This window comes from Mojavia sp. (assembly GCF_059505145.1).
In genome coordinates this window covers 1-115,343 of record NZ_JCACKA010000124.1, presented here as the reverse complement: position 1 = coordinate 115,343, position 115,343 = coordinate 1, and the positions used below count along the sequence as shown (strand labels likewise).

The 115,343-nt window shown below is 41.1% G+C and carries 99 protein-coding genes, 1 tRNA gene, 1 pseudogene and 1 CRISPR repeat array (1 of these 102 running past the window's edge); of the genes and pseudogenes, 43 read left to right on the top strand and 58 right to left on the bottom strand.

What is annotated here, in order from left to right:
- Positions 1–129, top strand: partial view of a DUF433 domain-containing protein gene (locus tag AC5JL8_RS33710; RefSeq protein WP_495884042.1) — the 3' portion only. 105 nt of this gene lie to the left of the window's left edge; the window shows 129 of its 234 coding nt (coding positions 106–234); its start codon lies off the left edge, out of view; it ends in the stop codon at positions 127–129.
- A complete protein-coding gene (locus tag AC5JL8_RS33705; protein ID WP_495884041.1) occupies positions 129–482 on the top strand; it encodes a DUF5615 family PIN-like protein in 354 nt (117 codons plus the stop codon). Before AC5JL8_RS33710 ends, AC5JL8_RS33705 begins: the two co-directional genes overlap by 1 nt.
- A gap of 226 nt (positions 483–708) precedes the next feature.
- Here AC5JL8_RS33705 and AC5JL8_RS33700 read toward each other — a convergent pair whose 3' ends face one another.
- The 5 genes from AC5JL8_RS33700 to AC5JL8_RS33680 all read right to left on the bottom strand — a co-directional run bounded on the left by AC5JL8_RS33700 (position 709) and on the right by AC5JL8_RS33680 (position 4,677).
- Complete coding sequence (locus tag AC5JL8_RS33700) at positions 709–1,176, bottom strand: DUF4189 domain-containing protein (protein WP_495884040.1); 468 nt, start codon at positions 1,174–1,176, stop codon at positions 709–711.
- 56 nt (positions 1,177–1,232) lie between these two features.
- A complete protein-coding gene (gene plsY / locus AC5JL8_RS33695) occupies positions 1,233–1,913 on the bottom strand; it encodes a glycerol-3-phosphate 1-O-acyltransferase PlsY (RefSeq protein WP_495884039.1) in 681 nt (226 codons plus the stop codon).
- A 73-nt stretch (positions 1,914–1,986) separates the two neighbouring features.
- Entirely contained in the window at positions 1,987–3,249 is a 1,263-nt protein-coding gene (locus AC5JL8_RS33690) for a DUF3086 domain-containing protein (RefSeq protein WP_495884038.1), read from the bottom strand.
- A 120-nt stretch (positions 3,250–3,369) separates the two neighbouring features.
- Positions 3,370–3,756 carry a DUF3119 family protein gene (locus tag AC5JL8_RS33685; RefSeq protein WP_495884037.1) on the bottom strand — a complete coding sequence of 129 codons (387 nt, stop codon included), beginning with the start codon at positions 3,754–3,756 and terminating at the stop codon, positions 3,370–3,372.
- Positions 3,757–3,879: 123 nt separating this feature from the next.
- On the bottom strand, positions 3,880–4,677 hold the full coding sequence (locus AC5JL8_RS33680; RefSeq protein WP_495884036.1) for an MlaE family lipid ABC transporter permease subunit: 798 nt from the start codon (positions 4,675–4,677) through the stop codon (positions 3,880–3,882).
- Positions 4,678–5,067: 390 nt separating this feature from the next.
- Here AC5JL8_RS33680 and AC5JL8_RS33675 point away from each other — a divergent pair, with 390 nt between their 5' ends.
- From AC5JL8_RS33675 to aroH, 3 genes are all read left to right on the top strand, one after another.
- Entirely contained in the window at positions 5,068–5,364 is a 297-nt protein-coding gene (locus AC5JL8_RS33675) for a hypothetical protein (protein ID WP_495884035.1), read from the top strand.
- Positions 5,365–5,831: 467 nt separating this feature from the next.
- The gene (gene sppA / locus AC5JL8_RS33670; protein ID WP_495884034.1) at positions 5,832–6,653 is read left to right on the top strand and encodes a signal peptide peptidase SppA; all 822 of its coding nucleotides are present in this window, start codon (positions 5,832–5,834) and stop codon (positions 6,651–6,653) included.
- A gap of 85 nt (positions 6,654–6,738) precedes the next feature.
- A complete protein-coding gene (gene aroH, locus AC5JL8_RS33665; protein WP_495884033.1) occupies positions 6,739–7,152 on the top strand; it encodes a chorismate mutase in 414 nt (137 codons plus the stop codon).
- 311 nt (positions 7,153–7,463) lie between these two features.
- Here the strand turns inward: aroH and AC5JL8_RS33660 are convergent, their stop codons facing one another.
- Entirely contained in the window at positions 7,464–8,573 is a 1,110-nt protein-coding gene (locus tag AC5JL8_RS33660) for a PstS family phosphate ABC transporter substrate-binding protein (protein ID WP_495884032.1), read from the bottom strand.
- A 251-nt stretch (positions 8,574–8,824) separates the two neighbouring features.
- Between AC5JL8_RS33660 and AC5JL8_RS33655 the strand changes: the two genes are divergently transcribed.
- Positions 8,825–10,075 carry a protein kinase domain-containing protein gene (locus tag AC5JL8_RS33655; RefSeq protein ID WP_495884031.1) on the top strand — a complete coding sequence of 417 codons (1,251 nt, stop codon included), beginning with the start codon at positions 8,825–8,827 and terminating at the stop codon, positions 10,073–10,075.
- A gap of 354 nt (positions 10,076–10,429) precedes the next feature.
- Here AC5JL8_RS33655 and crtR read toward each other — a convergent pair whose 3' ends face one another.
- A complete protein-coding gene (crtR, locus tag AC5JL8_RS33650) occupies positions 10,430–11,329 on the bottom strand; it encodes a beta-carotene hydroxylase (RefSeq protein WP_495884030.1) in 900 nt (299 codons plus the stop codon).
- A gap of 502 nt (positions 11,330–11,831) precedes the next feature.
- Here crtR and pyk point away from each other — a divergent pair.
- On the top strand, positions 11,832–13,601 hold the full coding sequence (gene pyk / locus AC5JL8_RS33645) for a pyruvate kinase (protein WP_495884029.1): 1,770 nt from the start codon (positions 11,832–11,834) through the stop codon (positions 13,599–13,601).
- A gap of 53 nt (positions 13,602–13,654) precedes the next feature.
- On the opposite strand, the gene AC5JL8_RS33640 is transcribed toward pyk, so the two are convergent.
- The 8 genes from AC5JL8_RS33640 to AC5JL8_RS33605 all read right to left on the bottom strand — a co-directional run bounded on the left by AC5JL8_RS33640 (position 13,655) and on the right by AC5JL8_RS33605 (position 22,155).
- Complete coding sequence (locus AC5JL8_RS33640) at positions 13,655–14,242, bottom strand: Uma2 family endonuclease (protein ID WP_495884028.1); 588 nt, start codon at positions 14,240–14,242, stop codon at positions 13,655–13,657.
- Positions 14,243–14,288: 46 nt separating this feature from the next.
- The gene (locus tag AC5JL8_RS33635) at positions 14,289–15,362 is read right to left on the bottom strand and encodes a glycosyltransferase family 4 protein (RefSeq protein WP_495884027.1); all 1,074 of its coding nucleotides are present in this window, start codon (positions 15,360–15,362) and stop codon (positions 14,289–14,291) included.
- Positions 15,363–15,590: 228 nt separating this feature from the next.
- Positions 15,591–16,502: an FkbM family methyltransferase gene (locus AC5JL8_RS33630; RefSeq protein WP_495884026.1), complete on the bottom strand. Its 912-nt coding sequence runs from the start codon at positions 16,500–16,502 to the stop codon at positions 15,591–15,593.
- 397 nt (positions 16,503–16,899) lie between these two features.
- Positions 16,900–18,150: an FkbM family methyltransferase gene (locus AC5JL8_RS33625; RefSeq protein ID WP_495884025.1), complete on the bottom strand. Its 1,251-nt coding sequence runs from the start codon at positions 18,148–18,150 to the stop codon at positions 16,900–16,902.
- A 39-nt stretch (positions 18,151–18,189) separates the two neighbouring features.
- Positions 18,190–19,476 carry a glycosyltransferase family 4 protein gene (locus tag AC5JL8_RS33620; RefSeq protein ID WP_495884024.1) on the bottom strand — a complete coding sequence of 429 codons (1,287 nt, stop codon included), beginning with the start codon at positions 19,474–19,476 and terminating at the stop codon, positions 18,190–18,192.
- Between the two features lie 113 nt (positions 19,477–19,589).
- Entirely contained in the window at positions 19,590–20,327 is a 738-nt protein-coding gene (locus AC5JL8_RS33615; RefSeq protein ID WP_495884023.1) for an ABC transporter ATP-binding protein, read from the bottom strand.
- Positions 20,328–21,134, bottom strand: coding sequence for an ABC transporter permease (locus AC5JL8_RS33610; protein WP_495884022.1), 807 nt, complete (start codon positions 21,132–21,134; stop codon positions 20,328–20,330).
- A 292-nt stretch (positions 21,135–21,426) separates the two neighbouring features.
- Positions 21,427–22,155 carry a Uma2 family endonuclease gene (locus AC5JL8_RS33605; RefSeq protein ID WP_495884021.1) on the bottom strand — a complete coding sequence of 243 codons (729 nt, stop codon included), beginning with the start codon at positions 22,153–22,155 and terminating at the stop codon, positions 21,427–21,429.
- Between the two features lie 144 nt (positions 22,156–22,299).
- On the opposite strand from AC5JL8_RS33605, the gene petP reads away from it, so the two are divergent.
- From petP to AC5JL8_RS33585, 4 genes are all read left to right on the top strand, one after another.
- On the top strand, positions 22,300–22,494 hold the full coding sequence (gene petP, locus AC5JL8_RS33600; RefSeq protein ID WP_495884020.1) for a cytochrome b6f subunit PetP: 195 nt from the start codon (positions 22,300–22,302) through the stop codon (positions 22,492–22,494).
- 71 nt (positions 22,495–22,565) lie between these two features.
- A complete protein-coding gene (locus AC5JL8_RS33595; RefSeq protein ID WP_495884247.1) occupies positions 22,566–23,666 on the top strand; it encodes a Get3/ArsA fold putative tail anchor-mediating ATPase NosAFP in 1,101 nt (366 codons plus the stop codon).
- A gap of 177 nt (positions 23,667–23,843) precedes the next feature.
- Entirely contained in the window at positions 23,844–24,884 is a 1,041-nt protein-coding gene (chlG, locus tag AC5JL8_RS33590; protein ID WP_495884019.1) for a chlorophyll synthase ChlG, read from the top strand.
- Between the two features lie 91 nt (positions 24,885–24,975).
- Entirely contained in the window at positions 24,976–25,263 is a 288-nt protein-coding gene (locus tag AC5JL8_RS33585; protein ID WP_495884018.1) for a hypothetical protein, read from the top strand.
- A 63-nt stretch (positions 25,264–25,326) separates the two neighbouring features.
- Here AC5JL8_RS33585 and AC5JL8_RS33580 read toward each other — a convergent pair whose 3' ends face one another.
- From AC5JL8_RS33580 to AC5JL8_RS33550, 7 genes are all read right to left on the bottom strand, one after another.
- Positions 25,327–26,280, bottom strand: a complete 954-nt coding sequence (locus AC5JL8_RS33580; protein WP_495884017.1) for an MDR/zinc-dependent alcohol dehydrogenase-like family protein — start codon at positions 26,278–26,280, stop codon at positions 25,327–25,329.
- A 118-nt stretch (positions 26,281–26,398) separates the two neighbouring features.
- Positions 26,399–26,998, bottom strand: a complete 600-nt coding sequence (locus AC5JL8_RS33575; protein WP_495884246.1) for a hypothetical protein — start codon at positions 26,996–26,998, stop codon at positions 26,399–26,401.
- Between the two features lie 162 nt (positions 26,999–27,160).
- Entirely contained in the window at positions 27,161–27,967 is an 807-nt protein-coding gene (locus tag AC5JL8_RS33570; protein ID WP_495884016.1) for an inositol monophosphatase family protein, read from the bottom strand.
- A gap of 79 nt (positions 27,968–28,046) precedes the next feature.
- Entirely contained in the window at positions 28,047–29,480 is a 1,434-nt protein-coding gene (locus tag AC5JL8_RS33565) for a BCD family MFS transporter (protein ID WP_495884015.1), read from the bottom strand.
- Between the two features lie 43 nt (positions 29,481–29,523).
- On the bottom strand, positions 29,524–29,937 hold the full coding sequence (locus AC5JL8_RS33560) for a clan AA aspartic protease (RefSeq protein ID WP_495884014.1): 414 nt from the start codon (positions 29,935–29,937) through the stop codon (positions 29,524–29,526).
- 32 nt (positions 29,938–29,969) lie between these two features.
- Complete coding sequence (locus AC5JL8_RS33555; RefSeq protein WP_495884013.1) at positions 29,970–30,242, bottom strand: hypothetical protein; 273 nt, start codon at positions 30,240–30,242, stop codon at positions 29,970–29,972.
- 196 nt (positions 30,243–30,438) lie between these two features.
- Positions 30,439–30,717 (bottom strand): hypothetical protein, encoded by a 279-nt coding sequence (locus AC5JL8_RS33550; RefSeq protein ID WP_495884012.1) that lies wholly within the window; start codon positions 30,715–30,717, stop codon positions 30,439–30,441.
- 280 nt (positions 30,718–30,997) lie between these two features.
- On the opposite strand from AC5JL8_RS33550, the gene AC5JL8_RS33545 reads away from it, so the two are divergent.
- The 3 genes from AC5JL8_RS33545 (at position 30,998) to AC5JL8_RS33535 (ending at position 34,128) form a co-directional block, all read left to right on the top strand.
- Positions 30,998–32,800: a PmeII family type II restriction endonuclease gene (locus tag AC5JL8_RS33545; RefSeq protein WP_495884011.1), complete on the top strand. Its 1,803-nt coding sequence runs from the start codon at positions 30,998–31,000 to the stop codon at positions 32,798–32,800.
- 18 nt (positions 32,801–32,818) lie between these two features.
- Positions 32,819–32,980, top strand: coding sequence for a DUF6887 family protein (locus tag AC5JL8_RS33540; protein WP_495884010.1), 162 nt, complete (start codon positions 32,819–32,821; stop codon positions 32,978–32,980).
- Positions 32,981–33,180: 200 nt separating this feature from the next.
- A complete protein-coding gene (locus AC5JL8_RS33535) occupies positions 33,181–34,128 on the top strand; it encodes an aldo/keto reductase (RefSeq protein WP_495884245.1) in 948 nt (315 codons plus the stop codon).
- Between the two features lie 10 nt (positions 34,129–34,138).
- Here the strand turns inward: AC5JL8_RS33535 and AC5JL8_RS33530 are convergent, their stop codons facing one another.
- The 3 genes from AC5JL8_RS33530 to rimO form a co-directional block, all read right to left on the bottom strand.
- Entirely contained in the window at positions 34,139–34,714 is a 576-nt protein-coding gene (locus AC5JL8_RS33530) for a Uma2 family endonuclease (protein ID WP_495884009.1), read from the bottom strand.
- A gap of 341 nt (positions 34,715–35,055) precedes the next feature.
- A complete protein-coding gene (locus tag AC5JL8_RS33525) occupies positions 35,056–36,597 on the bottom strand; it encodes a DEAD/DEAH box helicase (protein WP_495884008.1) in 1,542 nt (513 codons plus the stop codon).
- Positions 36,598–36,743: 146 nt separating this feature from the next.
- Positions 36,744–38,063: a 30S ribosomal protein S12 methylthiotransferase RimO gene (rimO, locus tag AC5JL8_RS33520; RefSeq protein WP_495884007.1), complete on the bottom strand. Its 1,320-nt coding sequence runs from the start codon at positions 38,061–38,063 to the stop codon at positions 36,744–36,746.
- 672 nt (positions 38,064–38,735) lie between these two features.
- Here rimO and btpA point away from each other — a divergent pair.
- The 4 genes from btpA (at position 38,736) to AC5JL8_RS33500 (ending at position 45,222) form a co-directional block, all read left to right on the top strand.
- Complete coding sequence (btpA, locus tag AC5JL8_RS33515; protein ID WP_495884244.1) at positions 38,736–39,584, top strand: photosystem I biogenesis protein BtpA; 849 nt, start codon at positions 38,736–38,738, stop codon at positions 39,582–39,584.
- Positions 39,585–39,728: 144 nt separating this feature from the next.
- Positions 39,729–40,712, top strand: coding sequence for a vitamin K epoxide reductase family protein (locus AC5JL8_RS33510; RefSeq protein WP_495884006.1), 984 nt, complete (start codon positions 39,729–39,731; stop codon positions 40,710–40,712).
- Positions 40,713–41,394: 682 nt separating this feature from the next.
- Positions 41,395–43,596, top strand: a complete 2,202-nt coding sequence (locus tag AC5JL8_RS33505) for a CHASE2 domain-containing protein (protein ID WP_495884005.1) — start codon at positions 41,395–41,397, stop codon at positions 43,594–43,596.
- 456 nt (positions 43,597–44,052) lie between these two features.
- The gene (locus tag AC5JL8_RS33500) at positions 44,053–45,222 is read left to right on the top strand and encodes a helix-turn-helix domain-containing protein (protein WP_495884004.1); all 1,170 of its coding nucleotides are present in this window, start codon (positions 44,053–44,055) and stop codon (positions 45,220–45,222) included.
- A 292-nt stretch (positions 45,223–45,514) separates the two neighbouring features.
- On the opposite strand, the gene AC5JL8_RS33495 is transcribed toward AC5JL8_RS33500, so the two are convergent.
- Complete coding sequence (locus AC5JL8_RS33495; protein WP_495884003.1) at positions 45,515–45,766, bottom strand: DUF7219 family protein; 252 nt, start codon at positions 45,764–45,766, stop codon at positions 45,515–45,517.
- A 1,601-nt stretch (positions 45,767–47,367) separates the two neighbouring features.
- Between AC5JL8_RS33495 and AC5JL8_RS33490 the strand changes: the two genes are divergently transcribed.
- The gene (locus AC5JL8_RS33490; RefSeq protein ID WP_495884002.1) at positions 47,368–47,637 is read left to right on the top strand and encodes a hypothetical protein; all 270 of its coding nucleotides are present in this window, start codon (positions 47,368–47,370) and stop codon (positions 47,635–47,637) included.
- A gap of 145 nt (positions 47,638–47,782) precedes the next feature.
- On the opposite strand, the gene nadB is transcribed toward AC5JL8_RS33490, so the two are convergent.
- The 4 genes from nadB to AC5JL8_RS33470 all read right to left on the bottom strand — a co-directional run bounded on the left by nadB (position 47,783) and on the right by AC5JL8_RS33470 (position 51,471).
- A complete protein-coding gene (gene nadB / locus AC5JL8_RS33485; protein WP_495884001.1) occupies positions 47,783–49,474 on the bottom strand; it encodes an L-aspartate oxidase in 1,692 nt (563 codons plus the stop codon).
- 156 nt (positions 49,475–49,630) lie between these two features.
- The gene (gene psbU, locus AC5JL8_RS33480; RefSeq protein WP_495884000.1) at positions 49,631–50,059 is read right to left on the bottom strand and encodes a photosystem II complex extrinsic protein PsbU; all 429 of its coding nucleotides are present in this window, start codon (positions 50,057–50,059) and stop codon (positions 49,631–49,633) included.
- 370 nt (positions 50,060–50,429) lie between these two features.
- Positions 50,430–50,834 (bottom strand): ExbD/TolR family protein, encoded by a 405-nt coding sequence (locus AC5JL8_RS33475; protein ID WP_495883999.1) that lies wholly within the window; start codon positions 50,832–50,834, stop codon positions 50,430–50,432.
- Positions 50,818–51,471 (bottom strand): MotA/TolQ/ExbB proton channel family protein, encoded by a 654-nt coding sequence (locus AC5JL8_RS33470; RefSeq protein ID WP_495883998.1) that lies wholly within the window; start codon positions 51,469–51,471, stop codon positions 50,818–50,820. Before AC5JL8_RS33470 ends, AC5JL8_RS33475 begins: the two co-directional genes overlap by 17 nt.
- 297 nt (positions 51,472–51,768) lie before the next feature.
- On the opposite strand from AC5JL8_RS33470, the gene AC5JL8_RS33465 reads away from it, so the two are divergent.
- Positions 51,769–53,403 (top strand): energy transducer TonB, encoded by a 1,635-nt coding sequence (locus tag AC5JL8_RS33465; protein ID WP_495883997.1) that lies wholly within the window; start codon positions 51,769–51,771, stop codon positions 53,401–53,403.
- Between the two features lie 186 nt (positions 53,404–53,589).
- Here the strand turns inward: AC5JL8_RS33465 and AC5JL8_RS33460 are convergent, their stop codons facing one another.
- Positions 53,590–54,369 (bottom strand): DUF3120 domain-containing protein, encoded by a 780-nt coding sequence (locus tag AC5JL8_RS33460; protein WP_495883996.1) that lies wholly within the window; start codon positions 54,367–54,369, stop codon positions 53,590–53,592.
- Positions 54,370–54,834: 465 nt separating this feature from the next.
- Between AC5JL8_RS33460 and AC5JL8_RS33455 the strand changes: the two genes are divergently transcribed.
- The 8 genes from AC5JL8_RS33455 to AC5JL8_RS33420 all read left to right on the top strand — a co-directional run bounded on the left by AC5JL8_RS33455 (position 54,835) and on the right by AC5JL8_RS33420 (position 70,056).
- Positions 54,835–55,797: an undecaprenyl-diphosphate phosphatase gene (locus AC5JL8_RS33455; RefSeq protein ID WP_495883995.1), complete on the top strand. Its 963-nt coding sequence runs from the start codon at positions 54,835–54,837 to the stop codon at positions 55,795–55,797.
- 93 nt (positions 55,798–55,890) lie between these two features.
- Positions 55,891–57,207: a TIGR03279 family radical SAM protein gene (locus AC5JL8_RS33450; RefSeq protein WP_495883994.1), complete on the top strand. Its 1,317-nt coding sequence runs from the start codon at positions 55,891–55,893 to the stop codon at positions 57,205–57,207.
- A 108-nt stretch (positions 57,208–57,315) separates the two neighbouring features.
- Complete coding sequence (locus tag AC5JL8_RS33445) at positions 57,316–60,093, top strand: glycoside hydrolase family 10-like protein (protein WP_495883993.1); 2,778 nt, start codon at positions 57,316–57,318, stop codon at positions 60,091–60,093.
- Between the two features lie 180 nt (positions 60,094–60,273).
- Positions 60,274–64,242: a PAS domain S-box protein gene (locus AC5JL8_RS33440; RefSeq protein ID WP_495883992.1), complete on the top strand. Its 3,969-nt coding sequence runs from the start codon at positions 60,274–60,276 to the stop codon at positions 64,240–64,242.
- Positions 64,243–64,261: 19 nt separating this feature from the next.
- On the top strand, positions 64,262–65,479 hold the full coding sequence (locus AC5JL8_RS33435) for an EAL domain-containing response regulator (RefSeq protein ID WP_495883991.1): 1,218 nt from the start codon (positions 64,262–64,264) through the stop codon (positions 65,477–65,479).
- Positions 65,480–65,803: 324 nt separating this feature from the next.
- Complete coding sequence (locus AC5JL8_RS33430; protein WP_495883990.1) at positions 65,804–68,104, top strand: NACHT domain-containing protein; 2,301 nt, start codon at positions 65,804–65,806, stop codon at positions 68,102–68,104.
- A gap of 77 nt (positions 68,105–68,181) precedes the next feature.
- Positions 68,182–69,504: a PQQ-dependent sugar dehydrogenase gene (locus tag AC5JL8_RS33425; protein WP_495883989.1), complete on the top strand. Its 1,323-nt coding sequence runs from the start codon at positions 68,182–68,184 to the stop codon at positions 69,502–69,504.
- A gap of 159 nt (positions 69,505–69,663) precedes the next feature.
- On the top strand, positions 69,664–70,056 hold the full coding sequence (locus AC5JL8_RS33420; RefSeq protein ID WP_495883988.1) for a phosphomannose isomerase type II C-terminal cupin domain: 393 nt from the start codon (positions 69,664–69,666) through the stop codon (positions 70,054–70,056).
- A 151-nt stretch (positions 70,057–70,207) separates the two neighbouring features.
- Here AC5JL8_RS33420 and AC5JL8_RS33415 read toward each other — a convergent pair whose 3' ends face one another.
- The 11 genes from AC5JL8_RS33415 to AC5JL8_RS33365 form a co-directional block, all read right to left on the bottom strand.
- A complete protein-coding gene (locus tag AC5JL8_RS33415) occupies positions 70,208–70,966 on the bottom strand; it encodes a HEAT repeat domain-containing protein (protein ID WP_495883987.1) in 759 nt (252 codons plus the stop codon).
- Between the two features lie 85 nt (positions 70,967–71,051).
- The gene (locus AC5JL8_RS33410) at positions 71,052–71,594 is read right to left on the bottom strand and encodes a GNAT family N-acetyltransferase (RefSeq protein ID WP_495883986.1); all 543 of its coding nucleotides are present in this window, start codon (positions 71,592–71,594) and stop codon (positions 71,052–71,054) included.
- 20 nt (positions 71,595–71,614) lie between these two features.
- The gene (locus tag AC5JL8_RS33405; RefSeq protein WP_495883985.1) at positions 71,615–71,779 is read right to left on the bottom strand and encodes a DUF8624 family small hydrophobic protein; all 165 of its coding nucleotides are present in this window, start codon (positions 71,777–71,779) and stop codon (positions 71,615–71,617) included.
- A gap of 161 nt (positions 71,780–71,940) precedes the next feature.
- The gene (locus AC5JL8_RS33400; RefSeq protein WP_495883984.1) at positions 71,941–72,345 is read right to left on the bottom strand and encodes an ABC transporter permease; all 405 of its coding nucleotides are present in this window, start codon (positions 72,343–72,345) and stop codon (positions 71,941–71,943) included.
- Positions 72,330–73,622 (bottom strand): AmpG family muropeptide MFS transporter, encoded by a 1,293-nt coding sequence (locus AC5JL8_RS33395; protein WP_495884243.1) that lies wholly within the window; start codon positions 73,620–73,622, stop codon positions 72,330–72,332. The genes AC5JL8_RS33400 and AC5JL8_RS33395 overlap by 16 nt, the downstream gene beginning before the upstream one ends.
- A gap of 543 nt (positions 73,623–74,165) precedes the next feature.
- Positions 74,166–75,617 (bottom strand): DNA phosphorothioation-associated putative methyltransferase, encoded by a 1,452-nt coding sequence (locus AC5JL8_RS33390; protein WP_495883983.1) that lies wholly within the window; start codon positions 75,615–75,617, stop codon positions 74,166–74,168.
- 72 nt (positions 75,618–75,689) lie between these two features.
- The gene (gene dndE, locus AC5JL8_RS33385; protein ID WP_495883982.1) at positions 75,690–76,076 is read right to left on the bottom strand and encodes a DNA sulfur modification protein DndE; all 387 of its coding nucleotides are present in this window, start codon (positions 76,074–76,076) and stop codon (positions 75,690–75,692) included.
- Positions 76,077–76,123: 47 nt separating this feature from the next.
- A complete protein-coding gene (locus tag AC5JL8_RS33380; protein WP_495883981.1) occupies positions 76,124–76,471 on the bottom strand; it encodes a type II toxin-antitoxin system PemK/MazF family toxin in 348 nt (115 codons plus the stop codon).
- Positions 76,472–76,476: 5 nt separating this feature from the next.
- Entirely contained in the window at positions 76,477–76,719 is a 243-nt protein-coding gene (locus AC5JL8_RS33375; RefSeq protein ID WP_495883980.1) for a hypothetical protein, read from the bottom strand.
- A gap of 35 nt (positions 76,720–76,754) precedes the next feature.
- Complete coding sequence (dndD, locus tag AC5JL8_RS33370; RefSeq protein ID WP_495883979.1) at positions 76,755–78,743, bottom strand: DNA sulfur modification protein DndD; 1,989 nt, start codon at positions 78,741–78,743, stop codon at positions 76,755–76,757.
- 158 nt (positions 78,744–78,901) lie between these two features.
- Complete coding sequence (locus tag AC5JL8_RS33365; protein WP_495883978.1) at positions 78,902–79,123, bottom strand: hypothetical protein; 222 nt, start codon at positions 79,121–79,123, stop codon at positions 78,902–78,904.
- Positions 79,124–79,245: 122 nt separating this feature from the next.
- On the opposite strand from AC5JL8_RS33365, the gene AC5JL8_RS33360 reads away from it, so the two are divergent.
- On the top strand, positions 79,246–79,488 hold the full coding sequence (locus tag AC5JL8_RS33360) for a helix-turn-helix domain-containing protein (RefSeq protein WP_495883977.1): 243 nt from the start codon (positions 79,246–79,248) through the stop codon (positions 79,486–79,488).
- Here AC5JL8_RS33360 and dndC read toward each other — a convergent pair.
- A complete protein-coding gene (gene dndC, locus AC5JL8_RS33355; protein ID WP_495883976.1) occupies positions 79,485–81,143 on the bottom strand; it encodes a DNA phosphorothioation system sulfurtransferase DndC in 1,659 nt (552 codons plus the stop codon). The genes AC5JL8_RS33360 and dndC overlap by 4 nt on opposite strands.
- 157 nt (positions 81,144–81,300) lie before the next feature.
- Here dndC and AC5JL8_RS33350 point away from each other — a divergent pair, with 157 nt between their 5' ends.
- From AC5JL8_RS33350 to AC5JL8_RS33340, 3 genes are all read left to right on the top strand, one after another.
- Entirely contained in the window at positions 81,301–82,899 is a 1,599-nt protein-coding gene (locus tag AC5JL8_RS33350) for a DGQHR domain-containing protein (RefSeq protein WP_495883975.1), read from the top strand.
- A 79-nt stretch (positions 82,900–82,978) separates the two neighbouring features.
- A complete protein-coding gene (locus tag AC5JL8_RS33345) occupies positions 82,979–83,659 on the top strand; it encodes a GIY-YIG nuclease family protein (protein ID WP_495883974.1) in 681 nt (226 codons plus the stop codon).
- A 9-nt stretch (positions 83,660–83,668) separates the two neighbouring features.
- Positions 83,669–84,913, top strand: a complete 1,245-nt coding sequence (locus AC5JL8_RS33340) for a ParB N-terminal domain-containing protein (protein WP_495883973.1) — start codon at positions 83,669–83,671, stop codon at positions 84,911–84,913.
- Between the two features lie 39 nt (positions 84,914–84,952).
- Here AC5JL8_RS33340 and AC5JL8_RS33335 read toward each other — a convergent pair.
- A pseudogene (locus tag AC5JL8_RS33335) lies at positions 84,953–85,168 on the bottom strand (DUF3370 family protein); the annotation flags it as partial.
- A gap of 122 nt (positions 85,169–85,290) precedes the next feature.
- Between AC5JL8_RS33335 and AC5JL8_RS33330 the strand changes: the two are divergent.
- Positions 85,291–86,688 carry a CHAT domain-containing protein gene (locus AC5JL8_RS33330; protein ID WP_495883972.1) on the top strand — a complete coding sequence of 466 codons (1,398 nt, stop codon included), beginning with the start codon at positions 85,291–85,293 and terminating at the stop codon, positions 86,686–86,688.
- On the opposite strand, the gene AC5JL8_RS33325 is transcribed toward AC5JL8_RS33330, so the two are convergent.
- Complete coding sequence (locus AC5JL8_RS33325) at positions 86,663–87,487, bottom strand: DUF928 domain-containing protein (protein WP_495883971.1); 825 nt, start codon at positions 87,485–87,487, stop codon at positions 86,663–86,665. The genes AC5JL8_RS33330 and AC5JL8_RS33325 overlap by 26 nt on opposite strands.
- 262 nt (positions 87,488–87,749) lie before the next feature.
- Positions 87,750–90,056 (bottom strand): CHASE2 domain-containing protein, encoded by a 2,307-nt coding sequence (locus AC5JL8_RS33320; RefSeq protein ID WP_495883970.1) that lies wholly within the window; start codon positions 90,054–90,056, stop codon positions 87,750–87,752.
- A gap of 317 nt (positions 90,057–90,373) precedes the next feature.
- Here AC5JL8_RS33320 and AC5JL8_RS33315 point away from each other — a divergent pair, with 317 nt between their 5' ends.
- On the top strand, positions 90,374–90,724 hold the full coding sequence (locus tag AC5JL8_RS33315) for a hypothetical protein (RefSeq protein WP_495883969.1): 351 nt from the start codon (positions 90,374–90,376) through the stop codon (positions 90,722–90,724).
- 62 nt (positions 90,725–90,786) lie between these two features.
- Here AC5JL8_RS33315 and AC5JL8_RS33310 read toward each other — a convergent pair whose 3' ends face one another.
- Positions 90,787–90,981: a hypothetical protein gene (locus AC5JL8_RS33310; RefSeq protein ID WP_495883968.1), complete on the bottom strand. Its 195-nt coding sequence runs from the start codon at positions 90,979–90,981 to the stop codon at positions 90,787–90,789.
- 177 nt (positions 90,982–91,158) lie between these two features.
- On the opposite strand from AC5JL8_RS33310, the gene AC5JL8_RS33305 reads away from it, so the two are divergent.
- From AC5JL8_RS33305 to AC5JL8_RS33295, 3 genes are all read left to right on the top strand, one after another.
- Positions 91,159–91,509 carry a hypothetical protein gene (locus tag AC5JL8_RS33305; RefSeq protein ID WP_495883967.1) on the top strand — a complete coding sequence of 117 codons (351 nt, stop codon included), beginning with the start codon at positions 91,159–91,161 and terminating at the stop codon, positions 91,507–91,509.
- Between the two features lie 145 nt (positions 91,510–91,654).
- Positions 91,655–93,847, top strand: a complete 2,193-nt coding sequence (locus AC5JL8_RS33300; protein WP_495883966.1) for a peptidase domain-containing ABC transporter — start codon at positions 91,655–91,657, stop codon at positions 93,845–93,847.
- Positions 93,848–93,909: 62 nt separating this feature from the next.
- On the top strand, positions 93,910–95,418 hold the full coding sequence (locus AC5JL8_RS33295) for an HlyD family secretion protein (RefSeq protein ID WP_495883965.1): 1,509 nt from the start codon (positions 93,910–93,912) through the stop codon (positions 95,416–95,418).
- A gap of 128 nt (positions 95,419–95,546) precedes the next feature.
- Here AC5JL8_RS33295 and AC5JL8_RS33290 read toward each other — a convergent pair whose 3' ends face one another.
- The 7 genes from AC5JL8_RS33290 to argF form a co-directional block, all read right to left on the bottom strand.
- Positions 95,547–96,965: an AAA-like domain-containing protein gene (locus AC5JL8_RS33290; protein WP_495884242.1), complete on the bottom strand. Its 1,419-nt coding sequence runs from the start codon at positions 96,963–96,965 to the stop codon at positions 95,547–95,549.
- Between the two features lie 70 nt (positions 96,966–97,035).
- Positions 97,036–98,931: a DUF3370 family protein gene (locus AC5JL8_RS33285; protein WP_495883964.1), complete on the bottom strand. Its 1,896-nt coding sequence runs from the start codon at positions 98,929–98,931 to the stop codon at positions 97,036–97,038.
- 206 nt (positions 98,932–99,137) lie between these two features.
- A complete protein-coding gene (locus AC5JL8_RS33280; protein ID WP_495883963.1) occupies positions 99,138–101,210 on the bottom strand; it encodes an AAA family ATPase in 2,073 nt (690 codons plus the stop codon).
- On the bottom strand, positions 101,207–101,380 hold the full coding sequence (locus tag AC5JL8_RS33275; RefSeq protein ID WP_495883962.1) for a hypothetical protein: 174 nt from the start codon (positions 101,378–101,380) through the stop codon (positions 101,207–101,209). The genes AC5JL8_RS33280 and AC5JL8_RS33275 overlap by 4 nt, the downstream gene beginning before the upstream one ends.
- Positions 101,381–101,730: 350 nt before the next feature.
- The gene (locus tag AC5JL8_RS33270; protein ID WP_495883961.1) at positions 101,731–103,212 is read right to left on the bottom strand and encodes a DNA phosphorothioation system restriction enzyme; all 1,482 of its coding nucleotides are present in this window, start codon (positions 103,210–103,212) and stop codon (positions 101,731–101,733) included.
- A gap of 108 nt (positions 103,213–103,320) precedes the next feature.
- The gene (gene lexA, locus AC5JL8_RS33265) at positions 103,321–103,926 is read right to left on the bottom strand and encodes a transcriptional repressor LexA (protein WP_495883960.1); all 606 of its coding nucleotides are present in this window, start codon (positions 103,924–103,926) and stop codon (positions 103,321–103,323) included.
- Positions 103,927–104,080: 154 nt separating this feature from the next.
- Entirely contained in the window at positions 104,081–105,001 is a 921-nt protein-coding gene (argF, locus tag AC5JL8_RS33260; protein WP_495883959.1) for an ornithine carbamoyltransferase, read from the bottom strand.
- 378 nt (positions 105,002–105,379) lie between these two features.
- Between argF and AC5JL8_RS33255 the strand changes: the two genes are divergently transcribed.
- Positions 105,380–105,451: transfer RNA gene (locus tag AC5JL8_RS33255), tRNA-Thr, on the top strand.
- A 423-nt stretch (positions 105,452–105,874) separates the two neighbouring features.
- Positions 105,875–106,833: a CRISPR direct-repeat array (repeat unit 37 nt; unit sequence CTTTCAACCCTCCCATTGCTGAGAGGACGGTTGCAAC).
- A 450-nt stretch (positions 106,834–107,283) separates the two neighbouring features.
- Here the strand turns inward: AC5JL8_RS33255 and cas12k are convergent.
- Positions 107,284–108,081: a type V CRISPR-associated protein Cas12k gene (cas12k, locus tag AC5JL8_RS33250; protein WP_495883958.1), complete on the bottom strand. Its 798-nt coding sequence runs from the start codon at positions 108,079–108,081 to the stop codon at positions 107,284–107,286.
- Positions 108,082–108,162: 81 nt separating this feature from the next.
- On the opposite strand from cas12k, the gene AC5JL8_RS33245 reads away from it, so the two are divergent.
- The 3 genes from AC5JL8_RS33245 (at position 108,163) to AC5JL8_RS33235 (ending at position 109,165) form a co-directional block, all read left to right on the top strand.
- Positions 108,163–108,402: a MerR family transcriptional regulator gene (locus AC5JL8_RS33245; RefSeq protein WP_495883957.1), complete on the top strand. Its 240-nt coding sequence runs from the start codon at positions 108,163–108,165 to the stop codon at positions 108,400–108,402.
- A gap of 39 nt (positions 108,403–108,441) precedes the next feature.
- A complete protein-coding gene (locus AC5JL8_RS33240) occupies positions 108,442–108,570 on the top strand; it encodes a hypothetical protein (RefSeq protein ID WP_495883956.1) in 129 nt (42 codons plus the stop codon).
- A gap of 145 nt (positions 108,571–108,715) precedes the next feature.
- Complete coding sequence (locus AC5JL8_RS33235) at positions 108,716–109,165, top strand: MerR family transcriptional regulator (protein ID WP_495883955.1); 450 nt, start codon at positions 108,716–108,718, stop codon at positions 109,163–109,165.
- Positions 109,166–109,211: 46 nt separating this feature from the next.
- Here the strand turns inward: AC5JL8_RS33235 and AC5JL8_RS33230 are convergent, their stop codons facing one another.
- The 3 genes from AC5JL8_RS33230 to AC5JL8_RS33220 form a co-directional block, all read right to left on the bottom strand.
- Positions 109,212–111,002 (bottom strand): GmrSD restriction endonuclease domain-containing protein, encoded by a 1,791-nt coding sequence (locus AC5JL8_RS33230; protein ID WP_495883954.1) that lies wholly within the window; start codon positions 111,000–111,002, stop codon positions 109,212–109,214.
- Positions 111,003–111,148: 146 nt separating this feature from the next.
- Positions 111,149–111,463, bottom strand: a complete 315-nt coding sequence (locus AC5JL8_RS33225) for a hypothetical protein (RefSeq protein ID WP_495883953.1) — start codon at positions 111,461–111,463, stop codon at positions 111,149–111,151.
- Positions 111,464–111,622: 159 nt separating this feature from the next.
- Positions 111,623–111,940, bottom strand: a complete 318-nt coding sequence (locus AC5JL8_RS33220; protein WP_495883952.1) for a hypothetical protein — start codon at positions 111,938–111,940, stop codon at positions 111,623–111,625.
- Between the two features lie 263 nt (positions 111,941–112,203).
- Between AC5JL8_RS33220 and hsdR the strand changes: the two genes are divergently transcribed.
- Together hsdR and AC5JL8_RS33210 are read left to right on the top strand one after the other, a co-directional pair.
- Positions 112,204–114,537, top strand: a complete 2,334-nt coding sequence (gene hsdR, locus AC5JL8_RS33215; protein WP_495883951.1) for an EcoAI/FtnUII family type I restriction enzme subunit R — start codon at positions 112,204–112,206, stop codon at positions 114,535–114,537.
- Positions 114,538–114,608: 71 nt separating this feature from the next.
- Positions 114,609–115,343, top strand: a 735-nt coding sequence (locus tag AC5JL8_RS33210; protein WP_495883950.1) for a type I restriction-modification system subunit M, incomplete at its 3' end; no start/stop codon positions are given.

Sequence of the window (115,343 nt, the reverse complement as noted above, 5' to 3'; positions counted from 1 at the left end):
CTTAGTTCTGGCATGAGTATTGATGATATCTTAGCCGACTATGATGATTTAGAACGTGATGATATTTTAGCCGCTTTGCTGTTTGCAACTCGGTTGACTCAGGTGAAAAGCATCTACAACATAGTGTAATGAAATTTTTAGTAGATGCACAGTTGCCAGTAAGCCTAGCGCGGCTTTTGCAATCAGCCGGCTACGATACCATTCATACCAAAAATTTACCCCAGCAAAATACTACAACTGATGCAGAAATTAATGCTATTTCAATCCAACAAAGTCGGGTTGTAGTGACTAAAGACAGGGATTTTTTTGATTCATTTCTGATTTGCCAAGAACCTTACAAGCTTTTGTTTATAACTACAGGCAATATCACGAATACAGAACTTGCAACTTTATTTATGAATAACCTATCACATTTAGTTGAATTGCTACAGCAAAATTATTTAATAGAAATGAACCGCAACGCCATTATTATTCATCATTAATGTCAGATTGATGTCAATATTTTTAGGACTTACGCATTCGTAACGAAAAACAAGGCTTTGGGATTGCTTCCCTACGGTCGCAATGACGGAAATACGTTATTGTTGCGTAAGTTCTAATTTTAATACTAATTTTAAACATTATTTTTGCAAATTAATTCACACCAAGCCAGACGCAGAAGGAAAGTCATAATCTCAAATCTAAAAATGATATAAGCTACCAATAGGCTTACTGATTAGCTGGAATTAATACTGTCCCATGATCAATTACTTGATATCTAGCTTCTTTGGTAAAAATAATTCGACAATTTACACCACCATAATTTTTGCAAGTTTGTAAGGCATACCGAGACGCAATCGACTTACCTCTTGCCGGACGAGTGGTATCATATCCCCAACCTGTACCATAAGCGCCATTAGAACCAATTGCTAAAGCTCCCCAAGCATTTTTAAACCACAATGGAACTGAGCAATCTTTAGCTTGAGATTTTTGTTGACAATTATAAAGAGCGCCGCGTTCTGCTTCTTCGCGTGATAAACCCGTTGCGGAACTAGAAACCCGTGTTGAGGGAGAATAAGCGATCGCTCCAAATAAATCTGGGGTAGATTGAGCTTGGGCAACCTGTGTCAATCCAGGCAGAATTGATAATAGTGTCGCTGCTGCTAAGAAACTTTTTTTAAGTGTATTTGCCAACATAGTTTTTTCTAACCTCTAGTTGAGAACTACAGGTCTATATGTAGGCATTTCGCAAATTATGCAGTTTGTTCTGGTTCGGTAGTTACTTTTTGCCCAATTTTTGGCTCAGTTCCTGCAAGTATTCGCTCAATATTACTGCGGTGGCGGAAAATCACATACAACCCACCGACAAAAGCATACAGAATGCAAGGTAAAGGTTGATGGAAAATTACCATGAAAATAGTTACAGCGATCGCACCGGCGATGGAACTCAAGGATACAATCCGCGATAGAGCTACGACAACGGCAAACACACCCGCTGTAGCTAAACCTACTTGCCAACTAATCGCTAACAATGTTCCTAAACCAGTAGCAACTGATTTACCACCACTAAAGCCCAAGAAAATTGATTTGCTATGTCCTAGAACTACTGCTAACCCAGCTAGAGTTAGCAGCCAAGGTTGCCACAGCTTCGCATCTACCGTAGGGGGGATGAAATCATAACTTGGGGCAAAGTTGAATAACCAGTAAACGAGAGCGATCGCTAATACTCCCTTCAAGCAATCAATTAATAACACGAATGCTCCAGGGCCTTTACCCAAGGTTCTCAGAACATTGGTTGCACCAGTTGAGCCAGAACCAACTTCCCGAATATCGATACCTTTTAACTGTTTCACAGCAATGTAGCCAGTGGGGAAAGAACCCAGCAAGTAAGCTACAACCAAAACTATCCCGCACAAAGTTAACCAAATAACCATAAGACAATTCAAAATTCAAAATTCAAAATTCAAAAGTCAAGAGAATACCTCTTGACTAATGACCAATGACTAATTAAAAATCATCATCATAATTTCTCATTGCTTTGGGGTCAGGGGCAAAGGCTAACCACAAGGGAAATTGCAGCAGTGCTAGACTAATTTGGTCTTCAGAATCGTCGATGATGATTAAAGGCAGTTGATTTGCTTTCACTAATCGGTCGGCTTTTTGAGCTAAAGCCTCCGGTGCTTCGAATAATACTACACCTCGATCAGGCCCGAAATCTGGGCGACCAATACCTAAACAGTCTTGCAAGCCGCGTCGCCATTCACCCAAGCGTTCGGGTGTATTAGCTAACACTAAAGTGCGGACGCGATCGCCATAGAGCTTGTGTAGTATAGAAATCACTGCTGAAGAAATCAGAATATTCTGCAAACGGCTACCCATTGTCCGCAAAGCACCCCGTCCCCCTTGGCTGAAAAACCAGTTAGAAACACGTTCAGCATGGACTGGTTCAAAGGTGCGACGTAGTTGCCATGCGGGGCCATAGTAATCTGGTTTGCTGCGGTATTGGTCAATCAGACGGCGAATTTGCTTTGTAGTATCTTGAAACTGCTGTTGGGCAAATTGTGGTACGCCTGGCTGGGGTTCAGCTGGCTTTACCTCTGTCACAGTTGGTTTTTCACGTTCTATTACAGCTGGCACTAGTTGTAACTGCTCTGCTGCTGCGGCTAAATCCTGTAAGCTACCTGTGAGATAGTCTTTAAAACCCTGCACCCGAATTGCCAAGTCTTGGGATGTTCCGGCAAAAGTGGTACGCATTTCATTGCGGATGCGTTCTTGACGGCGTTCTAACTGTTCTACAGAAATTTGCAGCGCTTGTTTGCGTTGTTCTAACTGCGTTAGCGACTCTTGCACGAGTCGTCCCAGTGTCATTTGAGTTTCCCCAACTTGTGCCTGAAGAGTTTTGTAAGTCGCTTGCAGATTGGCTATTTCTGCTTTGAGTGCTTCTTTGGTGTTTTCTAACTCTGCAACTTGTTGCGCTGCTTTTGCGTATAGTGAATTATTTTCTGATTCTATTTGTGATTCCAGTGCGACAGTTTCGGTTTTTAACTGTGTTACCAACTCAGCAGTTGCATCTTCCGATTCTGCATTGGAGATGGGTGCTGCAAAAGTCGCGTCGTCTTGTGGTGTGTCAACTAATGAGTTCTGCTCATCTGTTTCCACCCCTGATTCAACAGATGAGTTTTCTGGATGTTCAACTGTAGGATTTTGTTCTTGTATTTGCTCTAACCACTCATCAATCGGTTCTGGAGTTTGTGTTTCCTCTGGGTTCATAAACAATAGTGTAATTCCTATGACGCGAATAAATAGCTTTCAGAAATATACAATTGACCTGCCCTCAAAGTCCTGAGTGTTGTATTCTCAGGCTTAAATCTGCATCTAAAATTACTAGCATTAAATACGAGGGCAACGTTGTTCCAAACAAGTTCTCAAGGTGTTGGGGTCAAATAAAATTGGCAAAAAGTGTATGCTTTTAATTTCTTTAAAGTAAAACAAGATGGGAATTCCATTCCAAAAGATACGCCAGTTTTGCCATTCTTGATAGGGAAATCGCCGAATTAATTTTTCACCTCTGTAAATATCTAAGTCTGTAGCGGTAAATTGCAAACGTAGCGTGACTGCTTGAAACATGAGAAACAAACCAAATAATCCGATTAACCCTCCTAAGAGAGGTTGGACTAGCAGCAGTGGAATAGAGGCAATTACCAAAACTACAGGGATATTGTAGCTAGGTTTGAGTTCCACGGTTGATGTGGAGTTGGGCGCAAATGAACTAGTCATAGTCTCAAATCCTGCTTTGTTTAGTAGACATCTTTCCTATTCTAGGATTTTGAGGGTGAGCAGACGCACGATTAAGAGTTATAACCATGATTTATAACTGGGCAAATAACAGTTCGTAAACAGCTATATGCCTTGCAGTAATGCGCTACCAGTGCCCTGAAACATTAACCAAGAAAGGAAGAAGTTGCTCACAAATATAATTAACAAAGCTGTCACAACCGCGGTTGTGGTTGATTGTCCAACTCCTTTAGCTCCTCCTGTTGTCGTTAAGCCCCAACTACAACCAATTACGGCGATTAAAACTCCAAAGCAAAACGCCTTGATTAAGGCGCTACAAATATCCCAAATCCCAAGAAGATTACGGGCTGAGTCTAGAAATACAGTATCAGAAATGTTGTATAAATTCGTGGCAATTACCAATCCCCCCAACATCCCTGTTACCAAAGATAAGAGAGTTAAAATTGGCAGCATGATGCAGCAAGCTAAGACGCGAGGGATAACTAGATAATCAATTGGATCTGTTCTTAACATCAATAAGGCATCAATTTGCTCTGTTACCCGCATAGTGCCGATTTCTGCTGCAAAGGCAGAACCGACTCGCCCCGCTAAAATCACTGCTGTCAGCACGGGTGAGAGTTCCCTTGTCAAGGCTACGGACAGTACTCCGCCGACAAGATTTCCGGCCCCAAAGTTAACAAATTCCCGCGCTACTTGAATGGTAAACACAGCGCCGACAAAAATAGCTGTTAATAAGGCAATAAACAGAGAATCTGGCCCAACTGCTGCCATTTGCTCTTTAGTATTGCGCCAATGGATTTTGGCTCTTAGGAGGTGAACTATTACTTGTCCACCCAGGAAAATCGCCGCCAGCAGCCGCTGACTCCATGCTCCTAAACTGGATTTGGATGTAGTCTCGCTCAATGTTCTGTAGCTAACTCGGTAACTGCCTTAAGAATAGCGAAAGTCATTGCTCATTAGTAAATTTTTGGTTATTCCCACTTTCCTGGGCCTTTGGTGTGGCGGAAACATTAACTTACTTTAAAGCTTTTCTCAGAAAATTAAGGCAGTTATCAGTGGGCTGTGATTCAATTATCAAGATTTTTTTGAGCTTAAAGCTTGAGCTAGTATGGGTTTTGCCAATTTTAAGCCCTGTTGCTAGTTCAAGCATCTGATGTTGTCAGTAGCTAATTATTTTAATGAAAACTTAAGATTTTTGACATCTTGGCTGCTCTGGAGCGATCGCTCGTATTGTAGAGAATGACATAAAGCTTTTCGGCTGTTGTTCACTTTCATCACGGAGTGTCTCTTCTAATGAATCTGTTCACGAACTTTCTCCGTTCTCTGTTACTCACGATTATTTTCAGTTTTGTTGTGCCAATGTTCTTAGTCGGTGGCTTCTTGCTTGTGATTTCTCTACTTGGCCATCTTCCTGGTTTACAAACCGCGACTGAGGCGATCGCTACTCAAATTATGCATTTTCTTGCCACTTTTGGCAGCGGTACTCCTTTGCGTGGTTTATTGGTAATTAGTTTGACTTGTAGTTTTGTCGGGGCGCTGTTTGACATCTATGCGTATTATCGGTGTCAAATTTTACGAATTGATTCTTAAATGGTAACAACCGGCTTGTCAGGTGTTCACTCGCTATTAAAACTAGCAAAATTAATATTAAAAACTAAGAAGATGCTGCTATTCCTTAGATATATTCGGAATCGGCATTGCTGAATTGTCATTTATTAAATTGGTAAAATCATAATTACATACTAGTAATTTAGTTACTAATTACCAGGAGCTTTGTTATTAGAGCATGAAATTATACAACTGTAAACTCCAATTCCAGGTATTTTAAACCTTGCGCTTCACACCAAATTACAGTTGTAGATTTTATAGGTTCCGGTAGCTTCAGAACTAAATTGGCATGAAATGAGTACAGCAAATAAACATCCACGCAAAGCAGAAAAATTTCATTAGAATTCTTAATAGTACAATGCCGGCTCATTTTTGGCAGCAGAGCAAAAAGGTTCATCTGACCGCTGGGCATTTTATATTGTGTTTATTACGAGGTTTTACGTCTGCTTATGTTTTGGCCTTTTCAGCCCAGGTTTAGAAAACAAATTGCTCGGATTGAAATTAATGGTGCAATTTCCGGTTCTACTCGCAAACGCGTGTTAGAAGCATTAAAAACAGTAGAGGAGAAAAAATTCCCCGCATTACTGTTACGTATCGATAGCCCTGGCGGTACAGTGGGAGATTCTCAAGAAATTTACAGTGCCTTGAAGCGTTTGCGCGACAAAATGAAAATCGTTGCTAGCTTTGGCAATATTTCGGCTTCTGGCGGTGTCTACATTGGCATGGGTGCGGAACACATCATGGCTAACCCAGGTACAATTACGGGTAGTATTGGTGTAATTTTGCGCGGGAACAACTTAGAACGCTTGTTGGAAAAAATCGGTGTTTCTTTCAAGGTAATTAAATCTGGCCCTTACAAAGATATTTTGGCATTCGATCGAGAACTGACTCAACCAGAACAAAATATTTTGCAAGAGTTGATTGATATAAGTTATCAGCAGTTTGTGCAAACGGTAGCTGATGCACGTTCTTTGGCGGTAGAAACTGTGAAAAGTTTCGCTGATGGTCGCATTTTTACTGGACAGCAAGCCTTAGAGTTAGGAGTTATAGATCGTCTAGGAACAGAGGAAGATGCGCGTCGCTGGACAGCGGAATTAGTCGGTCTTGATCCTGAAAAAACACCCTGTTACACACTAGAAGAACGTAAACCCTTGTTGAGTCGATTGTTACCAGGAAGCCGTCAGGTTTCATCAGGAATTGGGGCTAGGATTGACTGGCTCGAATTTGAAATGTCTACTAGTGGTTTGCCTTTATGGTTATATCGGCCATAAATAGTCAATAGTCAGAGGTAAATTAACAGTGGTAAAACCTATAAAGTGAGAACTGACAACTGAGCTAATTTAAGGAGGATTTGGCGTGGAGTGGCAAATGCGGGCTATTCGCGGAGCAACAACCGTTTCAGAAAATACAACTGAGGCGATTCGAGAAGCGGTAACAGAATTATTAGATGAGTTGGAAAAGCGGAATCACTTCCTTCCAAAGGATATTATCAGTGTTACTTTCTCTGTAACACGCGATTTAGATGCTGTTTTTCCAGCTGCGATCGCCAGAGCGCGTCCTGCTTGGGATGGTGTGGCTATGCTGGATGTACAGCAAATGCACGTCGAGGGCAGCTTACAGCGCTGTATCCGCTTCTTAATCCACGTTTACCTGCCAGCCTCCGCCCCAATTTACCATACATATTTACGTAATGCCGCCAATCTGCGTCCTGATTGGAGTATGCCCCAGCCTTTACCAGCATCACCGCAAGTAGTAGAGTCAAAAGTTTAAAATATGCATTTTAATTAAGGTTTTTGACTATTCTCTCCAAGAGTAAGTAATACCAATTCAAAATTCAAAATTAACAAAGCTATACATAACAAGGGTAAGGTTTTTTAACAAAAATCTATCAGTATGTAAAACCATACAAAGATTTTGGGCGTTGCATAAATGCGGGATGAAGGGGCGGTTGAAACCATTGAAAATTCGTTCTAAATTGGGCGAAATCATCCCATGATTCAGCAACGCCATTATTTGTGTGACCGAGGATATGTCTCACAAAAACTCTTTATAGAAAGTTTCCGAATTTATCTCAGGACTGTTCATTTCTGTTCGCTCCTAGCTACTGACTCCTGACTCCTTGCAGGAACTAATCCAGCTTGCTCAATCGCCTTTTGCCCTTGTTCAGTCTGCAAAAGTCTGGTATAAGCTTCGCCAACTTGCTGTTCTGGGCCCTTGTTCTGCTTAATAATCACAAACAAATTGGTAGTCATCGGATAACTGCCATTCTTGATAACTTCCGTGTTCAGCTGATTGCGCTTTTGCGGGCATTCGTTTGGTGGTACTAAAGATTCACGGTAGGGTGGAATTAGCTGTGCGTCAGTAAGACCTAAAGGTAGAGGCTTCACCATACATTGATGTACAACTCCCCTAGCAGAAGCATAATACACGCCTCCGGGAGTTTGGTTGACACGGCGCAGTGCTTCTGTGGTCGAGTAGACATACTGCACATTAGAGCTTAGGGCTTGCTGATCTAAAACCTGCTTGCCGGAAATTAATACGATGTCTGCATTTTCTGGACGCTGGGAGAAGGGTGTAATAGGAAGGTCTGGCCCACCTACCTGCTTCCAGTTAGTAATCTGCCCTAAATAAATCTGCTGCAATTGATCAACAGTTAAGCCAGACACTTTCAATGCAGGGTTAACTACTACTGCTATCCCATCAATGCCAACTTGACGTTGCTCAAGTATAAAACCCCGCTGCCGAGCTAGATTTTTTTCTTCATCTGTGAGGGGACGTGAAGATTCAGCGAAGTCTAATTTTCCATCAAGCAACATCCGAATCCCAGAACCAGAACCTGGGCTAGCATTAGCGGGATTTACGTAGCGCAATTGTAGCTCAGGACGAGCGATCTGGATCTGAGAATTTACGAGTTGCCTGATTGGTGCCCAAGCTGTGCTACCACCATAGTTGAATGAGCCTACGGGAACATCACTAACAGTTTTAAAGTTTGAAGTAGCAAGAGCAGAGCGATTGTTCGCACCTTGGCCAGAAGAAGACAAAGTACCATAATCCGTTTGGAGACGAGGCCTCAGCCATAACCACAATCCGCCTATGACTGCTAATGTAACTACTTTGCCAATAATCAGACCTCTAATTAACTGTACGGCGTCGTGGCTGAGTGGAATACTTTGTCTACTATGATTAGCCATCTTCTTTATCGTCCTGTTATTAAGCTGGTCTTGAATAAGATAAAATTAGGATTGAGTTTAACTTTATAATTCCATGAGGATTTCACTTAGTTTCCCAACCTCCTGCAACTGCTAAATTTATTCTGAAGAGAGTTTATATAAAAATTCCGGTAAATTACAGCTAACTTCCTTAATCAAACTATATATTGTTTTCTATAATATAGATTTTCTTAAGTAAAATTGCTTAATGCAATTGTCAGGGACACCGTAACATGTTAAGTAGCAAGTTACTAGGGGAGCGTTACCAGGTTGTTGAAGTTTTGAGTCAAGGAGCGTTTTGTCAAACTTACAAGGCCCAGGACATATACGTCCCCTCTAATCCCACCCGTGTCGTCAAACATTTCTTACCTAGCAATACATATCCTATTGCGGTAGAAATTCGCAGACGGCTATTTAACCGAGAAGTAGAGGCCCTAAAAAAACTTAGCAACTATGACCTGGTACCTCATCTTTTAGCGGATTTTGAAGACAACCTTGAGTTCTACTTAGTGCAAGAGTTTATTGAGGGACATCCCCTCAGTGCGGAACTGTCACCTGGTAAGTGCTGGACTGAAAGCAAAGTTTTTCAATTTTTGTGCGAGGTCTTGGGCATCCTGAATTTTATTCACAGTCGTGGGCTAATTCATCGAGATGTCAAGCCTAACAATATTATTAGACGAAAGCAGGACAATCGGTTAGTTCTGATTGATTTTGGAGCCGTTAAGCCTATTTGGAATGAATTAGTTAGAGATCAAGATCAAACTTCAATTTTTATTCCTATTGAACATTACACTACCATTGCGATCGGTACACCAGGCTATATGCCTAATGAGCAACAGCGAGGTAAACCACGCCCTAATAGTGATATTTATGCTCTAGGCATGATTGGCATTCAAGCGTTAACAGGGGTACATCCTACACAATTAGCAGAAGATTCCAATACGGGTGAAATTATCTGGCGACATCTCACAAAAGTTAGTGCTGGGCTAGCCTCAGTCCTCAACAAAATGGTGCATTATCACTTCCAAGACAGATATAAGTCGGCAAAAGAAACGTTGGAAGCACTTCTAGCACTAAACAATCACTGTAGAGCAAATCAGGAATCAGCTTTTTTAGCACCATTCTTAGGCGACCAAGCAATTGATACGACGCTACCCGAAACGCTTTTACCACCCATCCATCTCTACCTACCGAGACAGGAGTTAGCCCCTAATAAATTGGGGTCTCAAACCCCCTCATTGGGACAAGATAGTAATCAAGTTATTAGAGATGAGGTATCATCATCACTCTTAGATTTAGACGATGAGACAACCAATACTACTGTTTCTCTTTTGCCTGACAAATCTCCTCTGCTGCTTGGTTTAGTAGTAGGCGCGTTATCTGGATTAGCTTTAATGATTTTGAGCTACTGGTCTTTGCAAATGATTTCTCCTGTTCCGCAAATCGAAAATTTGCGAATTCAATTGCCAAGTGAATCTCGTTAATTTGTGGTTATATTTGCCTTTGTTCGTTTGGTAATGAATTAGGTTGATATTGGACACTATCTCTGTGGATCAAAAACGCTACAATCCCCACTACAACTAAGTTAATCATTAGAATCCCAACAGCGCTCCACAACCAAATTTTCATTTTTGAGCTGTTTGTTAAGTCAGTTGGGTAAGGTTTGCGGTTCATGATTTTTTACAGCAACCTAATTGTTACTATTTAATTTTACCGCTAGCTTAAATTTAAGCTCGCAATGTATAAGCATGTACATAAACTGTAAAATCTTCGAGTCAGCCAATGGCTAATTACTTGAATATCAAGCAATTAGCCATTAGTATTTATTCCATGTTTCGCTAGTTTTCAGTTGGTTTATTGTGATGTAACCTAATGCCTAAAAAAATGTCATAAACGAACTCAAAAAAGTCTTTCTTCTGTAGTAAGCCTGAAGTTTGATAACAGCCTTTTTCATCTAATAAAGGCTTCATTAGATGATATGTGGGCTGGTAATTATACCAAGGAATAGAAGGCCACAAATGATGAATTAGGTGGTAATTCTGACCCAAAATTAAGATATTCAGAATTGGGTTGGGATAAACGCGGGCATTTTTCCAGCGATCGCGTTCCATAAATGGACGGTGAGGCAGATAATCAAAGAATAATCCCAGTGCGATCCCAACTATAAATGCTGGGATAAACCAAAAATTGAGAATGTAACCCAAAAAGTGGTACTGGACTGAAATATAAACAATCGAAACAACAATCAAGCGGCTAATGAACCATTCTAGTAGTTCATATTTACGCCACAGTTGCCGTTGAAAGAAAAATACCTCGTGGTACAAAAACCTTACCGCAATCAGCCACAGCGGCCCGCCAGTCGAGACATAATGATCTGGGTCGTCTTTGGGATGATTGACATGGGCGTGATGCTGCAAATGCACTCGCGTAAACACTGGAAAAGCAAAAGCCAGCATCAGCGCACTGCCGTGACCTAACATCGCATTCATCACTCTGTTGCGATGGGCAGATTGGTGGCAAGCATCGTGAATTACCGTCCCAGAACAATGCAAGGCAAGAGTATTAACGCTAAAGCATAGCCAGTGGGGCCATTGCCACAGCCAGTAACCAAAGTTAGATAACACTAGCATGGCCACAGCTGCTAAAAACAGTAGCAGTGTGGGGTTGAAATCACCGGGAGGCGCTAAAAATTCCTTTGGCGGGACTGTCAGTGGCTTCTTTGCCTCCGACGTGAGCATTCTGAACTCCTTGTTTATCAAATATTACGAATATACGATAAAGATTAGTAAATAATAAACTTTTGTAAAATTTTGTATAGCAAGCTTGATCGGCAGTTTTGCGGATAGTGTAGATAAATAACGCTATGATTTCAAACGAGACTTAAGTATTTGCTAATAGTAGGGGTGTAGCAATACCAAAAATTGGATGGAAGAACATCATCCTTGGGAAGGATGGAACCAAGATTAGTGTACGATATCTAGTCTATCCCACTTTGTTGAAGCCTCCGCTAGAGGAAGTCATTTGTAGTGAGCTACTAATGCAACACGGCGCAAATAAATATACTATTCAAAACAGCGCAAAAGCCGAAAATAAAAAGTTTTTGGCTTTTGACTTCCGCGCCGCGGTACTAGCCTTTATTCCCCTTTCTAACTGCTGCCATCTTATTGATATAGCAGTGACGGAAATAAAAATGCCCCTTAATTTACGATGGTTCCCAGATAGATCCTAGAATCAGCCCCTATGCAATTAAGAGATTCTCTACGCCGAACAAAAATTGTCGCTACGATTGGACCTGCCACTAGCAGTCCAGAAATGCTCAAGGCGATTATTGAAGCGGGTGCAACAACACTGCGGCTAAACTTTTCCCACGGGACTCATGCCGACCATCAGCGCAATATCCGCTTAATTCGGCAAACCGCCTTTGAACTAAATCAGCCAGTGGCAATTCTCCAAGATTTGCAAGGGCCAAAAATTCGCTTGGGGCGGTTTGAAAATGGGTCTATAGTTGTAGCCAAAGGCGATCGCTTCACCTTGACAAATCGCCCAGTTATCGGTACAGAAGATATTAGCTGCGTTACCTACGATCACTTGGCAGAAGAAGTCCCGGTTGGCGCAAAAATTCTCCTCGATGATGGACGAGTAGAAATGCTAGTTGAGGAGATTAACCGCGATAAAGGTGATTTGCATTGTCGAATTACCGTTGCTGGTAAACTTTCTAACAATAAAGGTGTCAACTTTCCCGGTGTTTATCTTTCAATTAAGGCAATGACCGACAAAGACCGCGAGGATCTGATGTTTGGTCTGGATCAAGGCGTAGACTGGATAGCACTTTCCTTTGTTCGCAATCCCCAGGATCTCATAGAAATTAAAGAGTTAATTTCCAGTACAGGCAAAAATGTGCCCGTGGTTGCCAAAATTGAAAAGCACGAAGCAATTGAACAAATGGAAGCAGTTCTCGCTTTGTGTGATGGTGTTATGGTTGCCAGAGGCGACTTGGGGGTGGAACTTCCCGCTGAGGATGTACCTATACTGCAAAAGCGGCTGATTGCTACGGCAAATCGCTTGGGCATTCCCATCATCACCGCCACCCAAATGTTAGACAGCATGGTCAGCAACCCTCGTCCCACTCGTGCGGAAGTGTCGGACGTAGCAAATGCGATTTTGGATGGCACAGATGCAGTGATGCTCTCTAATGAAACTGCTGTGGGCAATTACCCAGTGGAAGCCGTAGCCACAATGGCCCGGATTGCCGAGCGGATCGAACAGGAAGAAAGGCAAAACTACGCCGTGCGTCAGTTGAGAGATACTAGGCGTTCCATTCCTAACGCTATTAGTCAAGCTGTAGGACAAATTGCAGAGCAGTTGGGAGCTGCGGCAATTATGACCTTAACTCAAACAGGGGCAACAGCTCGCAATGTATCCAAATTCCGTCCCCAGACGCCGATTTTGGCAATCACACCCCATGTGAATGTAGCACGACAGTTACAAATGGTATGGGGAGTAAAACCGCTATTGGTGCTAGAACTACCTTCTGCTGGTCAAACTTTCCAAGCGGCTATCAATGTCGCACAGGAGAATCAATTACTCACCGAGGGTGATTTGGTGGTGATGACTGCTGGTACTCTCCAAGGAGTTTCGGGATCAACAGATTTGATTAAGGTTGAGGTGGTGACGGCGATTCTCGGCCAAGGAATTGGACTAGGACAAGGTTCGGTAAGTGGTCGCGCTAGGGTGGCTCATAAGGGTATAGAAGTCAGTAACTTTAATCACGGTGATATTTTGGTGGCTCCGCGCACCAGTGCCGATTTTGTGGAGGCGATTCGCAAAGCCGCCGGAATTATTACAGAAGATGAAAGTCTTACCAGCCATGCAGCCGTGATTGGCTTGCGTCTAGGCGTGCCTGTAATTGTGGGTGTCAAGAAAGCGACGCAAGTAATTCGGGATGGGGCAATTCTAACGCTGGATATGCAACGGGGTTTGATTTACTCTGGGGCTGTGGGAACACATTAAATAATTCATAATTCGTAATTGGTAATTCGTAATTATGAGTTAGTGGAAAATATCTACTCTGGTTGACTTTCAAAATTTACTCGCTGATAAATCTGGCGATGGGGAATTTGGCAGTTTGCTGAAGCTAAAGTTAAAACTCCATCTTCATCGTCAGATTCTTTGAACAGCCAGTTACCTTCTGAGGTTTTGCTAAAGTGTTCAATATGGATTTGATATTGGTCAATTAAAATATATTCTTGAAAATCGGGAATGGAACGGTAATAAGTAAATTTGTCTCCTCTATCTCGGCTACTAGTAGATTTAGAAAGTACCTCAAAGATAATACTGGGATTTATAACTGTGTCGGTGCGTCCTTGTTGAAAAATTGCTTCATCTTTGATGATTAGAACATCTGGATATGTATATTCTCGGTAACGAGGAATCCATAGGCGCAGATCGCTAGTATAAACGCGGTAATCTTGCTCTCTAAGAGCAAGTCCAAGAGCAATTATTAAGTTGATAATAATTTGATTATGATTTATTGAGCCTCCAGTCATCGGTACAATTTCCCCATTACGGTATTCGCTGCGCTGTTCAGCAGTTTCTTCATGTGCAAAATATTCCTCAATGGAATATTGACGGGAGGGAGTTTGCACAACCATAAAATTTAATGCTCAGATATTTAGCAAGTTTACTTTAGCCTAGCATTCAGAGATAGCGGGATAAAACTTCGGCGGTAGCTTGTCCTGTCTTCTCCCAGCTGAATTGATTTGCTCTAGCAATACCTTGGGTGGAGAGATGCGATCGCAACCCTGAATCAGTTGCAACAGCCTGCATAGCTGCTGTTATTTCTCCTGTATTGTAGGGATTTATCAGAATGGCTGCATCACCAGCTACTTCAGGTAGGGAGGAGATATTAGAAGTGATAACAGGTGTACCACAAGCCATTGCTTCGAGGACAGGTAAGCCGAAACCTTCCCATAAACTAGGGAAGACGAGGGCGATCGCGCCATTGATAATTTTTGGTAATTCGCTGTAAGGAACATAGTCGAGGAACTTCACCTGATTAGTTACCCCCAGTTCCTCGACTTGTACTTTTAAATTTGGAGTATAACGCGGATCGGTTGACCCTGCTAACCACAATTCGTAGTCTTTGCAGTTAAGTAATGCGGCAAAGGCGGTAATTAGTCGGTGTACATTTTTATAGGAATCTTGACGACCAATGTAGAGAAAGTAATTGCGAGTGGGTAGGTTGAGAAAACGAAAGTGGCTGCGATCGTAGGCGAGAGGAATGGAGGTGATTTTGCTAGTGGGAATTTGGTAAAACTTAGTGATGTCTTTAGCTGTGGCTTGAGAGTTGCAAATAATGTGTTGTGCTTGGCTAAGGACTTGGGGTGTGTAGTAGCGATGGTAGGGTATCAGAGGTGAAAAGCGTCTAGGAAAGCGCAACGGTATCAAGTCGTGAAACATCACGACAAAACGACAATTGGCATAAAGTGGCGCTTCCGGTAGCGGGGAAAACAACAACTGGGATTTTAGCTTTTTATAAATTTGCGGTAGTTGAAACTGTGTCCAAACAAGGCGATGCAAATGCCCTTTGATCCCATGATCTGGTGTTAAATTGGGAGGAATTGGGTAGCAAGTGAAATTAGCATTTTCCTGTGCAATCAATAATGTAGGATTCAGGGATTGCAAATACGGAAATAGATTATTGGCGTAGGTTGTAATACCTGTTGGTTTGGCGCTAAGAAAAGATAAGTTAATTAAAGTTAGATTAGACAAATATAAAACACTCCTGAAACCGCAAAAAAATCATTTGGGAGCATTTTAATCAAAATCGCATAATCTTAGTGTATGCATATGAAACTTTGGTTTACTCATCAGCGTTGCTGAATTGAAGTATGAAATTGCAAAATTGAGTGTTAAAGTCGCTTAATCTTTGCATCTTTGCGTGAGGCTAAATTCATACTATTACTCAGAAATCTCTACTAATCTGAATAGTTTATTATCTTATTTGCATTGCAACAATAACATCCAATCTTCATTAGGACGTTCAGTTAGACATTGCTCAATTGTCAAGTTTTTGATTTGAGAATCATAGTCAATATGCTGTAGTTGAAAACCAAATGACTCAATATCTTGTAAAAACATCTTGGGGTCAGAATAACGACCACAATTAAATTCCATAACTATAGTTATATTTTTGTTTTTTCTTAATGTTTCACTCATTCCATACCAAATGCTTTGCTCTGCTCCCTCAGCATCTATTTTAATAAAGTCAACACTTGACCAATCTTGTGTCAAATTATCCAAGGTTATGGTATTTACTTCTACTACCTTATCTGCTAATGTCGCATCTGTACATATTGTTGCATTTAACCCTTTACCCATAGGGATTACTAGTTGAACTAGCTGGTTATCTATATTTGAAATTGCCTTTTGCAATACTTTCGCATGGTTTTGAAACCCGTTAACCTCTAGTGTGCGTTCTAGTAATCCAACTAGTTTCGGGTTTGGTTCAACAGCTAATACACGACCAGATGATCCAACCGCATCAGCCATCAGCACAGAATAGTATCCATGATTTGCACCTATATCAATGCAATGCCATCCTTTTTTTAGGATACGTGCCATTGCCATAGTAATCCAAGATTCCCAGTATCCATCTAAGCAAAGGTGAGGAGTTATACCAATATCTTCAGCATCACAATAAAATTTATATCTGCCTAAAACTCGACATAATAAAGTTTCTTTACCTATATAAGCTGTATAACATCTATCACGACAGATACTTTCTAGTTCTTCACGAGTTAATACTTGGATATCTCTTACATATATTATTTTCTTATGCATCTTACGATTTGTAAGTAAATTTTGTTTATTGGATATTTTTGCTTGTATTTTTTTTAAAAAAGCTTGCATATGTGGAGACTCAGGATAAACTTTTTTTATATTTAGGTTTTTACCAAAACTACCAAAACTTAATTAGCTTTAAGTATTGTACCCTATACCACAAAAGTACCACTATAACCCTTATATTTTTATATAAATTTACATAATTTTAGCCAATAATATTGTAGCGAATTCAAGTAATGTAAGTATGATTACTAGCCAATCAAAAACGCACCACGCTTTAGAGGGAGATTCTAGGGGCTGGTTGAAGAATAGTCTGAGTATTTGCTTCAAAAAAATTGTTTCATAATATCATATCCGGCAAATTACTTGTGATATGCCATTGCGGGTGCAATGTAGTAGAACGAAGCTATCACAAGATATCTGCGATTGTTTCACTCTATTCGCAATGACAAGTGTTTATATCTTAATTATCCCGTTGTAAAAATAAATCCCAATATTCGCCGTACTTCTCGGCTAGACAGTCCTCAATGCTCAAACTTTTTATTTGTGAGTCATTGTCTATGTATTTAATGGAAAAACCTGCTGCTTGAATTTCATGTAAAAATTCTTTGGGATTATAGTCACGGTAACAGCAAAATTCCATTATTATAATAATATTATTATTCTTTTTTATTGTTTCACGCATTCCGTTCCAAATAGCTTTTTCTGCGCCCTCAGCATCTATTTTAATTAAATCGACTTGTGGCCAATCCTTCGTTAATTCATCAACTGTAACTGTCTCTACTTCAAATGCCTGTTCTCCTGGTAATATTTCACTTTGTGAGATTGTTGAACTACCCCAAAACCCCTCTTTTGGAATTACAAGATTAACCTTATTGCCATTTGTATCTGCAACAGCTTTTTGCACAACTCTAGTATGTTTGCTAAAACCATTTACATTTAAGCTTTTCTCTAGAAGAGAGGCTAATCTTGGGTTTGGCTCAACAGCTACTACATTACCAGTTGTACCAACAACATCAGCCATGATTAGGGAATAATATCCACAATTTGCACCAATATCTAAACAATAATTTCCAGGTAGAAGTTGCTGAATCATCACCTGGGTAATCCAAGATTCCCAATACCCATTCAGACAAAGATGAGGAGTAAGACTCAAGTCTTGTGCCTCAAGATAGCACATATATTTAGTTAACACACGAGACAAAATTATCCCATCACCTAAATATGCTGTCTGTGACATCTTACGGCAAAATAACTCTAAGTCTGTTCGGTTCCAGGAGACAATATCTTTGATATCCGAGAAAAATGCTTCTTTTACGCCATTATTTTGTGAATTTAATAAGGATTTATTTGGTATTTTTTCTAAAAGCGGCATTTTCTCAAGAAATGATTTTATATGAATAAAATCTGATTTTAACGCAGGCAGATCACTCTGTTGTGAAAAAATCACAAAAACTTCATTAGCAAAGACTGGAATAAATTTGTTTACTATATTTTTTAAAAAGGTATAACCTATAGTTTCCATCATGCCTTTATGGATAACAAACCATTGGCATTCATCTAATGAATTGCTCCCTATTGATGAATAAGGTCTTGTAAATTGAAATTTTTCTGCAAATTCATTAGGAGCTATTAATTTATCTTCTTTTTTTAAATTATTTTGCAAAAAAATCGCTGCATTAATCCAGTATTGATCATTGCTTGGAAATTGCATATGCACTTAATTCCTAAATGTAATTCTTGACGTATATATTTAAAGGACTTTTGTATAAGCTTCGTATAGTTTTTTAACATAGTTCTCCATGCTAAATAACTTTGCTCTTTCCTTACCCACTTCTGACAGTTGTATTTGCAGATGAGGATTATTCATTAAATTTTCAATTGCCTGTCTAATCTCATGCGAATTATAGGGATCTACATAAAGCGCAGCTTCTCCACAAACTTCTGGCAAAGAAGCAACATTAGATGTAATTACCGGACAGCCCAAAGACATTGCCTCCAAAGGAGGCAAACCAAATCCTTCATACAAAGATGGAAAGACAAAGCAAAACGCTCCTTTATATAAATAATTTAGATCTCTCCTTGGGACATATTCTAATAACTTGATTCTTGAATTCAATTCATTAGAAAAAATTGTTTCTAGCTTGCGAATTTCATCCTTCCATAGCCATCCTTTTTTGCCAACAATAACAAGCTCTATATCAGTATCTAGTTCACTATAAGCATCTATCAGTCTTCCTAAATTTTTCTTTGGTTCTATAGCACCTACAAAAAGAAGATATTTTTTATGTTTCAATTTATACTTTTTCAAAAATATATCAATTGACTCTTCTTTGATAGACAAAGAATTATTTATTACTGGTTGATATGTGACATAGATTTTATCAGGATCAATATTAAAACAAGATAAAATATCTTGTTTTGTATTTTCTGAAACACTTAAAATAATTGCAGAATCTTTAATTGAATCTCGTATATTTTTGAAGAAAAAACTTTTATCATCTAAGGTCGTGTAAGGTAGCCTTAATGGTATTAAATCATGAATAGTAGTAATTTTTTTTGCATTTCTTACTTTAATAGGTAGGGGAAAAGTAGTATGCCATATATCTATTGTTTTCGGTACATTAATTTGGGTTTTAATTTCTAGTATTTTGTATAAGTTATTAGCGGCTCTATAGCAATCATAGATATCAAAAATTTCGCCAGATTTACTGAAGTAATCAAAAATAAAATCCGCATCTTCTTTAATAACAAAGTCACTAATTGGAACTCTTTTTGCTTTATAGAATAGTTGACTAGTTGCAAGAATAGTGCTTTTAATTTGTGATAATTTGCTAGTTTTTTTTGGCCTATCAAAAAACAAAGCTTCACTTAATATTGAAGTTTTATTATTAGAATAACGGCTGCATAAGATATTTACATCTGCTTCCAGGGAAGTTAAAGCTTGAATTAAACTAATACCATAAGTTTTAATACCTGTTCCCTGTTTAAGTTCTAAATTATATCCATCTATTAATACATTAATTCCCTGTAAACTCATCAATAATTTACCTATGGATTTGATACTTTAATCGAACTTGCTGTCTAAAATTTTACCTTATACCCTAAGCTGAGGCTGTTATTTCAGAGTTCATGTTGGCATTGAAATCAACGTTATTGGCTTACAAAGCTAAGATAACGATCAACAGTTTCACAAGCATCACCGCAAAATTTTATTTGCCCTTTATTTATCCAAATAGCTCGCTGGCATGATTCACGTACAAATTCCATAGCATGAGAAACTACTAGAACTGTGGCCGTTCCATCCCAAAATTTATCAATTCTTTGCTTGCATTTATTTTTAAAACTTTCATCTCCTACTGAAAGTACTTCATCCAAAATCAAAATATCTGGCTGGACATCTGTAGCGATCGCAAACCCCAACCGCGCTACCATACCTGAAGATAAACCTTTTACGGGGACTAATGTAAAATCCTGCAATTCTGCAAATTCTAAAATAGACTGCGCTCTTTCTCGCATCTCTGCCCTAGAAAATCCTAGTAGTATACCATACAGCAAAATATTATCCATGACAGAAATTTCTGGATCAAACCCTGCTCCTAGTTCAATCAAAGGCGCAATTTGTCCTCTTACCCTTACTGATCCAGTCGTTGGTTGTAGAATCCCAGAAATTACTTTCAAAAGAGTTGATTTACCAGAGCCATTTGCCCCAATGATACCTATTTTTTCTCCTGTTTCGACCACCAAATTAATTTTATCTAACACTAATTTCTTTGCAGGCTTGCGATACTTACCTTCTAGAACAGATAGGATAGTTTTTTTGAGATCATAAGAAAACTCTTCTTGTGTTCGTCTCCACAACGAAACTTTATCCAAGCGAATTACTTCCATTTAAAGCAAATCCATAAATTGATGCCGCCACAGGTGAAAACAAGCCCAGCCCAATGACATAATAATTATGCCGCTAAGTAAGGCACTCCCTATTAGACTGAAATCTGGTAATGTTCCCGATAATGTAAGCTGACGGATACTTTCAATAATCGGGGATAATGGATTCAATCCTAAAAACTGCTTTACTTGCTTTGGTACAATAGCTGCTGGATAAAATACAGGGCTGCTGATCCAAATTACAAACACAACTAATTCATAAAAATAAGGTAAATCTCTAAAAAATACGTATAAAGCGCTTACTAGAAACCCAACTCCAATACAAACTAAAATTAGTGCAAGAAATGGGAATAAAAGTGCGAATACATTTATGAGACTCTTGGAATTTATTAAAGTAATAACTGCCAGCAAAGGTAACACTCCGACTGCAAACTGAAATACATTCGCTGCAATCATTGATACAGGAAAAACGCTCACTGGCAGACGAATCTTATTTAAAAGTGCACCATTATTAACTACACTAGCTAACGCTTGGGAGGTGGAAGCTGAGAAGAAATTTATAACCACCAGTCCTGTAAACGCTGCCAATACATAATTCAGGATGGAATTACCATAATAAGATGCAAAAGTCGCTCCAAAAATCGCAGTATACAACCCCGTCATAATTAAAGGGTTTAACAGCGACCAATAAACCCCCAAAAAGGAGCCGCGATAGCGCACCTTTAACGTCCTGGCTACTAAAACCTGTAATAATTCACCGTATCGCTGCACTTGCAACCTAGTTACATTACCTTTAAGCGAAAACTTCATCCCCGAACACCACTACATATTAATAGGCAGATTAACCGCGAATTTTATCTTATCGGAGCGCAATTTTTCGCATAAATCTCAAGCTAAGAATTTATTTTACAGTTTAAACTCCTAAGCATATTTTACTCTTCATGCAAGACTAGTTGAGTTATCAATTAGTTCCTAATGCTCTCTAGCCAAACGCAAGAAATGTTTTTATATCATAAAACAGGTAAAAAGTCAAAAAAATATCTCTAGTTACAGTTATGTTCATAGAGTGTAAGTATGTAAGGTTTTAAACCTTACATTTTACTCACTTCAAGACATCGGGATCAACACCCAGCGATCGCAAATGTGCTGCCAATCTTTCTACTCTTTGCCGTTCTTGTTCGCAACGAGATTCTGCTTCAATAGCAGCTTGCTGTGCCTCAATAGCAGCTTGCTGTGCTTCAATAGCAGCCTCCTCCGGCGTCGGTACTAAATCGCCATCAGCAGTAAAGTAGCGTAATTTACCATCATTTACACCTAAATACAGATTTAAGACACTGCTCCAACGCCATCCGCTGACATTTGGTGTAATTTCCTGATATTTATTACCTACTAATTCAAAACCGATAAATTCTAAACTTTCCGGTGAAAACCAAAAATATTCTGGTGTGTGAAACCGATTTTCATAGAGAGTTTTCTTTAAATTACGGTCAACATCTGCGGTACTATCAGAAAGTAATTCAATAATTAAATCGGGATAACGGCCATCTTCTTCCCAGACTACCCAGGAACTGCGGGGTCGCTTTTCGGTGTCTTTCACCAAAAAAAAGTCTGGGCCACGAAAGTCTCGATTTCGCAACTGCTGACGACTAAAATAAATCGTCAAATTAGCACCAACAAAGAAATCATTCCGATCGCGCCACAGCCATTCAAGACAAGCCACCAGCAGCATTAGCTGCATATAATGCAACGAAGTTTCCATTTCTGGCTCATCACTTAACAACCGAGTTGCATCGGGCATTTGTTGTTCTAGCTGTTGCGCTGTGACAAACATAAGTATGTACCTGCTTGGTTGTTGATTTCATTTTAGTCAATAGTCATCAGTTATTATCTTTGTGACTTTATACCATTGAAACTATTACAGATGAGTCACGGATTCAGCTAAACTGAGACTTGGTTTATTGCATTGTATCTAGGCATGGAAATCGGACAAAAGGTTAAAGTATTTCGGTTGCGCGATCGCGTATCTCCCCCTGTTGTGAAAAAATTAGGTCAAGTTGGCACTATCCTGGGCTACAAAATGACAGATGCTAGTGGTGTAGGCATAGTGGTGCAATTTGAAGATAATTTCTCCACTTGGTTTTTTGAAGATGAACTTAAACTCGTACAGTAGGCGGAAGCTGAGAGTATTTGCCGAGTGCTAAGTTGGAATTGACAACATCGGCGGGAACTGGAAATCAAGTAATGACCCTAATATTGACATTTTTGGGCAAAGGCGGCATTGCTCGTACCAAAATTGCGATCGCCGCCGCCAAGCTATTAGCTAGCCAAGGCAAGCGCGTACTCCTAGCAGGACTTGCAGAACCAACATTGCCCATCCTGCTAGATACTACCCTAACTCCCGACCCCCAAGAAATTGCTCCTAATTTGCAAGTAGTACAGTTCCAAGCATCTGTACTGCTAGAACGCAACTGGGAAGAAGTAAAAAAACTTGAGGCGCAATACCTCCGCACACCTATCGTCAAAGACGTTTATGGTCAAGAATTGGTAGTATTGCCGGGAATGGACAATGCCCTTGCCTTAAACGCCATCCGTGAATATGATGCCAGCGGCAACTATGACGTGATTGTCTACGATGGCACAGGTGACGCTTCTAGTTTACGAATGTTGGGATTGCCAGAGTCTCTCAGTTGGTATGTCCGACGCTTTCGGCAATTATTTGTCAACTCGGATCTAGGGAAAATAATTGCAGAATCGCCTTTGATTCAACCGCTGATTAGCACCTTGTTCAATGTCAATTGGACAGCAGATAACTTCTCCCTACCGACTAACCAAGTCAACAATTTTTTAGACAAGGGTAGAGCTGCAATTGCCGACCCCAAGCGCGTTGCTGCCTTTTTGGTGACTACACCAGACCCTATAGAGGTAGCAAGTACCCGTTATTTGTGGGGTAGCGCTCAACAAGTAGGTATCACCGTTGGTGGTGTTATTCTGGTTTCTTCCCAAACAGGACTCAATGTCAATGAGGAGTTTACCCCTCTACCTGTTAGTGTAGTTCCCGATTCCTCCACTGGTGATTGGCAATCTCTAATAGATGCCCTACCCAACTTTGCCGCGCAAGCAGTACAGGCTCCCAAACCAATTGAAATAGATACCCACAACCGTCAGGTACGCTTATTCCTGCCTGGATTTGACAAAAAACAAGTCAAACTTACTCAGTATGGGCCGGAAGTCACAGTGGAAGCCGGAGACCAGCGGCGCAATATTTCCCTTCCCCCAGCCCTAAGTGGTAGACCAGTTACTGGAGCCAAGTTCCAGAATAATTATTTGATAATTTCGTTTTAAGTAATAGGTAATGGGGGCTGGGGGCTGGCGACTGGGAACCAGGGACTGGGGACTGGGTAATGGGTACTGGGTAATTCTTCTAATTCCTAATCCCTAACTACCAATCCCTAATCCCTAATCCCTAATCCCTAATCACCAATCCCTAATCCCCAATTCCCACATCCATAAGTACGCCTTATGACTGAATCATCTCCTACTCCCCCAAATTCCAACCCAGCTGAAGCACTAGATTCAGTTAATGTCAGCGACGAAATCACAGCAGTTGCCGATCGCAGTGCGAAAACTAGGCAGCTGCTAGGTATGAAAGGTGCTGCACCAGGGGAAACCTCTATTTGGAAAATCCGGTTGCAACTGATGAAACCGATCACCTGGATTCCCCTCATTTGGGGTGTAGTCTGCGGTGCGGCTTCTTCTGGTAACTATACCTGGACGCTAGAAAATGTGTTGAAGGCAGCGGCTTGTATGTTACTTTCAGGCCCCCTACTTGCAGGTTATACCCAAACCCTGAATGATTTCTACGATCGCGAAATTGATGCCATCAATGAACCTTACCGTCCTATCCCCTCTGGTGCAATTTCTGTACCCCAAGTAATTACGCAAATTACTGTATTATTCTTATCTGGTATTGCCTTAGCATTTGTGCTAGATTTATGGGCTGGGCATGATTTTCCCAATGTCACCGTACTTGCTCTATTTGGTTCTTTTATTGCCTACATCTACTCTGCACCTCCTCTAAAACTGAAGCAAAATGGTTGGCTAGGAAACTATGCCTTGGGAGCAAGTTACATTGCTTTACCTTGGTGGGCAGGTCATGCTTTATTTGGAGAACTTAATTGGAAGATTATGATTCTCACCCTAATTTACAGTTTGGCTGGATTAGGAATTGCCATTGTCAATGACTTCAAAAGTGTAGAAGGCGATCGCCAACTCGGACTACAATCACTACCTGTAATGTTTGGTGTCACTACTGCGGCGTGGATATGTGTAGTGATGATTGATTTATTTCAAGGATTGATTGCTGCTTATTTAGTCACTATCCATGAGAATTTATACGCTGCAATTCTCGTACTGTTAATCTTGCCGCAAATCACCTTGCAAGATATGTACTTTCTGCGTGACCCTCTGAAGAACGATGTCAAGTACCAAGCCAGTGCCCAACCTTTCTTAGTCTTGGGAATGCTTGTTACTGGTTTAGCACTGGGTCATGCTGGCGTTTAAGTTATACTTCCTCAGCGAGAGGTTAAGAGCTAGGGGTTAGGAGTTAACATTACTTCTAACCCCTAATTTTTAATTGTTATCAAAAGTTGCTGTGCTAGAACTAATTTCTTTTTTAATTAATGGGATTCAACCTTTTATAGTCCCCATTTGCTTTGTCAGCGCTTGGGCTATAATTATTCTCTGTGCTTGGAGTTTGTGGACGGCAGCGCGAGACAGTGTTACTACAGCCAAGCAAATGCATCAAATACCTTGTACTGGCTGCCAATTTTTTACTGAGGATTACCGCCTCAAATGCACAGTACGTCCTTCCATTGCTAACACAGAAGAAGCGATCAATTGTCGTGATTATCAAGCAAAGACCAATCCTTACCTGTACTAGTACAGTGGTGAGTGGTCAGTTGCTCCCTGCTCCTCTGCTTCCCAATCCCCAGTCCCCAACCCCTTAACCAATTTCTAGTAAAACCTTTAAAACACCTCGATTCTGAGCGTGTTCAAAAGCTGCAATCCCTTCTGTCAGGGGGTAGCGGGCATGAATCAGAGGTTGTACGTCTACTTGTTCCTTAGCTAGCACTTCGAGTGCAGCCGCAAAGGGGCCACAGCGCGAACCAATTAGAGTAATCTCGTCTACTACCAACGACGAAGCATCTAAGTTAAGATTGCCAGCATAGGTACTCTTGAGTATCAATGTACCTCTAGAACGTAGGGCGCGGCGAGCGATCGCAAATCCTTCTGGATTACCTGTACACTCTACTGAGATATCAAAATATCTATCTGTAACACTGTCTACTAAACCAGTTTTAATGTCTCGTGCCTCTAGGTTGGCGAGTTTTTCTCGATGGCGTCCCACTACCAAAAGTTCACAACCAGTTAAAGCTATTGTCTGCGCTACCAGTTGTCCCAGTTTGCCATCACCAACTACTAGCACCCGGTCATCTGCACCTAAGGCTACTTGCTGCTGAATTTCTAAAGCTGCTGCTAATGGTTCAGTAAATGTTGCTACTTCGGTTGGCACATTATCCGGTACAAGATGTAAATTTTCTATCGGCAAACAAAGATACTCAGCAAAGGCTCCGTGGCGGTTGACAATGCCAAGTACAGTACGGTTTTCACAGTGAGTAGGCTGGCCACTGCGACAGAACCGACAACGCCCACAGACAGCGTTAATTTCTCCAACTACTCGCTGATTCATTAGGTGTTCTGGCCCTTGCTCAACAACACCGACAAATTCGTGCCCTAGAATGCCAGCGTAAGGATAGTAACCTCTGAGCAATTCTAGGTCAGTGTTACAAACACCCGCACGCAAGACACGCACCAGTGCTTCTCCATGTGGCGGCTGTGGAATCGGTATGTCCGTGCGTAGGTGCAATTGGTTGTTTTCGAGCCAGAGTCCTTTCATTGTAAGCTTTGAAACAAAAAAGGTGCGGATGGATAAAGGCTGAACTACAAAACAATAACAGGTATCTTGTACGTTTGAGACATGAGCAATTAATTTTTTATTTAATCCGGTATAAAAATTAAGTATAAAATCCACTATTGCTAGTCTCAGCAACTTCAGTAGAGTTTAAATTGTTGGAATTTGACTCAATTTTGCTTAACCAAATTACTAAATCATCTGCGTGTACTGCGATTTCACTCCCTAAAGTTTTGATATATAGAAGTCCGTCGCTAATAGTTAAATCTCTTAGGGGATACCATGTATTTCGGGTTCTGATCAAAAGTTGTAATGGAATGCCTCGCTGTGAAGCATATTTACGATATTTCCACCAAGCACGCCATAGGATGACAGATTTGGTGCAATGCATTTTATAGCCTTGTGGTATTTGGCAGTAGCGATACTGATAGAAACCCCGATGATCTACTTCTCCCGTAAGAATGTAACTGTACTCAGCTAATGCTTCATTCATCAGTTCCCAATAGGATGAAGTTGCATGAATCGAGAATTCTGGTGGTGTTTGATTGAATTGGGCTGTAGCAATCACGCCCTCGGATTTTGCAATAACTTGGTTGCTGTTATATACTGCTTGCGCCTTCAAAGACGGGTTTGCCAATAAAACTTCTTTTTTCTGGATAGAGTGCCCAACAAACTCTCGCATCAACTCTTGATTAGATAACATGACAGTTCGATACTCAGTAATTCGTTGTTGAGAAATTCCCAACACAATATGGATTAGCAATTATAGTGCTAATTTTCCTGTCAAGAGTGGTGTTAATTGATGTCGATATGTTGTGGTATTCCAGAAACGTGGTAGCACAATAGTATAAATATCAAAGGCGAGTTAGATTTTTACATTTTTTAAAAAAGGTGTAAAAACTGGAACTAATTCTGAGCGACTAACAACAAGGGTAGGGAAAGAGCGATCGCTATAATCCTCCCCAGGAGTTAAAGGAAACGGCTCGGACTTCAGCGATCGCCAAGTGCCACCAGCTGCCTGAACAATTACCCAAGCCCCTGCTAAGTCCCAAACTTTTGGTGTGGCTTCAATACCACCTAATGTTGCCCCAGTCGCCACCGTCAAGAAGTTATAGCTAGCCACACCCAACATCCGAATTTTGCAGGGAAAGCCTGGTTGCATAGCTGGGGTGCTGCGGGAACAGAGGTTGAAAAAGTGATTGTTGGTGGGCGCATCAGGACTTGCGTGGATGGGGTGATGATTGAGGAATGCCCCAGTTGGCGCTGCTAATCCAGATGAGCCTTCCCAGAATCCGTGAAAAGCTTGTACTAGTGTTGGCGCGTAAACATAACCAAAAACAGGTACTCCTTGATACAGTAAACCAAGAGAAATTGTCCAGATGGGAATGCCGCGCGTAAAGTTGGTTGTACCATCCAAGGGGTCAATTACCCAACACCATTCTGTACCGGGAAAAACGCGATCACCCTCTTCGCTCAAAATGCCATAACCAGAGAAAGTAGAAGCGATCGCATCCCGAATTTCTTGATCTGCCCACTTATCTGCTTTTGTTACCAAACTGCCATCGGCTTTTTGCAAAGCCTGCACCTGCCCAAAATCTTGCATCAGTTGCTTGCCCACTCTGGTAGTGGTAGTTTGGGCAAAATCGAGAATCGTTGTCCAAAAATCACTCATTGATTATTTCTCGCGTAAAGATGCTTCCAAGGCAAGCATTTGAGTAGTGCTGAGTTTAGCACTCAACACTCACTGTTTTTCAATCTAAATCACTTTCTAAAACAGAAGCGATCGCTTGCTTAGTACTAGTTTGAAATTCTGTCACATTCACTCGGTTGAGGAACCAAATCGATACCACCATACCGACAGCTTCTAAAAGAAATACTAGCCCATAAGCTAGTTCTAAGCTGGGCAGCAGTTTGCGACCTATATCCAAAACCGTACCGCCAATGACCACTGCCACGCCACGAGATACTGACTGCGCTAGCCCCCATGCTCCAATAAATGTGCCAGCGGCTTCTGCTGCTGTGAGATCCAGCATCAAGCTAATTGCTGCCGTAGTTAAAAAACCAGTAGCTAAACCGAACAAGACCAAACCTAGTTTCAAGAAGGCTGGATTAGCAGAAAATCCTGATATACCCAGTAATAACGCGGCGAATGCAACCAAAACACAACCCAGGCGTGCAGTTCTGCGCTTACCCAAACGCGGCACAATGAAAAAGCCAGTAACACCGTAAGCAATTAATATACCTGTTCCGTAATAAACATTCAGTTTGGTGCTTTCTGCCAGAGGCATTTTAAACACCTGACCCGCATAAGGTTCTAAAATTGGGTCTTGCATAAACAAGCTGACGGTCATCACCAGTAAAAAGGTGAAAAACAGACCAGTTTGCGGGCTTGCTGTCAAGATTGCCCAAGCATTGCCCAGAGTAATGCTGTCTTCTCGGTTTGCCAGTGCGGAACGTTGAGAATGTTGGGAATACTTTTTTTCTACACCTAACGTTGCCGCGATCGCCAGCCCAAATACAATTGCTGGGACAACAATAAACAGTTTATTGACTGCTGCTTGTAAGGTCGCTATGTTCGCTTCTGGTGTTAATTGCCTCAGTAAGCTGGAACTAATAATTGCCCCAACAATAATCCCCACCATCAGCATTGACCAAACAACACCGACTACTTTAGAACGGTTATCTTCTTCAGAGATATCTACTAACAAAGCAGCGAAAGCAGTACCACTAGCACAAATTGCTAAACCGTAAACAGCAAAAACTAAAGACAGCAGCGCTGTCCAGCCAATAGTTTCCGTTGTCCATACCCAGCCACCTGCAATAGTTGCGGCAGTATTCAGCTGCCACATTACTTGTACAGCTAAAAATGCAGCGATCGCCAATATTGCCGCACCCACCCAAACATAAGCTGTACGATGATAGCCCCACATCGGCTTGGCATCAGATATCTGACCGAACCAGATACGCGAAGGCGAAACAAATGCTGGTAGTGCTAGCACTATCGACACTAGCGTTGCCGGAATCGCTATTTCTTGAATCATGACTCTGTTGAGTACCCCCAGAGTCAAAATCGACATCATGCTCAACCCCATTTGAAAGAGGCCAAGCCTAAACATAGTGAACAGATTCACTCTTGACACAACTGGGGATTTTGCCTCGCTATCAAACACATCACCGCTTGCCATAGCTACTTTTTCGTATGGTTTATCAAAAATAGTCTCTCTTTAATTAAAGATAAACTGTTCGATATTCCAAAAAACCCAGCAATTTCGGGGCATCAATTTTTGGATTTGGCGGTAGAGATGCTTTCAGGTTATATAATTCATCCACCAGAACCGTACCACCCTCACAAAAATCTATACTGAGATGATAATCTTCAAGCAAAGCAGTTCCAATGAGTGGACGACCCATTGCTAATGCTGCAATATTACGCTCAACACCATTCCATAAAACTGTTGCTAAATAAACATCGGTTGCCACACTGGAATTATTAGCGAGGTTTGCGTTAATATTTATCAGGTAAGGCAAGCCAAGCTCAGTAATGAGAGAAGGTGGAAAGGTTAAGAACCCTTCAAACCCTGTATCAATAACACACTCGATTTCGACACCTGAACTTTCTGGGGGAAGAATAATCAAACTCATTCTTGCCTGAAGTCCAACTACAGTCCCGTGTATCACTGTGCAGTCCTAAGCAATGTACCACCTACTGCATAAACGGCATTAAAACTAATTCTTTCTCCCCAAAGTGCTGCATTGGGTTGCTTGGATTTTAATCGAAGACTTGTTTCGACTAAATCATCACCGATTTCGTAATCTCCTGTTTCAACATTAATCGAGATAATTTTGCCAATGTTTTCTTCCGTCTCAACTTTGGCACGGATACTTCTTTCATAAAGTTCCTTTCCACGTCGGGCAACTTCTTGGCTACTAAGCGTAGGACGGGACATAAATAAATCCCCAATTTGATCTGCTAGATTCTTCACTTCATTGTAGAGCAGAAGCTATACATAGCTTAAAAAGCGATCGCTTGCGATATTACAGGGAGATGCGATCGTATCTTAAAATAATGGTCATCGTCAAGATTTTATCGATAAAGTTTCTTGATTTAAAGCATCTTTATGATGAGCTATATGCCTTATAAATTTAGCTGTAATTTTGACCAAAGTATTTAATAGAAAAATTCAAAAATTCTTTTTCAATTTGATGAACCATCTTTCTCAAATGAGTCACTAGAAGATTATAATCTATATCAATTTTACTCCAGAATGCTTCACCAGCGATTTTGGAAATTTTAGGGTGACTGAAGTGCCATTCTCCTAATTCAAAACACGCTACAAATAAGGGATTTGGGTAAAGACTTAACTCCTTATAAGTCCTGTTTTTCTGGCTTCCTGTTAAAGTGTCTTTCAAGGATGTAGACATAAAAACAGCTATCGAATAGAAGGATTTACTTAAAGTTCCTCCGATGCCTAATAAACTAACATTTCTTAGTCAATTCACATTTCTTTAAAGCCTAGTAAAGTCTATCTACCAGTGGTTCATTTGAACTAAAATAAGTTCAAATGAACTAATGAATGTGATAATACCTTGAGTTTTGCAGTACTATATAGCGTCTGTACACCTTTTAAGGTAAGCTAGAACGCCGCATACTCATCTTTAGTGTATTTTAGTTAAGCAAAATTTCAGTTTAAGAAGTTCGGCAATGGTAGAAGCAGCACTAGATATTACTTTGGGATCTGAGGAAAATCTTATTCAAGAGTTGGATTTAGTTGACCAAGATAACCCACAAAGTTGGAAAAATAAGTTGATTCTCGGTGATTGTTTAGAGGCATTACAAAAGCTGCCTTCTGCAAGCGTTGATTTAATTATCACCTCGCCTCCGTATGCTGATAGTCGGAAAAAAACTTATGGAGGAATTTCTCCAGATGAATATACAGATTGGTTCCTTATAAGAGCTTCAGAGCTAAAAAGAGTTTTAAAACCCGAAGGTTCCTTCATTCTTAATATCAAGGAGAAAGTTGTTGATGGGCAAAGACATCCATATGTATTGAATTTAATTTTAGGAATGCAGAAACAAGGATGGTTATGGACTGAAGAATATATATGGCATAAAAAAAATAGTTATCCTGGCAAGTGGTCTAATCGTTTCCGTGACTCCTGGGAGCGTTGCTTACACTTTAACAAGCAAAAGAAATTTAAGATGTATCAGGAATCTGTAATGGTTCCTATGGGAGATTGGGCAAAGTCGCGTCTCAAAAAGCTGAGTGAGACTGATAGAAGACGCGATAATTCTAAAGTTGACAGTGGGTTTGGCAAGAATATATCTAACTGGTTGGAGCGTAAAATGGCTTATCCAACTAATGTTTTACATTTAGCAACTGAATGTGGAAATAAAAATCATAGTGCAGCTTTTCCTAAAAATCTTCCTTCATGGTTTATCAAGCTATTCACTAATTTAGATGATGTAGTTCTTGACCCGTTTGCTGGTTCAGGAACATCTTGTGTGGCTGCTAAAGAACTAGGGAGAAATTATGTAGGTATTGAAATTAAAAGAGAATATTGCCAACTGGCAGAACTGAATATTAAAACAGCGGTTGCCAATACTCAGCTTGTGAAAAACAGTAACCAATACCATGAGGAATTAAATGTGGTTGGCTCAGATTATAAAATTTATCACAATTACTTGATTCAGTACGTTCTTACACCTTTTTATGACAAGAGATTTGAAAAATTGAGCAAATTAAAGCTCAAAGACGTTCTTAAGCGTAAAAATCCTTATTTATTTAAGGCAAAAAATATTGAACGCGCCCAAGATTTTGTCGATAGTATAATTACTTCATTCCTTTCTTCACAAGAAGAAACCATCTTTGGAAATTTGTTAGAGGGCTTTGCAATACATATATCTGAAACTTTGTACGGTGGTTTTAAGTCAAAGCTCAACAGTATTGACCTAGAGTTTAAACGGAATGACAACTATTATATTGTAGGTATTAAATCTGGCACGAATTGGGGCAACTCTGACCAAATTAGCAAAATGAAAGACAACTTTAAAAAAGCAAGACAGTTTTTGAGAAAACAAGGCATCACCAGCAACATTTTTGCTGTTAATGGTTGTATGTATGGTAAGGATAGTAATCCTTTCAAGCAAGATATAGATTCCGATAAAACATACTTCAAATACGCAGGTCAAGAGTTTTGGGAATTCATCTCAGAAGATCCCAACCTTTACCAAGAGATGATTGTTCCTATCGGAGAGGAAGCCAAGAAAAAGGATGAACTTTTTAAGTCTACTCTTGACGCAAAAATTAATGAAATGACCTTTGAGTTCATGCAGTTTTTTACTAGTAACGGTCGTATTGATTGGATTAAGCTTGTGGATTATGTATCTAAGAAAGGGGATGTGAAATTAGAAGCCGTAACTCAACAGTTGACATTGGAACTAGAAGGAAGAGATTCAGATTTAGAAGAACCTCTGGATTTAGCAGATGCGCTAGATTTTGAGTAACGGAGAGCAAATTATACAATGAGTGAAGCAAACTATCGACAATTAACTGAAGCAGAATTACGGGAATATATAAAGCATCATCCCCAGGATGAAGAAGCCTTTCAAGACTATCTGAGGATTGTGAGAGCCAAGCCAAATAGAGTTGTGGTTAGCACAGTGAACAGTTGGAGGCTGGGTTAAGGAAAAGACTGGCATTGTAAACCGCGATCGCATAAATATCACATAGTACTGACCCCAAAACCGCTTGTAGTTTAGGTTTTCCATTTTTAATACCACAAGCGTTTCTTACTTTTGACCTATTAGGATTATCAGATTCAGAATTTTGTTGCTAACGCTACACTAAAAAAGTAAAGAAATGTAAATATGTAGATATTGCGATGGTGGAAACGATCACATTAGGACAAAATGGGCCAACTGTTACCCCCCTTTGCATTGGCACTTGGGCTTGGGGCGATCAACTCTTTTGGAGTTATGGCGATGGCTATGGTCTAGAACAATTGCGAGAAGCCTTTACAGCAGCTCTAGAGGCTGGTGTTACCTTTTTTGACACTGCGGAAATCTACGGTCTGGGAAAGAGCGAGGAATTTTTAGGGCAATTTATGCAACAGGCACAACAACCTGTGCAAATCGCTACAAAGTTTGGCCCTCTGCCTTGGCGCTTTACCGGGCAATCAGTCTCCGATGCTTTAACAGACAGTCTTAAGCGTTTACAAGTAGAGCAAGTTGCCCTCTATCAAGTACATTGGCCTTTTACCTTCTTTTTGAGCCAAGAAACGCTAATGAATGCTTTAGCAGATGAGGTGAAGCGGGGGAGAATTGCCGCAGTTGGTGTTAGTAATTACTCAGCAGCGCAAATGCGAGAAGCACAACAAATATTGGCAAGTAGGGGAATCCCCCTAGCGGTCAACCAAGTACGCTATTCTTTACTCACCCGTAAAATTGAAAGTAACGGCATTCTCAAAACGGCTCGTGAGTTGGGCGTAACCATCTTGGCATATAGTCCTTTAGCCCAAGGATTACTCACAGGCAAATACACCACCGAGTCTACTGAAACCCCTACTGGTGCTAGAAAGATAGACCCCCGATTTAATAAAGAAGGCTTGCAAAAAATTTCACCAGTGATAACTTTATTACACCAATTGGGAGATAAGCACAAACGCACGCCTGCTCAAGTAGCCCTTAATTGGTTAATTGCTCAGGGAAATGTCATCCCGATTGCTGGGGTGAAGACAGCCCAACAGGTAAAACAAAATGCTGGCGCTTTGGGTTGGAGATTAAGCGATGAAGAAATTAGCGAGCTAGAAAAAGTTAGTCGCCCTTGGCTGTAGTGATTGTTAATTACTCAAATACAGGGGGCCACAGTTCTGATACTGTGAGTTCCCAACCAGGTAGTAAATCTGGTAGTGTCAGTTTGTCGTTGTCTTGTAAGACTATTGGTTCTTGGTTGGGTCTGTAAACTATTAGCGTCAATTGATCGGGGTCAATGAGTATACCAACCGAAGAGCCAAGTTGCAAGAATAGCTGAATCTTTTCTACTAGTGTTTTAATACGGTCTGACTTAAATTTTATCTCTACCATCAAGTCAGGTACTAGTTCCACAAAGTCACGCTGGCTTTTTTTGAGTCTATCAGCACGAACAAAAGACACATCGGGAGCGCGAAGATTTCGTTTTTCATTATCTGCTCCCTTTCCGTTTTCAGTGTCTATGGGCAGAATAAAACCAGCGCTTGAACCAGTTACGCGACCTAATTTTCGTGGACGTACCCAGTTGCCCAGTAATCTGATAAATTCAGCACCTATTTCTTCTGAAACATAATCTGATGGCCCCATAACCAAGATGCTACCATCCACCAGTTCTATCTGCCATTCTGGATGTTCTGTTTGGATCTGCTCTAAATCTGTAATGGTGAACATAAGACTACAGAAAATCCACCTTGATTATGTTCCTACAAACTAGACTATCCCGAAAATTGAGCATTACAAAAGATAGTTTTATAGTTTGTTGTGAGGACAGTATTTTTTATGAAAATAGAAACCACAGATGGACAACGGACACTTGCTACAACGGGGAGGCAGTCCGTTGGGCGGCTTCGCCGACTTGAAGGAACTGCCGTGGGAACCCCCAAGAGCGCAGTGTCCTCCAGATAAACACTGATGATTTATCTGTATTTATCGGTGGTTCCCAATCATCAGCTTGGATGAACTAGCTGTGACAATTCAGGTGAAAGTCAAGAGACTTCCACTCATAACTCAGATTATGAAGCTGATTCTCTAGCTGTAGATGAACCTAGCTTTTGATTAGCAGGAGAAACAGAAGCATCTCGACGGCTTGTCTTTAGCTTTGGCTTGGGAGTAGCACGTCTTTCATCTTCCCCAATATTAGTGTCTGATTTACTCCAAGAGGAGCGGGTACGCTCTCCAGAAGCATCACGACGCTTAACTAACTTAGGTTTGGGAGAGGGGGCGTTGTCCTCTTGGGGAATCTCAATATCTGAATTTAGCCAAGCCGGACGAGTTTGATCGTAAGCGATTTGCAAGGCAGCAGCAGCGATCGCCTGAGCATCGTATTTCTCAATTAGTTCGCTGACTATCGGCAAAAATGAAGCTAGGCGTTCGCCTGTTAAAGCTTCTCCCACCTGTTCTTGCAATTTATGGATGTGCCGTGCCTCAATTTGTGCCCGTGTGGGAATTGACAGCAACTGCCAACTTTGGCGGTTATGGCGTTCAAATACCTGCTGTTTACGGCGCTCAAATGGCTGCACTAAAGAAATTGCTGTGCCTTCCTTACCAGCTCGACCAGTACGACCAATGCGGTGGACGTAAGTTTCTACGCTATCGGGTAAGTCGTAGTTGATCACATGTGACAGTTGATCTACATCTAACCCGCGTGCCGCAATATCAGTTGCTACCACCCAACGCACTTGACGATTGCGGAATCGGCTCAATAAGCGCTCCCGTGCTTGTTGTGACAAGTCACCGTGGTATTCATCGACACTGTGCCCGGCTGCTTGCAGTTGACTGGTGAGTTCTGCGGCTGTGCGTCTGGTGCGGACGAATATCAAAGCTGATTCTGGGTCTTCCATTTCCAGAATCGGCTGTAATGCTTTAGCTTTTGTCCAGTGGCGAGGTATAAGGTAAGCTACCTGATTGATTTTATTGGGGGCAGCTTTTGGCTGTTCGACGGTGACTGTCGCAGGCGATCGCAAAAACTTGTTCACCAACTGGCGAATTGATGGCGGCATTGTTGCCGAGAATAAAGCTGTTTGGCGATCCTGGGGTGCTTGGGACAGGATTTTGATTACATCGTCGATAAAGCCCATGCTCAACATTTCATCAGCTTCATCCAACACAAACCACTTCACCTGGTCAAGCTTTAGACAGCCTCTGTCGAGCAAGTCTATTACCCGTCCTGGCGTACCTACGACCATATGAACGCCGCGTTTAAGTTGTAAAATTTGGCGGTCGATTGATTGACCACCGTAAATTGCTAACACCCGCAAGCCTTCGTCACCAATGAATTGGGCGATGGCATCATGAACTTGCATGGCTAACTCACGAGTGGGAGTTAAAACCAGCGCTTGTACGGCCTTTTGATTAATATCTAGCCGTTCTAAAATTGGCAGCGAAAATGCTGCTGTTTTACCAGTTCCAGTTTGGGATTGACCAACTACATCACGACCCGCCAGCAGTTGTGGAATAGCTTGGGATTGAATGTTAGTTGGTGTGGTGAAACCAATTTTTTCTAATTGTTCTACGCGTTCTTGTGAAATACCTAGTTCTTGAAACGAAAGATTCATCAACTCTCCTAGATTTTATTTTGGATTTTTGGATTAGTCATTTAGTGAGCTAGTGCGGTCTTGGGGTTTCCCCCATGAGCAACTAGCGAACCCTAAGGGCCATTGGTCACTAATCATTGGTGATTTGAAAAGGAACAAATCATAGATCAGTTATTGACAACTTGACCATAGAGGTCATAGGTATCAGCGCTTTGGATTGCTACTGGCACAATCGTGCCTAACTTTGCCTCACCATCGACATATACCTGTCCGTCTATTTCTGGGGAAAATCTGCCAGACCGACCAATTAATTCTCCACTTTCAGGATTTTCTTGCTCAATCAGGACATCAATGATTTTCCCTACCTCCTGTTGGTTCTTCTGCCAAGCTATCGGTTGCTGGAGTTCCATGAGTCGGTGCCGACGCTCATCCATTACTTCTTGGGGCAACTGATTGGGCAGCTTGTAAGCAGGGGTTTCCTCCTCTGGCGAAAAGGTGAATACACCAACATGGTCAAATTCATGCCGCTGGACGAACTTTAATAAATGCTCAAAATGCTCTTCGGTCTCTCCTGGGAAGCCAACAATAAATGTTGTCCTGAGTACAGATGATGGTAGCGCCGTCTTGATGCGCTCAATAATCCCATCGTTTACCCGTCCTTGCCACGGACGATTCATGGCGCGGAGAATTTCAGGATGAGAATGTTGCAAGGGCAAATCCAGGTAGGGTAATACGTTGGGTGTTTCTTGGATTGCCGCTATGACATCTGGTGTCAATCCAGTGGGATAAGCATAGTGCATTCGTATCCAGGGTACATCTACTTCCCCCAAAGCGCGAAGTAATTCGGCTAACTTTGGCTGACCATAAATATCCAAGCCATAATTTGTGGTGATTTGGGAAATTAGAATAATCTCTTGTACCCCTTGGCTAGCTAACTGCTTGGCTTCAGCAACAATGGATTCAATGGTACGCGATCGCTGCTTTCCTCTCAGATAAGGAATAATACAAAACGCACAACGATAATCACATCCTTCGGCCACCCGCAGATAAGCTACGCCTTCGGTTGTAGTGCGGTAGCGCGGTGTAGTTTCGTCGGCAATATAAGTTAGTTCGGCACTAACCTGATTGACCCGCTCTCCTTGTTCTACCCGCTCAATTACATTTACAATTTTGTGATAATCGCCTGTACCTACTACGGCCACTGCTTCTGGCAACTCCTCCAATAATTGTTCTTGGAAGTGCTGGGCCATACAGCCAGTGATCACGATTTTTTTATTCGCCTCTGCCAACTCTACCAAAGTTTTGACAGATTCAACTCTTGCTGCTTCGATAAAACTACAGGTATTAACAATAACGTAATCGGCTAATTCTTCATTGCTATCTACGCCGTAGCCTGCTTCTACAAGCAGTCCTAGCATATGTTCTGTGTCAATTCGATTTTTCTCGCAGCCCAGGTGAGAAATTGCAATTGTTGGCTTGTCACCCATATTTTGAAAAAATCTTTAGGTTTTGTCTTGTAGACAAACACTAAAGAGTGCTTGCCTCGCTCTGTTTTTATCGGCATCCTTATCTGGACAGTGAGCAAAGTGATAAATTTGAAGGTTATCACTGTCAGCAACTGTCGCGAATCTATGACCATAACATCGATTAGGGCCATGTTATGATGCTTTTATTAACTTGTTCCTCAGGGTAAGATAGAGTGTCTTTGGGTACATTTGACACTTGTTATATTTTTTAACAATTCGTCTATTGGTATTTTACATTGCCAAGAGCGTGTGCGTTGTTAATTTACCCATCGGGAAGCCGCCCAAAGGGCTTGTTGTGAGAAGTCGCTACCCTCAGGGAAATCGCGCTTGCGACTACGCCTAATCAAGCAGTAATGCTATCCTTCGGATCAGGCAAGTCCTACGATAATGCGTAGGTGAGAGGCCTAAACCATGGGAAGCTGCCTCGCGTCTTGTGAGTGGCAAACTCCTCTTGTAGTCCAGATTATATCTTAACATATCTTATGAGAGGTTTTACGCCAATTTCCACCTTAGGGGGGAGGCAGTAAAGCAACCCAGATAAAACAAGCTTGACTAGTTAGTGAAAAGTCAATAGTTAGAAAATTCTAGACTCTGGACTTTGAACTGTTGACTCCGCGAAGCGAATTTAAAGACGTGGACTTATATCAGCTATTTAAAACTCGAACTCCGATTATTGGTGTGGTTCATCTACTACCGCTACCTACCTCACCCCGTTGGGGAGGTAGCCTAAAAGCAGTAATTGACCGCGCTGAACAAGAAGCAACAGCTCTAGCAAGTGGAGGTGTTGACGGCATTATTGTAGAGAACTTTTTCGACGCGCCGTTTACCAAAAACCAGGTCGATCCAGCAGTTGTGAGTGCCATGACCGTGGTAGTGCAACGAATACAGAATTTGGTGACCTTGCCTATAGGCTTAAATGTTTTGCGGAATGATGCTAAAAGCGCAATGGCGATCGCCACTTGTGTGCGGGCACAATTTATCCGGGTTAACGTCCTTACAGGGGTGATGGCAACCGACCAAGGATTAATTGAGGGAGAAGCCCATCAATTACTCCGCTATCGGCGAGAGTTAGGCAGTGATGTCAAAATTATGGCCGATGTTTTGGTAAAGCACGCTCGTCCTTTAAGTTCCCCAAATCTCACGGTGGCTGTCAAAGACACTATCGAAAGGGGTTTGGCAGATGCGGTGATTTTGTCCGGCTGGGCTACTGGTAGTCCTCCTAATATAGAAGATTTGGAACTGGCTTGTGGTGCGGCAAATACTACACCAGTATTCATTGGTAGTGGGGCGAATTGGGAAAACATTGCTACACTCATGCAGGCAGCAGATGGTGTCATTGTTTCCAGTTCCCTAAAACGCCACGGTCGGATTGAACAGCCAATTGACCCGATTCGCGTTAGTCAATTTGTAGAAGCCGCACGTCGGAGTTGGAACTCTAAGGGTGAACCCAAATCAATTTCCTCAGTGAGCATACATTCTTAAGTACTGGGGACTGGGGATTGGGGACTGGGGACTAGGGACAGGAGGACAAAGAGGATAAAGGAAAATAACCAATGCCCAATTCTCAATGCCCAATGCCCAATTCCCAATTCCTAATCCCTAATCCCTAATCCCTAATTACAGTTTATGATTCGCCGCCGTTCTACACCTTGGATTTATAAATGGTCGCGTCCATTGATTGCCGCGATCGCCGGACTGGGTGCCCTAATAACAGGTTATCTCACCATAGAAAAGTTAACAGGAGGCAGTGCAGCTTGTGTCGCGCAAGCTGGTGTTAGAGGTTGTAATGATGTGCTTTCCAGTCCTTGGGCAACGGTTTTGGGCCAGCCATTAGCTTTGTTTGGGTTTTTGGCTTATACCAGTATGGTGATATTTGCTTTGGCTCCCTTCGCATTAAAACCAGCAAACAACAGCCGCAAACAAATAGAAAACTTGACGTGGTTGCTGTTATTGGTGGGAGCGATCGCCATGACCATATTCAGCAGCTACTTAATGTACATACTCGCATCCCAAATCAAAGCCTTCTGTCCTTATTGTATTGGCTCGGCTTTGTTCTCCCTCAGCCTTTTGGTACTGACGGTTATCGGTCGTGATTGGGAGGATATTGGGCAAATCTTCTTCACTGCCATTATTGTGGGGATGGTAACTTTGGTTGGCACTTTATGGGTTTATTCTGGGGTGAATCAATCTGGTGTTACCACTGAATCAACTCCTGGCAAACCCGTACAAATTAGCTTTACTCCCAAAGTACAACCTAACCCGGCATTTGGTTGGGAAACCACCACTACCTCCGGTGAGGCGGAAATAGCCCTAGCAAATCATCTTGCTAAGATCGGCGCTAAGGAATACAGTGCTTATTGGTGTCCACACTGCCACGAACAGAAATTGCTGTTCGGTAAAGAAGCTGAACAGATAATCAATGATCGTGTTAAGGTAGAGTGCGCTCCTGATGGACTCAAAGCTCAACCAGAATTGTGTAAAGCAGCAAAAATAGAAGGCTTTCCTACCTGGATCATCAATGGTAAAAGCTATAGCGGAGTGCAAAATTTAGAGGAACTGGCAAAAGTTTCTAATTACACTGGCCCCCGTAACTTCAAGTATTTTAAATAAGCTAGCTTGAACAAGACATTTTCTAGCAATTTAGCTATTTTTTATACCAAATAGTCAACTGGTTGCATAAAGCGAGATTTGCTTCCGGTTGGCTTTTTTATTTTTGCTAATAATTAATTAGGTAATATATATAGCAATTCTTAGACTCTAAAGCTAAGTATACCAAAAAGGAGATGACATAGAAGATGTGACTAATATTTAATACTGGTATGTATTGTAATTACTGCTTGACTATATATAGGATTCAAGAATTATTTGCAATTACTATTTTACTTGCAGATGTCATCCCAAAATGAGCAAGCCATGAAATATCTACCAAGTATATTCACTTATGTAATTTTTACTTTTATTAATTATATTTAAAGTATTAAAAATGCTTTTTAATATCCAATTATGCAGACACTTAATGCCAAGGTTCCTTAACAATAATATACTTCTGTTACTAATAAACAATATTTAGACTTAACTTGTGTTGTGAACGCAAATGTTTTACTTGCCATTTAATCAGATAATAAGGAGTCATAAATAATGATGTATTAAAACTATCCAAAGTTGTTTTTACAAATTTAACTGAGTTGAAAAAATTCTCAGTAAGTCAACATAGCCTATGCGTAAGCTATATTCGCTACGGAGTTGATAGCTATAGGAAATAGAGAGTATTTCTCCCCACTAGGTAATGGGAATGAGTAAGCAGCTAGGCAAGCTTCTTGTCAGGTTCATGTTTGGACTAAAAAAACCGCTTGGTAGAGGACAAAGGGAATTGATTGTAGCCTCTAGCGTTACAGTCTGCGTTTTGCTTTTGCGTTCTATCGGATTATTCCAATCTTTAGAATTGGCAGCTTTGGATCAATTGTTTCGCTTACGTCCAAATGAACCGCCAGAAGAGCGTATTACTATTGTGGCAATTGATGAGGCTTCTTTACGCCAAGTTGGTTCCTGGCCGATTCCAGATGGTGTGATTGCCCAGTTATTGCAAAAATTAAAAGTCCATAACCCTCGTGCTATTGGCTTAGATATCTACCGAGATTTGGCAGTACCGCCTGGTCATGAGCAACTGATAAATGTTTATAAGTCGATGCCAAATTTGATTGGCATTGAGCAACTGTCAAATAATAAAAATGTCGGTGTTTTACCACCACCAGTGCTGAAACAACTTAACCAAGTGGGTTTTAATAACGTTTTGTATGACCCTGATGGTAAAGTACGTCGCAGCTTATTGTATTGGCATATTAATAATCAGCCACATGAAAGTTTTGGATTAAAGTTGGCTTTACTGTATTTGAAGCCATACGGAATTACTCCCACAACCGCAGCAACTAATCCTGAGTATTTGCAGCTGGGTAAGGCAGTATTTACTCGGTTTCAGGGTAATGATGGTGCTTACGTGGGAGCTGATGCGAGAGGTTACCAAATTATATCCAACTTTCCCAAACCAAGGTGTCCCATTTCATATATAAAAACCTGTCGCTACCGCCATGTATCAATAATGGATGTGCTAGCCGATAGAGTGCCAAAGGAATGGATTAGCGATCGCATTGTACTCATTGGTTCCACGGCCCTCAGCCTTCAAGATTTTGTTTTCATTCCACACTCTAGCAGGCTGATGGGTGCGGCGCAGCCAGTCGCTGGTGTCGAACTACAAGCTTATTTTATCAGTGAGTTAATTTCAGCTGCATTAGAAGGAAGGCCGTTACTCAAAGTCTGGCCTAAGTTAGGGGAATATTTGTGGATTTTTGCCTGGTCTTATGTGGGAGCCATAATCACTAGGCGAATACGACGCCCAAGTGGGAGCATCATCAGTATTATACTTTCTGGCTTGTTGCTGACCCTGAGCGCCTACCTTGCTTTTTTGTATGGTTGGTGGATACCATTCATTCCTTCGCTGCTCACGTTTGGTAGCTCAGTTATTTGGATTACTGGTTGTTTTGCCTATATGCAAGAAGAGATGAAACGCTCTAAAGAGTTTTTGCATCAAGTGATTAATACAATTCCCGATCCAATTTTTGTCAAAAATGAAAAACATCAGTGGATTGTTTTAAATGAGGCCTATTGCCGATTCATTGGTTATCCAAATAATTTGTTAATTGAAAAAACAGACTATGACTTTTTTCCGAAACATGAAGCTGATGTATTTCGGCAACAAGATGAGATAATTTTCCAGACTCAGCAACCTCAAGAAAATGAAGAAGAATTTACAGATGCTCATGGAAAAACTCATCTAATTGCTACTAAGCGATCGCTCCACAAAGATGCTGCTGGCAATTTCTTTTTAGTTGGGGTTATCCGAGATATTACTCAGCGCAAGCTGATGGAAGAAAAACTCAAGCGTACTGCTGCCGATTTATACCGCTCTAACAATGAATTAAAACGCCAAGAAGACCACTTGCGTTATCTGGTATATCATGATCCCCTCACGGGACTATCGAATCGCAAATTTTTCACTGAACAACTGTACGAATCTCTAAATTGGGCACGAAGCAACAATTTGTTACTGGGGCTGCTGTTTATTGACTTGGATGGTTTTAAGCAAGTCAATGATACTCTAGGGCACGAGATTGGCGATCGCTTGCTAGTGACGGTTGCTCAACGTCTCAGCAATTCTTTACGCGGTAGTGATACGGTTTCTCGCTTGGGCGGCGATGAATTTACTGTGATTTTACGGGCAATTCCTAACATGCAAGTAGCTGCTAAAGTCGCTGATAAAATTTTAGCTACTATCACTGAGCCAATTGTTTTGGATCAATATACCACTAAAGTTTCTGCCAGTATTGGCATTAGTGTCTACCCTCTTAACAGCCACGACAGTGAAAGCTTGATTAAACAAGCAGATACCGCCATGTACCGCGCCAAGCGCCTCGGTAAAAATCGGTATGAGTTTGCTTAATAAATTTTATCTGGCGACAAGATTATCTCTTGAGGTGTACACCAAGATTTGGAAGAATAGGAAATAAAAGCTACTTTACTTAATTCGTCTTCTTACGCATAAACAATTATTTTTGGTCAGATTTTCACCTGAATGGGGCTAAGTTCTAGTTAATTTTTAGTTTGCAAAATTATACAGCCAATTAGTAAAAATCATTTTTATTTTAAGGTTTTAATAATATCTTATAATTAAAATTAATTATTTTATCTATGTTTGAGCTATGCCGATGATACCTTTCCTAAGGCAGAAGTTTGTATAAATAAAATTAGTTAACTTTGTCACAGTAGTGAATCATTTGGGCTAAAAATCAATAATAGATTAAGTGCGATCAGCAGAAATTATCCCCTGCCCTGAATGTTTTGCAGCCAACCGATATTTTGTAGATATTCGCACAGTAGTATCTTTGGCAATAGATTAGTGAACATAGAAATATTTGTCCAACGCACAGAAGCATTACACAAACATTTAGCAGATTTATACCGAACTATTACTATCCTACCTTGGATGCCACCGGAACTGCTATCGCAAGCTTTTAAGGAACTCCATAGCACCTCAGGTACACTACAATTAGCAGTAGAGGAACTGTTTCAGCAAAATGAGCAACTAATACAAACACAAAATTTTTTAGAAGCAGAACGTGAACGTTACCAAGATTTATTCGAGTTTGCTCCAGATGGCTATTTGGTAACTAATGCAGAAAGCGTAATCCAGGAAGCTAACTATACAGCAGCTAGATTGCTTAATGTTTCCAAAAACTTTTTGGTGGGCAAACCATTAGTTAACTTTGTTCCTCTAGAAGACCGTCAGCATATTCGTAGCGAAATTAACCAGCTATCTCAATCTGACAGAGGCACAGAACTACTAGTACCCTTGCAGCCACATCATGGTGAATCCTTCGATGCCGCTTTGACAGTGAGAGTTGTTCGCAACCAGCAAGGCAAAGTCGTATCTTTATACTGGTTATTGCGTAACATTAGTATGAGCCAGCGATGGCAATCAGGGTTAGTCAAAAATGACAACGACATCATCTGGAATCGCCGCGTATATCAATATTGCAAAGGGGACAATATACCCCTCAAACCGCTAGAGATTTTATATGTTTGTCAAGGTTGGGTCAAACTAACTACCTTCTGTGGCACTGGCGAAGAAATACTGGTAGGGTTGGCAAGAGCCGGAATGGTTTTTGGCTCTAGTATGACATCTCTAAATATTTACCAAGTAACAGCCCTCAGCGATGTCCATTTAGTATCAATTAGCGTGTCAGAAATGGCAGCTTCCCCGACTCTCAGCCAAACTCTCTTACCAAAAGTTAATCAACGTTTACAGCAGACAGAATCTTTTTTAGCTATTTCTGGAAGGCGACAGTTACAAGAGCGGTTGCTGCATCTGTTAGAATTCTTGAAACAAGAATTCGGTGAAACTGTATCGGAGGGAACTCGCCTAAGTATTCGCTTGACTCATCAAGATATTGCTAGCGCCTGCTGTGCTAACAGAGTGACAATTACACGATTGATAACTAAATTAAAACAACAAGGTATAATTAGTTTTGACTCAAAACAACATATAATTTTGAAAAATTCTTATTAATTCATAGAAAAAACTGCACAACTTAATACTTAATATTTGGCTAAAAGATAGTCAAATTGCAGGAGAGTATCTTGATGTGCTGATAATGCCAAATCCTGATTTCGGATTTTGTTGATTGAGCTTATATAGTCTTTTTTTATTTTTTCGTAACTTATTGCCTTAAGAATTTAACTCATTAATAAATCCTAGAGAAAATTGCTGATATGCGTTCTCGTTTACAGCATTTTCTCTGCTCTATTTATAAATAAATTTCACGCACGAGTAATTAGGATGAATAGTTACTTTAGGTAGCTTATGGCAGGTTTTTACCAATGCCCAGTTCCTTTTTGCTGTGCTTCAACTGTTTCCAAAGCACCTGAATCTGGCTGTAGGCTTCTTCTGGAGAAAGTTTTCCCGCTGTTTCTAAACTGCTGATATAACCAACTTTTTGAGTAAATTCTTGGAGATTAACATTAAATATAAGGTTTTCTGGCTTAAATTGACCGTAATAACGACTGCGAAAATAGATAGATCTGTCCAGGTAGTCTCGATTGGGTTGTGTCATAATTTATTTCTATGGATTTATAGCTTTAGTAGTTTGAAAATTAAAATAGACGAACCGTTAGTATCTGTGCAAATAAACTAGCTTGCAGGCAGATGATATCAGCATAAATATTCTATTAAACAATCTGAAATATGACATTACTTTCTCCAAGCAAATGTTAATAAAATATTAGAGGTTGTTTGAAAAGTGTTTCGCTGTGATTTTGGGCACTTTTAGATCCCCCCTAACCCCCCTTAAAAAGAGGGGAACCGGAATTAAAGTCCCCCTTTACAAGGGGAGCCACTGCGCCCTTGCGGGTTTCCCGACTCCCTCAGTGACGTGGATTTAGGGGGATCTAGAACGTTTTGCTACCGACAAGAGGACTTTTCAAACATCCTCTTAAGAAAACCTACAATTATTAGTTTTTTTATAACAGTTGCAGATATCAATCTTATCCTTTACCTCTTTGGAAAAAAATACTTCTCTATAATTATTTAAAGTTAAGATTTCATGTGATCAAGGGCACGCAATTACGACAATTAAAGTTTTTGTGCTGGGCAAAACTTTTGTCGGAGTAATCTGACTGGGTAAATGTTTAAAAAAGTTTGTCTATTTTATGCTAATTTTTAAGACTGAAAGCTTACCTGATAGAAGAAGTGCCACGTTCGTCTCAACAACCAACAAGCACTTGGTAGGCTCAAGAGATTGTACTGATATTGGTGACCAGAAGAGGCAGGGGAGCAGGGGGCAGGGGAGAAAGATTTGTAACTCCCCTGCGCTCATGGGTTTAAGCCCCTGCATTTATGTATGGGGTTCTCTCTTCTGCTAAGAGCTCCCTGCCCGTTGTCCTCTTTTGTGACCACTTTATGGCGTCTGCTTCCTAATTAGCTACTTTAGGGGAAGTATCTGTGTGTCTACTACTCAAGTTGGTATAAATACTCGGTTATTGAAAAATTATTGTCAATCCCTCTTAGGGTGAATCCCTATATCCCTTTGGCTTTGATACCTTGTGGAATGTATCAACCAAAATATGAAGCTAAGTCTCTGTGAGGAATAAATAATGCTAGCAAGACAACTGGCGATTAGATTTTAGAAGTTAGTCGAAGTTAGTCTACTTTAGGTTTTACAGAATAAATACTGAGTTAAGCATTTTTACTTTACCGCATTTTTACTCTAGCTTCCAAACTTAGAATTCATGCAAAATGCCAAAATAGCAGCTTTTAGGTTTGGAGTTTAGTTATCTTCGCTGATATACAGTTCTTACCATGAAGGTATTTGGGGAATATTGAGATGATTTGCCCAAATTTATTATCTAGTCAGTACAGTAATAATACGCTTAAATGTTAAGATTTTATTAAGAAGATTCAAGTAAACTACCGTGCTTGTGGTAGTTCATGAAAATCTCTTACTTTAGACCGATGTTATAAACACGACTCAAATTGTATTTCTTAAATGTCAGGTGTGTTCAATAGCAAGAATCCGAACGCAGACCTTCAAGCTTCTAGAAACCGCTTTTTGCTTAGGAAGTTATCTAAATAGCAGCAGTAATTCAATTTAAACTTAATAATTTTTTTGACAGCATAAGTAAATTTACTGAAACATAAAAGGACGCAAGACACAGCATGAAATCTGAACTAGGGAATTTACCGAGACTTATGGGAACTAATTTAAGAATTACGAGTATTGCGATATTGTTTATTAGTGCGTACCTAATAGTTCCAAAGATTGCGGATACTACAAGAACTTTAAGTATATTGAGTTTTAATAGCCTGAACACTATTAGTAGCGAAAGTTCAACCGCTGCCAAGGCTAATTCTCAGGAACTAAACAAGACATTTATTCCCCCAAATCATGGCGGCCCTGACAGTCAACGTGGTAGTGGCACCCGCTAAGAATTCAGCTAAGAATTCAAAATTATAATTCAAGCTAAGTAAGCATAGCCAATTAGGTAACATCAAGCTAAATAGTGACTAGGTGGACTCAGCTTTACACCTACTAAACAGCTAAAATACTTGGTTGAGAAAGACTGGACAATTTTTAATGGTTTAAGACTACGGATTTCCACCACTGTTGTTTTTGTACAAGTGTGTGTGCTTGCCAATCAAGCTCTGGTTCCGGATAATCCAAGCGGTAGTGTCCGCCCCGGCTTTCAGTTCTAAAAGCAGCACTTTTGAGAATTAAATCAGCTACATCTAATAAATTGCGGGTTTCGGCCCAAAGTCGCAATTGCCGTTCTACATCCGGTAGGTTGAGCCTAGCTGGTTCTGCTGGATTTAAAGATAGCAGAAATTTACTTAAAGACAAAGCAGCAAAATCTTGCTGCCAATTTCCAATAGTGGTAATCGCCGCCTCTAAGCCTGACTGTACTCGACAAATACCAGCACTTTGCCACACCAGACGCGGTAACTTCTGCCGCAGTGCTTCTAGCTGTGCTTGCTCTTTTTGCCACTCACGTTCAGAAAGTGTGTAATTAGAAGGATGGAGGATAACTTCCGCTTCTTTGACTTCATCTTTCATCCTTAAGACTTCATCTTCTAGATGAGTCATCTGTGCGCCAAATACTATACATTCGAGCAAAGAATTACTAGCCAAGCGATTTGCCCCATGCACTCCGGTACTGGCAGTTTCTCCCACTGCATACAATCCCGGAATATTCGTGCAATTGTTTAAATCTGTAACAATTCCACCCATCCAGTAATGAGCAGCGGGGGCAACGGGTATTGGTTCTGTGAAGACATCAATACCCCAATATTGGCAAACTTTGATGATATTGGGAAAACGATGGCGAATTTTGTCTGGGGGGATGGGACGCATATCCAACCATACATGGGCAGTGGCGGGATCGGCGGCAGTACGTTGCAAATGACTAAAAATTGCTCTACTTACTACATCACGAGGTGCGAGTTCACCCGCAGGGTGGTAATCAAAGGCAAAACGCCGCCCTTCGTTGTCGATCAGGTGTGCGCCCTCACCACGTACAGCTTCACTAATGAGGAAACGATCAGCACCAGGTTTGGTGAGAGCAGTAGGGTGAAATTGGATAAATTCTAAGTCGCGGAGGATGGCTCCGGCGCGCCATGCGATCGCCACTCCATCACCGGTACTCACAGCCGGGTTAGTAGTTTGGGCAAATACTTGACCACCACCACCAGTTGCCAGTACCACAGCACTAGCTTTTACCCATCTAATTTCGCCTTGATAAAATAGGCTAATTCCCTGACATCGCCCGCTTTCGGGTTCTATCCACAAACTCAAAGCCAAAGCTTGTTGAATAACTTGAATATTCTGGCGTCGCAGTACTTGAGCGGTGAGGGTGGTGGTGACTTCCCTACCTGTAGTGTCGGCGGCATGGAGAACGCGGTTACGAGAATGGGCAGCTTCTAAAGTTAGAGCTAAAGCGTTACCATGACGGTCAAAAGCAACTCCCAAATTGACCAGAGATTGAATACAGATCGAGGCGTGTTGGGCGAGAAATTCTACAGCTGCTTTTTCGCATAAGCCTGCCCCTGCCCGCATTGTGTCTTCTATATGTAATGAGGGAGAATCTTCAGGGGCGATCGCGGCGGCAATGCCACCTTGGGCCCAATCACTCGCAGACAAAGCAACTGTTTCTTTAGTAATTAAGCCGACTCGCAAGGATTCTGGTAGACAAAGTGCCGTATACAGACCAGCAGCACCTGCACCGACTACTAAGACATCAAATTGGCTAGGAATATCTATTTGAGGCAAGGTAAGGGTTTTAGGGGACTAAAAGAGCCGGAGTTTAGGAGATCGGAGAGAGAAGGACATAATTTTTCATTGTCTCCTTCCCATCTCCATCTCTAACATTAACCACTCCTCACAAAAGGATTGGGCTGTTACTTGCTACTTTAACTGCAATTGCAGTTATCTATAGATGCCGTTGTTAAAGCGTTCATCTCCCTCGTTGAAGACAGATTCAAACTCTGTCACTGTAAATTTATCTAGGTTAGCTTGCAGAGTTTGTTTTTGGCGATCGCTCAATCCTGGCAGTTCCAGAACATCTTCTACTTTCTGGTAAGGAGCATTTTTGATGATTTTCTTAGCGAGGGTAGGATACAGCCCTGGATACTGTTGAAAAGCTCGCACGTTGGTATTGTTCAAATCAATTTTTTTACCGAATTCCGTTCCTAGCTTCGCATCTGCCCGATTCTGCCGCTCAATTGCCAGAATTGGAACTTGAGGAAAAGCAAGACTGTTGAAACTGGCAGCTTGGGCTATCTGAGTTGTTCCCAACCATCCCCAGCAACCGAGTAACAAGCTAAACACTGTTAATAAACGCACCAGTCCTTTCACGATTTTTCTACCTCTTTCCATCAAACTGAAATTAAAGTTTTAAGCCAAGAGCATTCAGCACTCAACAGTCCACACTCAACAGTCAACAGTCAGCACTATTGACCATTGACTGGAAGCTGATAGCTGTTTGCTTAATCAACACACAGCAGTCATCAGAAACTAATATACAGCGTATTAATATCCACAATATTTAGTGTTACTTGGTTCGACTATACTTTTGCAAAAAGTTTTCTTAAGTAGTCTTTATGAACATTGGGCATTGGGCATTGGGCATTGGTCGAAGTAGTATTATAAATTATGGAAATACCCGCACTGTATGTATAGCATCAACAGCGCGAGCATTACTGCCCACTTAATTTTTAGGCGCTAACTAAGGCTTTTGGGTAGCGATCGCTAGTTTTGCTCCCTGCACTTGCCGCACCCGATCCATTACTGCTACTACCTTACCGTGGCCTACTTTATCATCAGCATTAATAATTACCAATGCTTCGGGGTTAGCTCCCACCAAACTACGCACTTGCTCTGTTAAAGCATCAACGGTGGTAGGCTGGCGATTCAAGCTCACCACTCCTTTGTCATCTATCGTGATTGTAATTTTAGTAGGAATTTGCTGTTGTTTAGCCGTCGCTGCTTTGGGGAGATTGACTGGCAAACCCTCACTTCTGGTTAAAAACAGCGTTGACATGATGAAAAACGTCAAAATCGCAAATATGACATCGATCATCGGCACGATGTTAATTTGTGGGGGTATCTCTGGTTCATCTTGTAGTCGCATAAGCCTTCTCCCCACGTTCATAGCGACGACGATAAAGTAATTCTAATTGTCCACCATATTCTTGGATGGATGCCATTTGGCGAGTGTACAGTCCCCGGAATGTGTTAGCAAATAACAGCACAAATATCGCCACCACCAATCCTGTTGCAGTCGAAACCAGAGCTTCACTAATACCACTGGTAACACCTGCTGTTTTTGTACCACCTACATCACCAAGATTCAGGGAAGCAAACGAAGTGATCAATCCCAAGACGGTTCCTAGTAATCCGAGCAGAGGTGCAAGGCTGATGATTGTCTCGAATATAGTATTAAATCGCTTCAGTACGGGAATTTCGGCTTGTGCTTCACTTTCTAAGGCTAGGCGAAACTCTTCAGGATTTGGTTGTTCCAGCTCTAAAGCAGAAAGAAATATACGTGCAATCGGTAAATCAGCATTTTTTTGCAGTTTATCTAAAGCACCAACAACGTTGTCGAGACGATAGAGATTGAGAACCTCGCGCACCACACGGTTTTGACGATGATTGATCCGATACCAAAAACGAATCCGCTCAATAATTAGGGCGATCGCTACCACACTAAACCCCAATAGCGGCCACATTACCACGCCGCCTGCCGTAAACAGTTTACTGATTTCCATGTACTGTCTCTTAATCAATCAACAACCCACAGCCAGACTACCAGTTGATCCCAAATAACCGATAGACTTTCTCAATAAAAAATAAGATGAATGATTATCTAAGTCAAGTAATTTTCATTTTCTTGACATTAATAGTTTGAATATTCAAAGACTTTGAGTACTCACAGTCTTTATCTACACGGCTTTTGGGCAATCACCGTATTGCTAAGTATGAAATTATCTGTCATTTGTATTGCTTGACTTTTGTACCACAGCAACGTAATCTAACAAAATTAATGCTAATTACTTGCAAATATTATGAGTTTTTCCAGTATCGCTGTGGCACAGCGAGAAAAAGAAGCTGAGACTCTAAAGTCTTTTTTGGCTTTCAGTCTGATTGGTTCACTAATCCTACACTTAGGAGTGTTAGCCTCTGGGATTACTAATCTGTTGACTAGACTGCCGGAATTAGAAGAGGAAGCTATAGAATTGACCCTCGTTGAGCCAACAGAGCTGGAAACACCAAAACCACCAGAAGAGATTGAAGAGGCTAAATCCGTACCGAAATTAGAATCTCGTAGTAATCGTACAAGCTCTAGTGTTAGTGAAGCTAGTAGTATTGCTGTTCAATCTGTACCAAAGGCTGTAACTGCTCCAGACCCAGTTCAGCTAACGAAACCAGTTACACCGCCAACAAACACCCCACCTGTACAGAAGCTGAATAACTTCAAGCCACCTGTGGCAAAGGTTCCAGAACCAACCGCTACTAAACCACAACAAGTTACTGAATCCGAAAAGCCAGTTGAGAAGACAACGCCTGAAATTCCCCAGCGTCCTGCTCCCATCACAGCTAACACCACTCCCATACAATCATCTGCTGGTGTAGAACAAAGTGGTGAAAAGTTGAGAGATTTGTTGGGTGGAACTAGAGACTTGAGAGCAACTCAGGGAAGTGCTGGAAATAGCAGCGGGCAGACAAATAACCCCGTAGGTGGAAGTGCTGGTTCCTCAGTTGCTGTTGGTACAGGTACTGGTAGTGGTACAGGTACTGGCAATGGCATCGGTACGGGTTCTGGTAGTGGTACAGGTACTGGCAATGGTATCGGTACGGGTTCTGGTAGTGGTACAGGTACTGGCAATGGCTCAGGTGCAGGAAGAGGAGAAACAGTAGCAACAGGGCCAACATCCCCAAGAATTAGAACCGAGCCGGAAAGTCGTGGTTCAGGTAATGGTCGTGCAGCTTGTCAAGAATGCCGCACCAAGTACCCAGAAGCAGCGAGACGCCGAGGCATCGAAGGTAGGGTAGAGGTAGCTGTTGATACTGATGAAAAGGGCAATGTCACAAATGTACGGATTGCTCGCTCTAGCGGTAATCGTGACTTGGATGAAGAAACCATTAGACAAGCCCGTGAGTGGAAATTAAAACCTGCGGCTGGTGGCCGCCAAGGAGTTGCGATCGCCACTGAATTTGCTCTTCAAGGTTCTCGCCGTCACCGCGAAGCCCAAGCACGTAAAAAAAGACAAAGAGAAGCAGAACAAAGAACCCAACAAACAGCGGCTTCTAATCCCAGCCCCACGGAGCAAGCTCCAAGACGTAGGCGGCGGTTGGTAGACTCAAATATCACCGATATCCCAAGGGAATCGATTGGAGAACCCAGAATCAGACGCAGGCAGCCGTCATCAGAGGCAGCTGCAACAACCAGACAAACTGAATCTAGACCAACTCCTAGATCTGGCAGCCAGGAGTTAAGAGAATCGCTACGTCAAAGGCAGCGTCCGAACGTAGTTACCAACTCACCACAACAGTCGCAACCACCCAAAAATCGACGTCGGCGGCGTATAGAGCAACCTACAACTCCTAGTCAAAGCCAGCTGTTAGAGTCTTTACGTCGTTCTCGTCGGCCATCTCAGTCAACAGAAGCTCCTGCTGCTACTGGCAATAGCAATGAGTAATCTGATAAACGAGAATACTTAATTTCTATACCTGTCTGCGAGTAAAACTTAATAGGGGAAGGAAATCAATCTCATTTCCTTCCCCTATTTTCTGCACTCAAAAAATTAAAGAAATTTTTTCCAAGTTTACATGAAGTTAACTGAGATGGAATAAAAGGCGATCGCTTCCTTCTCAATCATCAATTTTTACGCCAAAACCGCAGCTAACAAAAATAAGCTATCTACCAAAATTGTGCTTAAAACTGCACCACTAAAGGCATACCAGTGTCTTTGCTTGTGGCGTAAAGGTAAAACCCCGACTGTCAACAGCGCTGAGGCTAGCACTACTGCCCAGGCTTGTCCCCAAGGTGTTTGAACTTGGATAACCGCAGTTTGTAAAATTGGTGCAACACTCTCAGGTTCTACCTGCATGATTTGCCTCCAATAGGGCATCAAATCTACTAAATAAAAATACACATCGGTCAAGACTGTGCCAAATAAAGAACCTAAGTAAAACCAGTTACCCACCTTGCCCCAATTCCGCATTAGACACCAACAAGCAAAGGGTAGCCCTATAGACTCTACTGGTAAATGCCATAAAGGTTCCCAACGTAACCAGCCCCAGTAAATTGCTCCGGCTAGCCAACTCCAACTAAATCCTAAAAGCAAATCACCCCAGAGATAAGTTGCAGGACGTGACATTAAGGTAAAACTCAACCACACCCACAACCCTGCGATCGCCAAACTCAGACTTGGCAGCGATCGCACTAGTGGCGCTTCTACAAACACTGGCACAGATACCAGAAACACCGCCGCTGCAAATACTAGCCAAATTTTTGGGGAAGATAAAGAGATTGGCAGATTGGGAGATTGAGAAAGCCTGGACTCTAACTCTCTTATGCCTTGTGACCCTGTGACAGTTGAATGCAAATCGGTATCTATAGAGGCAGTAGAAGTACTGTACGAAGACAATGTATTATTAATCAAAGTTTTTAATAATTGTTACTAAACTTTATTTTACTTAAGATAACATACTTCCGAATCCCCCCCAGGGGCATTTTTATCTTAGCTTGATTTTGGCGAAATTTTTAAATATTGCCCAGAAAATAGGAACACGCTCAGTTTGAGGTATTTTCCGAGTTATCTATATTTTGCTTGTGGCAATATCTTTAAACCCAGAACACATAAGTATATGTGTGATATCACTGGGCTATTTAAAAGTATTTAGTCCTTGTTAATAAACTAATTCTATGGTATGCAAACGCAGTACAAGAGAAAAAACTGAGGAACTCTAACTATTGGCTGCCACTCTCTGAATCGGAGGGTGGTAAATTAATGGCGCGCCTTTGTGGGCATAAGTGACAACCCGATGCTTTATTTTGCTATTTTCCTGGTTCCCCAGGTAGCTGTTTGTGTTAATTGGTTATAACGTCAGCGATCGCAGGTAAACTGATGGCTTTATCGAAACGTCAATCGTTTGTAATTTTGAGTGCCGCATCTGCTACTGTCTCAATTGCAGCATTTCCCATTCAAGTTCTAAGCGCCCAGCCTAACCCAGGAGGCAATGGGGTGCAACAAATGAATATCTTACAAGCTATTTTTTTGGGCTTCGTACAAGGAGTAACTGAATTTTTACCGATAAGTAGTACAGCCCATTTAAAAGTTGTGCCAGTGGCTCTCGGTTGGGGTGATCCTGGGGTAGCTTTTACGGCTATTATTCAACTCGGTAGTATTGCAGCAGTACTGTGGTACTTCTGGCAAGATTTGACGCAAATCATTAAAGGAGCGGTCAAAGCGATCGCCCAGAAAGATTATGATAATTACGACTTCCGGCTAGCTTTGGGAATTATTTTAGGAACGTTACCGATTATCTTATTTGGACTTTTAATTAAAAAGTTCATCCCCGATTTTGATAATTCCCCGATTAGAAGCGTAGGCGCGATCGCAATTGCCTCTATAATCATGTCGCTGTTACTGGGAGTAGCAGAACAACTAGGCAAACGCCAACGCAACTTTGAAAAACTGACGATGAACGATGGGTTATTGATGGGTTTGGCTCAAGCTTTGGCATTAATTCCTGGCGTATCGCGTTCTGGTTCTACCCTGACAGAAGGATTATTTATGGGACTAGAACGGGAAACAGCGGCGAGGTTTTCGTTTTTGCTGGGCATTCCCGCCATTACTCTAGCGGGGTTAGTTGAGTTAAAGGATGTTATCGGGGCAGACTTAGGCAGTGCAGGAATAATTTCCCTCATTGCTGGAGTGATTTCTGCCGCAATATTTTCGTATATAGCGATCGCAGGGTTGTTGCGCTTCCTCAAAACCCGAAGCACATGGATATTTATTTGGTATCGATTGATATTTGGTGTAGTAATACTGGGGGCGATTGGAGCTGGTTTGTTGAAAAATAGTTAATAAATAGTTATTAGTCATTAGTGAGCCAGTTGTTAAAAGTCTGGCGACCGAACGCACTGGCTCCTGATAACCTTGCCTCTTGACCCTAGACCCATGACTACAATTCGTCCTGCTCGAATCAGCAGTGTATTACCCGATTCCATCGCGGCCGAAATTGGCTTTGAGGCGGGGGATGCGATCGTTGCTATCAATGGTACACAGCCCCGCGATTTAATCGACTATCAGTTTTTATGCGCTGATGAAGTTTTAGAACTAGAAGTTTTAGATGCTGCTGGCAAAATCCATCACCTAGAAATCGAAAAAGATTACGACGAAGATTTAGGGCTAGAATTTGAAACTGCCCTATTCGATGCTTTAATTCAGTGCAATAATCATTGCCCGTTTTGCTTTATTGACCAACAGCCACCGGGTAAGCGTTCGAGCTTGTACTTTAAAGACGATGATTACCGTTTGAGCTTTTTGTATGGCTCTTACTTAACTCTGACTAATTTACCAGAACGAGAATGGCAGCGGATTGAACAAATGCGCCTGTCTCCCTTATACGTTTCTGTTCATGCTACAGAACCCGAAGTCAGAATTAGACTGCTAAAAAATCCCCGTGCTGGGCAAATTTTGCAACAAATCAAGTGGTTTCAAGCAAGAAGGCTGCAAATTCATGCTCAAATAGTCGTTTGCCCCGGTATCAATGATGGCATCCACTTGGAACAAACTTTACGCGATTTAGCGTCTTTTCATACTGGCGAAGTACCTGCGGTAGCATCAGTAGCGGTGGTTCCTGTGGGTTTAACGCGGTTTCGTCCCGAAAAAGACGAACTCATCCCTGTCACACGGGAAAAAGCTCAAGAAGTAATTGCCCAAGTGCGATCGCTATCTCTCGCATTTCGTCAACAATTCGGTTCCAGCGTTGTTTGGTTAGCCGATGAATGGTTTTTGATTGCAGGTGAGGAATTACCTAGTGAATCAGAATATGAAGACTACCCCCAAATTGGTAATGGCGTTGGTTCGATTCGGTTGTTTCTCAAGCAATTTGCCGCCCAATCGCTACCACCCAAAATAGCTTCCCCAAAAAAATTAACTTGGGTAGTTGGTAATGCGGTAGAAAAAGCATTTCAACCCATCCTTAAACAGTTAAATTCTGTTGATGGTTTAGAGATAGATATGCGTGCTTTATGCAGCGATTACTGGGGGCAGAGTATTAGCGTTACAGGCTTACTAACTGGGCATGATTTGCTTTTAAACTTACAAGGACAAGATTTAGGTGATGGAATTTTGCTGCCAAATGTCATGCTAAAACATGGTGAATTGATATTTTTAGATGATATGAGTATTGAGCAAGTAGCTAGTAAACTGAATACAAAAATATTCCCAATATCAGGAATTGAAGAATTAATCAATGCCTGTATTTCTTAAGTTACTAGTAATTAACTAAAAAATACTGGGCTATGTCAGTAGTAAATTGTGTTCTGCTGACCAATAATTAAAGATGAGTAAAAAATCTAATTAAGTGAGGAGTGACTGGTGAAGAATCGGGAAAACCAAATTAAATTAAGCTTAAAAATTAAAAAAGCCGGATTCTTCATTTTCAGTTTAAAATTTTTACTTTTGAATTGTTTTAATATATTGCCAGCGACAGCGGCTGAAGAACTTGTATTGAGCATAGTTCAGAGTCCCGAAAATGCCAATCAATGGACAGGGATAACCAACCGCTTACAGGCAGCTGGAGTAAAGTATTGTGTGATTCCCCTAGCTGATGTTAGGAGTGCAGCAGATTGGGGGGAGCGCAGAGTATTGTTTTTGCCCAATGTAGAGTCATTAACACCGACACAAGCTATTACCTTAGAAGAATGGATGAGTAAAGGCGGACGCTTGATTGCCAGCGGCCCAGTAGGTAGTCTGTCAGCACCAGGAGTACGCCAGTTGTTGCGGACACTTTTAGGAGGTTATTGGGGGTTCAGCCTCAATGATACGCAACAGTTGCAACCCGCGAAAACTAAGCTGAAAGAAGAATGGGCAAACCAAACCGGACTCTTTGGCAAGGTGCATGGTGGCGTTGTAATTCCTGATAACTTGACTACTTCAGCTGCTATTTGGAATTCTCAAGATAATCCCGCCGCAGTAGTGACAACTGAGCGTTCTACCTTGTTTGGCTGGCGTTGGGGGGTAGATACAGCAGCAGCACCAGAGTTAGATAGTGCCTGGTTAAAAGCTGCTCTCAACCGTCATCTTACAGCTTTCCCAAAAAGTAAAAAGACAGTAGAAGGAGGTTCCCAAAATTGCTCTACTTCGGTAGCGACTGCTCCGAAAACTCCTACACCACAACCAGTAGTATCTGTCCCGAAAACTCCTACACCACAACCCACAATCACAAATCAAAAACCCCAGTCGCCTCAAGCCAGACCAATCGCCACTGCACCCCAACCCAAACCATTGGTAAATGCTTCACCCCCACGTTCACAGGAGGCGATTGACCAACTAGAACAAGCGGTGCGTTTGGATGTTGTACCTAACTCTGGTGCGCCGATTGACAGCACAGAGGCGATCGCCCTCCAGCATGAGCTAGAAAATCTGATTGGTCGAGTAGAAAGCGCCCGTCTAGCGGCGTTGGCTTCTAACTCTGGTAGCGAGGAAGTCAGTTCTAGCAAACCTCAGTCTCTCAAGGCACAAGATGTACAGTTGGTTTCTAGCACAGCAGGCGTACCAATCCTTGATCCAGAGCAAGCATTAACCCAGGCAAGGGAAATTGCTAAAAATTTACCTCAGTTAATTGCTCAAAAAAACTTTGCGCTGGCTCGTCAGCAGTGGCTCTCGGCAAAGGCGGCTTTGTGGAACCAGTTTCCGCTTGATCGCAGATTGGCTCAACCAGAAATCCGGTCAGTTTGGTTAGACAGAGGAACGATTGTCCGGGCAGGTAGTGAAGAGGGATTAGCCAAAGTTTTTGATCGGTTGGCACAATCGGGAATTAATACTGTATTTTTTGAGACAGTCAATGCTAGTTACACCATTTATCCCAGCCAAGTTGCGCCGCAGCAAAATCCATTAATTCGAGGCTGGGACCCACTGGCAGCAGCAGTAAAATTAGCTCACGCCCGCGGTATGGAATTACACGCTTGGGTTTGGGTTTTCGCTGCTGGCAACCAACGTCACAATGAGATTATCAACGTTAATCCCAATTATCCAGGGCCAGTGCTGGCGGCTAATCCCGATTGGGCAAACTACGATAATCGTGGCAATATGATTCCTGTTAATCAGAACAAGCCATTTTTCGACCCAGCGAATCCTCAATTACGGCAGTACTTACTCAAGTTATACGAAGAAATTGTCACCCGTTATCAGGTGGATGGTGTTCAGTTAGACTACATTCGCTATCCTTTTCAAGACCCAGCCGCAGGAAGAATTTACGGCTATGGTAAAGCGGCAAGAGAACAGTTTCAGCAACTTGCTGGCGTAGATCCTGTGAATATTTCTCCTAGCGATCGCGACCTATGGCAAAAGTGGACAGCATTCCGTACTGAGCAAGTTGATAGTTTTGTTGCCCAAGTTTCCCAACAGTTGCGGCAAAAGCGACCGAATTTGATTATGTCAGTTGCCGTATTTCCCCTGCCAGAAATTGAACGTATTCAGAAGATTCAACAGCACTGGGAAGTTTGGGCCCGGCGAGGAGATGTAGATTTAATTGTTCCTATGACTTATGCTCTGGATACTCCTCGCTTTCAACGACTGGCACAACCCTGGATTGCCTCTACAAAATTAGGATCTACTTTGTTGGTACCAGGAATTCGTCTGCTTTCCTTGCCAACAGTCGGGGCATTTGATCAACTGCAATTAGTCAGGGACTTGCCAGTTAGTGGTTACGCACTCTTTGCCGCCGAAAATTTGAACAACGAGCTACATAAAGTTTTTAGTAGTACGCAAGGCAAGGTGCAACGCATAACAGCTGAACCGATTCCTCATCGCCAACCTTTTCAAACTGCCGTTATTCGTTATACTGCCCTACAACGAGAATGGAAGTTTGTTTTGCAAAACAACCAATTGCGAATGCCTGCTGCGACGATTTCAGAATTTAACAATCAAGCAGAAGTTTTACAAAGAGCTTTAAGTCAGCTTGCTACCGCACCTTCTGCCAGTAAATTATTAACAGCAAGAGCCTCACTGACTCAATTCCAGTCTCAATTTAGAACTTGGATGCGCCAAGAGGCTATAAACAATCCCTATCAAGTCAAAGCCTGGGAAAATCGTCTTGCAACTATCGAAAGGCTATTACGTTATGGCGAACGGCGGGATCTGTCACGTTCTTAGGTGAGAGATACATTTTTTATCCCAAGCCGATAGTCATTAGTTATTAGTATTAAATTTTGCATAGATGCGAGAATTATAGCTAATTAGGCGGACATGATATTAGCAGCAAAATATTTAGAAGAGACTTACAATACTTTAATTAAATAAATATTTCTTGGATCATAGCTATCCTCAAGATTTATGCAAACCGTACCTCAGCTTCTGTGGCTAAGATGCTTAAGGTCAATTACTGACTTTTCGCCGTTAACGGTTGAGCCAGAAACACCAGTGTTGGATGTGATTGCAATCATGGCACAACAAGGTAAAAGTGCCTTGGTAAAGTCAGCTTCGCAGGTTATGGGCTGGTTTACCGAGAAAGCTTTGGTGAAGCTTGTGGCTTCCGGGATTGACTTGAGAACAACTAAGGTTTCTGAAGTGATGCAGACTTCAGTTACGACACTGAAGCTGTCTGAATCTCTTGATATGTTATCAGTACTTTCACAACTGCGTCAATCTCAGTTGGGTTTACTTCAACTTGTAGATGAGCAAAGTCAACTTGTTGGCGTGATCACCCCTGAAAGCATTTGCCAAGTGTTAGAGCAACAGACAAAGGAAACTAGAAATAAATCCGAGATTGCTGAAGAAAGAGTGCAATCGCTAGAGTCACTAGTGGTAAATGCTAACGATGCCATTCTGATTTCTGAGCGAGCGATCGCTTTACAAAAGATAAATCAACAACTACTGTCTGAGATTGCTGAACGCAAAATAGTAGAGGAGCAACTACGGCAATCCCAGCAAATGTTGCAGTTAATTATTGATACCATCCCCCAGAGTGTTTTTTGGAAAAATCAAAATTCTATTTACTTAGGCTGTAATCGCAAGTTTGCGAGAATGGCTGGTTTTGAAAATCCAGAAGATATTGTGGGCAAGACAGACTATGACTTTCCCTGGAAGCAAGAAGAGTCAGACTTATATCGCCAATATGATGCCAGGGTAATACAGACTAATACACCCCAATATCGCATTTTAGAAACCCAACTGCAAGCTAATGGCGAACACATTTGGATAGAGACGCACAAAGTTCCTCTTCATGATGCCGGAGGTAATGTGGTTGGGATTCTTGGCACTTATGAAGATATTACGGAACGTAAACAGGCACAGGAAGCTTTAGAAAAAAGCGAAGAACGATTTCGTTTTTTGGCTGAATCCATTCCGCAACAAGTATGGATAGCCCAAGCAGATGGCGAGATTGAGTACGTTAACCAGCGTACACTTGACTATCTAGGCTGCAACCAACAGGAGTATTCTCAACGCGAATGGCAGCAATGGACACATCCAGAAGATTGGCCCAGGTATATCGTTAGCTGGCAAAAATCCCTAGCCACAGGAGAAGCTTTTGAAGTTGAATTTCGCTGGCTGAGAAATATCGACAAAACTTATCGCTGGCATCTGGCACGTGCTTTACCCTTACGCGATTGCGCGGAGCGCAGTGCCCTAAAGGGCAATCGCCAAGGAAAAATTGTAAATTGGTTTGGTACGATCACAGACATTGATGCTCGCGTATCAGTAGAAATTGCCTTACGGGAAAGCGAAGAACGCTTCCGCAATTTAGTAGAAGCTTGCAGCGATTTAGTGTGGGAAGTGAATGAAAACGCTTTATATACCTACGTCAGTCCTCAGGTACGCGATATCTTAGGCTACGAACCAGAAGCAGTGCTAGGAAAAAGCTTTGTTGAATTTATGCCTCTACAAAGGCAAGAAATGGTTGCTAACAATTTTGCCGAAATTTTTGTAACACCCCAACCGTTCCAATGTCTGGAAAACATTCAGATTCATCAAGATGGCCATTTAGTTGTACTCGAAACTAGTGGTGTGCCAGTCTTTGACTCTAAAGGTACATTTCATGGGTATCGCGGCATAAGTCGAGACGTTACACCCCGTAAACAAGCAGAAGTATCATTACAGGAGACTCAACAGCAGCTACAAGCAATTCTGGATAATTGTTCAGCAGCGGTTTATGTAGTAGATTTTCAAAATAGACTAGTGCTGATCAACAGCAAATTTGAAAAGTTATTCGATACCACCCAAGCAGAGATATCAGGTAAAAGCATTTACGATATTTGGAGTTATGAAATTGCTGATCAGTTTGCAGTTACCAACCGCAAGGTAATTGCAGGTGGTATCCCGATAGAGGTAGAGGAAGTCGTCCCTCACGAGGATCGATTACATACTTACTTATCGATTAAATTTCCTTTAAAAGACGCCAATGGCATACCTTATGCAAGTTGTGGCATTTCTACAGACATTACTGAGCGTAAATTAGTTGAAGAATCACTTTTACGCTTTCACAAAGCTATAGAAAGCACAAGCGATGCTATTGGCATGGGAAGCATCACAGGTGAGGCGATTTACATCAACCCGGCATTCATTAAACTATACGATTACACTTTGGAGCAATTGCAGGCTGTTGGAGGAGGAGCAGCTATTTTTAAGTATCCAGAAGATTATACAAAAGTACAGAATACGATTAAAAGTAACCAGTCGTGGCGCGGCGAAGTGACGATGCAAACGCGCAGCGGAAATATTGTGTATGTAGACTTGTGTGCTGATGCCATCAAGGATGCTACAGGTAAAACCGTGGGGACAATCTGCACCCATACCGACATTACTAAGCGCAAGCTGGCAGAGGAAGGTTTAAGGTTACGCGATCGCGCGATCGCAGCTAGCAGCAATGGCATTATTATTGCTGATGCCAGCATCCCAACAAGACCAATTATCTATGTTAATTCTGCCTTTGAGCGGATGACTGGTTACTGTGCAGCAGAAGTAATTGGCCAAAGCTTTTGTTTGTTCCAAAGTGCTGAGATTAGCGAACCAGGGTTACAAGAACTCAATGCTGCTATGCAAGCAGGTAAAGACTGCACCGTAATCCTACGTAAACTTCATAAAGATGGTAGTCTTTTATGGAACGAGTTAAACATTTCTCCTGTTTATGACGTTACTGGTGTACTTACTCACTATATCGGCATTCAAACCGATATTACTCAGCGTAAGCAGGCGGAAACGGCATTACTTGTCAGCCAACAGCGGTTGCAATATTTACTTTCTTCTACCCCCGCTGTAATCTATACCTGCAAGATATCTGGAGATTATGGTGCCACTTTCATCAGCGAAAATGTTAGCGCTATGATGGGCTATGAAGCCAGGGAATTTATAGAAGATTCCGGTTTTTGGGCTAATCATATCCATCCTGAAGACATATCTGCTGTTTTTGCTGAACTTTCAAAGGCGCAAGCTCAAGGTTACTACACCTTGGAATACCGCTTTTTGCATCAAGACGGCAATTATCGTTGGATATATGACAAAGCTAAGGCAGTGCAAGACGAAGCTAGTAACTTAGTGGAGTTTGTCGGTTACTGGGCAGATATCACAGATCATAAGCAATTAGAACAAGAACTAATATTAACACTAGAGAAAGAAAAAGAACTTAACGAACTTAAATCTCGTTTTATTTCCATGACTTCCCACGAATTTCGGACGCCGTTAAGTACTATCCTTTCTTCTTCGGAGTTACTAGAACACTATCGCCACAAATGGAATGAGGAAAAACAACTTACTCACCTGCGCCGCATTCAAACCGCTGTTAAGCGCATGAGCGAGATGTTAAATGATGTGTTGTTTATTGGTAAGGCAGAAGCAGGAATATTAGAGTATAGACCTACATCTCTAAATTTGGTTGAATATTGCCGTCATTTAGTAGAAGAAGTTGAGCTAGATATCAGCAATCAGCGCTTAATTTCTTTTAGCAGCCAATCACAATTCATACCATGTTGTATGGATAAAAAATTGTTAGGGCATATTTTGAGTAACTTACTCACAAATGCGCTCAAATATTCCCCATCAGATAGCACTGTCAACTTTACTCTTACTTGCCAGGATGGGCAAGCAATATTTGAAATTCAAGACCAGGGAATTGGCATTCCTCCCGAAGATGTACCACGTATATTTGAATCATTTCATCGGGCTAGTAATGTTGATCATATCCTTGGTACTGGATTAGGATTGGCAATTGTCAAAAAGTGTGTAGACATACACCAAGGTAAAATATTTGTCACCAGTACATTGGGTGTTGGAACAAAGTTTACTGTCACTTTGCCATTAAATAACTAAATGCAACGAGAAAGAAATTATGCCGAAAATTTTAGTAATTGAGGATGAAGAGTTAGTTCGTGAAAATCTTTTAGATTTACTGGAAGCTGAAGATTTTGATACAATTGCTGCTGCCAACGGCAGAATCGGGGTAAATTTAGCAATTGCGGAAGTTCCTGATTTAATTTTGTGTGACATGATGATGCCGGAACTTGATGGTTATGGAGTTTTATCTACATTACGTCAAGATCCATTAACAGCGACAATTCCTTTCATTTTTTTAACTGCTAAATCCGCTAAGGCTGATTTTCGTCAAGGTATGGATATGGGTGCGGATGACTACCTGACTAAGCCATTCACTAGGGCGGAATTATTAAGTGCGATCATGAATCGCTTAGAAAGACAGACTACCTTAAAAAAATATTTATTATCCAATCACACTGCATCTATGACATTATCTCCTAAAATGCAGTTATTAGAACAAAATTTACAGTGGGTAATTCTACAAAATAAATTTCACGAATTTGAGTTATATTATCAACCAATCATAGATATTGCTTCTGATAAAATGATCTGCGCTGAAACTCAATTATGTTGGCAAAGCCCTGAATTGGGTACAATTGCTTCAACAGAGTTTTTACAGTTAGCAGAGTCTACAGATTTAATTTTACCTATTGATAAATGGGCATTAAAAACTGTTTGCGAACAAATTAAAAGTTGGCAAAACAGTCTAACATCCTTTTCTTTAAGTATTGCTTTAAATGTGTCTGGGCGACAATTTTATCATCCTGACTTTATCCAAGATATACTTACTATTTTAATGGACAATGATTTGACACCACAGCATCTAGAAATAGAACTCAATGAAAGCATCATTATGCAAGATGTCAGTAGCGCGATCGCCATCATGAATAAGTTAAAATTTTTAGGCGTAAAAATTGCTATTGATGATTTTGGTATAGGTAATTGTTCTTTAATTAATCTGAAAAATTTGCCAATTAATACATTAAAAATTGGTCGTTATTTTTTGCATAACCTTGATAAAAATCACCAAAAAGCATCAATCACAAAAGCTGTGATTGAAATGGCTCATAATCAGAATTTACGAGTAGTAGCTGAAGGGGTGGATACAGAAGCAGAACTCTCTTTTTTACGCCAACACAACTGTGATGCTATACAAGGTTTTCTATTAAGTCGTCCATTACCAGCAGCAGAATTAGAAAATTTTTTTTTAAATGGCAACTATATACCTATATAAATAAGTTTTCAGTTTTTATTTAATTACTCTTTTCACTCAGCACTTCATTACTCAGCACTTCATTACTCATACAAGAGCAGTATTTCGATGATAGAAATTAGTGTCAGTTTAGTAAAGGCTTGGGCATTGCTCAACCACTATAAAGTTTGTTTGGCAATGCCATAAGCTTGTTGGGTATGTAGGATTGGCTGACTTGGCTACTATTATAATGACACCATCTTAGAGATTGTGTTAGGTTTTGAGTATAAGTTAGCGTATAAATTGTATAAATTGTATACTAACAATTAAATTAAGAATTACTTTATAAAGTTTTTTGGTAAAGGAATGGCAAAGCGATCGCTTCAAGCCTCAGATGAAGGCATTAGAAAAGCTAAACAAGCTTTTAAGCGCAAAGGTTGGACACAAGAATATCTAGCTGCTTCAGTCGGTTTAGATACGCGACAGCCTATTTGGAAGTTTTTCACTGGTAAACCAGTTGACCGTCACGCCTTTAACGAAATTTGCTTGATTTTAGACCTAGACCCATCAGAAATCTCACAAAATCCCATTATAGAGGAATTAACTCCTTCAGAGAAGCCCACCAATTTTGCTCTAGATATTGATAGCCTTGTGGCAAAGTTGCGGTCTGCTCACTACGATAAAATTCAAGCCCAGTGCGCTACTCTATATTTATTAGATATTGCCCGGCCTATTACAATAAATGAGCTTTACGTTGATGTCAATATTCTAGAAGAGATCAATAGTAAAACATGGCTAGAAATTAGCGATTTACAGAATTTCAATAGCTATGAATTTGACCGATTTGGCTTAGGTAAAGTACGTCAGAAGAGGATTTGTGGGTTAGAGGCAGTTTCACAATATTCCAAGCTAATGGTACTGGGAAAACCAGGCTCTGGTAAGACTACATTTTTACAATCGCTTGCCATTAGTTGTAATATGGGAGTTTATCAGCAAGATTGCCTGCCAATTTTTATTAATTTGAAAAACTTTGCTGAAGACACTAGAGAACTTAATCAAAGTAGTTTACTAAATTATCTTAGTGAATATTTTGATAATGGCATTGATGAACAGCAACTGATTACAATATTAATTAATGGTAAAGCTTTAATTTTATTAGATGCTTTAGATGAAGTCGCCGCGGAAGATGGTGATAAAGTTATCAAACTCTTACGTCAGTTTATAGAGAATTTTTATAAAAATCGCATAATTATTACTTGTCGCATTGCTGCCCAACATTATAAATTTCAAGGATTTACTGAAATAGAAATTGCTGATTTTACCAAATCGCAAATTGCTACCTTCGCCAACAAATGGTTTTTGGCAGTTGCAAAACAAACTCCAGCTAAAGCCCAAGCTTTGGCAGATAAGTTTATGCAAAACTTAGAATTAGCCGAAAATTCACAAATTTTAGAATTGGTAACTACACCAATTTTATTAAATCTTACTTGTTTATTATTTCAGTTTGTCGAAGATTTTCCATCTAAACGCTCTGAACTATATAAAAAAGCCTTGGATTTGCTGTTAGTACGCTGGGATGAAGCGAGGGGTATCAAACGAGATCAAGTTTATCGAGATTTGTCACTGCTACATAAAATTAAGCTGCTTAGTCGTGTGGCAGCAATTACTTTCGCGCAAGGAGATTACTTACTGCCAGAAACTAAAATGCGGCAATTAATTGCTGACTATTTATCTCATCTTCCCAATGCTGCAACTGATGTAGATGCTTTGGAATTAGAAAGTGAGGCTGTGTTAAAAGCAATTGAAGCTCAACACGGTTTGTTAATCGAGAGGGCAAGAGGAATTTATTCTTTTTCGCATTTAACTTTTCAAGAGTATTTCACAGCTAGAGAAATTATTGCTAATGCCAATACTCAAACACTGCAAGAACTTGTTAATCATATTAATGAAAAACGTTGGCGAGAAATTTTTTTACTAAGTGCGGGAATGTTGCAACCAGCTGATGCTTTATTGAAGATAATGAAGCAAAAAGTTGATACGTTAGCAAAAAATGCAAAATTGCAGGCTTTACTGAGTTGGGTTTCCCAAAAATCCCATGCAGTAAATCTTTTCTATCATCCAGCTGGTGTGCGTGCTTTTTACTTTACCATTGCCCTTCCCCCAGAACATCCTCTAGCTCGCAATCAAAATTTTGCTATATCTTTAGATGATCGCTTGGCTGGTACTCTCTCTATTGATTTAGCTTTAGATCTGGCTTTGACTCATGCTCTGGCTGTAAGCTTGACCATAACTTCTGATATTTTTTTCCAACGCTTCTCTGCGTTGAGTTTAGCTATTGACCTTGAGCATTTGCTGAAGGATAAACCATCTTTAAAAACATCCTTGCAAAACCTCAACAACCAGTTACCTAAGCCAAATCAAGGTAGAGAAGCACTAAAAATTTGGTGGCAAACTCATGGCGAAACTTGGATTGGAAAATTGCGAGATATGATGATTAGCGATCGCCAAATTGGTCATGCTTGGCAATTCAACGAAGAGGATTGGCAAGACTTACAGCAGTATTGGGATGCTAACCAATTACTACTAGATTGTCTCAATAGCGCTGATGATGTCACTTCAAATTTACGTGAGTCGATTAAGAACAGCTTGTTTTTGCTTGGTAGTTAAAATTATCGGACTTTAGGCTGGCGACAATTAGAGATTTTTCAGTCTAAAGTGGAAAAATTGTCATAATTATTGCTCTCATGAAAGTTTCAGGGCGTTTCTTGCTGTTAGTCTTATTCTTTGCTACAGCAGCAGGCTGCAACCAAACTCGCGCTTCCTTGGATAATGACACACCGCAACCATCTGTATTTTCATCTCAGCCAAAAAATAACGTCCGTACTGAACCCCTTTCACCTACACCCATCCGCATCAACCTGAAGGATTTGCCAGCGCCCTTTGCCACAGAAAGTGCTTCCAAAAGACCTGATGTTGTATCAATTCCGCAAGATCCAGTACTGCGTGTACCATCAGGATTTACAGTCAACATCTTTGCTGAAGGGCTAGATGCGCCGCGTTGGTTGGCTTTAACTCCTAGCGGTGATGTGCTAGTAACAGAAACTAGGCAAAATCGGATTCGACTGTTGCGTGACACTAACAAAGATGGGGTAGCTGATGTGCGCCAGACCTTTGCAAGTGCCACAAATGGCATCAATATTCCCTTTGGTATGACTTTTGCAGGTGATTTTTTCTTTTTGGGTAACACCGATGCAGTTTTAAGGTTCCCCTATACCAAAGGTCAACAGCAACTCACTGGTAATGGTGAAAAAATTGCTGACCTTCCTGGTGGTGGCTATAACCAGCACTGGACACGTAACGTAGTAGCTTCACCTGATGGTAACAAACTATATGTTTCTGTTGGTTCCCGCTCAAATGTAGACGAAGAACCTCTGCCAAGGGCTTCAGTACAGCAGATGAATTTGGATGGTTCCCAGCAACAAACTTTTGCTTATGGCTTGCGTAACCCAATCGGTTTGGACTTTCATCCAGTAACTAAAGAACTTTACTCGACTGTCAACGAACGAGATGGTATTGGTGATGACTTAGTACCAGACTACCTCACACGTCTCCAGCAAGGAGAATTTTATGGTTGGCCTTATGCTTATCTGACACCAAACAACATTGAACCACGTCAAAAAACGAACGACAAAAGCAAACGCCCCGATTTAGTAGCCCGTACCCGCACACCAGATGTATTGTTCCAGGCACACTCAGCCGCATTAGGTTTGCAGTTTTATGATGGTCAGACGTTTCCTGCAAAATACCGTAATGGTGCTTTTGTGGCTTTTCGTGGTTCTTGGAACCGCGATCGCGGTACTGGTTATAAAGTTGTATTTGTTCCCTTCAATACTCAAGGGCGTCCACAAGGTTACTATGAAGATTTTCTCACGGGTTTCTTGCTAAATCCATCTGTACCAACTACTTGGGGGCGACCAGTAGGTTTACTTGTATTACCTGATGGCAGTTTATTAGTAACAGAAGAAGCCAATAATCGTATTTATCGGATTCAATATACAGGGGGTTAGGGCATTGGGCATTGGGCATTGATAGATTTTGATTTTTCCCAATATTCAATGTGCAATGATTATCAGCATTTCCTTGTTGAACTTAAACCTAGCTTAATGTGATTTAAGTTAAAGTATTCAACAATCCACAGTTATAGCTATCAGCTTCAGAGATTATTTATGACTCAAAATGAGAATAATCCTCAGACCAACAACGCCCAATCCTCTGACCATTCTGGTACAAGATACTGGGGTAACGTGGAAGTTGTAGAGGAGGGAGAGAACTATAGAATTAGTCGTGTTGAAATTAAGCCTAGACACGGCATTAAACCACAAATTCATTATCACCGCAATGAACATTGGGTTGTAGTCTCCGGTGTTGCTAAGGTAACTTGCGGTCAAGAGGAAATATTATTGAATCGCAACGAGTCAACTTATGTTCCAGCAGCAACATTACATAAAGTAGAAAATCCAGGGTCGATTCCCCTTGTGATTCTGGAAATTCAAAATGGTGAATATTTAGGCGAGGATGATATTGAGCGTCCTTATGACCTCAATTTGGTAAGCCTGTAACTGAAATGTAAAAAATGCCGTTACCCTTAAAGGTGACGGCTACCGTAACTAAACTGCATTAGCTTAAAATCGATGTAGATATTTCAATGCCCAATGCCCATTTTCATACTTGGTGGTGAAACTTGTTTCATTGGGACTGCCATCTGCCTTATTAAAACCATCCCTCTTGTTCTAGAGTTTCGATGAGTTGCAAACCACGGGGGTCGCCTACGCCTAAGAGTGCGGCTTTGGCATCCTCTCTTACCCCTAAATCTTTGTCTTCAGCAAAGGCTTGAATTAAAGCATCGATCGCAGTGGCATAAACCACGTTAGATGGGAGTTCGCGGCACAACTGTCCAATTGACCAAGCGCAGTTACTCCGCACTGGTGCTACAGGGTCTTGAACTAAGGCTTCAATTAGTGGTGGTATTGCGCCTAAAACTGTCTCATAACTGACTTCTGCCATTTGTGCTAAAGCAGTAGCTGCCCACAAACGCACTGCGGAAATATCAGTTTTGAGGGCGTCGGCTAGGGGTGCTAAAGAACGGCGATCGCGGCAGTTGCCTAAAGCCCATACAACACCTTTACGCACATAGCCATTCCAATCGCGGTTTAGTTGGGCAATTAACGGTTCGACTGCATCTGCACTAGGATTGCGTCCAATGCCATAGGCTGCACTCACCCGTACCAAGGGACAGGTATCAGTTAACAGACGGATGAGATGGGGAGTAGCGCGTTCATCTTCAAGGTCGCAAAAAGCACGCGCCGCTAGCATCCGTTGCTGCGGTTGAGGGTTTTCTAACAGAGCTAGCATCACATCTGGATCGGGTTTTGCCACTTCTGATTCAGCAGTTAGCGGCTCCATGTGATCTAAGGGGCTTTCTAGCTCCACTTCGAGATCGAGTAGGCTTAGGTCGTCTTCGTCATACATATTTCATCTAAATCCCTGACCGGGATTAACACATAACCCGGAAGACAAGGTTTTTGAATTTTGAATTTCGCGCGGCGGTACTAGTTTATTTTTCCATATTGAGTGATTTTACCATCCACAGGGATTGGGTTTGATAACCAAGTTGATTGTAAAGATTTAATGCTGGTTGATTTGATTGAAATACTTGTAAACCAATCTGGCGATCGCCTCTTTGAGTTGCCCAATTTTCTACATATTTCATCAAAGCTGTACCAATACCCCGCCGCCGATGTTCTGGCACAACATACAAAAGAAAGATGTGAGCATGGCGACTTCCTCCCACCTGATCTATGGCATTTCCTACCCACAGGCAAGCAATGGGAGAAGTGGGGGAGGAGGAAGACGCGGGGACGGGGGGACAAGGGGACACGGAGAAAGAACTCTCGGTGTCTTCTTCCCTTACTTCCTTATCTACCCACCACAACGGCGTTTTACTAGAGAAGTATTGCTCGACTGTTTGCGCTAAGTGAGAAAAATCCGCCTGTGGAAAAATATCCTGGTAACTTCGTTGCATGAACTTTACCAGTAGCGATCGCTCCAGGGCAGAGCCAAGGCGAATATTATACCCAGGTAGCAGTTGCTCAGGCACTTTTGACACTCATTTTTGAGTTAACTCACTGAAATATTGGGTGGAACAATCACCCCTACCTCTTCAATTGGCGCAGGGGCTGCCATATCTGAGGGTAAAAAGATACGGGCGCTGACTGCGACTAAAGCAAACATGAATACCAGCACTACGAGCAAAGGAGCAATGTATTGACGAAAAATAGCCATATATGGATTGCAAGGAGCTAGAAATCTTTTTCTGAAAACTAGCTATAGATTTGTAAAGTTTTCTTGGTTTATTTTAGCGATGTTCTGGGTATAGCAAACACAAGGTTAGCGCCGATTGCGAAGCGCAGCGTCGTTACCGACGATTGCGAAGCGCAGCGTCGTTAGCGCCGATCGCGCTCCAAATCATCAAGTACTCGCTCAAAATACCAATTCTCCTGCATTCCAGGATAATTTTGCTTGGCCTGCTCAACTAACCGTTCGGCAGCTTCTATGTCACCATCTAACCTCCTGATTAGCCGATTTTTGATATCGCTATCAGAGAGAAATTCTTCTGCTGACTGGTTTGATATCCTGCCGTTGAACGACTGGGACTGCTCTCTCCGCAATTGCCAAAATAAAACGTAATAAAGTGTGCCAAAAATTAAAATCAGGCTGAGTGTTCCTAAAAAAGTTAAGAGGTTAAAGCCCAAAAATCCTAAAACTAACTGTGAGAGAACGTAGCCCAGTAACAGTCCAGTGAGCAAGAGGATAAATGTGCCGACAACAATAACTATTTGGTTTCCCATAAATCCTCTTCTTCATCATCAAGTCCTGGTCTAGAAATTCCCACTGGTTGAGGGTTCCAGGGGGCAAATACTGGCAACAGGAGTAGTCCTGGCACGGCAGCAACGATGGTAATTATAAAAAATACTGGCCAACCTGTGCTTTGTGCGATCGCCCCACCTGGAGATGCCAGAATATCGCGGCTGACAGCCATCAAGCTAGAAAGCAAAGCATACTGAGTCGCAGAAAACTTTTGGTTACAAAGACTCATTAGAAAGGCCACAAAGGCTGCTGTCCCTAAACCACCGCAGAACTGTTCTATGTTGATCGCCAGAACCAGAGCTTGGTAGTTTTTACCTGTATAAGCTAGAGTCAAGTAAGCAAAATTACTTAAAGCTTGCAGGATGCCAAACACCCAAAGTGACCGATTGATGCCAATCCTACTCAAAATCGCACCACCTGCCAGTGCCCCAACAATGGTAGCAATTAATCCCATACCTACCTGAATTGCTCCAATATCGGTTTTAGTGAAACCAACTTGTAGCAAAAAGGGCGTGGTCATATTGCTCAGTAAGGCATCACCCAGTTTGTAGAGGGTAATGAACAAAAGAACAAAAAGGGCTTGGATCACTCCTTGACGCTGGAAAAATTCACTAAAGGGTAAGATGACGGCATCGGTTAACGAGGCTGGAGGGCTAATTTCCTTTGGTTCCGGTGCTAACAAGGTGGCAAAAATCCCAATCACCATTGTACCTGCCATAAACAAATAAACTGATGACCAGGGCATTCTATCAGCAAGTATCAATGCTAAAGCACCTGATACTAACAGGGCAATGCGATAACCCAAGATGAAAACTGCTGCCCCAGCGCCCATTTCTAGTTTTTCCAAAACGTCGGTGCGGTAGGCATCAACAGCAATATCTTGAGTTGCACTCAAAAAGGCAATGACTATAGCGTTAATGGCTAGCAGCTGTAATGCTTGTTTGGGTTGCTGGAATCCCATGATGGCGATCGCAACTACTAAGGCCAGCTGCATCACAATTAACCAACCCCGCCGCCGCCCCAAAAATGGCATAGTGAATCTATCGAGAAACGGCGACCAAAGAAACTTTAACGAGTAAGGCAAACTGGCGAGGCTAAACCACCCAATGGCTGCCAAATCCACCTTTTCTATAGTCATCCAAGCTTTCAAGGTATTACCAATTAATAACAACGGTAAACCAGATGAAAACCCTAGTAATAATAAAGCCGCCATCTTGCGGCTACCGAACAGTTGCAGCAGCGATCGCACTGGATTCATAATTTCGAGGTTTCTCCTCACCTCTGACGAATTGCAGTTATATTGCCACAGCTGTTGTATGATTTCACGCCAATATGCAAAATGGGGGCTGGGGATTGGGGAAAAGGGGAGGGGGAGACAAGGGGACAAGGGGACAAGGGGAAGGGGGAGTGGACAGTTTGAGGTTCAAAGCTTGGATTATTGTGTTCTGAACTCGAAGTGTCGAGTAAAAAGCTCAGATTGTCGTTTTCTGAACTCGAAGTGTCGAGTAAAAAGCTCGGATGGTCGTGTTCTGAACTTGACGTGTCGAGTAAAAAGCTCGGATTGTCGTGTTCTGAACTTGAAGAACGAGTAAAAAGCTCGGATTGTCGTGTTCCGAACTCGAAGTGTCGAGTAAAAAGCTCGGATTGTCGTGTTCTGAACTTGAAGTGTCGAGTAAAAAGCTCGGATTGTCGTGTTCTGAACTTGAAGAACGAGTATCTAAGCTTAAACTGTCTCCTTCCCCCTGCTCCCTGCTCCCTGCTCTCCTGCTTTTCCTCCTTGCCCCCCATGCCCCATGCCCAATTAAACTTGATAAACCTGATGCCCCTTGATTTCCACCCCATGTGCAGCGAGACATTTTTCCCAACCTTCACGGGTGCCAATATTACTTTTTTGCTTAAGCAGCCCTAATTGTTGTTCTTGTTGGGTGAGTTTAGCAAATTCTTCGTAAAGCGGGTAGTTGGGTGTGACAAAGGTTTCTTTACGATGCAGAATTGGGGGATTTGTTCTGGTTTGGTAGTCGCGGTGAGTGATTTTTAAAGTAATAAAATCAATAATGATGCTGGCTTTTAAGGCGGGATGGGGGTCTGTGTCAAAGTCAGGATAAAACAGATAGCAGATTTGCGGTTTATCGGTGCAATATTTGATGAGAGTTGCACCATCGACACGTCCAATGGTGCGGCTGGCGCAACCTTCATAAATTCGTAACAAGGCATCGAGTTCTGCAAGCGCCGAAACATGGACATACAAAGCGCCACGGGTATGTTTACCAATTTTGCTTTTTTCGCAGGCAGTTTGTACAACTCTAGGTTGACCTAAGCTCAAAAGTTTTTGGTCAGCGACTGCACAAACTTCTTCATAGCTACCAAAGAAAGCTTTGATATCGTGACGCATTTCTGGGGCTAGTTTATGCCATGCCGGACGTTGATCGAAGTGGCTGAGAGCGAGGTAAACTTGAATGTCGAGAGAGCGACGATAGGCGATCGCATCCCATTCTGCTTCGTCGGTAGCTTGCAAAATTACGCCAAATGCACGGCGGAAGTTACCAAATTCGCTCAGTAGTTCTTGTTCATTGCTCAATTCACCTTTGACTGGTAATCTGCCGCGTTTGGTGAAAAAAGCCATCAATGGTGCGAGTAGTTCTTGATAATCTTCAAACCGCTTGCTGGGGATGCGGACTCTGGGAGTAGAACTTCGAGAAAAGAAGCGAATAGCTTTGTAATTTTCTTTTTCAGTTTCATCTCGAAATATGAAGTAGACGCCTAAAGCTACGGGTACAGCATCTACATTCAGGACTTCATCAATGTAAGTTTTGAGTTCTTCTTGTTCGTAATATTTCTGAAAAGTATTGCGACGGGTAACAATGCCATCGCTGTAAGCTAATTGTGTTTTACTGGGAGCGTTAATTAGAATTTGAGCGGCGACAATTAAGACTTTGCGGGTAAGTTCCCAAGCTTTAATTAAGCTTTCGCGGCGTTCTTGGGGATCTTCAATGACGTTGAGGACATAACCCAAGTTGACAACATCGGCGGGGGCGATCGCAGCATCAGGATAATAATAAGGATCCCAGCCTGCGCTAGTGTAACCTAAGTTTGCCACGCGCTGGACATCACCACCGTAACCGCAACCGTAGTCAAAAAACGTAGTATCTTGATTGATGATTGCCGATTCTATGGCCAATCGCACAGGACGAGATATATCATTGCGGGCGATCGCAGCTCTGTGACGCTCAATTTCTACATAGCTCTCTAACATAAGAGCATTTACGATTTTTAAAGGATGTAGGGTGTGTTAGCGGCAGCATAACGCACCATGATTTATATCCTGTCAATCTTTCACCGCTAATTCAATTAAATCTTCAATTTTCTTGATATTTGGATCGCCTGCTAAGTAACCAATTCCTCGATGCAAATGTAGGCGAAATTGGGTAGCTAGGGTTTCTTTATCGGTGGGATAGCCGTCATTGTGACAGCGTTGCTTGAGGGCTAGGAGAAGGATATCAGACATTTCGCCGCCAAAGACGCGCCAAGTCAATTCGACGTTGCTATCTTGGGGAATGGGTACGGGTGAGGGTGGAGTTGGTTCTGCTAGGGAACGACAAAATGCCCATCGGCATAATATATTCCATTGATCGATTTTTGTGCTGCGTCGGAGTTTGAGCAGTTGGTCTTTGGCTGTTTGGGAAAGTTTAATTCTTTCAATTGGCGATTCCATAATTTTTATAAATAAAGAGTTTTATCCAGAATTAAATTAATTTTTGTTTATAAACCTAAACAGTAGCGAACCGCAGTTTCTACTTCCACCATTTTTGAGCCAGAAAGCTTACCTGATGGGTCAGTAGGAAAACGGTTTGGATCTAAAGAACGAATTTGAAAACATAAGAATACTGTTTCGATAGGCAATCCGCTGTCGCTTGAAAAGACTCGTATATTGGTGGGATAATCGCGCTTAATATTTGTACCTTTTGTACCTACAACTACAGTCACAACCAAAGGTAATTGATTGATAGCGTCTATAGATAAAACTAAAACGGGTCGTGTTCCTGCCTGTTCTCTACCCTGCACTGGATTAAGATTGACAAAATAAATTTGTCCTCTTTCGATACTCACAATTTTTATAAACCATCAATTTCTGTAACAGAAAACTCACTATTTATAGAGGTAATTTCTGCCTGTATTTCCAAATCATTAGCCATTGCAGTTAGTTGTTCGTTCATATATTGCACATCAGTAAATTTTTCTGAGGTTTGTTTCTTTGCTTGCACTTGTTTAGTAATACGTTCTAAAAGCCATTCTAATTCTTCTAATGACAAAGTACGTAGGTCACGCTCTATTGCTTGTAAATGTGGAGATATCATAATTCTTTGCACACTCAAATTTGAAACGATATCTACTACCAAAAATATTGATTTTCTACTACTGTTGTTTGACGAGTTGCTGAATTATATTTTAAGAGGTATTCGCGGGCGATCGCTTCGTTTTCTCGCAGTGTCTCTACTTCTTTTTTACCGATTTCGGTGTCTGTGGAAAGCAGAATTACTTGATGGCTGGCGGCGGGAAAGTATTTTTCTACTAAGTTTTGGCGGTGGGAGGAGTCGAGTCTGCCGAGGGGCGTGTCGATTGCTACTGGTAGACGGAGTCCAGAGACTTTGGCTAGGCCCCAGAGGAAGGCGATCGCGAGTAGTTGCTTTTCCCCAGCAGACAAGCGATGTTTCGGGACTGGTTTACCATCAAAATCGAAAAGAGATAGGGCAAAGGTTTTAGTATCAATAGTGATGCTAGATACTAAATCTGATTTGTGCAGCAAATAGAGGAAATACTTTTTTACTTCCTCTTCTAATTTATTGAGTTTTCGCAGAGTTAATTTTTCTCGAAAAACCTTAAGTGTTTCTTGAACTTTAGAGGCTGAGGTAATAATATGTTCTCTATTTTTATGTTTTATATTTTTGTCAGTATAATCTTTTAATTCTTTTTTCGTAATTTCAATTACATCTATTAATGCTACTAATCTTTGCCGAATGCTTTCGTAATTTGCTTTAGCTTGTACAACTTCGTTTTGTGCTGTTTCCACAGCATAGCGCAGCTTTTGATAAGCTTCTGGTTCTGCTGCGGTTTGCACTTGTCTTTCTAACGTAATAATTTCTTCTTCTAGGTTTTTGAGATTAATCAACTGCTGTTTTGCTGTATTACGAGCGTTATGCAAATGATATCTTACATTATCTAATTGACTCAAACTTTCCTCATCGGCTAATAACCAAGGTAATTCAGCTTGGACTGAAATTGCATATAAATTATTTACATCTTCAGTTAAAAAAGATTGAATTTTATCGATTTCTTCTAAAGTAATAGCTAACTGATTTAGCCATTGAAGTAAGCGTTTATCTCGTTCAATCAAAACGTCTCTAGCCAGTTGTACTTGTTGAGTACGAAATTCATTTGAACCCTGTGTTTGTACCTGACTCAATAAATTAGGAATTAAAGCCAAAGGTAAAATCTCAGCAGCTAATTCACCTAAAGACTTCCGAATTGTCTCTAATGCGGTAGTTTTTTCTTTTTTTTTCTCTTCAAGCTGACTGCGTTCTGCGGCGATTTTACCACCTTCAAATACAAATTTATCCAAGGCTTCTTGCTGTATAGTTTCTAATTCTTCAATTTTATTTTTTAACCTAGCTAATTCTTGTTCTGCTGCTTGATAATTTTCTTGCTGTTGTAATAACCTTTTTTCAATTTCTTCTAGGGTATTTAAATCTTTGGTGTCAGCAAGTTCTTTACGCTTACGGTTGACCAAAACCTCTAAATCAAGTGCTAATTTATCAGGTAATTCTAGCCCTAAAAGTCCACGAATAGCTTCAATTACAATTTGTGGCGGTGTTTCCTGTTCTGCAAGGTTTCTTACTTGTTCTCCATCGAATAGGAATAAATTAGAAATTCCTAACGGCAGAAGGTTTTCTATATAATCATCCCAAGTATTCATCAAAGATTCAACAGGCCAAGTATCGTCATCACCTAAAATTCCCAAGAAATCTTTACCATCTTTAGGATTTTTTTCCCAAGTTCTAACAATACGATATTTTACTGGTTTATCTTCTTCAATGTGTTCAAATAATAGCTCAATTCGGGTCTTTTCAGCAGGATTAGATTTACTATTAACACATTGATTTAAAAAATCACTATAGCTCAGATTACCACGAGTAGAGCATTGGGCGCGTTGTCCATATAGTGCAAGACGAATAGCATCCATGAGAGTTGTTTTCCCACCGCCATTCATACCGCCTAATAGGATAATTGGGCGAGGATTTCCTTCAGTTCTTGGGTCAAGATTTATTACTTGTCTGCCAGAGTAAGGGCCAAAATTTTGTAATACGAGTTCCAGAAATATCATTATCTATATCTATATTTAACCCGTGCTAGTGGGTTTGTTTGTGTAAATGCGATTTCTAATCGCCGAGAATTTTCTGTAGGGTGTGCATTGCCCACCCTACCATATTTTTCATTAGTTGAAGTCTAGTCAGTTTGTCAGAATGTGCCTAGTTAAAATACTCATGACTTCACAGGGATAGAACTAGGTAATAAAGGACTCCATTCGTTAACTTGGGCGAAACCAAGTTTGTATAAAGTCAGAATTGTGTTGTTAATACCTCTTTTAGAACCATAAATTACTACTTTTACAGACTCTCTATCCGGCATTGTTTCTGTAGAATCTTTGGTGGAAACAAGCGGCGCGGTGGTTTGAAAAGTCTCTGCCACAAAGCTTTTAATCATTGAAATTTACCTGTTTGTTAGTAAGCTGTTTTGTTGCCGATAGGTAACTAAACTATCTTACACCTTGTAGTTACCGATCGGTAACATTTACTCTGTTAGAAGCCTTTGACACAATCAAAGGCATGGGAAAAGCAGGTAAAGCACTGAAACAGGTGTTAGAACTCTACGGCATCAGCCAAAACAAATTAGCAGTGGCAATGGGAACAGGACGGCCAAATGTTCACCGTTGGGTGAATGAAATTAGAGATCCTGTTGCTGATACGCTGTTAGAAATTCGTGATGCACTCAAAAGAATTAATCCAGCCGCAGCAGAAGAGTTTATAAGGCTGTACTTAGGAGATGCTAATGATGACCAGCAAGTTTAAGCCTTTGTCTGTTTCTTTTTAAATTTCACATTTGCCCAAGTCTGTGCATTGTCAGCAGATTTGGTAGTATTTGTTGTATCAATTCGTGTATCGGCTATACTTGCTTGTTCCTCTGGTGCGGCAAAATCTGCGAAAGTTAGCTGCTTAACTTTCTCAATATCACCTTGTTCAACTGCTGTTTTCAAATCTCGTGTTAGACGAGCATTTTTCACTGCTTCATCTTTAGAACGAGAACTGGTAATAAAGCATTGCTCTAAGCTTTCGTAAATTCCTATACGACGCGACATTTTCCGAAATTGGCGTTCTGTGTCTAAAAGTTTTGCTATCAGTTCCAAGTGCATCTCATCATCTGCACAGACTTCTTCTAACACAGCCCATTCATCGCTGCCTAATAAGCTAAAATCTGCACCTGGACGCGGATCTTTAAATTCTTCACCTGTGACTTCTTGATAAATGCGGGGTAAGCTATCGTCAAACTCGTGTTTTTCTTCTAACCAAATACGGCGAATTTCACTCAGTTCTTCTAGGGAGATAAGAGTAATGTCGCGCATATTTTCCGGTGCTGTTTGACGGATTTTTGTTTGTGCTTCTAAAACTCGTTTTAACCAATGTTCACGCCAGTATTTTGTATATGGCCCTGGTATTGGTTCAACAGAGACTTTTCCATCTTTATTGCGTTCAAATAATTGGACTTCTCCTCGACGAAGCCTTCGGAAGTCTCTTTTGTCTCTATCATCTTCAGCATCTAATTCATTACGGATATCTAATAAAGGCTGCATCCATTGTTTTTCTTCATCATTCTGGATCATCGCCTGCATAGATTTATCTTGATTAACTAGTGTACAAACCCAGCAGCCAAATCGTGAATCACCACAACTGGGAGTTGAGGTATCAATAACTAGGGGACATTCGTTGTCTGCTGTTGCACCTCGATACAGACTGAATAATTCTTTATTACTTTTTCCCCACGGATTATTACTCTGATTCAGATAAATCCAAACTTCATTATTACTCCAATCCTCAATAGGAGTATAAATTAAAGAATTAGGCAGACTAGCGTTAGGGCTAAGTCTATCCCGTACTCTACCTGCTTGATGCTTCTTCATAGTGGCAGCACGTTTAGCACTTTCTGCTTTACGAGTACCTAAGACAAGAATTGTTTCGCCATTAGCTCTAACTATTTGACGGATGAACTGATTGGCAGGATTGATCTTCAAACGTGGTGTACACCAGCGGAACTGGTTACGAGGTGCTGGATAGCCTTTACCAATAAGATTGACCCAAAATGTGTCTTCAATTACTGGTTGCAGCAGATGTGGCTCAATCGGCATTCCTTTTTCTTTTGCAGCAGATTCCAACTGCTTCATCGATTGACGAACCCAAGCAGAAACAACTGGATTCTCTACCTTAGTGTCTGTTGTAATAACATGAATAGTTTTAGTTCTTTTTTCTGGAGGGAGAGCCGCGATCGCATTCCAAACAAGCTGCAAAACTGCACTAGAATCTTTACCCCAAGACACGCCTATAATCCAAGGTATCGCATCTAAACAATACAATTCTTGAATTTCAGTGGTAAGAGCTTGGATATCTTCTACTAACTCTGCTACAGTACGTGTCTGCTGGCCTTTATTTTCTGGTTGTTGTGCTTCAGTCATTGCTTCCTACCTCTGGACATTTGGGCGTTACCGCTTTTTTTCTACCCCAGCGTATGGAATGCGCGGGTTCCCAAATAGTTTTTAAAAACTGATTAACTAGTATCTAACTTTTTGAACAATATAGCTATATTACAAGACTAAGTTTTTAAAAATTCATATGAGTGACATTGTATCTGACCCCACTGCTGATATTGCTAGAGAGTACCTAGAACGAGAAAAAAAAGAAAAAGAAGTACTAGCGTTACTTTTAGAGAAGTTTTTAGAGAAAAAAGACCAAATTATTGTTCAAAAAACCGAAATGGGAGGTACAGAAGCTTATATTGGCTCTGTTACTCTAGAATGGTTTGCGGGTCGAGTTCACTTCGCTTCTGGTTTACCTCTTCTGCAAAAAAAGTACAATCCAGAGACAGATAATATCGAAATTGACGCGGATAGTATTGACGAAATTCAACAGCGTCCCCTTGACTGGTCACGTCAAGCACCGCTAGTTCAGTATTTGGCTGCGAGACAAAACCACAAATTTCCCCCAGTCCTAGTAGTAATTAATCAGCCTTGGGTGGATCACCCTAAAGCTGCTGAATGGGATGGTGAGGGACGTGCGAGAAAGTCTACTACTGATTTTACACCCCTAGATAAAGATGGTAAGGTCGGCTTACTCAATGTTTCTGAAGAGAATGTGACCATCTATGCACTGGATGGTCAACACCGATTAATGGGAGTGCAAGGGTTGATAGAGTTAATTAAAACTGGCAAACTCCAGCGATATAAAAAGGATAAAACAGCTGATGATAGTTTTATCACAGTTTCAGATTTGTTAGAGCAGTATCAAGTAGATCCTGTTTATTTACAAAGCTTACCTAAAGAAAAAATTGGTATTGAATTTATTTGTGCTGTTAATGCTGGGGAGACTCGCACCGAAGCAAGGCGGAGGGTGAGGTCAGTTTTTGTTCATGTTAACTTAATGGCTGCACCTTTAACTAAAGGTCAGTTAGCACAATTAAATGAAGATGATGGTTTTGCAATTGTGGCAAGAAAAATAGCGGTTACTCACCCACTTTTAGAACAAAAACCAAATCGAAATCCCCGCGTTAATTGGAATAGTGCAACGGTAGCGGCAAATTCTACAGTTTTGACAACTTTGCAAGCGTTGCAAGATATGTCAGAAAGATACTTGGGCCACAAGTTTCCGCAGTGGAAACCTTTTGAGAAAGGATTAATTCCTATGCGTCCAGAAGATGAGGAAATTGAACAGGGAATAGAAGAATTCACCAAACTTTTTAATAATTTGGCAAGCTTACCTAGTTATAAGATTCTGGAACACGAAGATACGCCGATTTTAAGAAGGTTTAGCTTTGAAAAAGGTGGTGGTGAGGGAAATATGCTTTTCCGCCCTGTGGCGCAAGTTGCTTTAGCACAAGCTTTGGGATTTTTAGTTTTTAAAAAAGGTTTTTCTTTAACCACTATTTTTAAGAAATTACGAAAGTTTGACCAGCAAGGGGGTTTTACTGGTATGGAATATCCCCAGTCTCTCTGGTATGGGGTTTTGTATGACCCTAATAAAAAGCGAGTGCAGGTTTCGGGAAAAGAATTGGCTGCAAAGTTATTAATTTATATTCTAGGTGGAATTCAGGATTCAATGGAACGTGCTGAACTTCGTAAGGCTTTGGCTAATGCTAGGACTGTAGAAAATAAAACAATTGGTTTTGATGGCGAGTTGGTTGAACCAAAGGAGGTAGGACTTCCACTTATTCTCTAATGAAAATACTTTAATTTTCTCCATCTATAAAATTCTTATGCTACCCTGATACTTTAATTGTATAAAGGGAGCCTTATCTGTGGCATGGTTACACGGCAATAATGCTGTGCATCAGCTGAGTGAAAATGCTGTGTTGTACGATTTAGCGCAGATGCGTGGAAATGTTTCTGTTCTAAGTCGCATCCCAAATAATATTGGTGGTGTGTATGCTTGGTATCGTCGCTTTGAGATTGATACCAATGCTATGAATGATCCTGACCTATTTGTTAACTATATTCTTAAAGAACTTTATAAGGATCATTCGGCTTCAAGAGAAACAAGACTTCCGCCAATACACAAGATAAAACTACAACCAGATAATTCATTTTCAAAAGAGCTTTTGCTTAAAGAGTTAGCGACTGATTCTTCCTTTCGGGAACTGCTCTTTATGCTTCTAAGCAATTCACTGATATTTCAGCAGCCGCTATACATAGGAAAAACAAATAATTTATATTCTCGCATTCGTAGTCATCTTAGTGAGGGGAGCATTTTACGTGAACGCTTAGCTGCTGCTGGACACAAAATTAATCGATGTAGGCTTTTAATTATTCACACTTCATATATTAATTCAAGTACGGTTTCAGATGATATCAATGAAGACAACAACTTAGATAATCAATTGGATGAAGAGTGCGAATACCCTGAAACTGCTTCAGACAAACTAGTTGAAGATTTATTATCTAGACTATTTCTTCCGGCATTTACTCTTAGGTATGGTTAACACAATATTATGTTGATATTTTTAAATAATGAAGGGAAATCAAGATTCAATAAACCTCTCTATGGTTTAACTGGTATTTATACTTTATCTGAAGGTATAGCACTTCCCTATGTTCTTTCACTGGTTGAAGTTAACAGAGCTATTGATGAGTTAAAGATAGCTGAACAAATACCCGCTTCATTAGATACGAAATGGTCTCTTAAAGAGCTTTTTCAACGAGAAATTGATGAAAAGAGAGTAGAAGATGACATAGTTAAAGGTTATCTTTTAGATCCAAATAAGCTGAAGTTTTTTAATGCAATTACTATTGTATTAATGCCAAAGGACGGTAATGGCAATATTCAGGATACTTTTGATGAGACTACAAACGTAGCTTCTCCTCCCATACCTTGGGATGGTACTGATCCCGACGACGAACAATGGAAACATTTTCAAAGTGAGGTTGCGAACTTCGGGGGTATTCAATATCTTTCTACTGGAGTCTCTGCTCGGTTGCGTTGGGATGAAGATAGAGTACTAGCAGTGGCTGTAGATGGGCAACATCGTCTTTGGGCGCTCCGTACCTTTCGTGAAGATCCAAGGTTTCGAGGTGGTACTCTTCGCCCAATTGAGCAACAAACAAAAATACCAATTTTATTTATCTTGCTTCATCCCAGTGCGGGCTTCAAGAATCTTCAAAGTGCTTCTGATTATTCAATTCGGGGAATCGCTCGTGAATTATTCACTGATTTGAATAAGAATGCTAAGACTGTAGATAAGGCTAGAGAGCTTATTCTTGATGATAAAAGCATTAGCGCCCAATGCGTTAGAACTTTATTAACGGAGAGTACGGGGGAAGATGCGAAAGATAAACTTCCTCTTTCTTTAGTACGGTGGCAAGACGATTCATACCGATTTGATAGCTCCTACTACTTAAATTCACTAGTTCATTTAGATTTCCTGATTTCAGCAGCACTGGAGCTAAAACCGCCACGAGATCCAATGGAAAAAAAGCACGTACTAGATTTTATCGAAAGTATTGACTCTGCTCTTGGCACAGGTGAAGAAAAAGTTCAGTATGAGGGACGTACTCTTGAAGAATATTACATAGAAGACTATTGTGACGAAGATGGAAATCCTGATACACCATTTGCTCGAATACCAGAAAATTACCTTGCCTCTGCAATAGAAGGTTTTAAAGTTAACTTTCGTCCTTGGCTACTGAAAGCCACTTTTTTCACATTTAACTTTTTCGAGTTATCGTCTCACACCTAAAAAAACTTTTGCGCCTTCTCTCTGCGCCTTTACGCGAAATCATCCCTCCGTCCTCACCGTCACAACCTGCGGTGGCGTAGAATCTGGAGGATACAAAAAATCTACTTGTACTTGTCGGTTCTCTCCCCCTGGCATTCTCAGCGTTACCAACGGTTCACCCGTTTGTCTCCGCCGTTGTACCAAATACACATAGCGCGTTTTTTCTCCACCATTATCATCGGTATAACGCACCCTCACTGTACCGCGGAAAAATAGATGAGGATTTTTAATCATTTAGCAATTTCACGTCTCAAGCTTGATGAAACATCTCGTAGTTAAAGTTTATGCTTGCTTCATTTACTGTTTTCTTACCCTAACTTATTTATAAATGTAGTGTAATGAAGCCTTTTGTTAAATTAATATTGGTTGCGGCTTTAGGACTGATTTTCAGTCTTGGCTTGCAATTCCTGCCTCAAGTAAACGCACAGCAACCTGTTTTAGCGATTAGCAAGATTCAAGCACAGTTAAATCAATTAAAACTGTTGTTGCAAAATAACCAATTTGCATATGCTCAAACTTTGTTGTCGAGGATTTCTGAATTGTTAAAACAACTGCCCACTAGCTGCGCTGCTGTCTATGCTCATGTGAATTTAACAGAAAATATCATGAATTTGCACAGACAAGAAGAAAAAGGTAAAGTTTCGCAAAGTTGCCCTAGACCAGAACTAATAAATATTGACAATTTGGATTCTAGTGTAGCGGTTGTCTATCCAATTATTTTACAAGGCTATTTGGAAGTTATTGTCAAATTCCTTGGAAGTGATAATATACATTGCTACACAAATAAGAATGTATCTGTAAGCCAAATTGATGAAGCTGTGATCAATCTGCGAGAACTAATGAGAACACGTAGTACTCTTCCTAAAGAAATTAAAACGGCATCTCAACAATTTTATGATTGGTTAATTAAACCCTTTGCAGCCGAACTAGAAACGGAAAAACATAGAGATAAAAGCCAAATCAAAACTTTGGTGTTTGTACTTGACGGTTGTTTACAAAATCTGCCGATGTCAGTTCTATATGATGGGCAAAAATATCTGGTAGAAAGGTATGCTATTGGTGTTACTCCTACTTTGCAATTATTATCTCCCAAACCTTTATTCAAAGAAAAGTTAAATGTGTTACTTGCTGGCGCAAGTAATGCTCCCAGTTTTGCCAAAGAACGTTTGGCTCCGTTAGAAAATGTAGAAGTAGAATTATTAGAAGTAAGTAAAGTAGTAGACAGTTTTAAAAAGCTGGAAAATGAAAATTTTCTCCAAGAAAATTTACAAAAATGGATAAATTCAGACACATTTAATGTAGTTCATATTGCCACTCACGGCAAATTTAGTTCTAATCCAGAACAAACTTACATCCTAGATTGGAATAAACGTATCCGAGTTAAAGATTTGGATACTTTATTAAAGATGAAAGACTTAACAAGAGCTAGCTCTGTGGAATTGTTAGTTCTCAGTGCTTGCGAAACAGCAATTGGAGACCGCCGAGCCGTTTTGGGTTTAGCAGGAGTAGCACTTCGCGCCGGAGCAAGTAGTACCTTAGCTACCCTTTGGCAAGTTAATGATGCTTCGACAACGGAATTTATGATTCGGTTTTACCAACAACTAAAAAAGCCAAAAATAACAAAGGCAGAAGCTCTACGAAATACTCAGCTTGCTTTTCTCAAGAATTATTCTGATACGGACTATAATCGTCCATATCATTGGGGGCCTTTTATTTTAGTAGGTAACTGGCTGTAAAATTTGCAATTATTGGCTCTTTGGCAACGTTTGCTAAACCAATTTGGGGTTGGGTTAATAATTCAACCCAGATTTTTTGGAAAGTAGAATTTTGGGGTTGATTAAGTCTGAGTTGAGCTAATTCAGTCAAAGCATCAATCCAGATGCCGTATTTAATGTAAATTTTAATACGCTCTAAACCATTTACAGCCGATTTTAACTCGTTTTCTAGTGCGGAAGACGGCGTTACTATTTCTACAATTCCTGTGAGTGAAGTGCGGCTTGGTGACACCTGAGAATTGCTTGTATTAGGACAAGTGATATCTAGATACCAACGATATCTTTTCCCAGGTTCTAAAGCGTCAACTGTTGATGGTAAACTAATACTCATAATTCCTGGTCTATCGGGTAACTGAAAACTAGTTTTATATATTTCATTATTTTCATCCTGTAAGGAAAATTTTCCTGACGGTGCTTCTTGGTGGGTATAGGGAATATAAACCCACATAGTTGGGTGCTGATTTACAGTTAATTTTGAATGCAAACCACCTACTAAGCGAGTCAGCGGCGGTTTATCTTGCTTGTACAAACAATCGCCTCGACTTCCAGTCCCTTCTTGGCTAGGAGGAGTTCCTCTACCTGGAGGGTCTTTTTGTATTGAAATTAAGGGAATTTGTTTGATTTCTAGAGTGTAATTGGCAGAATTAGTTGATTGTGTGTTAGCAAGTGTAGGGGAAGCAATCGAAGCAGTAAGGCTTAAATTTATAATGAATGTTTTTGTAAGTGAAAATCTTGGAAGCTTTTCCTGGGTTAACTTCATCTGTGCTTTCCTCCAAATGTTTCTTTGATGCTCATCTGTGGAGATGTCACAAGGAAAATCTCATATTTACTCATTAGATGACTACTAATCGCCAACTACCAATTTCTGAATTTTGTTAGAAATTCCCTGTAATGTATAGAAGAAGTGGCTATAGCAGTCCTAAATCATTCGTGAATAACAAGATCCCCGACTTCTTTAAGAAGTTGGGGATCTAAGCCTCTCAGCCGGATTCAGCAACGCCCTTTTTTTTCAACTGGTAGAATTATTTTCTGCAACTATAAATAGTCAAAGTTACCGCGATCGCAACCAATACTAAGGCTGAAGGAACTAAAGGTAACCAAGCTGCCTTGACTACCATTAAAACCCAACAACTACCAGATAATATACCTAAAGCAATACTGACATTAAGTACAATATTCAGAGGCGATCGCCAAATCAACACACCTCCCACCAAAGACCAGCACAAAATCCAAATGACCTCACCAAGTTCTGATAAAGACCAAATCAAAGGCCGATTATCCTGCACTGCACTAAGGATTTGGCTCACCATCTGTGCTTGAATTTCTACACCACTGATTGTCCGCACTGACCACTGACCGCTACTATAGGGAGTGCGCCGCCGATGATCATTAAAACTCGCAGCGGTAGTACCAATAATCACAATTCGATTCTTGATTAAATCGGGATTAAATTGATTGTTTAGAACTTGTTGCATGGTGAGTTTCTCGGCAATCTCCGCAGTGTTACGGTAATTAATTAATATTTGATGCCCCCTAGAATTAATATGGTGGTAGCCACCTGTATTTTTTTCTAATGTTTTGAATATAGTATTACCTAGTTTTAAGTAATTATTTAGTGTAAATTCAACTTGAATTCCTTGAGCGGCTAAGTAATAAGTTGCTAACTGCCAATTAAAGGCGTATTTATTTTGACAAGGAGAAGCTTGATCAACAGCCAACAACTGGCGACGAATCACTTCATCGGGGTCTGGCAAAATGTTGTTAAATCCTTGACGCTGTTGAGGTACTTCTGGAGGAGGTGGAACGCCAACACTATCAAAACTATATTTACAAATGACAAAGAAGCGATCGCTATTTCGCATTCTGTTGGCTAAGTCCTCATAGCCTGCTTTTACAGGGAGTTCACGATAAATATCTAAACCAATGGCTCGCGCTCCATATTGCTCCAATTTTGTTAATAATTGAGCTAAAGAACGGTCAGATAAAGAGGCGGCTCCTCTTTCCAAAGCGGGTTGCGATTGCACATCCTGTTCGGTGATAGTGACTAATAAAAGTCTCTTATCTAAACTCTCGCTCGGTCGTAGTCGCAGTATTTTATCAAAAGCACCCAGTTCCCATGCTTGCAATAAACCAAGGGAACGCAGAGTTATTACCAAGCTAAAGCAAGCCACATTTATGAACATGACAGCCCAAGGTGAGAGTGAAACAGCTCTTTCTTGGGGATGATTGAGATGTTGCTGAACCCAATTGCGATTAAAAACAGTTTCGTAAATACGGTTTTTGACAACTAAATCGCCTTTTTGCTGAGTTACTAACCCAGATAAACGCAATTCCAAATGTTCTTGAGAGTTTTTAGCAGCTATTTTCCCATGACGAAGAATTTGTTGATATAGTTTGAGCAATCGCTTATGCCCGTGAGCATTTCTAAAAATGCGATCGCGGATTGTCCGCAAATGCTCAGGCTCGTCTTGCGATTCCCAATCTTCTAGGATGTATTGCTGTACTAGCTGCTTAACCCACGATTGTTCACCCCCAGCGGGAATAGCAGCTTCACAATTTTGGACTAACCAACAAAGTTTCTGAGTTAGAAAAGGTTGTCCCCCCGTCCAATGCAATACTTCTTTTAATACTGCTTGGGGGTTATTGGCTTTCACAGCTAGTCCTTGTACTAAAGCATCACTTTCGTGTAATTGAAACCCCTTTAGTTCAATTGCTCGACCAATATTAAAGGGAGCAGAATTGTCGTCTTGAATTAAATCTGAAGGCGTTGCTACACCCAACAATGCAAAAGAAAGTCTTCTATATTCTAGTTTAGTTGCGCGTTTGTCATAGAAGTTGCGGACAAGAGCAAAAAACTCATCCGTTGGAAACTTTAAGCTCAGGACACTATCAATTTCATCAATAAATATGACGATGTTTTCACTAATTTGCGTCAATAAAACTGTCTCGATAAACTTTCCCAAGCGTTGTACAGGAGATAAATCATCTTGTTCGCTTAACCAACTCCGCCGTTTTACTCGCAACTCAAAACCACTGATTAATTCTTGAATAATACCGCCATACCATTGCTGCGGGGTAATTTCTTGGCTACCAATCCCACTTAATTCAATTTCTGCACAAGCAATACCTTGGGCTTGTAGCTTATACATTGTCTGTATTCGTAAGCTAGACTTACCCATCTGCCGGGAATTGAGAACATAGCAATATTCTCCTATTAACAAAGCATTATAAAGTTCATGGTCTGCTTGGCGCACAACGTAGGTAGGAGCATCAGGAGGTAAGCTTCCTCCAGCTTGATATTGATAGTGAGAGTTATATTCTGCGTCCATTATTAATTTTTTAGCTGAATCTGTGTAAATGCAGTATCGATTTAAAATGCATTTACCTGAATTATCTGTTTACTTAAGAATCTTAAATGCAACATTTTACACATATTTTCGGATAAATATAATTTTTTAGCTGATAAAATATGATTTATTATTACCTCCTCAATTAACCTGAATTAACCTCAATTTTCTCAATAAATATGAGTTGTTGAATCCTGATTTTGACTCAACTATTCAATCAAAAAAAACAACATACTATGAACAGAAAGCAAGCAAAAAGCTTTCACCCTAACACAACAAGTCAATTTAGAGTAAATACAATGTCTAACATCAACCAACAATCTCAAGACCTTTTTGCTATTCCTGGCGTAAACAACCTAGACCAAGAATCTGCTGCTGCTGTTTCTGGTGGTGCTTTACAACTGTCGTCCGGATTTAATGGTACAGGAGCGCGGAGAACACTATTGGGCGGAGACCGTAATTTGGGGACTCCTCCTCGTGCCAGCGGCTTTAACAATGTAGCATCTTGGTATCAAGTGACTGGTAGCAGAGATTGGTTTGTCTACACAGGTTTCAATTACACGGGTGACCGCCGCCGTCTGAGAGCAGGAAGCAAAGGTAACCTCTCAGGTAGCTTTAATAACACCGTTTCTTCTGCTCGGCCTGCATAGTCAGCTCTTTTCTATCTCATACCGCGTACTCGAATCCGTTCTCTCCAAGAGAAAAGATTAGCTCAATAACGCTCTTTTCTCTGAGTTGGTAGGGGCGAGACAAATTTCGCTCCTACTTTTTCGCAGATTGGCAATTTTAAGACGAACCAGCGCATTTGCAAATAATTGGCGATCGCATTTTCAGAGCCAGGACTTATGCACCAATAACCCACATTCCGCAGGTGCGATGCCGGAGGCAACCCCGGAGGGGAACGCAAAGCCTTGTTTTTCGTTCTCCTGAATTAACCTGAATTAACCTGAATTACCTCAATAAAGATGAATTATTGAATCCTAATTTTGACTCAACTTTTGAAACAAAAAAAACAACATACTAGGGGCAGAAGCAAATAAAAAGCTTTCACACCAACACAACAAGTCAATTCAGGATAAAAGCAATGTCTAACATCAACCAACAATCTCAAGACCCTTTTGCTATTCCTGGTGTAAGCAACCTAGACCAAGAATCTGCTGCTGCTGTTTCTGGCGGTGCTCTATTATTGTCGGACGGATTTAATAATAGAGCAGCTCGGAGAAGGTTAAATAGCTCAGACAGAAATTTAGGCAGTCGTCCTGGTGTCACCGGTTTTAATAATAAAGCATCTTGGTACGAGGTGACTGGTCTGAGAGATTGGATTGTCTACACAGGTAAAAATTACACGGGTAACCGACGCCGTCTGATAGCAGGAACCGCAGGTAACTTCTCAGGTGTCTTCAACAACAACATCGAGTCTGCTCGGCGTGTATAGTTAGCTCTTTTCTATCTTATACCGTGTACTCGAATCCACAAAAAACTCCAAGAGAAAAGATTAGGTGATTAACACTCTTTTCTCTTATTTGGTAGGGGCGAGGCCAATTTTGCTCCTACTTTTTTATTAATTAAAGTTAGCACAAATGAAATATCAGGTTGTTCTCCAACACAGTGAAGAAGACTGCGGCGCTGCTTGTCTGGCCACGGTTTCTAAACATTACGGACGGGTTTTTGCCCTCAACCGCACACGCGAAGCAGTTGGCACAGGGTATCGGGGAACCACGCTACTAGGTTTGAGCCGAGGTGCAGAAGCCTTGGGATTTAATACCCGCATTGCCAAAGCTACTTCTGAATTTATAGACTCTTTAGATCAAGCGCCCCTACCCGCCATCATCCACTGGAAAGGCTACCACTGGGTGATTTTATACGGGAAAAAGGGGAAAAATTTTGTGATTGCTGACCCTGCTATTGGTGTGCGATATTTGACGTACTCTGAGTTAATGGAAGGTTGGAGCAATGGTGTCATACTCCTGTTGATCCCAGATGAGACCCGCTTTTATCAACAAGCAGAAGATAAAATTGCTGGCTTCGGGCGTTATGTAGCGCGAGTTTGGCCCTATCGTTTACTCATCATTCAGGCTATAGCAATCAATTTTGCGATTGGATTGCTTTCGCTTACCTCACCGTTTATGATGCAACTGCTCACCGATGATGTGTTGGTGAGGGGAGATACCCAATTGTTAACGACGGTAGCGATTGGGGTGATGATTATGAATTTAATTAAAAGTGTAATTGGTTTGGTGCAGTCTCACCTGATCGGTCATTTTGGTCAACGACTGCAATTTGGGTTAATTCTGGAATACGGGCGCAAACTGTTGCACTTGCCTCTATCCTACTTTGAAGGTCGCCGCAGTGGGGAAGTAGTTAGCCGTATTGCTGATGTAGATGATATTAATCAGCTAGTTAACCAAATTGTCCTCGGTTTACCCAGCGAATTTTTTGTCGCCTTGGTGTCCTTGGGCTTTATGCTGTTCTACAGTTGGCAACTTTCGATTGCTTGCATCTTAGCATTTGTGATCGTCACCATTGTTAACCTGTTTTTCTTCCCCGCCTTGCGTCGAAAAACCCGTAAGCACATTGTCTTAGGCACAGAAAACCAAGGATTTCTTGTAGAAACATTTCGCGGGGTTCAGGTATTAAAAACTACCTCTGCTTCGCCCCAAGCTTGGCAAGAATATCAACGGAATTATGGACGCTTGGCTAACCTCAGCTGGGGAATGATGAAACTGGAACTCTACAGCAGTACTATCACAGGTGTTCTTTCCCATCTGACTACTATTACCCTACTTTGGGTAGGTAGCTACTTTGTAATTAATCACACTTTATCAATTGGACAATTGCTGGCATTTAACGGCATGAGTGGCAACTTTCTCGGCTTTTTGAGTTCGGTAATTGGGTTAGCCGATGAGTTTATAGCTGCCCAAATTGTCATCCAACGCTTAACAGAAGTCATTGATGCCACACCCGAAGATGAAAATGACTTTAAAAAGCCTTGGGCAAAAATATTAGGTAATGCAGATATTATTTGTAATCAACTTAACTTTCATCATTCGGGAAGAATTGACCTATTGCAAGATTTTTCTCTGACTATCCCTGGCGGTAAAGTAGTTGCCCTTATTGGTAAATCTGGCTGTGGTAAAAGCACCCTTGCCAAACTCATTGCTGGGTTATATTCTGTGCAATCAGGCAATATTCAGTATAGCTTCTATAATCAACAAGACCTTTCTTTAGAATGTCTGCGACAGCAGGTAGTGTTAGTACCGCAAGAAGCTCACTTCTGGAGTCGTTCAATAATTGATAATTTTAACTTTAGCTATCCCAATATTAGTTTTGAAGAAATTGTCCGAGCTTGCCAAATTACTGGCGCTCATGAGTTTATTAGTCAGTTACCCGATAAATATCAAACTGTTTTAGGGGAGTATGGCGCGAATCTTTCTGGTGGGCAAAAGCAAAGACTAGCTATAGCCAGAGCAATAGTCACAGACCCACCCATACTAATTTTAGATGAATCTACAGGCGCTCTTGACCCAGTGAGCGAAGCAGAAGTATTAGAAAGATTACTATCCCATCGTCAGAGCAAAACCACAATTATGATTAGCCACCGTCCCAAAGTTATCCAGCGGGCTGATTGGATTGTATTGCTAGAACAAGGACGCTTAAAAATCCAAGGTACACCAGAAGAACTGCGTCAAATTAAAGGTGAGCATTTAGATTTTATTGACGAGTTTATTCCTAGCAATAATGGGTTTAATTCTTCTTTAGTAGTTCATAATTAATCATTTTCATTTCATTGATAATTGCACAAGATGCTAATAATTTTGAATTGTGAATTTAACTTATGTTAAGTAATACTAACCCAGATTTTTTACCTTCAGTTCAAGAAAACGAATTTATTCCACCAATTAGTCGTTGGACAACCTTTGGCGGGTTATTTATTCTCTTTGTTTTAATACTAACAATTCCAGTTGCTGCTGTCGCTAGATATAAAGTAACTGTCAAAGGACAAGCTGTTGTTCGTCCTGCTGGAGAATTGCGAATAGTGCAGGCGGCGACAGAAGGTCAAGTAATGCAAATTTACATCAAAAAAGAAAATCAAGTTGTTAAAAAAGGAGATATTATTGCCACTATTGACGATTCCCGCCTACAAACTAAAAACAGCCAATTACAAACTAATATTCAGCAAGCTAAATTACAACTGGCGCAAATTAACGCTCAGATTAATGCCCTCAATAGCCAAATTAGAGCAGAAAGCGATCGCATCAACCGTACTATTGCTTCTGCTGAAGCTGATTTGGTAGGCCGCGATCGCGCTTATCAAGAAAAAAAAGTTACTACTGTTACGGAATTCCAGGAAGCTGATGCCAACGTCAAAATTGCCCTGGAAGAATTACATACAGGCGAAGCAGAGTTTAAAGCGGCACAATCAAACTTAGGCGCTACTGAGGCAACATTAGGAGCAGCGATGTCGAAGCGGAACCGATATGAAGCTGTAGCCAAAGAAGGAGCGCTTTCCAAAGACCAATTTGAAGAAGCGCAACTAAATGTCAAACAGCAAGAACAAGCAGTACAGGCACAAAAAGCAACAGTCGAAGCCCGAAAACAAACAGTAGAACGTCTCAAACAAGCAGTAGAAGCTGCCATAGCCAGACGACAAGGTATCCGTGTCGCTCTCAATCCCAGCAATGCAGAAGTAACAATCGCTACTGAACGTATTGCTCAAGAAAAAGCCTCTGGGGAAGCTAACAAAGCTAACCTAGAAAAAGAACGTCAAGCTTTAATTAACCAACAAATTGAAATTCAAAAACAGCTACAGCGGGACACTAGGGAACTTAAACAAATACAAATTGAAATTCAAGAAACTACTATTAAAGCTACCGCTGATGGTATTATTTCTAAGCTCAATCTCAGAAACCCCGGTCAAACAGTACGTCCAGGAGAAGAAGTGGTACAAATTGTCCCCAGTAGCGCTCCTGTGGTCGTGAAGGCAGCGATAGAATCTCAAGATAAAAGTAAAGTAAAAATCGGTCAAAAAGTGCAAATGCGAGTGGGAGCTTGTCCTTACCCTGATTACGGCACTCTCAATGGTAAAGTGAAAGCGATTTCTCCAGATGCGACTGTCCGTCAAAATAATCAGGATGGAACAGCTACAACTAACACCAGTCCAAAAGCAACCGCTATTGGTGCTTTCTATGAGGTAACAATTGAACCAGAAACTCTTTCTTTAGGTTACAGACAAAAGAAATGCCAAATCCAATTGGGTATGGATGGCAGAGTTGATATTATTTCCCGTGAAGAGAGTGTACTGCAATTCTTTCTCCGCAAGGCCAGGTTGATTGCAGATTTGTGATTTCCATTCGGTTAGAAAGCGTCTTTTCTTTTGAGGATAGCTAACTTTTATACCAATTATCCAAAATTATCTTGTGAAATCTGGCTTTCTTAATTTTGAATTTTGAATGAGTGAATTTTGAATTGGTATTACTTATCTGCCCAGTACATTTGAAAATACTGACGATACAAATTGCAGCGAGGCATTACCTTATTGCTAGAAAGGTTTATTAATCCCATACTATTTAACTGATAAGCCAGGATGGGTTCTAATGGTACAGGACTTTTAGCAATTACCACTTTTTTAAAAGCCTCTTCTAGTTCTGGTAAAGAGTGCAAATATAACCAGTGTTCTCGCAAATGATGAGCGTAAATTCCGGCTTCTGTTGTCGCCTCAGCTAAAAGTTGGCCAAGAGTAATATGTGGATTAATTTTGAGGTGAGCAAACGCTACTTCCAACAGATAAGGATGGCCTCCTACAAGTTCCATAAGTTGCTCAACCATCTGTGAATTTATCTCTAGTTCATGCTGTTGAGCAAATTTGAATACCTGCTCGCTGGTAAATTCCGACAACTCAATAGGCAAGCCGACGTTAAATGGAGATTGATTGATATTTAATCGGATATATACATCTGTAGAATGAACGATTATCAACCGTAAATTTTTCCAAATCTTCCGACTTCTCGCCTTTTCATACCAAGAGCGTAATAAGCCAAAAAAGTCTTCATAAATGTGAGGATAAGGAAAAAGTAAATCCACATCATCCAAGCATAAAACTAGAGGAGCATTTGATTGAACTAATAAATACTCTTCAAAGTAAGTTGTACAGCTAACCTTTGCTCCCATCCCTTCTTCATCCCAGTATTCATCTAATTCATTTGCTATCCTTAGCTCTCGACTCAGATAAATACAAAACCAACGTAAAAATTTATTTAAGTTAGTCAAATGTATGTTGCGTTCTGCTAGTTCAAAGCTTAAATTAACAGTTCGATAATTTTGTTGTGCTACTTCAGCAAGAACTCTAGCCACAAGATATGTTTTACCCATCAGTTTGGGAGCTTTAATCCTAATGAGAGAACCAGGCTGTAAAAGTGACTCATAACAAATATACTCCATGGGAGGGCGGTCTATATAAATATCGGGGGTAAGAGTCTGGAGATTTTCTTGATGAGTTAGATGCTGAATTTTTTTCTCATGTTTTACTAAATTATTAACTGAATTTAATCTTGTTGGAGATGTATTATCTTGATGGTTAGCAATATTTTCTGTAACGCGTAGACTTTGGTCTGACACTAATTGCTTTTCCCAACACCTTTTTAGCGTTTCTTTAAAGTTACTTTTTTTGACCTTTTCTCCCAGCGATTCTGTTAATAATTTCCAAAGCCTGGGAGCAACATCTTGACTGATGTAACTAGTAGCATATTGATTTTTGGCTGCTATTTCGTCATATTCTTGCCTTTCCCATGCTCCTTTGAGAATAATAATTTCCACGTCTGTGAGATTTCTCTGAAATCTTATATAAGTCAATTGATTGGCGATTTCTAATGCTTCATTGATAGTAAAATTCATCATGATTAAACCTCAACTTTAAGTTACCTTCATGATGCTACTCAAATGATTGTAATTAATTTTTAGTCACTCACTCCGTTCTCACCGTCAAAACCTGCGGCGGCGTAGAATCTGGAGGATACAAAAAATCTACCTGTACTTGTCGCTTCTCACCCCCTAACATTTTCAAAGTTACCAACGGTTCACCCGTTTGTCCCCGGCGTTGTACCAAATGCACATAGCGCGTCTTTTCCCCACCATTGTCATCGGTGTAATGTACCCTCACTGTACCGCGAAAGAATATTTGTTCCACCCGTGGCTTTAAAAACAATAATCTATCTGTTCCTCCTTCATCTTTCACAGGTGTCTGCATTGATACTGTTACAGTCTGAGTTTGATTGCTGGAATTTTGTAGCGGCAAAGTCAGATTGTATTCTACACCGTAGTTACTGTGAGCAAAGTAAGCTGTATCTGGATATCGTTTCAGCATAGGCGCACTCTGAATTTGCCCAGTGCTGAGGGTAATTAAATGTACAGTACCCAAAGGATAAGAAAAGGCTTTTCCTGGCTGCGGTATCGTCAACTGCGATACATTTGGATTATCTGTCAGATTTGCTTGCCATTGTGTCCCTTGAGAGACACCAGCAACGCGGCTAAACACCGTCGGTTCTCTGGGAGGGTCGAGAGGGGTAGGAATGGGATCGCGCTTTCCTGCTAGACTGCTTGTATCTAGCAGCTTTTGCCACTCAGCTAGGGTGGGGGAAAGATTACTATTTTTCGCTAAATTTGCTAAATAAACTGGGCCACTGCTCGCTAAACGCATCATTGTAGTGCGACCATTAGAAGAGGGAGCCTGTACAGGGATGGGTAAATTAGCTAATATTTGAGTTTCTCCTGGTTCTATCACCAGCTTTTCGGGAAAACTCTCTTGCCTATTCCCCCGCAACACATCATTCATTGTTCTGCTGCCAGGCCCAGAGTAAACTGTACTTTGGGGATTGTCTACTACATCAGGTAAAGCAATAAACGGTGCTTCCCTAGAGAGATAGCTAGCGGCTTGCAATACTTGCAATGTGATTGGTTCATTCCCTGGATTGTGAACAATTATTCCCTGATGAACGGTGCGGCTTTGGGCTGATGTTTCTGCCCTGACGATATGATGGGCAAATAAATCAAATCTGCCTTGAAAGGGATAATTCAGGTGTGCTTCCTTAACTTGTTTGCCATCTGGGGGGAAGGTTGACAGTAAAATTCCTTCGGTGGTTACCAATTCGGGACTGTTGCTGTTAAAGGTGGGGATAGTATCGAGTTTTCCGGGTAAAGGGCGGACTTCTTGCGGATGTACTTCCACTCCAGCTATATATTGTGGGGGTACTGTATAGATATTTAACGCCCGACACACCAATGCTGCTACTTCGCCTCTGGTGGCGCTTTGTTGGGGCTTTAGTTGTTTGGCTTGGGGATAGTTGACGACAATACTATTAATAGTTGCAGATGCTATGGAACTCTGTGCATAGTTGGGAATTTGTGCCGCATCGTTAAAATATTGTTGTAATGTCTGCGTTGGGCTAGGCAGAGGACTATAATTTTTCGCACCAGCGACAACACCGATGATTTGGGCGCGGGGAATAGCTTGGTTAGGTTGAAAAACTCCCCCTGGATAACCAGAAAAAAATCCTTTTTGATAAGCAGTAGCAATTGCTTTGGATGCCCAATAATTACTAAGCACATCTTTAAATGTAGTAGCAGTACGCTTCACTGGTGCATCAGGAAAAGCATTCAACATTAATACTGCTGCTTCTGCACGTGTTACCGTTGCATTGGGGCGAAAACTACCATCAGGATAGCCTGTAATTAATTTACGTTCTCCTAGTCTTTGGACACAATCTTTTGCCCAATAGCTTTGAATATCAGAAAAGGCGAGAGTGACGGGGCTTGATAGGGTGAAAAGCGAAGCGATCGCTACTGAAGTATTTCTGAGAAGCATTAATAGAGTTTAGTATAAACTAAAGCTATTAAAGCATTTCGTGAGGAATTGATCAGAGAAACGAACCACGAAGTACACAAAGGACACAAAGAAAAGAGGGTTTTAAAGAGATTTTGCATAAATTCTGTTTTAATTCTTTCCTTCGCGGACTTCGCGTCCTACCCTGCGGGAAGCCGCTCCGCGTCTATGCGGTTCGTTTCTCTTAATCACCAATCTCGTTGAACCTCAACAACTTCTGTATATTCAAACTCATTGGGACTTTGCCTCACCAAAGGATATCTTTCCTCACCCAACTCAATATAATCCTGTTCACAATCTGGTTTTGAAGAGTAGTAAGTTAGCACATATTCTCTACCAATTCTGTCTGCCATTTCCTCCTCGACTTCACCGCGCCACTGAGTTTTAGTCACTAACACAATCAACTGATTAGCTAATTTAGGAATTGTCCTAGCAATGCGTCGCCGAGAAATTTCATCCAAACTACCAAAGGGCGAATCCATAACTATAGGAAAGGTGCTGCTGTCTGGTAACATCAGCATTTCCCGCTTTTCACTCCATTCGCGTACTCTGTCAATGATGCTGGCAATAAAAGATAAACTGAGAATTTGATTTTCGCCAGTAGAAGCTGCAACTGGTGCTTCTATACCAGCTGTAGTTTCTACCAATGTCAGTTCATATTTATCGCTGATTTTAGGAATATAAGGAGTAAACGATATTTCCATAAATATCTCTTGTACCCGCTTTTCCAGTTGCAGGCGAAACTGCTTTTCTTGGCGATTTCTCACTTCTGTTAATCGTTCAATGGCATCTTGGGTAGCATTAATCCGGCGTTGTGCTAAGGCTTGCCGTTCTTCATTCAATTTTTGTTTGGCAATTTGTTTACCCAAGGCTTCAATTTCAGTTGTGAAGTGAGCAATTTGCTGTTGATTTGCACCTTGTTCTCTATTTAATTCATCAACTTTATTTTCAATTTCGTCTAAGCGTTTTTGTAAGCTACTGATTTCTTCGTTGGCATCTTTACGTAAACGTTCTTGAATATTATCTAATTCACTTTCAATTTGGGATATGCTTTGCCTTAACTGATTAATTCTGGCTTGTTCTCTGTCAACCTCTTCCCAAAATGCTGTAGCTTGCTTATCAATTTCATCTACTTGGGCACTCATGCGAATCGCAGTCTCTTCCACCGCTGAGGAACCTGCTTTATCTAACCAAATTTTTACGTGTTCGTGGGAATGACTACCTGCGTGTAATTCTGCACCACAAATACAGCGCTGAGTTTTCAGTAAATCATTGACAAATTCCCGCGATATTCCTGAAGTTAATTCGCCTCGCTGCTTCAAATCATTCATAATATTCCGAAACTGGGCTGTAGTTTCGGACAGCAAAACTGTATAACCCCGTGCGGAAATAATTTTCTTTAATGCTTCTCTAGTTTTCTTATACTCTTCCTTATTCGCTTCTTTTTGCGATTCTAAATTTTGACATCTTTCCTGCAATTGTTTAGCAGCGCTAAGTTCTCGTAAGCGATTACTTGTCTCTTTTTTAAAAGTTTGCTGATATTCTAACTCTTGTTGAATTTCTGTTTCTCGTTTGGTGATACTCTCAATCTCTCGTTCTATCTTCTCTTGCTGTCGCAAAAGCTGTTTGATTTCGGAATCGCCAATGGCTTTTAACTCATTTTCTAGACTTTTTTTGGCTTCTCCCAAGTGTCTAATAGAACGGTTGATTACTTCCACACCCAAGAAAATTTTTGTGGCTTCGGCAATTTCGGCTTTCTTATCAGAACGGACTATCTCTTCAATCCGCTCTCCATCAAAGAAGAAATATTGATGTAAACTAGCAGGTAAAATTTGATTGATAATATCTTCTGGTTGCTGGGGTGGAAAATACCATTTACCATCATCCCCACCTACCCACATGGTTAACTGAGTTTTACCAGCTTCAAAATCAGTTTCGTTTTTGTAAACCCGACAGGCGCGTTTAACTCGGTAGCGTTTGCCTTCATGTTCCCAGCCAATTTCTACCCAACATTCTACAGCTTGCTTGTTTTTAGCTTCGGCGATCGCCCGCTTATTAACTAGTTGCTCTCCTGATGCAAAAGCTGCACTAAACTTTTCATATAATACCCATGTAAACGCATTGAGTAAACTGGTTTTTCCTGAGCCATTATTGCCATGAATAATCGTCGTGTTGAGAACATCTCCCCCAGAAAGGATTATTTCTGGTGTCACACCATAAAATGAGCGAAAGTTGCACAGCTTGATTGAAGTCAGCTTCATCGCACTTCTTCCTTGACAATATCCAAAATTTCATCATTGATGTGACTGTTAATTCTCTTATCTAGCCTGCCTTTTTCCAACTTCCATACCCGCTCAATAATTTGGCGCACTTCCGGTGGAGCGTTGGTAATTGGCTCCTGAACGTCATCAATATTTTGTTCTTGTGACATCTCAGTTTTAAATACGTTATTTTATTTATTTTAACCGTATTTGTTGTTGCTATTACATCCGTAAAGCCACTGCCAGTCTTATCTTTAATTTTCTATAAATTGTTGCAGAAAATTTTAGATTTATTTTGAGGTGTTTTGTTGATATGCTGTAAGTATATACAATAATGGTATGTTGCTGCATTTAAAATTTTTAGCAATCTTCCATTATTTTTATCTCTACCTGTTACTATTTTTCCACATCAGTTGCCTCATTCTTCATGATTAAAAAAAATTCACAAAAAGAAATAATAAGAGATTTTAAACCACCGATGAACGCCGATAAAGGGAGATGTTTTATCGGCGATTTACACTCAAATATCTAATAGCCCATACCGCTTTTGTAAAGCGAGTAACTTCATCCTCGCTTCACCAGCGTTGTCAGCTAAATCAGCAAATTCCACAAAGCGCCGCAATTCTTTTTTTAATAAATTGCGCTCAACTTCTATGGTTTCCCTGTCTAAGTCCGGCGGCAGAACAATCATATCGTAGATGGTGGCGCGTTCCTTTCCAGGGTGAGGACGCAAAACTCGCCCCCGCCGCTGGATAAACTGACGAGGATTACCAGAACTTGATAAAATCACCGCAGTTTGAATTGCTGGGATATCGACTCCCTCATCTAAACAGCGAATTGCTACCAATCCTTGCAATTCTCCACTTTCAAATTGACGGCGTAAAACCTCTCTTTCTTGTAAAGAAGTGTGTGCGGTGTAGGTGCTTACCCGATATCCCAATTCCACCCCAAGAATTTTAGCGACGGCTTTAAGTTGACGCAGAGATGAACGTTGTCCCGCCTCTTGCGAACCATCACTGCAATAGAAAAGCGTGTGAGTAGTTTCGCGGCGAGTTGTCATTAATTCGCGCAAAGCAGTTAATTTGTTTTCTGCTGCGCCAATTAATCTTGCACGTTGCATCAATAACGGCTTTAAATCTTCGTTGTCTTCAAAATCTCCCGCTTGTCCATTTTCACGTTCTCGGTACAGTAGCGATCGCCCAATTCTTCTAGTTAGTTTTAAATAGGCAATACTTTCAGCTTCAGTTAATTCCACCAGAATCGGATAATACAAATAATGTACCAACGCACCTTGAGCGATCGCATCCCTCAAAGTAAATTCTGGTTGGAGAACTGGGCCAAAATAATCAAACAAAGATTGAGTGCCATAATCATCAAAGTACCTTTCTGGTGTGGCAGACAAAGCCAGTCGCAACCCTACACGGCGTGGTAAACTTTCTTCCAATTTCGGTGCGCCCAAGTTATGTGCTTCATCGCCGATAATTAAAGTTCTGTCAGGAAAATATTTCAGTTGTGACTGCAACCCATCTCCAATTAATGTGGAGTTGGTTGTAATTATCGTGACAAATTTTTGAGAACCAGAACGCAGATTGTAAATTTGGGTAGAAAGTTGACTTTGCCAAGTGCGTAAATTCTCGAAGGCTAGAATCGGCTGTAAGTTAAATTTTTCGCATTCTCGCGCCCATTGGGTAACCAGATGACGATAGGGACACACCACCAACAAAACTTGTAACTTTATCTGCTGATATAATTCACAAGCGATCGCCAGTGCTGTAATAGTCTTACCACTACCAGTAGCCATTTTGAGCGTACCTCTGCCGTTGTTAGCAAACCAGCTAGTAATAGCTTGTCGCTGATACTGCCGTAATTGCAGAGATTGCGGCATTCTTGGGCATCCTGGTAATGGTTGCTGAGTCTGATAACTGCCCTTACTTTCCCCTACTAATGGCAATCGTAGACGGAAAGAGGGCAGTTGCTGCACTGGATTTAGCGTCAGGTACATAAAATGTTAGTAACGAAGGTGGTGATTAACCCTGATCATTAGTCATTAGTCATTGGTCATTGGTTATTTTTTCCCAATCCCCAGTCCCCAGCCCCCAATCCCCCGCCTCTAGTTATAATCACGCCAAACAGCAATTAAAGAACCTTGCACCTGTACATGGATAGCAGGAACTTCAATCGGATTGTACTTAGAATTTGCTGGTTTGAGGGTAACGCGATCGCCACTGCGATAAAAGCGCTTTAATGTAGTACCGTGTCCTTCAACTCTGGCGGCAACGATAGTGCCATTTTTGAGATGATTTGGTTCTGCTACAGGACGCAGAAATACCAAATCGCCATCAGCAATTAAATCTTCAATCATACTGTCGCCAGCTACCCGCAAAGCATAGGTTTGGGGAGGTAACGAGAAATTAGAAGCATCTAAATGATCTACAGCATCGGTAAAAGGTTCTATTAAACCTCCAGCAGCAATTGTGCCTAAAATTGGTACACCAGATGCTACTGGACGTAAAACTCGAATTGTCCGCGCTTTACCTTCAGTCCATTCAATGTATCCTTTAGTGCGTAAATGTTCTAAACGACTTTGAATTGGTGCTGGCGATTTCAGATTCATTGCTTGCATCATTTGCCGAATTGAAGGCGAATGCTGATGCGTTCGGATATATTCTGCCAGCCATTCATAAAGTTCTTGTTGAGCTTCCGTTAAACGTTCCATAATTTTGTTGGGAAGTATATACAAATGTCCCTAGAACATTAGTACTACAAAAAATCCCTTATAAGCAAGGTAAAAGTAACAATAATAAAAGGCAAAAGAACAAAGAATTATATTTCTTTTGCCTTTTTAGTAGAGATTTTTTGCTTTTAACCTTTTATTGCGCCCCTAAGATGCTAGCAAGCAAAGCCTTTTGAGCGTGCATTCGATTTTCAGCCTGATCCCAAACTCGTGATTGGGAACCTTCAATAACTGCCTCGGTGATTTCTTCACCACGATGGGCTGGTAAGCAGTGTAAAACAATCGCCTGTGGGTCGGCAAGGCTTAATAGCTGTTCAGAAATTTGGTAAGCCTGGAAAATAGGCAAGCGATCGTCTGCTTCTGCTTCTTGCCCCATACTAGCCCAAACATCAGTATAAAGAACAGCAGCTTCCTTTGCTGCTAATTCTGGGTCATGAGTGAGGAGAACTTCAGTTTGATTATTGGCGAGCGATCGCGCTTGTTCTACTATCTTAGGGTCTGGCTCATAGCCTTCAGGAGTAGCGATTCTGACATTCATTCCTGCCAAAGCACAACCCAACATTAAAGAATTGGCAACATTATTACCATCACCTACATAAGTTAAAGTTAACCCATTGAGGCTACCAAAGCATTCTTGAATCGTCATTAAATCGGCTAATACCTGACAAGGATGTTCTGCATCGGTAAGCGCATTAATTACAGGAATCTTGGCATAGTTAGCAAAAGTTTCTAACTCTTGTTGGGCAAAAGTGCGAATTGCTAAAACATCTAGATATCGATCCAACACCCGTGCTGTATCTTGCACCGGTTCCCCGCGACTTACTTGGGTGACATTAGGGTTGAGATCAATTACCTGTCCACCTAGTTGGTACATCGCCACAGTAAAACTTACTCGCGTGCGAGTTGAAGCTTTAGAGAACAACAATCCCAATACTTTATTACTTTGCAACTTGAGCTTTTGCGATTTGAGTTGAGTTGCCAATTGCAGAAGTTCTTGAAGTTCAGTGGAACTAAGGTCTGCCAGACTTAATAAATCTCGTCCGTTCAACGCTACCATGCTTGTGATCTGTAAAGAACCAGTGATGTTTTTCTATGCCTTTAGCCAGCCCTATGAAAAAATATCGCCTTAAAACTTTACCAGATATTTTCGTGTCTAGGCCAGGATTTGAGTTGGTTTGTGTTTTGAATATTAATTTATCAATATTAGGGGACTGGGGACTAGGGACTAGGGGACAAGGAGGACAAGGGGACAAGGGGGAAGAACTATGAATAACTCTTGCTCCTTGTCTCCCCATCCCCCATGCTCCTTGTCTTCTTCACCCAATGCCCCATGCCCCATGCCCAATTCCTAATATTTTTTCATTAAGACTAGACAACTAGCTTGTTTGTGCTATAATTAGAAATCGGTTAGTGTTTAGAGAGATAAAAGCCAAACGCCAGCATAGCACAGTGGTAGTGCATCCGACTTGTAATCGGAAGGTCGTCGGTTCAAATCCGACTGCTGGCTTTTGTTGTACAGTGACTAATTATTTGTCGTCGGTGACAAATTGTTGTCGTTGAAGACAAATTAATGTCGCTAAAACTAGATAAGCCTTTGTAGGGAAGTAGTGACAAATTAATGTCATCTAATATAGAATCCATGAGTTATGTAGGCTTTACTCTATATGATATCAAGCCAGCAGTCGGATTTGCTTTCAACCCACCCAAACAAGAAAATTTATTATTTTATCCGAAATACTTGGGACTATTAAATTATTAAACGTTCTAAAGTTCTTCAAAATTGTTGCTATACCAGTTCTCTACTTAATAGGAGAAACGCTTCCATAGAAAACCACGAGCATCAGGAATAGCTTATAAAATTTTAACCGTCTAATTGCTGCAAGGATACTTGCAAGAACTGTGATTCACTTTGTGGACTTGCATATAGTATCTTTCAAACTTCCCAGTGTTGAGAGAAAAGTTGCAACCTAAAATTCTGCATAAACACATTTAGAAGACAGCTTTCAACTCTCCCATTGCTGGGAGGACGGTTGCAACAGAATTAAACGATGAAATGAGGGGGAAATAATAACTTTCAACCCTCCCATTGCTGAGAGGACGGTTGCAACTCAACGTGAGCATTTGTAATATCGCTATAAAAACGTTCTTTCAACCCTCCCATTGCTGAGAGGACGGTTGCAACTTGCGATCACTCATGCTAAATCGCTCAAAGATGACTTTCAACCCTCCCATTGCTGAGAGGACGGTTGCAACAGGAATAACTTTAACTTGGGAGCAAACAAATGAAGCTTTCAACCCTCCCATTGCTGAGAGGACGGTTGCAACCTGATGGCAGCATTTTAGGCTACTCCGGTATCTCGGTACTTTCAACCCTCCCATTGCTGAGAGGACGGTTGCAACGAAGGCATTAACTGTTTAAGTCTAGATACTGAAATATTCTTTCAACCCTCCCATTGCTGAGAGGACGGTTGCAACGCAGGTGTAGAGTCTAACTGGGAAGACACTCTAAAAGCTTTCAACCCTCCCATTGCTGAGAGGACGGTTGCAACAACATCAACGCCGTCCTTTGTACCCGGTTCTTGCTTCTTTCAACCCTCCCATTGCTGAGAGGACGGTTGCAACTACCAAGCTTGGCTGATAGACTTTCACTATCCTCGTTGCAACAACATCAACGCCGTCCTTTGTACCCGGTTCTTGCTTCCTTTCAACCCTCCCATTGCTGAGAGGACGGTTGCCCCAATGTTGACCGTTGCTTTAACCGCTGAATCGCGTTCTTGCTTCCTTTCAACCCTCCCATTGCTGAGAGGACGGTTGCTCTTGCAGCATGGACAACACCCCCGATCTGGTTGATCCTTTCAACCCTCCCATTGCTGAGAGGACGGTTGCAACTGTCATCTCAAACCTTTGTATATAAAGGTTTTCAGAACTGACTTGCGCCAACCTACTCTAAAATCCTCCCAGGATGTAATTTTTGAATTGTCTACAAAAGAAATTTATGACTAAATTCCTTATAGCATAAGGTTTTCAGAATTTGCACGAACCTAAAGTAGAATTTTGACCTCTCTAGAGTGCGTCAAATAAAGAATTGGGGAGGGTTCCCCCTTGGTCGGGGGTGATTGAGTAGCCACTACAGCAGTACATCCGCGCCCTTATTGCTGGGAGCGCACCTATCCTGTCTATTGACAGCAGCATCAGGGTGAGCAGCTACCAGGGTCAGAAAGCAAGACTGTATTGCTACAGTCAAACTAACCCTCATTTAACACAGTTCAGAGGCTGCAAGCAGCATGAACTGCGGCGCTATTGATTATTTTATTGTCAAGGTTCAGATATTTGTCAACGTCACCTAGCTAGGCGGTTATGGTAGGCAGAAAGTGCTAATTCCTTTGCTTTATCCTGGGGACTGCCGCGAATAGGTTGTTTTCCCTCTTCAACCATGATTCCTACCTGAGCAGCTTTACTTTGAATGCTTTGAATTAATCTGCCGTAGCTCCAGGAATGAATATTAACTCGATACTGTTTGGCATATTTTTGCTGGATTTCTACATAGCCAGGACATTTTGCTTCGGCTATAGCTTGAATTTCACTTTCTTGGTAAGTGTCAAATAATTTATTAGATAAGCTTCGGTCAGGATCAGAAGCGGATGATTTTTTGGATTTCTTAGTCTTTCTTCTTTTAGTTAAAGGAGCATTAGAGTCAGATTCTGGTGTAGCCATTGCCAAAATCTCAGTAGCTTTGGTACGAATTGCCTCTAAGCTAGAACCGCTAATTTCTACTAATTCAGCATCGCTGTTAAGCATTTCTAACCAGCGTATCTTGCCATCTAGCTGTTGCTGTAGACGTTTCTGAATCTTTAACCAAGATTTGTAGATGTAATCTACAACATGAATTGCTGATAGATAGAATCGGCTGGGCTGACCTGCAAAGCTAGGGTCAGCTTTCAGGGGTTGGCAAAGTTGGTAAACAACAGTTGACGGCAGTTTGCCCTTTTTTCGCCATTTTTCAAAATCTGGATGTTTACTAAGCTGCTGAAGCAGTTCGTTAATTAGCGGTGTGTTCAATTCTGCCATTAACTTCCAGAGCTTTTGGCGGGTAGATTCACTGGCAATTAGGCGACATTGGATAGCAATTTTGCTCATAAAAATAAAATATCACAAAAACACATAATGTTATACAAAGCAATAATGTGTTTTAAAAGAGGCTTCTATAGGATGTTTCTTATGGAAGGAAAGTTCTACACAAGCACAGAAGCAGCAGAAGTTACTCATTGCTCTCGCCGCCAGTTGCAGTATTGGCGAGAGAAGGGAGTTATAGTACCTACAGTTAACACTAGTGGCAAAGGTCGTAATGTTTACTACTCTAAAGCTGACCTACTGGTATTAACAGTAATGGAACAGTTATTATCAATCGGTTTAAATTTTGAAGTTTGTCATGCACCTTTGGAGACACTGCGCGAATAGGAAACTTGATTATTTGATGAGTCTGTTCCTGAAGAAAAGATGAAGCGGCTAATGTTATTACCCACGCGATCGCATGAACAACCTTTGCAACTGGCAGAGTTTGACAAGCAAGTGGCGCTAGAAGCACTTTGTCAGGGACAAACTGTGATCTCTCCCTTGACTTGGTAGGCGGAAAAGGTTGGTTGGCGTAGTCAATTTAATCATTCATACCCTCCGAGGGTATAATTCAGTGGAAATAGAATATCCTGGAAGTACATCATGTGCTGATAAATATCGATTTTTTAGTGAAAGGGCTTCTGTACTATAAATTCTCATGGATCAAAATTTTTATACAAGTACGGAGGCAGCTAAAATAACCAATTGCTCGCGCCGCCAATTGCAATATTGGCGAGAACAAGGTGTTGTAGTCCCAACCGTAAATACCACAGGGAAGGGCAAAAATGTTTACTATTCGCAGACTGACTTACTAGCGCTGATTTTGATACGTTATGTACTATCTCTTGGGCTGAGTTTTGAAGTCTGCCAACAAACTTTAAAAATGTTGAGGCAGCAGGAGGCATGGATTTTTGAAGAGCCTCCTAAGAAAGAGAAAAGTTTTTTAATAATACTGGATTCCACTTATTCAGAAAATATACCAAGATTGGAAAATTTTGACCCTCAATTAGTATGGGAATCAGTTAATAAGGACACTTGTATTGCTACTATTCGGAGTTCTCGCATTCACGAGCTATTGCACCAAAACCTCAAACGTTTTGCTGAGTAATAGCAGCAATATCACGCTACATAAGGATGCTGTTGCCGCTGTCATCCTACCCAACAAAATCCTGACAGGATTCAAAACTTAAACTTTTGCCCATTGCCTTTCCAATTAGCGTCAGCAAATTATTTGCTCGCATCTGGAAGAACGCTTCAAAGTCATCTCGCCGCAAAGTCTTTGGAGAGATAGCGTGTGATCGCAATATTTCATCCATTCTTCTAGCTGATGTCCCAGAATGTTCAAACTCCTCTAAATAGACAGAAGGTGCCTTACTACCAATCTTTTTGTTTGTTTTGGCGCTTAAAGGTGTGCGGTTAATCAAGCAGTTATACTTTTTGGGGTCAATGCCTAGCTTGCGACACCAAGCCACTGGGAAAATGTGGTGCGAATCTATTTGTTCTTCAAAATAAATCACATCATTGATTTCTTCCCCGGTACACCAATCAATAGCCCCCTCACGTCGTAGTAAAGCAGCTAAACCCTGATACACTGCGCCGTAACGCTTTCTAACGCTAACCAACCTGTCAAAAGAAAAATCCGCTTGCACAATGGTGAGTGGTAGTGAACCACCTGCTAACCATTCTGGTACTTCTATAACGTCTCTCCCGGCTCGTGCCTCGTACCAGCGTGTATATACTTCACCAAACATCCCACACCATAACCAGCGTTCCAGCATAGAACGTACTTGAACCGAACGGGAACGTTCTCCCAGAACAGTAAAAATGGCACTGAGGATGACTAATTGAATCGGGTAAGCTAAATCATCTGCATCAAAGATTTTTTGACTGCGAAGGAAGCGAGCAGACTCTTCAAATCCTCTAGTAATTGGGTCAGCCCATTTTTGATATTCTTCTTTGGTGAGTTTTAGCACTTCCGCGCGATCGCAAGCAACGCCAGGTAATTTATCAATATTCCAGCCTTGCTTTAAAGCTTCTACCCTTTTCGCGTAACCAGCCATCAACGTAACGGCTTGTACAAAATCAGTACTGCGGAGCTTACGCAATACTTTTAAGGATTGGAAGCGGTTTTCGCGCTGCTTCCAATCATCTCTGAGACTGAAGTCAGCAGTGCAATAGCTAGAACTCATTAAATCGAAGTAGTTGAGGTCACATCCAGAAGTGTTTGTATCTTCAAAGACTTGGCAAACGGCTTCTTTCGGCAAGGAGTCACGCAGTTGGATGACAGGTATTTGATAATGCTCGAATTTCTTGAGAACTTCCAGTTCTAAAGTGTCAATTAGTTCCAATTTTTGGGGATCGTATTGCCAATACTTAGAGAATTTACTACGCCATTCAGAAAAAAAGAAAACTTTGGATAAAGGAAATAATAGTGCCTGATATTCTTTTTCTGGAGTGGAACAGTCAATCAGACCACCCGTGAAGGTGCGCGCAATTTTTGATTCAGGTAAGGCGATGATCGCATTACGGCGATCACATTCTGGATTGAGGCATTTTTCAATATCCAGGTAGTACCACTTTTTAATAATTTTCTGGCTTTTTTGGTCTTTGATGATTACAGGTTGCCCAGATAACAACATCATAAACATAGTTGTCAGGCGTTGCTGTCCATCAAGGATTAATAAGTTTGGCGCATGATTTTCTGGTTTTAATACCCCATCAACTAGGCGGGGTTTGAATTGTCGGCTTTGAATGCTTTGTTGGAGCATCATAACTGCGCCAATGGGGTAAGCAAGAGATATGCTGACAAGTAAACGACGCACATGGGTATCATCCCAAACCCAATCTCTTTGAAAATCTGGAAGTTGGATGCGTCCAGTTTTAATATCTTTGAGGACATCAAGAAGAAAATACTTAGTGATGTCAAAAGTAGAGATTGAATTCATTTGGTGTTCTGCCATTTTTTTCATCAAGAAAGATGCGACTTTTCGTCATAGTTAGTATCTATGTACCTCAGCCTAAAATTCCCCTCCTGTTAACAGCAAGGGGTTTTTGGGGCAATTGGTCGTGAGTCGCGATCGCTTCCTTCGGCTTATTCTTGAGGAAAGTCTGGAGGTAAAGTCACAATTCCTCTTGCTATAAGCTGTCTAAATTGGTTGATCAGGTCTGCTTGCCGTAATATGCGGGTAATGTATTTAGGCCGCCGACGAAAGTCCGTTCCCCAGTCCTTAACGGTTTTTGGGCTAGTACCTGTAACTTGCGCGATCGCATTAATGCAGGCTTTTCGATAATTGCGGCCTGGTTCCTGACTTACCCAACGGCGACAATACTCCGTCGGTTCCAGGGGCAACTGACGGAGTATATCAATTCGATCATTATTCTGATGGGAGGTTCTCCCAGTCTGCATCTTCGGTCTTGGTGAGTCAGATTAAGCCAGCAGAGGTAGGGAGTATTAGGAAATGCCAGTGAGCTAACCTGTTACCCTCATCAATCCTGTGCTTGCTGAACCCAAGTTAAAAAATATCTGCTCATAGTACAAGTATTTTACTCACGAATCACGACTAAATTATTTTTGAGGATAATCAGGAGGTAAGACTATTTTTCTAATTTGGTTAAGCATATCTGCCATGCGTAGTATATGGACTACATAGTTAGGTCGCCTCTCAAAGTTTTGTCCCCAATTCCCTATAGTCCTTTCACTTAGCCCGGTTGCTTCAGCTAGGGCAGCAATACAGGCTTTTCTGTATCCTCGCTCATCCGAGGACATTTCAACCCATCGTTGGCAGTATTCCAAAGGCTCCAAAGGCAAGTCACTGAGCGCATCGATTCTATATTGAGTGGTCTGGGGATTGCTGTCTATTACCTGGTTTATTCTTAACTGCAAAATTACTCACGAATCGTGACTATCTTCAAAATATTATGAGTCACGATGTGTGTAGAAAGCAGTGCGATGCCTGCGGCGGGCTGCGCCAACGCATTCATCAACAATTAAGAGACAATCTCAAAAGCTTTAGTAACTAATTTGACGTTGAATATATAGGCTCGGTGGTTGGCACGTACCAAAATGCTATGTTCATACTTAACAATAGGCAAGGATGGAGCGTAGAATTATACTACGCATCCTCTTGACTAAAAGCCGACCCTTTTATGCCAGAAGCAATTGACAAGAAATCTTTGAGTGAACGTGATATCTGTACAAAGTTTATTACACCTGCTCTGACTAATCGGGGATGGGATATCAATACTCAGATTCGAGAGGAAGTAACGCTGACAAAAGGTAGGGTGATTGTTAGGGGTAAGCTTGCTAGTCGAGGTCAGCAAAAACGCGCTGATTATGTGCTGTATTACAAACCTGGTGTACCACTGGCTGTGATTGAAGCTAAAGATAATAATCACAGTGTTAGCGCGGGAATGCAACAGGCGATCGCAACTGGTGAATTAATTGATGTACCGTTCATCTTTAGCTCGAATGGCGACGCTTTTATGATGTGCGATCGCACTATTACCGAGGGACAGCGAGAACGGGAAATCCCCCTTGACCAGTTCCCGACACCGGACGAACTTTGGCAAAAATATTGCGATTGGAAGGGAATTGACTCGCAGATTCAGCCGATTGTTGCTCAAGATTACTATCCTAGCCCTGATAAAAAACAGCCACGCTATTATCAACAGATTGCCATTAATCGGACAATTGAGGCGATCGCCAAAGGACAAAACCGCATTCTCTTAGTGATGGCGACAGGTACAGGTAAGACTTTTACAGCTTTTCAAATTATTTGGCGGTTGTGGAAGTCGGGGACGAAAAAGCGTATCCTATTTTTGGCAGACCGCAATATTTTAGTTGATCAAACTAGAGTCAATGACTTTAAACCCTTTGGCTCAAGAATGACCAAAATTAAGCAGCGACAGGTAGATAAATCTTATGAAATCTATCTCTCGCTGTATCAGTCGGTAACGGGAAATGAAGAGGCGAAAAATATTTATCGTCAATTTTCACCAGATTTTTTTGACTTAATTATTATAGATGAGTGTCATCGGGGAAGCGCAGATGAGGATTCGGCTTGGCGAGAGATTTTGGAATATTTTAGCAGTGCAACCCAGATTGGTTTGACAGCTACTCCAAGGGAAACAGAAGAAGTTTCTAATAGTCTTTATTTTGGCGATTCAATTTTTACCTATTCGCTCAAACAGGGGATTGAAGATGGCTTTTTAGCTCCCTATAAAGTAATTCGCATTGACTTCGATCAAGATTTGAGTGGATGGAAACCGAAGCCAGGACAAAGGGATAAATATGGTAAGGAAATTCCCGACCAAGTATTTAATCAGCGAGATTTTGATAGAACTCTCGTGTTAGAGAAGCGTACCGAGTTAGTGGCGCGGATTATTTCTGATTATCTTAAATCAAGCGATCGCTTTGCCAAAACTATCGTTTTTTGTGAGACGACTGACCACGCAGAACGGATGCGGGTAGCATTGGTGAATGAGAATGCTGATTTGGTGGCGGAGAATAACCGCTACATTATGCGAATTACTGGGGATGATACTCAGGGTAAGGCAGAATTAGATAATTTCATCGACCCGGAAAGTAAATATCCCACGATTGTGACTACCTCTGAGTTATTGACAACTGGCGTTGATGCTAAAACTTGCAAGTTGATTGTTTTAGACCAGCGCATCCTATCCATGACTAAATTTAAGCAAATTGTTGGTCGCGGAACTCGCATTGATGAAGACTACGGCAAAATGTTCTTCACCATTATCGATTTTAAAAAAGCGACACAGTTATTTGCCGATCCTGATTTTGATGGTGAACCTGTACAAATTTATCAACCCAAACCAGATGACCCAATTAATCCGCCTGATAATGGGGATAATGAGCAAGTCATAGATGATGGTGAAATTAGCCGCAAGCAAAAGCGAGAAAAGTATGTAGTTGCGGATGAAGAGGTAGCGGTTGCTTTTATTCGAGAGCAATACCACAGCAAGGACGGTAAGCTGATTACGGAATCGATAAAAGACTATACTCGCAAAACCGTTAGTCAGGAGTACGCTTCATTAGATGCTTTCTTGAAGAAATGGCAATCTACAAAGCAGAAGCAGGCTATTATCCAAGAGTTACAAGAACTGGGTGTGCCTTTGGAAGCGTTAGAAAAAGAGATTGGTAAGGATTTTGACCCCTTAGATTTGATTTGTCATGTTGTCTTTGACCAACCGCCGCTAACACGGAAAGAAAGGGCGAACAATGTCCGCAAGCGTAACTACTTTAGCAAGTATGGCGAACAAGCCAGAACGGTTTTAAATGCTTTGTTGGATAAATATGCTGATGAGGGAATTGAAGATATTGAAAGTTTGGATGTGTTGAAAGTTAAACCAATCAGCGATTTAGGCACTCCGTTAGAGATAATTAGTATTTTTGGTGGTAAGCAAGGTTATTTACAGGCTTTGTCTGTTCTCAAGCAAGAACTATATCGAGTATCTTGACTTGCTGGAATAGGATATGATTTCTCTTCTAGGTTAATCGTGCCAATCGGCGATCGCACTCATTTATTATTATGTCCATCAGCACTACAATTAAGACTATTCAAGATATCATGCGGAAGGATGCGGGCGTTGATGGTGACGCGCAACGCATTAACCAGTTAGTTTGGATGATATTCCTCAAGGTTTTTGATGCCCGTGAAGAAGAATATGAACTGTTAGAAGATAATTATAAATCTCCGATTCCTGAAGGATTGCGTTGGCGGAATTGGGCAGCAGATTCTGAAGGTATCACGGGAGATGGTTTGCTAGATTTTGTAGATAATGCTTTATTTAAAACCCTCAAAGAACTGAGAACTACGGCAACTGATGCCCGTGGGCAGATGATTGGTAAGGTGTTTGAGGATGCCTACAACTATATGAAAAATGGCACTCTCATCCGCCAAGTAATTAATAAGCTCAATGAAGTTGATTTTAATAAAAAAGACCAGAAAAAACAGTTCAGCGAAATTTACGAGAAAATTCTCAAAGATTTGCAGAGCGCAGGAAACGCCGGAGAATATTATACTCCCCGTGCGGTGACAAAGTTTATTGTAGATAGAATTAAGCCGCAATTAGGGGAAATTGTATTTGACCCTGCTTGCGGGACAGGTGGCTTTTTAACCGCAGCTATTGATTACATTCGCCAACATTTTCAAAGTGCTGATGTTCCAGAAATTCTGCAACGGACAATTCGCGGAACTGAGAAAAAGCCGTGGGAGCATCCAGTTTTGGAAGATTTACCATTTCTGAGAAAATGTAGAAGGAAA

What these genes read in the sequence shown, in the direction of transcription:
- AC5JL8_RS33705 (WP_495884041.1), top strand. Translation starts at nt 129, where the DNA reads ATGAAATTTTTAGTAGATGCACAGTTGCCAGTAAGCCTAGCGCGGCTT.
- AC5JL8_RS33700 (WP_495884040.1), bottom strand. Translation starts at nt 1,176, where the DNA reads ATGTTGGCAAATACACTTAAAAAAAGTTTCTTAGCAGCAGCGACACTA.
- plsY (WP_495884039.1), bottom strand. Translation starts at nt 1,913, where the DNA reads ATGGTTATTTGGTTAACTTTGTGCGGGATAGTTTTGGTTGTAGCTTAC.
- AC5JL8_RS33690 (WP_495884038.1), bottom strand. Translation starts at nt 3,249, where the DNA reads ATGAACCCAGAGGAAACACAAACTCCAGAACCGATTGATGAGTGGTTA.
- AC5JL8_RS33685 (WP_495884037.1), bottom strand. Translation starts at nt 3,756, where the DNA reads ATGACTAGTTCATTTGCGCCCAACTCCACATCAACCGTGGAACTCAAA.
- AC5JL8_RS33675 (WP_495884035.1), top strand. Translation starts at nt 5,068, where the DNA reads ATGAATCTGTTCACGAACTTTCTCCGTTCTCTGTTACTCACGATTATT.
- sppA (WP_495884034.1), top strand. Translation starts at nt 5,832, where the DNA reads ATGTTTTGGCCTTTTCAGCCCAGGTTTAGAAAACAAATTGCTCGGATT.
- AC5JL8_RS33660 (WP_495884032.1), bottom strand. Translation starts at nt 8,573, where the DNA reads ATGGCTAATCATAGTAGACAAAGTATTCCACTCAGCCACGACGCCGTA.
- AC5JL8_RS33655 (WP_495884031.1), top strand. Translation starts at nt 8,825, where the DNA reads ATGTTAAGTAGCAAGTTACTAGGGGAGCGTTACCAGGTTGTTGAAGTT.
- crtR (WP_495884030.1), bottom strand. Translation starts at nt 11,329, where the DNA reads ATGCTCACGTCGGAGGCAAAGAAGCCACTGACAGTCCCGCCAAAGGAA.
- pyk (WP_495884029.1), top strand. Translation starts at nt 11,832, where the DNA reads ATGCAATTAAGAGATTCTCTACGCCGAACAAAAATTGTCGCTACGATT.
- AC5JL8_RS33640 (WP_495884028.1), bottom strand. Translation starts at nt 14,242, where the DNA reads ATGGTTGTGCAAACTCCCTCCCGTCAATATTCCATTGAGGAATATTTT.
- AC5JL8_RS33630 (WP_495884026.1), bottom strand. Translation starts at nt 16,502, where the DNA reads ATGCAAGCTTTTTTAAAAAAAATACAAGCAAAAATATCCAATAAACAA.
- AC5JL8_RS33625 (WP_495884025.1), bottom strand. Translation starts at nt 18,150, where the DNA reads ATGCAATTTCCAAGCAATGATCAATACTGGATTAATGCAGCGATTTTT.
- AC5JL8_RS33620 (WP_495884024.1), bottom strand. Translation starts at nt 19,476, where the DNA reads ATGAGTTTACAGGGAATTAATGTATTAATAGATGGATATAATTTAGAA.
- AC5JL8_RS33615 (WP_495884023.1), bottom strand. Translation starts at nt 20,327, where the DNA reads ATGGAAGTAATTCGCTTGGATAAAGTTTCGTTGTGGAGACGAACACAA.
- AC5JL8_RS33610 (WP_495884022.1), bottom strand. Translation starts at nt 21,134, where the DNA reads ATGAAGTTTTCGCTTAAAGGTAATGTAACTAGGTTGCAAGTGCAGCGA.
- AC5JL8_RS33605 (WP_495884021.1), bottom strand. Translation starts at nt 22,155, where the DNA reads ATGTTTGTCACAGCGCAACAGCTAGAACAACAAATGCCCGATGCAACT.
- petP (WP_495884020.1), top strand. Translation starts at nt 22,300, where the DNA reads ATGGAAATCGGACAAAAGGTTAAAGTATTTCGGTTGCGCGATCGCGTA.
- AC5JL8_RS33595 (WP_495884247.1), top strand. Translation starts at nt 22,566, where the DNA reads ATGACCCTAATATTGACATTTTTGGGCAAAGGCGGCATTGCTCGTACC.
- chlG (WP_495884019.1), top strand. Translation starts at nt 23,844, where the DNA reads ATGACTGAATCATCTCCTACTCCCCCAAATTCCAACCCAGCTGAAGCA.
- AC5JL8_RS33580 (WP_495884017.1), bottom strand. Translation starts at nt 26,280, where the DNA reads ATGAAAGGACTCTGGCTCGAAAACAACCAATTGCACCTACGCACGGAC.
- AC5JL8_RS33575 (WP_495884246.1), bottom strand. Translation starts at nt 26,998, where the DNA reads ATGTTATCTAATCAAGAGTTGATGCGAGAGTTTGTTGGGCACTCTATC.
- AC5JL8_RS33570 (WP_495884016.1), bottom strand. Translation starts at nt 27,967, where the DNA reads ATGAGTGATTTTTGGACAACGATTCTCGATTTTGCCCAAACTACCACT.
- AC5JL8_RS33565 (WP_495884015.1), bottom strand. Translation starts at nt 29,480, where the DNA reads ATGGCAAGCGGTGATGTGTTTGATAGCGAGGCAAAATCCCCAGTTGTG.
- AC5JL8_RS33560 (WP_495884014.1), bottom strand. Translation starts at nt 29,937, where the DNA reads ATGAGTTTGATTATTCTTCCCCCAGAAAGTTCAGGTGTCGAAATCGAG.
- AC5JL8_RS33555 (WP_495884013.1), bottom strand. Translation starts at nt 30,242, where the DNA reads ATGTCCCGTCCTACGCTTAGTAGCCAAGAAGTTGCCCGACGTGGAAAG.
- AC5JL8_RS33550 (WP_495884012.1), bottom strand. Translation starts at nt 30,717, where the DNA reads ATGTCTACATCCTTGAAAGACACTTTAACAGGAAGCCAGAAAAACAGG.
- AC5JL8_RS33545 (WP_495884011.1), top strand. Translation starts at nt 30,998, where the DNA reads ATGGTAGAAGCAGCACTAGATATTACTTTGGGATCTGAGGAAAATCTT.
- AC5JL8_RS33540 (WP_495884010.1), top strand. Translation starts at nt 32,819, where the DNA reads ATGAGTGAAGCAAACTATCGACAATTAACTGAAGCAGAATTACGGGAA.
- AC5JL8_RS33530 (WP_495884009.1), bottom strand. Translation starts at nt 34,714, where the DNA reads ATGTTCACCATTACAGATTTAGAGCAGATCCAAACAGAACATCCAGAA.
- AC5JL8_RS33525 (WP_495884008.1), bottom strand. Translation starts at nt 36,597, where the DNA reads ATGAATCTTTCGTTTCAAGAACTAGGTATTTCACAAGAACGCGTAGAA.
- rimO (WP_495884007.1), bottom strand. Translation starts at nt 38,063, where the DNA reads ATGGGTGACAAGCCAACAATTGCAATTTCTCACCTGGGCTGCGAGAAA.
- AC5JL8_RS33510 (WP_495884006.1), top strand. Translation starts at nt 39,729, where the DNA reads ATGATTCGCCGCCGTTCTACACCTTGGATTTATAAATGGTCGCGTCCA.
- AC5JL8_RS33505 (WP_495884005.1), top strand. Translation starts at nt 41,395, where the DNA reads ATGAGTAAGCAGCTAGGCAAGCTTCTTGTCAGGTTCATGTTTGGACTA.
- AC5JL8_RS33495 (WP_495884003.1), bottom strand. Translation starts at nt 45,766, where the DNA reads ATGACACAACCCAATCGAGACTACCTGGACAGATCTATCTATTTTCGC.
- AC5JL8_RS33490 (WP_495884002.1), top strand. Translation starts at nt 47,368, where the DNA reads ATGAAATCTGAACTAGGGAATTTACCGAGACTTATGGGAACTAATTTA.
- AC5JL8_RS33475 (WP_495883999.1), bottom strand. Translation starts at nt 50,834, where the DNA reads ATGCGACTACAAGATGAACCAGAGATACCCCCACAAATTAACATCGTG.
- AC5JL8_RS33470 (WP_495883998.1), bottom strand. Translation starts at nt 51,471, where the DNA reads ATGGAAATCAGTAAACTGTTTACGGCAGGCGGCGTGGTAATGTGGCCG.
- AC5JL8_RS33465 (WP_495883997.1), top strand. Translation starts at nt 51,769, where the DNA reads ATGAGTTTTTCCAGTATCGCTGTGGCACAGCGAGAAAAAGAAGCTGAG.
- AC5JL8_RS33455 (WP_495883995.1), top strand. Translation starts at nt 54,835, where the DNA reads ATGGCTTTATCGAAACGTCAATCGTTTGTAATTTTGAGTGCCGCATCT.
- AC5JL8_RS33450 (WP_495883994.1), top strand. Translation starts at nt 55,891, where the DNA reads ATGACTACAATTCGTCCTGCTCGAATCAGCAGTGTATTACCCGATTCC.
- AC5JL8_RS33440 (WP_495883992.1), top strand. Translation starts at nt 60,274, where the DNA reads ATGCAAACCGTACCTCAGCTTCTGTGGCTAAGATGCTTAAGGTCAATT.
- AC5JL8_RS33435 (WP_495883991.1), top strand. Translation starts at nt 64,262, where the DNA reads ATGCCGAAAATTTTAGTAATTGAGGATGAAGAGTTAGTTCGTGAAAAT.
- AC5JL8_RS33430 (WP_495883990.1), top strand. Translation starts at nt 65,804, where the DNA reads ATGGCAAAGCGATCGCTTCAAGCCTCAGATGAAGGCATTAGAAAAGCT.
- AC5JL8_RS33425 (WP_495883989.1), top strand. Translation starts at nt 68,182, where the DNA reads ATGAAAGTTTCAGGGCGTTTCTTGCTGTTAGTCTTATTCTTTGCTACA.
- AC5JL8_RS33420 (WP_495883988.1), top strand. Translation starts at nt 69,664, where the DNA reads ATGACTCAAAATGAGAATAATCCTCAGACCAACAACGCCCAATCCTCT.
- AC5JL8_RS33415 (WP_495883987.1), bottom strand. Translation starts at nt 70,966, where the DNA reads ATGTATGACGAAGACGACCTAAGCCTACTCGATCTCGAAGTGGAGCTA.
- AC5JL8_RS33405 (WP_495883985.1), bottom strand. Translation starts at nt 71,779, where the DNA reads ATGGCTATTTTTCGTCAATACATTGCTCCTTTGCTCGTAGTGCTGGTA.
- AC5JL8_RS33400 (WP_495883984.1), bottom strand. Translation starts at nt 72,345, where the DNA reads ATGGGAAACCAAATAGTTATTGTTGTCGGCACATTTATCCTCTTGCTC.
- AC5JL8_RS33395 (WP_495884243.1), bottom strand. Translation starts at nt 73,622, where the DNA reads ATGAATCCAGTGCGATCGCTGCTGCAACTGTTCGGTAGCCGCAAGATG.
- AC5JL8_RS33390 (WP_495883983.1), bottom strand. Translation starts at nt 75,617, where the DNA reads ATGTTAGAGAGCTATGTAGAAATTGAGCGTCACAGAGCTGCGATCGCC.
- dndE (WP_495883982.1), bottom strand. Translation starts at nt 76,076, where the DNA reads ATGGAATCGCCAATTGAAAGAATTAAACTTTCCCAAACAGCCAAAGAC.
- AC5JL8_RS33375 (WP_495883980.1), bottom strand. Translation starts at nt 76,719, where the DNA reads ATGATATCTCCACATTTACAAGCAATAGAGCGTGACCTACGTACTTTG.
- dndD (WP_495883979.1), bottom strand. Translation starts at nt 78,743, where the DNA reads ATGATATTTCTGGAACTCGTATTACAAAATTTTGGCCCTTACTCTGGC.
- AC5JL8_RS33365 (WP_495883978.1), bottom strand. Translation starts at nt 79,123, where the DNA reads ATGATTAAAAGCTTTGTGGCAGAGACTTTTCAAACCACCGCGCCGCTT.
- AC5JL8_RS33360 (WP_495883977.1), top strand. Translation starts at nt 79,246, where the DNA reads ATGGGAAAAGCAGGTAAAGCACTGAAACAGGTGTTAGAACTCTACGGC.
- dndC (WP_495883976.1), bottom strand. Translation starts at nt 81,143, where the DNA reads ATGACTGAAGCACAACAACCAGAAAATAAAGGCCAGCAGACACGTACT.
- AC5JL8_RS33350 (WP_495883975.1), top strand. Translation starts at nt 81,301, where the DNA reads ATGAGTGACATTGTATCTGACCCCACTGCTGATATTGCTAGAGAGTAC.
- AC5JL8_RS33340 (WP_495883973.1), top strand. Translation starts at nt 83,669, where the DNA reads ATGTTGATATTTTTAAATAATGAAGGGAAATCAAGATTCAATAAACCT.
- AC5JL8_RS33330 (WP_495883972.1), top strand. Translation starts at nt 85,291, where the DNA reads ATGAAGCCTTTTGTTAAATTAATATTGGTTGCGGCTTTAGGACTGATT.
- AC5JL8_RS33325 (WP_495883971.1), bottom strand. Translation starts at nt 87,487, where the DNA reads ATGAAGTTAACCCAGGAAAAGCTTCCAAGATTTTCACTTACAAAAACA.
- AC5JL8_RS33320 (WP_495883970.1), bottom strand. Translation starts at nt 90,056, where the DNA reads ATGGACGCAGAATATAACTCTCACTATCAATATCAAGCTGGAGGAAGC.
- AC5JL8_RS33315 (WP_495883969.1), top strand. Translation starts at nt 90,374, where the DNA reads ATGTCTAACATCAACCAACAATCTCAAGACCTTTTTGCTATTCCTGGC.
- AC5JL8_RS33305 (WP_495883967.1), top strand. Translation starts at nt 91,159, where the DNA reads ATGTCTAACATCAACCAACAATCTCAAGACCCTTTTGCTATTCCTGGT.
- AC5JL8_RS33300 (WP_495883966.1), top strand. Translation starts at nt 91,655, where the DNA reads ATGAAATATCAGGTTGTTCTCCAACACAGTGAAGAAGACTGCGGCGCT.
- AC5JL8_RS33295 (WP_495883965.1), top strand. Translation starts at nt 93,910, where the DNA reads ATGTTAAGTAATACTAACCCAGATTTTTTACCTTCAGTTCAAGAAAAC.
- AC5JL8_RS33290 (WP_495884242.1), bottom strand. Translation starts at nt 96,965, where the DNA reads ATGAATTTTACTATCAATGAAGCATTAGAAATCGCCAATCAATTGACT.
- AC5JL8_RS33285 (WP_495883964.1), bottom strand. Translation starts at nt 98,931, where the DNA reads ATGCTTCTCAGAAATACTTCAGTAGCGATCGCTTCGCTTTTCACCCTA.
- AC5JL8_RS33280 (WP_495883963.1), bottom strand. Translation starts at nt 101,210, where the DNA reads ATGAAGCTGACTTCAATCAAGCTGTGCAACTTTCGCTCATTTTATGGT.
- AC5JL8_RS33275 (WP_495883962.1), bottom strand. Translation starts at nt 101,380, where the DNA reads ATGTCACAAGAACAAAATATTGATGACGTTCAGGAGCCAATTACCAAC.
- AC5JL8_RS33270 (WP_495883961.1), bottom strand. Translation starts at nt 103,212, where the DNA reads ATGTACCTGACGCTAAATCCAGTGCAGCAACTGCCCTCTTTCCGTCTA.
- lexA (WP_495883960.1), bottom strand. Translation starts at nt 103,926, where the DNA reads ATGGAACGTTTAACGGAAGCTCAACAAGAACTTTATGAATGGCTGGCA.
- argF (WP_495883959.1), bottom strand. Translation starts at nt 105,001, where the DNA reads ATGGTAGCGTTGAACGGACGAGATTTATTAAGTCTGGCAGACCTTAGT.
- cas12k (WP_495883958.1), bottom strand. Translation starts at nt 108,081, where the DNA reads ATGAGCAAAATTGCTATCCAATGTCGCCTAATTGCCAGTGAATCTACC.
- AC5JL8_RS33245 (WP_495883957.1), top strand. Translation starts at nt 108,163, where the DNA reads ATGGAAGGAAAGTTCTACACAAGCACAGAAGCAGCAGAAGTTACTCAT.
- AC5JL8_RS33240 (WP_495883956.1), top strand. Translation starts at nt 108,442, where the DNA reads ATGAAGCGGCTAATGTTATTACCCACGCGATCGCATGAACAACCTTTG.
- AC5JL8_RS33235 (WP_495883955.1), top strand. Translation starts at nt 108,716, where the DNA reads ATGGATCAAAATTTTTATACAAGTACGGAGGCAGCTAAAATAACCAAT.
- AC5JL8_RS33230 (WP_495883954.1), bottom strand. Translation starts at nt 111,002, where the DNA reads ATGAATTCAATCTCTACTTTTGACATCACTAAGTATTTTCTTCTTGAT.
- AC5JL8_RS33225 (WP_495883953.1), bottom strand. Translation starts at nt 111,463, where the DNA reads ATGCAGACTGGGAGAACCTCCCATCAGAATAATGATCGAATTGATATA.
- hsdR (WP_495883951.1), top strand. Translation starts at nt 112,204, where the DNA reads ATGCCAGAAGCAATTGACAAGAAATCTTTGAGTGAACGTGATATCTGT.